Raw genomic sequence first — 114,872 nt, forward strand, 5'->3', positions numbered from 1 at the left:
ATCACGTTCACCCTGCAAATGGCGATGATCATCATCGGTGGCTACGCGGTCGCCGTCTCCCCACCGGTCGGCCGCCTGGTCGCCAGGCTGGCGGCATGGCCCAAGACCCCACGCGGCGCCATCACGTTCACCGCCGCCGTCGCCATGCTCACCGCGTACGCGAACTGGGCGTTCAGCCTCATCTTCACCGCCATCCTCGCCAAGGAGATCGCCCGCCGCCTCCCCGGCGTGGACTACCGCGCACTCGGCGCGATGGCGTTCCTCGGCCTCGGCACGGTGTGGGCCCAGGGCCTGTCGGGGTCGGCGGCGTTGCAGGTGGCGAGCACGGCATCGAGCCCCGCCTCCGTACAGAAGGTCATCGCCGAAGGCCGCGGCAGCGGGGTGATACCGCTCACCGACACCATCTTCCTGTGGCAGGGCATGCTGGCCACGGCGATCATCTTCGTCATCGCCGTCGGCATGGCGTGGCTCCTGACCCCCTCCCCGGAGAACGCTCGGACCGCGGAACGACTCGGGGTCGACCTGGGTCCCGCCCCCGACCAGCGGCGGCAGGAGAGCCGGCGGACCCGGCCCGGCGAGTGGATCGAACACAGCCCGGTCTTCACGATCCTGCTGTTCCTCCTCGGCGCCTGGTATCTCGCACGGCACTTCTCGAACGCCGAAGGCAATCCGCTCAACGCCCTGGACCTGAACACCATCAACCTCATGCTCATCCTGCTGGCGCTCATCCTGCACTGGCGACCGGTGAACCTCGCCCGCGCCGTCAAGGACGGGGTGCCCGCGACCTCCGGCGTCCTGCTCCAATTCCCGCTGTACGGCGGCATCTTCGGGATGATCGCCTACACCGGTCTGCACCGGACCATCGCCGACTGGCTCGTGTCGGTGTCGAACGAGTTCCTCTACCCGGCCTTCATCGCGATCTACAGCGCCGTCCTCGGGGTGTTCGTTCCCAGCGGTGGCAGCAAATGGGTGATCGAGGCGCCGTACGTCCTCGACGCGGCCAACCAACTCCACGTGAACCAGGGCTGGATGGTCGTCGTGTACGACCTCGGCGAGGCCAGCGCCAACCTGCTGCAACCGTTCTGGATGCTGCCCACGCTGGCGATCCTCGGCCTCAAGGCACGCGACATCATGGGCTACACGTTCGCGATGTTCCTGGCGCTGTTCCCCGCGGTGCTGATACTCGTCACGGTGTTCGCCCAGACACTGCCGTTCCCGTGACCGCCCGGGTCAGGTGCGGGGACCGCTCCCCACACCGGCTATGAAGGCGCCCCAGGCGGCTGGGGAGACGCGGAGGGAGGGTTGGGCGATGTCCTTGGAGTCCCGGATGTGGATGGCGGAGGTGGTGGCCACTTCGACGCAATCACCGCCGCTGGAGTCGCTGTAGCTGCTTCTGCGCCAGGTGAAGCCAGCCTCGACGCAATCACCGCCGGTGTTGTCGCTGTAACTGCTCTTGAACCATGTCAGCTCGCTCATAGCTCACCCGCCAACTGCTCGATTACGCCTACGGATTCCTCTGGCCCGAGGGCCTGCGAGCGGATCATCGCATATCGCCGAGCCAATACGCCGACCTCGTCTGCCTTGGAGACCAGCGCGCTGTTGCCTTGCCCCTCCAAGTAGACGAGTGGGATCTGCTCCGGAGTTTCGATCAGCTTCATCGGACCGGCAAGCCCTGCGTGCCCTGCCCGTGAGGAAGGCATGACTTGCAGGGCGACGTTCTGGCGCTCCGAGCAGGTGATGAGGTACTCGTACTGGGCGCGCATGACCTCGGGTCCTCCGATCAGCCGTCGTAGTGCCGACTCCTCAAGGATGACGTTGATTACCGCAATTGGCTTCCTGTCGAACAGAGCTCTGCGCTCCATCCGAGCCGCGACCAGGCGATCGACTTCGTCCTCCTCCAGCGGGGGAAAGGCGTGGTCGAACAGACGCTGTGCGTACTCCTGGGTCTGCAGAAGACCATCGATCAGCACGACGCAGTACGAGGAAACACTCAGCGCCTCCTGCTCAAGCTGCACGAACCCCTGGAAGTGAGCTGGATATCGCTCCAGCCGCAAGTACTTGGCCGCCGCCGCGACCACCCCACCCGCCTCCAGCGCCTTCTCCGCAGCCTCGATGAACTCATCGGTCGCCGGCTTCGCGCACGTCTCGACCGCGCTCACCGCGGCCCCCGTATAAGCCATCCGCTCGCCCAACTCGGTCTGCGACAACCCCGCCTTCGTGCGCAGCATCCGCAGCACCTCCGCGAAATACTGCGCGGCGGGTGACGACGAGTTCTTCTTGGGTTGCGCCATCGCAACCTTCCCCTCTACGACGCTCAACGCCAGTCAACGCCCACACAGGCCCAGTTGCCCGCCGCAGGCGTCGACGCTCGGTCACTGGTGACGGTAGCCATCAGGGCCGACAGTGTTCACGTGAACACAGAAAGTGACGGAGTAAACCTCCGAGACTTCCGAGACATCCGCGACCTTCGGGTCCGGACATGGCGGCGCAGGCTCACACCGGTGACCCGTTCCGTGCCGGAGGCCCGCCGCGGGGCCAGGTCCGTACTCACGGAATGGCGGATCCCGACAGACGCGGCCGAGGCCATCGAAGTGATCGTGTCGGAGCTGGCGACGAACGCGGTACGCCACGCCCGCGTACCCGACCGCTTCTTCGAGGTGGCGCTCACCTACGACGGCGAGAAGGCGGTCGAGGTGGAGGTCTCCGACGCGTCACCCCGCGTCCCGGAACCCCAAGTCCCGCCCCTGGACGCGGAGTCGGGCCGGGGCCTGCCCCTCGTGGCGGCCCTGGCGGAGAGCTGGGAACTCAGAGCCAGAGTGATCGGCAAGACGGTATGGGCGAGGGTGCTCACGCAGTAGGCACACCAATGGGCGCCCCGGCGAGCCGGTCGACGCGGCGCCGCCCTACGCCGACTCGTTCAGCAACCGCGACAAATGCTCCCGCCCCGCCCCCAACAACCCCTCCAGCGGGGCCGCGGCCTCGTACCACCGCTTCTCGTACTCCCAGCAAAGCCAGCCGTCCCAGCCCTCGCGGGACAGAAGCTCGACGCACTCGGTGAGGGGAAGGACGCCTGTGCCGAGTGGCAGCGGGGTGGTGTCGTCGGCGGAGGCGATGTCCTTGACCTGGATGTAGCCGAGGTGCGGGGAGAGCGCGGCGAAGGTGGACGGGGGCTGTTCGCCGCCGAGCCAGGTGTGCATGACGTCCCACAGGGCGCCGGCCTGACGGTGGCCGACCAGGCCGAGGACGCGGATCGCGTCGGCGCCCGTGCGGTGCGAGTCGTGGGTCTCAAGAAGGATGCGTACGCCCAGGTCGGCGGCGTACTCGGCGGCCGTGCCCAGGCGCCGGGCGGCCGTGGCGTCGGCCTCCTCGGGGCTCTGGTCGGGGCCGCCGCCGGGGAAGACGCGGACGTAGGGCGCGCCGAGGTCCCGGGCCAGTTCGAGGAGGCCGCGGATCTCGGCGATCACGGGGCCGTCGTCGCCCGGCGCCGCGACGCGCGCGTACCCGGCGAGGCCGAGGACCTCGATGCCCGCGGCCTTGAACTCGGCGGCCACGTCGGTCCGTTCGGAGGTGTCCATGCCGAGGTGGACCGGCTCCTCGGGATGCGTGCGCAACTCGACGCCGTGATAGCCGTGCGTGGCGGCGAGGCGCACCACGTCGCTGATCGGGAGTCCGGGAACGCCGAGGGTGGAGAAGGCCAGCTTCATGACTCGGACAGTACCCGCCACTCGTCTTCTTTCACTCCCGCGTGCGGCACGGGTCCGGAGATCGACTCCGGGCCGCGCCTCACGGGTCTGACGACACGACAGAGCGACTGGAACGGGCGAAGGAGGAGGTCGCGACCCTGCCGAAGCCGACGCTTCCTGGCGGGTGCCAGTCCTTCCCGAAGCAGGAGAAGGGGCGACGTCCGCACGTGTGACTCCGTCGGGGGGAGGGGGCTGTTGGTTGGTCGGCTGCGGGCCGGTGGGGGCTGGTCGCGCAGTTCCCCGCGCCCCTAAAAGATTGCGCAGTTCCCCGCGCCCCTAAAAGCCACAAGCCTGCGTCGTTCCCCGCGCCCCTGATGGGGCACCCCCTGTCGGTTCCGCCGGGGGTGTCAGCCTGTGCCATGCAGGTCCAGGCGCCAGTCCTGGCCGTTGAGGTCGGTGCCGAAGGAGCGGTGGGGTTTTTCGTCGACTAGGACGAAGCCGTGGCGTTGGTAGATGCGGCGGGCGGCGGACAGGACGTCGTTCGTCCACAGGACCATCTCCCGGTAGCCGACACCGCGGGCGAACTCGACGCAGGCGCCCACCAGTTGATCGCCGATGCCGAGGCCGCGCGCGTCCGGCTCGACGAGCAGGAGGCGCAGCCGGGCGGCGCCGGGTGCCTCGTCCCGTACGCACATCACGCAGCCCACCGGACGACCGTCCAGCTCCGCGATCCACACCCGCTCCAGGTGCGGGTCGTGGTCCTCGGCGAAGTCGGCGACGATCCGGGCGACCAAGCCCTCGTAGTCGGTGTTGAAGCCGTACTCGGAGGCGTAGAGCGCGGCGTTGCGCTGCACGACCCAGCCGAGGTCGCCGGGGCCCGGCTCGCGCAGCAGCACGTCCTCGCGGCGCGGCGGCCGCCGGCTCGCGTCCGAGAGGATCTCGCGGATGTCCCGCATGGCCTCGGCGAGCCGTGGCCGCGCCTCCGGCGGCACGGTGGAGAGCAGCGAGCCGACGGCCTCCCGCGAGCGCTCGTTCAGCAGGTCCGCGGTCTCCCGGCCGCGGGCCGTGAGCGTGATCCGGCGCCGCCGGGTGTCCTTCTCCGACGGCGCCCGCTCGATCAGCCCGTCCTTCTCGAACTTCGCGAGCAGACGGCTCAAGTACCCGGAGTCCAGACAGAGTTCACCGCGGAGGTCGGCCGCGTCCGTACGGGGCGAGTGCGCGAGTTCGTACAGCACGCGGGACTCCGTGAGCGTGTACGGGGCGTGGAGCTGGCGGCTGTAGTCGAGCGCGCCGATGAGGTTCGTGTAGAAGCGGTTGAAAGCACGGATCTCTTGAATGGTCATGACGTCCGGCACCTGCCTTTGACACCTGCCTTTGGGTTCCCACACCGGGCTGGATAGCTGACTCAGTCAGAGATTATGCCCGCTGTGCCCGTCACGCGCACGGCTTTTGTCGTTCCGTGGGCGCTGTTAGCGTGGCCGTTCGATCGAGGGGGAGACTCGTACATGACGACGACCACATCGAGCACGTTCCGTATCGGCGGAGACCTGGAGGTGGGACGGCTCGGGTTCGGCGCCATGCACCTGCCCACCGAGCCCGGCGACGCACGCGAAACCGCCATCGCGGTGGCCAGGCGGGCCGTCGACCTCGGAGTGACACTGATCGACACGGCCTACATGTACGGCGGGGGAGCCAACGAAGAACTCCTGGCCGAGGCCCTGTACCCGTACGCGGACGGGCTGCTCGTCACCACCAAGATCGGCCTCGAACGGTCGGAGTCCTCGGGGGAGTGGGAGCTGAACGGCCGTCCGGAGGTCCTGCGGGCCCAGGTCGACCGGGCCCTGCGCCGCCTCCGCATGGAACGAATCGAACTGCTGCAACTGCACCGCATCGACCCGGGCACGCCGCTCGCCGACCAGCTGGGCGCGCTGCGGGACCTCCGGGACGAGGGCAAGGTGGGCCGGATCGGCCTGTCCGAGGTCACCGTCGACGAACTCGACCAGGCCCGGCAGATCGTGGACATCGCGAGCGTCCAGAACCGGTACAACCTGCTCGACCGGGAGCATGAGCCGGTGCTGGACGCCTGCGCGGCGGCGGGGATCGCCTTCCTGCCGTGGCGGACCGTGGCGTGGGGTTCCTCGGGGGACGAGGCCGAGATCGCGGCGATCGCGGCCGAACTCGACGCCACGCCCACGCAGGTGGCTCTCGCCTGGCTCCTCGGGCACTCACCTGTGATCCTGCCGATCCCTGGCACGGGGCGGCTCTCCCACCTGGAGGAGAACGTCGCCGCGGGTGGGCTCCGCCTGAGCCCGGGCCAACGGGTTCGCTTGGACGCGCTGTAGCCCCCTACGGGCCGTCGCTTTCCTGGCTGCGGCCCAGTGGGGGCTGATCGCGCAGTTCCCCGCGCCCCCAAAAGCAAAAGACTGCGCAGTTCCCCGCGCCCCTGGAGGGTGGGGCTTGCGGTCGTGGGTCGGCTGACGGCCGTCGTGGGTTGCTCGCGCAGTTCCCCGCGCCCCTAAAAGCCACAAGATTGCGCGGTTCCCCGCGCCCCTGAAAAGACGGGGGCGTGAGCCCCTCTCTCCAGTTGCCCCACCGGGCGGCAGCCGCTCTCCTCCGTGAGGGGTCGTGTCGGGGTTTCCGATCGCAGCACGACCTCTGATGGGCAACCAATAGGTGCTGGATGACACAGCTGCGATCGGATGCCCCGTCGCGGCCCCGACCAGACACCAAACGGCAGGCGCATCTTTTAGGGGCGCGGGGAACTGCGCGACCAGCCACAAACCACCCGCACCCAACACCCCGACCTCAGGAGTTCTTGGGCGCGCCCGTAGACCCCCGCACCATCAACTCCCCCCGAATCGTGGCAATCCCCCCAGGTGGAGCCTCCTCCCGCCCCATGGCGATCCGCCCAGCCCGCGTCCCCGCCTCCGCCAACGGCAACCGCACAGTCGTCAACGCAGGCACAGCGTCAATGCTGAAGGGAAGATCATCGAACCCGACCACGGACACGTCATCCGGAATCCGCAACCCGGAGTCCCGCAGAGCCGCACACGCCCCAAGAGCAACCGTGTCATTCGCGGCAACAACAGCCGTCAACTCCGGGTCACGACGCAGCAGTTCAAGCGTCGCCTCGTACCCGGCCCGCCGGTCGTACCGCCCATGCACAGTCCGCGAGGGCTCGTCCGGAATCCCGTGCGCGGCAAGCGCATCCCGATGCCCCTCCAGCCGATGCCGCGTAGTCGTCCGCTCCTCCGGCCCCGCGATATACCCCATCCGCCGATGCCCGAGCTCGATCAGATGCTCGGTGAGCCGCCGCCCCCCACCCCGGTTGTCGAAGGTGAGAGCGACCGCATCGGTGTCGGCCGGCGCGGGCGGCCGCCCGCACAGCACGACCCGAGTCCCCGCCGCCGCGAGCTTGCGCAGCTTCGTCGCCACGGCCTCCGCGTGCGCGGTGTTCTCCACGGCCCCACCGGTCAGCACGACCGCCGCTGCCCGCTGCCGCTGGAGAAGCGTGAGGTACGTGAGCTCCCGCTCGGCGGAACCCCCGGTGTTGCACACAACGGCGAGCCGCTCACCACCCGCCCGGCCCCCCGGCCCCCCGATCTCCCCCTGGATCGCCCCCGCCATGATCCCGAAGAACGGGTCGGCGATGTCGTTGACCAGAATCCCGACCAGGTCGGACGTCGCCGCGGCGAGCGCGCTCGCGGGGCCGTTCAGTACATAGTCCAGCTCGTCCACGGCCCGCAGCACCCGCTCACGGGTGGAGGCGGCCACGGGATAGTTCCCGTTCAGCACGCGCGACACCGTCGCGGGCGAGACCTGCGCGCGGGCCGCCACGTCCGCCAGGGTCACCGTCATCTTCGTCGTCCTCCGGTCGCGCATCTCGTATTACGTCCTCGTGCACCATTCCGAACCCCTGCACACGCGGGCTTTCCGAACCCCTGCACGCGCGGGCTTTCCAGCCCCCTGCGCAAGCGGGCTCCAAAACCCCCGCACACGCGGGCGCACGGGCACACGTGGCACGGTTCCGTGCAGACCCTAAGGCCGAAACCCCCAGTTGTTCGCCCCCTCGAACAACTCATCCCCGTCACGGTCTTGTCCAGACCGCTCCTCAGAGGCTAGCTTCTCTACACATAGAAAGCGCTTGCTGTGACGCTCACCAGTTCACCAGGGTGCACCGGACGTACCGGGGTCCACCTGTGGGGCGTACGCGGCGCGGGACGCGTACGAAGGGAATCACGTGACACGCAAGACGGTGCGCATCGCGATGAACGGTGTGACGGGGCGCATGGGCTACCGCCAGCACCTCGTCCGCTCGATCCTCGCCCTGCGCGAACAGGGCGGTCTCGACCTCGGTGACGGCACCGTGCTGTGGCCCGAGCCGGTCCTCGTCGGCCGCCGCGAGCACGCCCTGAAGGCGCTCGCGGAGCAGCACGGCCTGGACCCGGAGAACATCTCCACGGACGTCGACGCGGTCCTCGCCGACCCGACGATCGAGATCTACTTCGACGCCCAGGTCACCTCGGCCCGCGAGGAGGCGATCACGAAAGCGATCGCCGCGGGCAAGCACATCTACACCGAGAAGCCGACCGCGACCGGTCTCGACGGCGCCCTGGAGCTGGCCCGTCTGGCCACCGCCGCCGGCATCAAGCACGGCGTGGTCCAGGACAAGCTCTTTCTCCCGGGCCTGCTCAAGCTGAAGCGGCTCATCGACGGCGGCTTCTTCGGCCGCATCCTCTCCATCCGCGGAGAGTTCGGCTACTGGGTCTTCGAGGGCGACTGGCAGTCGGCCCAGCGCCCGTCCTGGAATTACCGCTCCGAGGACGGCGGTGGCATCGTTGTCGACATGTTCCCGCACTGGGAGTACGTCCTCCACGAGCTGTTCGGCCGCGTGAAGTCCGTACAGGCCCTGACCGCCACGCACATCCCGCAGCGCTGGGACGAGCAGGACAAGCCGTACGACGCCACGGCCGACGACGCCGCCTACGGCGTCTTCGAACTCGACGGCGGAGCCATCGCCCAGATCAACTCCTCCTGGGCCGTCCGCGTCAACCGCGACGAGCTCGTCGAGTTCCAGGTCGACGGCACCGAGGGCTCGGCCGTCGCGGGCCTGCGCAACTGCCGTGTCCAGCACCGCAGTTCGACCCCCAAGCCGGTCTGGAACCCCGACATCCCGGCCACCTACTCCTTCCGCGACCAGTGGCAGGAGATCCCCGACAACGCCGAGTTCGACAACGGCTTCAAGGCCCAGTGGGAGCTGTTCCTCAAGCACGTCTACGCCGACGCGCCCTACCACTGGGACCTGCTGGCCGGCGCCCGCGGCGTTCAGCTCGCCGAACTGGGCCTGAAGTCCTCCGCCGAGGGCCGCCGCTTCGACGTACCGGAGATCGCACTGTGACGAATGTGACGAATGTGACGAACGGGCGGATCCAACTACCCAACGCAGACGGCGTGTTGCGCGCCTACACCCCCCGCACCGAACCCCTGCCCCTCACCACCGGCGCCCCCTTCACCTCCCGTACGGTCTACTCGGCGGCCCACGTGGTCGCCGATCCGTACGCCGACACCACCCCCGACTCCCCGGCCGCCGTCGACTGGGACGCCACCCTCGCCTTCCGCCGTCATCTGTGGTCCCACGGGCTCGGCGTCGCGGAGGCCATGGACACCGCCCAGCGCGGGATGGGGCTCGACTGGGCGGGCGCGGCCGAGCTGATCCGCCGCTCATCGGCCGAGGCCAAGGCGGTCGGCGGCCTGATCGCCTGCGGCGTCGGCACCGACCAGCTCTCGGCCACCGAGGTCGGCTACCCGTACGGCCTGGACGAGGTGCGGGCCGCGTACGAGGAGCAGCTGGCACTCGTCGAGGAGTCCGGATCGCGGGCCATCCTCATGGCCTCCCGGGCGCTGGCCGCCATCGCCAAGGGGCCCGAAGACTACCTGGAGGTCTACGGCCACCTGCTCCGCCAGGCCGCCGAACCGGTGATCCTGCACTGGCTCGGCCCCATGTTCGACCCGGCGCTCGAAGGCTACTGGGGCAGCACCGACCTCGACGCCGCCACCAGCACCTTCCTTGAGGTCATCGCCGCCCACCCCGACAAGGTCGACGGCATCAAGGTCTCCCTCCTCGACGCCCAGCGCGAGATCGACCTGCGCCGCAAGCTGCCCGACGGGGTGCGCTGCTACACCGGCGACGACTTCAACTACCCCGAGCTGATCGCGGGCGACGACCAGGGCTTCAGCCATGCCCTGCTCGGCATCTTCGACCCGCTGGGCCCGCTGGCGGCGGAGGCGGTCCGCGCTCTGGACACCGGCGACACGGGCGGCTTCCGTGAACTCCTCGACCCCACCGTCGAGTTGTCCCGCCACCTCTTCCAGACCCCGACCCGCTTCTACAAGACGGGCGTGGTCTTCCTGGCCTGGCTCGCGGGCCACCAGGAGCACTTCACGATGGTCGGCGGCCTCCAGTCGTCCCGCTCGCTCCCGCACTTCGCCCGCGCGTACGAACTCGCCGACGGCCTGGGCCTGTTCCCGGACCCGGCGCTGGCGGAGAACCGCATGAAGAACCTGCTCTCCCTGTACGGAGTGGACCAGTGAGCACGAGCAGTACGAGCCCTCTCGGCGGCCTCTCCCGCTTCTCCATCAACCAGATGACGGTCAAGCAGCTGTCGATGCCCGAACTGGTCGACACCTGCCTGGAGTTGGGCGTCCCGGGCGTCGGCCTGTGGCGTGCGCCGGTCGAGACGTACGGCCTGGAGGAGACGGCCAAGCTGGTCCGCGACGCAGGCCTGGCCGTCACCACCCTCTGCCGCGGCGGCTTCTTCACGGCCATCGACCCGGCCGAGCGAGCCGAGGCCCTCGCCGACAACCGCCGCGCCATCGACGAGGCCGCCACCCTGGGCACCGACACCCTCGTCCTCGTCTCGGGCGGCCTCCCCGCGGGCTCGAAGGACCTGCACGGCGCGCGGGAGCGCATCGCGGACGCGCTGGGGGAGTTGGGCCCGTACGCGGCCGCCAACGGTGTCCGGCTGGCCATCGAGCCGCTCCACCCGATGTACGCCTCCGACCGCTGTGTGGTCTCGACCCTCACCCAGGCTCTCGACCTCGCGGAACGCTTCCCCGCGAACCAGGTCGGCGTCGCGGTCGACACGTACCACATCTGGTGGGACGACCAGGCCCCCGCACAGATCGCCCGCGCGGGGGCTGGCGACCGTATCCACACCTTCCAACTCGCCGACTGGACAACCCCGTTGCCCGAGGGCGTCCTCAACGGACGGGGCCAGATCGGCGACGGCTCGATCGACATGCGCGAGTGGAAGGCGTACGTCGAGGCGGCGGGCTACACCGGACCCATCGAAGTCGAGCTGTTCAACGACGGGTTGTGGGCCAGGGACGGCCGCGAGGTGCTGGCGGAGACGGCGGCACGGTTCGTGGAGCACGTGGCCTGAGAAACGGCCGTAGCGTTCCGTACCGTACCGTTCCGTTCCTTACCTCCCGGACTGCGGACGTCGGTCCACCCGTGCCCCTGTCACAGGCGAACCGACGTCCGCGTCTCGTGCACCTCTTCGTCGTCGGTGAAGACGCCGGACGCCGACGCCCCGCCGAGGAGCGCGGTGACGAGCGCCGCGGCAGCGACGAGGGTCCACCGGGTCCGCCGGGGCGTGGTGCGCGCCGGTGCGGCGACCGCAGACAGGGACGCAGGTGTGACGTCCGCGGGCACAGGCACAGGCGGCGGCCCGCACGCGATGTCGGTGCGGGCGTCCAGCCATACCTCCGCCTCGGTGCCCCGAATCCCGCACGCCGCGACGAACGCGGCGACCAGTTCCTCGCGGGGCAGCCGTTCCCGGCCGAGCATGGTCGCCGCCGTGGAGTACGGCAGGGAGTGGCCCGCCTCCGCCGCCCGGCGTTCCAGCCGGCGGTAGCTGAGGCCCGACCACGCCTTGAGCCGCCGCAGCCCCGCCACGAAGGCGGCCGCGTCGGTGTCCGGCGGGGTGGGCGGTGCGGTGGTCATGACGGTGGTCCCCCCTGGTGAGCTGGACGTACACGGGTTCGCACAAGCTCGAACACCCTGACAGCTTGAGGAACGGCGACGGCGGCGGTCAACCTCGGTGCGGATTCCCGATGTTGGAGGTCATAGGTCATATGGGTCTGCCCCGCTGCCGCCGTACTGCCGCCGCCGTCACCGCACTTGCGGCTCTTCTGACGCTGGGCGCGTGCGCCGAAGAACGCGCCGCCGGGCCCGCCAATGAGCGCGCCAAGGAGCCCGCCGAGGAGCGACCGGCCGCCGGGCCCGCCGCGAAGGCGCGCGACGGGGAGTCGGTCGCCGACTTCCTCCGCCGGACCATCCCCGCCGGTCCCGGCGGAACCGTGATCGCCGCACGCGGCGACGAACTCGCGTACTGCGGAGGCTTCGGGACGGCGGACCGCGCGGCCGGCACCCCCGCGAGCTGCCGCACGGTCTACGACGTCATGTCGATCACGAAGCAGTTCACCGCCGCCGCGATCCTGAAGCTGGAGGTGATGGGGCGGCTGCGGGTGAGCGACCGGATCAGCCGGTTCCTCGGCCCGGTTCCCGACGACAAACAGGACATCACCATCGAGCAGTTGCTCACGCACACCTCGGGCCTGGTCGAGGGGCTCGGCGACGACTACGACCCGGTCTCCCGCGACGAGATGGTGCGCCAGGCCCTGGCGTCGAAGCCGCATTCGGCCCCGGGGAAGGAGTTCCACTACTCCAACACCGGCTACAGCCTGCTCGCCGCGATCGTCGAGAAGGCGTCCGGCGAGGGTTACGAGCCGTTCCTCGCCCGGCGGCTGTTCGGTCCGGCGGGGATGGAGCGGACCGGATACGTACTGCCCCGGTGGCCGCGGCACCTGGTCGCGGTGGAGTACGACAGCAAGGGGCGCAGCAAGGGCAGGCCCCTCGACCATCCCTGGGCCGCCGACGGGCCGTACTGGAATCTGCGCGGCAACGGCGGAATGCTCTCCACCGCCGAGGACATGTTCCGCTGGCACCGGGCCCTCTCGGGCGACGCGGTCCTGCCGGAACGGGCCAGGCAGAAGCTGTTCGCGCCCCGCGTGCGGGTGCCCGACTCCGACGACGGCTGGTACGGATACGGCTGGGCCGTCCGCGAGAGCCCCGAAGGGCGGGACGTCTGGCACGACGGCGGCAACGACTGGTCGCTGGCGGTCCTCACGAGGTCGCTGCGCGACGGCGTCCTCGTGTACTGGGTGAGCAACCACGCCTACCAGGACGGCAAGTGGAACCTTGAGGACCAGGCGGAGAAGCTGACCCTGGGCATCGCGGACCGCGTCCGCCCCGAGGGCGACTGAGGCACAGAAACGGACCTCAAAAAAATCTCAGGAGACCGTGCAACCCTCCCCCCACCCCGTGGGTCGTACTTGGCATCAGGACTTCTGGAGGGGGATCCGGGGGGATCGCGGGGGTTCTGGTTTTGGGGGAGGGGAAACCGAGGGGGCCCGGTCGACGGACCGGGCCCCCTCGAAGCTTGTCCGGGCCTTCGTTCCCGGAGCCTGCCCAAACACTCATACCCCAGGGCCTAGAAGAAGACCCCGCAGTGCAGCAGCACATTCGCGTACGGGCGGGCCTCGCCGGTCCGCACGATCAGGCGGGCGTTCGCCGAGAGGATCTTCAGGTCCTCGTGGGAGACATGGGTCAGCGCGTAGGGGAAGCGGTCGGCCAGCAGCGCGGATGCCTCCGGGTTCGCCTCCCGTACCTCCTTCGCCGCCGTGGCACTCTCCACGACCAACTCGTCCAGCAGGCCCTCCAGGACCTCCTCGAAGGACGGCACCCCGGCACGGAAAGCCAGGTCCACCACCCTCGGCCCGGCCGGGATGGGCATGCCCGCGTCGCAGATCAGCACGCCGTCGCCGTGGCCCAGCTCGGCTATCGCGCCCGCGAGATGACGGTTCAGTATTCCGGCCTTCTTCACAGTGCGGCGACCTCTTCGGCGGTGGGGAAGGACGCCTGCGCGCCCTCGCGGGTGACGGCGACGGCGCCCACGCGGGCCGCGTACGCCGCCGAGTCCGCGAGGGACTCCCCGGCGCCGAGGCGCCAGGCCAGCGCCGCGGTGAAGGAGTCGCCCGCGCCGGTCGTGTCCACGGCGTTCACCTTCACGGACGGCACCCGGGCCGTGCCGGAGGCGTCCGCGACGAGCGCGCCCTCCTCGCCCAGGGTGACGACCACCGAGCGCGGACCGAGCGCGAGCAGCGCCTGGGCCCACTCCTCGGGCGTCTGGCCCGCGTCGGCGCCGAGCACCACCCGCGCCTCGTGCTCGTTCACGATCAGCGGGTCGCAGGCCGCGAGCACCTCCTCGGGCAGCTCTCGGGGCGGGGACGGGTTCAGTACGAAACGGGTGCCGGACGGCAGGCCGCGTACGACCTCCACGACCGTCTCCAGCGGGATCTCCAGCTGGGCCGAGACCACCCGGGAGGCCGCGAGCAGGGCCGAGGCCGCGTGGACGTCGGCCGGGGTGAGGCGGCCGTTCGCGCCGGGCGACACGACGATGCTGTTGTCGCCGGACGGGTCCACCGTGATCAGCGCGACCCCGGTGGGCGCCCCGCCGACGAGGACCCCGGCCGTGTCGACCCCGGCCGCCCGCTGCGAGTCGAGCAGCAGCCGGCCGTGTGCGTCGTCGCCGACCCGGGCCAGCAACCCCGTACGTGCCCCGAGCCGGGCGGCGGCGACCGCCTGGTTGGCGCCCTTGCCGCCCGGGTGGAGCGCCAGGTCGGAACCGAGGACGGTCTCCCCGGCGCCCGGCCGCCGCTCGACACCGATGACGAGGTCGGCGTTGGCCGATCCCACGACCAGCAGGTCGTAGTCGTACATGAACAGTCTCCCTGTGGGGGTGAGTTGAGGGCGGGCGGACGGCGGCAGCCGTGCACCCGCCCCGCGACATCGGTCGGGGTCAGCCGGTGAACTCGTCCACGTTCTTCGCCGTGACCACCTTCACCGGAACCTTCACCGTCTTCTCGACCTCCTTGTCGTCGGCCGCCCGCAGCGCGTTCTCCACCGCGATCCTGCCGAGTTCCTTCGGCTGCTGTGCCACGGAGGCGTACATCGTGCCCTCCTTGACAGCATTCAGACCGTCGGGCGTGCCGTCGAAGCCGATGACCTGGACGGACTTTCCGGCCTTGGAGCCGAGCGCCTTGACCGCGCCGAGCGCCATCTCGTCGTTCTCGGCGAAGACGCCCTGGACGTCCGGGTGGGCCTGGAGCAGGTTCGTCATCACGTCGAGGCCCTTGGTGCGGTCGAAGTCGGCCGGCTGCTTGGCGACGACGTCGATGCCCGGGTAGGCCTTGAGGCCCTCGGCGAAGCCCGCGCCGCGTTCACGGCTCGCGGACGTACCGGCCAGACCCTGGAGGATGACGATCTTGCCCTTGCCGCCCAGCTTCTCGGCGAGCGCCTTGGCGCCCAGCTTGCCGCCCTCGACGTTGTCGGAGGCCACGAGCGCGGCCGTCTCCGCCTTGTTGACGCCACGGTCGACGCCGACGACGGGGATGTCGGACTTGTTCGCGGAGCGCACCGACGGGCCCGCCGCGTCCGAGTCCACCGGGTTGACGATGATCGAGTCGACGCCCTCGCTGGTGAAGTTCTGCAGCTGGTTGGCCTGCTGCGAGGCGTCGTTCTGCGCGTCCGTGACGGTCAGGTCCGCGCCGAGCTTCTTGGCCTCCGCCTGCGCACCCTCCTTGATCTGTACGAAGAAGGGGTTGTTCAACGTGGAGAGGGACAGGCCGACCTTCGGGTTCGACGAGGACGAGCCGTTGTTGAAGAGAGACAGCCCGCCCACGATCGCGGCCACGAGGACCACGGCGAGCCCGTACTTGACGGCCTGTGGCCCCTTGAGGCCCGACGAGCCCCCGGCACCGGCCGTGACCGGAGTCGCCCCGGCCTTGCGCCGCACGGTGTCGAGGAGCACCGCCAGCGCGATGACCACACCGATGACGACCTGCTGCCAGAACGCCGACACGGAGAGGAGGTTGAGGCCGTTGCGCAGCACCGCGAGGATCAGCGCGCCGATCAGCGTCCCGGACGCCTTGCCCGTACCGCCCGCGAGGGAGGCGCCGCCGATGACGACCGCGGCGATCGCGTCCAGCTCGTAGCCCTGCGCGGCCTGCGGCTGCGCGGAGGAGAGCCGCGAGGCGAGCACGATGCCCGCGGCGGCGGCGAAGAGACCGGACAGCGCGTAGATGACGAGCTTCTGCTTCTTCACCCGCAGCCCGGAGAGGCGGGCCGCCTCCTCGTTGCCGCCGATCGCGTACATGGAGCGCCCGATGTACGTACGCCCCAGGATCAGGGCCGTGATCAGCCCCATGACGATCATCACGAGGACCGGCACCGGCAGCCAGCCGCCCAGCGTGTCACCGAGGTGCGAGACCGACTCCGGGAAGGCGATCGGGCTGCCCTGCGAGATCACCAGCGACAGACCGCGGCCCACCGACAGCATGGCGAGCGTCGCGATGAACGGCGGCAGCTTCCCGTACGAGATCAGGACGCCGTTGACCAGGCCGCAGGCTATGCCGGTGGCGATCGCGAGGATCACCGCGATCCAGACCGGGACGCCCTCCGAAGTCGCCGTCCAGGCAAGGACGGTGGCGGACAGCGCGGCGACCGAACCGACCGACAGGTCGATGCCCGCCGAGACGATCACGAAGGTCACACCGAAGGCGAGGATGGCCGTCACGGCCGCCTGGACGCCGATGTTCAGCAGGTTGTCCGTCGTCAGGAAGTCGCCGGACAGGGCCGACATCGCGATGACGAGAATGATCAGCGCGGTGAGCGCGCCGTTGTCGAGCAGGAGCCGGCGCAGGCCGCCCGAGGCGCCACTCGCGCCCGGTGTGCTCTTGAGCGTGTCAGTGGCCATCGGGGCCCTCCACAGCGGTAACGGAGTCGGTGATAACGGTCGTAGGGGGAGTCATGGGTGTCGTGGGTGAGCTGACGGCGAGTGCCATCACGGAGTCCTGGGTCGCCTCGTCGGCGGTGAGTTCGCCGGCGATCCGGCCCTGCGCCATCACCAGCACCCGGTCGCTCATGCCGAGCACCTCGGGCAGATCGCTGGAGATCATCAGGACGGCATGGCCGGCGGCGGTGAGTTCGTTGATCAGCTGGTAGATCTCGACCTTGGCGCCGACGTCGATACCGCGCGTCGGCTCGTCGAGGATCAGCACCTTGGTGTCGGCGAGCAGCCACTTGCCGATGACGACCTTCTGCTGGTTGCCGCCGGAGAGCGTGCGCACGTGCTGGCCGAGTCCGGCCATCCGTACGCCGAGCTGCTCGGCGATCCTCGCGGCGGCCGTCCGCTGCCCCTTGAGGTCGACGAGCCCGCCACGGGTCGCCGCCCGCAGCGTGACGAGCCCGAGGTTCTCCTCGACGGAGGCGTCGAGCAGCAGTCCCTGGCCCTTGCGGTCCTCGGGGACGAGCCCGATGCCGGCGGTCATGGCCGCGCTCACGTCGTGGCGCGGCAGCCGCTCGCCGGCCACGGCCACGGACCCCTTGTCGTACGGATCCGCCCCGAAGACGGCCCGTACGACCTCGGTACGTCCCGCCCCGACGAGCCCCGCGATGCCGACGACCTCACCGGCCCGCACTTCGAAACTCACGTCGTGGAACACACCGTCCTTGGTGAGCCCCTCCACGGTGAGCAACGCGGTCCCGGTGTCGGCCCGTTCGCGCGGGTACTGCAGCTCGATGGAGCGGCCCACCATGAGGCGTACGAGCTCGTCCTCGGGCGTGGACGCGGGCACCTGGCCGACGCTCCGGCCGTCCCGGAGGACGGTGACCCGGTCTCCCAGGGCGGCGATCTCCTCCAGGTGGTGCGTGATGAAGACGACGCCGACGCCGTCCTCGCGCAGCTGCCGCACGATCCGGAAGAGTTTCTCGACCTCTCCGGAGGTGAGCACCGCGGTCGGCTCGTCCATGATCAGGACGCGTGCGTCCAGGCTCAGCGCCTTGGCGATCTCGACCATCTGGAGACGCGCGATACCGAGTTCACGCACCCGCGCGCGCGGGGACACGTTCACCCCGACGCGCTCAAGCAGTTCGGCGGCGTCGGCCTCCATCGTCTTCCGGTCGATCATCCCGAAGCGACGCGGCTGGCGGCCCAGGAAGATGTTCTCGGCGACCGTCAGATCGGGGACCAGGTTGAACTCCTGGTAGATCGTCGCGATCCCGAGGCGCTCGGCGTCCTGCGCACCATGGATACGGACCTTCTTGCCGTCGACCACGATCTTCCCGGCGTCGGGCCGGTAGGCACCGGACAGCATCTTGATGAGCGTGCTCTTGCCGGCGCCGTTCTCACCGAGCAGCACGTGCACCTCGCCGCGGCGCAGATCGAAGTCGACGCTGTCGAGCGCGACCACACCGGGGAAGGTCTTGCGTATGCCTTCGATACGCAGCAACTCGTCGGGACTGCTCACGTGTTGCTCCTTTGCGGGGACGAGTGCGGAGAGGGTTGCGGGGACAGGGGCTCGCCGCCCGGTTCGCCGCGGGACTCGCCGCCGGACTCGCCGCACGAGCGGCGGACGACGAGACGGGCGGGGAGGGTGACGGACTGCGGGGGCCGGCCCTCGATGCGGTCGACGAGGGCGCGTACGGCGGCGCGGCCCAGCTCGGGAGTGGGCTGGGCGATCGCCGTGATCGGCGGATCGGTGTGCACGAACCAGGCGATGTCGTCGAACGCCGCGAGCGCGATGTCGTCGGGAACCCGCATCCCGCGCGCGCGGATGGCGTCCAGGGCGCCCAGGGCCATCAGGTTGTCGGCCGCGAAGACGACCTCGGGTGGTTCGGGGAGGTCGAGGAACTCCTCGGTGACCCGGCGACCGCTGGCCGCCTGGAAGTCGCCCTGCCCTATGTAGGCGTCGGGCAGCGGGAGCCCGTACTCCTGGAGGGCCTCCCGGAAGGCGTCGACGCGCTCGCTGCCGGTCGTGGTGGCCGCGGGGCCCGCGATGATGGCGAGCCTGCGGTGGCCGAGGGTGTGGAGGTGGGTGACCAGGTCGTGGATGGCGGTGCGGCCGTCCGCGCGGACGACGGGCACGTCCATGCCCGGGATCCAGCGGTCCACGAAGACCATCGGGGTGCCCGTGCGCGCGGCGTCCAGCATCAGCGGGGAGCCGCCGTCGGTGGGGGAGACGAGGAGGCCGTCGATACGGCGGTCGAGGAGCGTACGGATGTGGTGGTCCTGCAACTCGGGCCGCTCGTCGGCGTTTCCGATGATCACGCTGTAGCCGAGGGCGCGGGCCTCCTCCTCGACGGAGCGGGCCAGTTCGGTGAAGTACGGGTTGAGCACGTCACTGATGACCAGGCCGAGGGTGCGGGTCTGGTCCGTACGCAGGGAGCGGGCGACGGCGTTCGGGCGGTAGCCCAGCGTCTCGACGGCCGCCAGCACCTGGGCGCGTGCCGCTGGGCTTACCGAGGGGTGGTCGTTCAGGACGCGCGAGACCGTGGCGACGGATACGCGTGCCTCGGCGGCGACGTCCTTGATGCTCGCCATCGACGTTCCACCTCCTTGTGGAATCGATTACATGCGCCTACAGGGAGGATTGGAATCGATTACATGGAAGTTAACAAGGGGCTGAGACCGGATCGTGATGGTGGGGGGTGGGGGTTGTGTGTTGTCTGCGGGTGGGGTGTGGCTGGTCGCGCAGTTCCCCGCGCCCCTAAAAGATGCGCCTGCCGCCCGGTGGGGGCGCGCCCCTTCAGGGGCGCGGGGAACGGCGCGCTCAGCCCCCACCGGGCCGGCGGTCGAAGAACGGCCGCAAGCCCCCATCCCCCAGGGGCGCGGGGAACGGCGCAATCTTTTGGCTTTTAGGGGCGCGGGGAACTGCGCGACCAGCCCCCGCCGGGCCGCAGATGTCATGGACGTCATGGATGTCACGGACGCTGCGAATGGGCGCCCCCGCTGTCAGAGGCGGGAGGTAGCGTCGGATCATGTCCAAGCAAGGGGCGGGGAACGGGGAGCGGAACCTGGCGGTTCTGGAAGGCGTGCTGGAGCGGATCACGTACGCCAATGAGGAGAACGGCTACACGGTGGCCCGGGTGGACACGGGCCGAGGCGGGGGCGATCTCCTCACGGTCGTGGGGGCGCTGCTCGGTGCGCAGGTGGGGGAGTCCCTGCGCATGGAGGGGCGTTGGGGCTCCCACTCGCAGTACGGCAAGCAGTTCACGGTGGAGAACTACACGACGGTTCTCCCCGCCACGGTCCAGGGCATTCGCCGTTATCTGGGCTCCGGCCTGGTGAAGGGCATCGGTCCGATCTTCGCCGACCGCATCACGCAGCACTTCGGCCTGGACACCCTCCAGATCATCGAGGAGGAGCCGAAGCGGCTCATCGAGGTGCCGGGGCTCGGTCCCAAGCGGACCAAGAAGATCGCCGAGGCCTGGGAGGAGCAGAAGGCGATCAAGGAGGTCATGCTCTTCCTCCAGACCGTCGAGGTGTCGACGTCGATCGCCGTCCGCATCTACAAGAAGTACGGCGACGCGTCGATCTCGGTGGTCAAGAACCAGCCCTACCGCCTCGCGTCCGACGTCTGGGGCATCGGCTTCCTCACCGCCGACAAGATCGCCCAGTCCGTGGGCATCCCGCACGACAGCCCGGAGCGCGTCAAGGCGGGCCTGCAGTACGCCCTTTCGCAGTCGACGGACCAGGGCCACTGCTTCCTCCCGGAGGAGCAGCTGATCGCGGACGCGGTGAAACTGCTCCAGGTGGACACGGGCCTGGTCATCGAGTGCCTCGCGGAACTGGCGGCGCCGTCCGAGGAGGGCGAGGAGCCGGGTGTCGTACGGGAGCGCGTGCCCGGCCCGGACGGCGGCGAACCGGTCACCGCCATCTACCTGGTCCCCTTCCACCGGGCCGAACTGTCCCTCTCGGCCCAGCTCCTGCGCCTCCTGCGTACGGACGAGGACCGCATGCCGGGCTTCGGGAACGTGGCCTGGGACAAGGCACTGGCCTGGCTCAAGGACCGTACGGGGGTGGAGCTGGCCCCCGAGCAGGAGCAGGCGGTCCGGCTCGCCCTCACCGAGAAGGTCGCGGTGCTCACGGGCGGGCCCGGCTGCGGCAAGTCCTTCACGGTCCGTTCGATCGTGGAGCTGGCCAGGGCGAAGAAGGCAAAGGTCGTACTGGCCGCGCCGACTGGCCGCGCCGCCAAGCGACTTGCCGAACTGACCGGCGCGGACGCCTCCACCGTGCACCGGCTCCTGGAACTGAAGCCGGGCGGCGACGCGGCATACGACAAGGACCGTCCCCTGGACGCGGACCTGGTGGTGGTGGACGAGGCATCGATGCTGGACCTCCTCCTCGCCAACAAGCTGGTGAAGGCGGTGCCTCCGGGTGCGCATCTGCTCTTCGTCGGGGACGTCGACCAGTTGCCGAGCGTGGGGGCGGGCGAGGTGCTGCGCGACCTGCTCGCCGAGCGGGGCCCGGTGCCGGCGGTCCGTCTCACCCGGGTGTTCCGCCAGGCCCAGCAATCAGGGGTGGTGACGAACGCTCACCGGATCAACGCGGGCCGGCATCCGATCACGGACAAGCTCAAGGACTTCTTCCTCTTCGTCGAGGACGACACGGAGGAGGCGGGGCGTCTGACGGTGGATGTGGCCGCACGGCGTATTCCGGCCAAGTTCGGGCTCGACCCCCGGCGTGACGTCCAGGTCCTGGCGCCCATGCACCGCGGCCCGGCAGGTGCCGGCACCCTCAACGGCCTGCTCCAGCAGGCCATCACGCCGGCCCGGCCCGACCTGCCCGAGAAGCGGTTCGGCGGCCGGGTCTTCCGGGTCGGCGACAAGGTCACCCAGATCCGCAACAACTACGACAAGGGCGAGAACGGCGTCTTCAACGGCACGGTGGGGGTGGTGACTTCCCTCAACCTCGACGACCAGCGCCTCACCGTCCTGACGGACGAGGACGAGGAGGTCCCGTACGAGTTCGACGAACTCGACGAGCTGGCCCACGCGTACGCGGTGACGATCCACCGGTCCCAGGGCAGTGAGTACCCCGCCGTCGTCATCCCCGTCACCACGGGGGCCTGGATGATGCTCCAGCGCAACCTTCTCTACACGGCGGTCACCCGAGCCAAGCAGCTCGTGGTCCTGGTCGGCTCCCGCAAGGCCCTCGGCCAGGCCGTCCGCACGGTGTCCGCCGGCCGCCGCTGCACGGCCCTGGCCCACCGCCTCTCCGGAGCCCACCTCCCGGACTGACCCCGGCCCTGACCTCGACCCCGGCGGGGGCTGGTCGCGCAGTTCCCCGCGCCCCTAAAGGCCAAAAGATTGCGCAGTTCCCCGCGCCCCTGATGAACGTGCCTGGGGCCGGTACGTAGACGTGCGGGTGCGTCGTGGCCGGTCGCGCAGTTCCCCGCGCCCCTGAAAAGACGGGGGCGTGAGCCCCTCGCTCCAGTTGCCCCACCGGGCGGCAGCCGCTCTCCTCCGTGAGGGGTCGTGTCGGGGTTTCCGATCGCAGCACGACCTCTGATGGGCAACCAAAAGGTGCTGGATGACACAGCTGCGATCGGATGCCCCGTCGCGGCCCCGACCCGACGACAACGGCAGGCGCGTCTTTTAGGGGCGCGGGGAACTGCGCGACCAGCCACACCCAACCCGCACCCGCAAAAAATGATCGATCAAACGAGTCGGAAACGTCACACGGCACTTTCGGAAGAAGGAGGAACCGGGCAGGATGAACAGGTTGGCGGCACTGAGTGCCGCCAATAGGCCCAATGGTCGACCCCGAGTGCACTCTCCTGCGCCAAATGGGGGATGGTAGAGACAGTCAGGGCACCTCGAAGAAGAGGCACAACGTCGGTGAGGGATGACGTGAGCGACAACTCTGTAGTACTGCGGTACGGCGACGGCGAGTACACCTACCCGGTGATCGACAGCACCGTCGGCGACAAGGGCTTCGACATCGGCAAGCTCCGCGCCCAGACCGGTCTGGTGACCCTGGACAGCGGGTACGGCAACACCGCCGCCTATAAATCCGCCGTCACCTATCTCGACGGCGAGCAGGGCATCCTCCGCTACCGCGGCTACCCGATCGAGCAGCTGGCCGAGCGTTCCACCTTCCTCGAGGTGGCCTCCCTGCTGATCAACGGCGAGCTGCCCACGGTCGACGAGCTCTCCGTCTTCAAGAACGAGATCACGCAGCACACCCTGCTGCACGAGGACGTCAAGCGTTTCTACCAGGGCTTCCCGCGCGACGCCCACCCGATGGCGATGCTGTCGTCGGTGGTCAGCGCCCTGTCGACGTTCTACCAGGACAGCCACAACCCGTTCGACGAGAAGCAGCGTCACCTCTCGACGATCCGCCTTCTCGCCAAGCTTCCGACGATCGCGGCGTACGCGTACAAGAAGTCCATCGGTCACCCCTTCGTCTACCCGCGCAACGACCTCGGGTACGTCGAGAACTTCCTGCGCATGACCTTCTCGGTCCCCGCCCAGGAGTACGACCTGGACCCGGTCGTCGTCTCCGCGCTCGACAAGCTGCTCATCCTGCACGCGGACCACGAGCAGAACTGTTCGACCTCCACCGTCCGTCTGGTGGGCTCGTCGCAGGCGAACATGTTCGCCTCGATCTCCGCTGGCATCAGCGCCCTGTGGGGCCCGCTGCACGGCGGCGCCAACCAGTCGGTCCTGGAGATGCTGGAAGGCATCAAGGCCAACGGCGGCGACGTCGACTCCTTCATCCGCAAGGTGAAGAACAAGGAGGACGGCGTCCGCCTGATGGGCTTCGGCCACCGGGTGTACAAGTCCTTCGACCCGCGCGCCAAGATCATCAAGGCGGCTGCGCACGACGTCCTCTCGGCCCTCGGCAAGTCCGACGAGCTGCTGGACATCGCGCTCAAGCTGGAGGAGCACGCGCTCTCCGACGACTACTTCGTCTCGCGCAACCTCTACCCGAACGTGGACTTCTACACCGGCCTGATCTACCGGGCCATGGGCTTCCCGACCGAGATGTTCACGGTCCTGTTCGCGCTCGGCCGTCTCCCGGGCTGGATCGCCCAGTGGCACGAGATGATCAAGGAGCCGGGTTCGCGGATCGGGCGTCCGCGGCAGATCTACACGGGTGTTGTTGAGCGGGACTTCGTCCCTGTTGAAGAGCGCTAGGCAGTTCGTTCGTCTGCAGGTCCGCGGGGGCTGTTCGCGCAGTTCCCCGCGCCCCTGAAAGAGGAGGGGGCGTCCCTGACCAGGGACGCCCCCTCCTCAGTTGCACAAGTCGTACGGATAACAGAAGGCGCCCCGCTACGGTCCCCCCACGGGCCGTAGATCGGGGCGCCTTCCCATGTCCCGGTGCGGATTCCCCCCACGGGATCCGGCCGGGCGTCTGAAGGCAGCGCCTGAGTCGCTGCGAGCAAAACGAGCAAAACTGGTTGGACTGGTGAGCTGCGGTCTGCCGGGACCCGTACGTACGGGAGGGCCGCTCAAAGCTCCCCGCTGTACGTGCCCCGGCAACGCAATTCCGAGAACGTCCCCCAAGACGTCCCCAGATGTCAGATTCGCCCCCCAAGACGTCTCTGACATCGTCAATCTAGACTCACGAACCCCTTCGATGGTTACGTTCACATCACTGTGATCTGCGTCTCTTGCGTATGTCCTGAAGATGCGCAAGAGATCCGATATCGCTACCGGCACCCAAGCGTAAGGATGATGCGCGAGCCTTGTGAAGAGCTTATGTGAAGGCGTGTGCCGGACTCTAGGGGGACTCTTACCTCTTCGTCATGAAAATGCCCTGAGCCGCAGGCTGTTCGTCACCACGAACACCGAGGAGAAGGCCATGGCCGCGCCGGCGATCATCGGGTTCAGCAGTCCGGCCGCCGCGAGCGGCAGCGCCGCCACGTTGTAGCCGAAGGCCCAGACGAGGTTTCCCCTGATCGTGGAGAGGGTCTTCCGCGACAGCCGGATGGCGTCCGCGGCCACCCGCAGATCCCCCCGTACGAGTGTCAGGTCGCCCGCCTCGATCGCCGCGTCCGTGCCGGTGCCCATGGCAAGGCCCAGGTCGGCGGTGGCGAGCGCGGCGGCGTCGTTGACGCCGTCGCCGACCATCGCCACCGTCCGCCCCTCGCCGCGCAGCCGCTCGATCACGTCGACCTTGTCCCGCGGCAGCACCTCGGCGATCACGTCGGCGGCGTCGATCCCGACCGCGCGGGCCACGGACTCGGCGACGGTCCGGTTGTCCCCGGTCAGCAGCACCGGCCGCAGGCCCAGGGCGCGCAGGGCGCGTACCGCCTCGGCGCTTGTCTCCTTGACCGCGTCGGCGACGGTGACGACACCGCGTGCCACTCCGTCCCAGGCGACGGCCACCGCGGTCCGTCCGTCCTCCTCGGCCCGCGTCTTGAAGGCGACCAACTCCTCCGGCAGCGCGATCCCGGCCTCTTCGAGGAGGCGGGCCCGTCCGACGAGGACCTCGTGGCCCTCGACCGTGCCGCGCACACCGAGCCCGGCCACGTTCTCGAAGCCGTCCACGGCCGCCAGAGGGCCTGTACGGGCCTCGGTGCCCGCGGCGACCGCCCGGGCGACCGGATGCTCCGAGGCGTGCTCCAGGGCCCCCGCGAGCCGCAGTACGCGCTCCTCGTCGGTGCCGTCGGCCGCGTACACCTCCTGGAGGGTCATGCGGCCGGTGGTGACCGTGCCGGTCTTGTCGAGCACGATGGTGTCGACGCGGCGGGTGGACTCCAGGACCTCGGGGCCCTTGATGAGGATGCCGAGCTGCGCGCCGCGGCCGGTGCCGACCATGAGGGCCGTCGGGGTGGCGAGGCCCAGCGCGCACGGGCAGGCGATGATCAGTACGGCGACGGCCGCGGTGAACGCGGCGGCCGTGTCACCGGTGACACCGAGCCAGCCCCCGAACGTGCCGACCGCGATCAGCAGCACGACGGGTACGAAGACGCCGGAGACCCGGTCGGCGAGGCGCTGTACCTGGGCCTTGCCGTTCTGCGCGTCCTCGACCAGCCGTGCCATCCGCGCCAGCTGGGTGTCGGCGCCGACCCGGGTCGCCTCGACGACGAGCCGTCCGCCCGCGTTCACGGTCGCGCCCGTGACGGCCGAACCCACCGTCACGTCCACCGGCACCGACTCACCGGTCAGCATGGACGCGTCGACCGCCGAGGAACCCTCGACGACCGTGCCGTCCGTGGCGACCTTCTCGCCGGGCCGTACGACGAAACGGTCGCCCACGGCCAGAGCGGCCACCGGAACGCGGACCTCACGGCCGTCCCGTACGACGGAGACGTCCTTGGAGCCCAGCTCCATGAGGGCCCGCAGGGCGGCACCCGCGCGGCGCTTGGAGCGGGCCTCCAGATAGCGGCCGAGGAGGATGAGGGCGACGACCCCGGCGGCGACTTCGAGATAGATGGCCGACGAGCCCTCGGTGCGGGAGACGGTGAGCGAGAAGCCCTCGTCCCGCATGCCCTCCATTCCCGCGTCACCGAGGAACAGCGCCCACAGGGACCAGCCGAACGCGGCCAGCGTGCCGACCGAGACGAGCGTGTCCATGGTGGCCGCGCCGTGCCGGGCGTTCGTGAACGCCGCCCGGTGGAAGGGCAGCCCGCCCCATACGACGACGGGCGCGGCGAGAGTGAGCGCCAGCCACTGCCAGTTGTCGAACTGCAGCGCCGGGACCATCGACAGCAGGACGACGGGGAGGGCGAGGAGGACGGAGACGGTGAGGCGCTCGCGGAGGGAGGACAGTTCGGGGTCCCGCTCGACCGCTTCTCCGGCGTCGGCCTCCGGCGTCTCGGTCCTCGGCGGGGGAGGCTCCTCGGCCGTGTACCCCGTCTTCACCACCGTGGCGATCAGGTCGGTGACCAGCACCCCCTGCGCGTACGAGACCTTCGCTTTCTCCGTCGCGTAGTTCACCGTGGCGGTGACCCCGTCCATGCGGTTGAGCTTCTTCTCGACGCGGACCGCGCAGGAGGCGCAGGTCATCCCGCCGATCGTCAGCTCGACCTCGGCGGGCGTGCCTATCGGAGTCGTCGCGGTGGTGCTGGTCATCTCCGTGCTCCGGGTTCCGCCGGGGTCAGGCCTTGCCGACGAGCTCGAAGCCGGCCTCGTCGACGGCGGCGCGCACGGCCTCCTCGTCGAGCGGGGCGGCGGAGACCACGGTCACCTCGCCGGTGGAGGCGACGGCCTTCACCGAGGTGACACCGGCGATCTCGGAGATCTCACCGGACACCGAGCCTTCGCAGTGTCCGCAGCTCATCCCGCTCACCTGGTAGACGGTGGTGAGGGAGCCCGGGGTGTCGGTCTGGGCGGTCATGTCGTTGCTCCTCGTCGAGACGTGTGGGGCGTGCGTGGCCCACGAGGGCCTCACACTAACCACACTGTACCCCTAGGGGGTATTTCGCCAAGAGGGGTCTCGACGGGCCAGTGAGCGCACCCAGGCGACGCCCATCAACGACACGGCGACCATGCCGCCGACCGAGAACAGCGTGAAGAGATGTTTCTGCTGGTCGGTCACGGCCGGCAGGTAACCCGCCCCGAACAGTGCGGAGTTGAGCGGCGCACTTGTCAGCTGCGCCACCAGCCAGAGCGCGATGCCGTGTGTCGAGTCCCACAGGGCGTGCAGGAGCGCGACACCCGCGTACGTGCCGACGACCGGGGCGGTGAACGCGAAGTGCCCGCTCGTGCGGCGGTGCGCGAGCAGGACCGCGCCCGTGATCGCCGTCCACAGGCCGTGCCCGAAGGGGGCGAGCGCGCCCCACAGGATCTCGGTGGCCGCCTTCACCGCCTCCTCGATGAGCCCGACCCCGATCCCTCGACTCGAAAAGGGTGACTCGGAAGATTTGTCCGCCGCTTTATGGCAAGTGGTTGTCATGTGCCTTTCTGGCATATGCAGGCCGGGCCCCGATAGGGGCGCGGGGAACTGCGCGCCCAGCCCTCACGGACCCGCAGGCAGAATCGGTGCTCCCCGCGGGGCGTCTAGCGTTCGCTCGGGAACAGTGGTCCACGGGCCAACGGCGGAGGGGTAAAACACATGCGCGCAGTGGTGTTCGAGCAATACGGCAAGCCGGCCGAACTGCGAACCGTCCCGGACCCGGCACCCGCGCCCCACGGCGTCGTGGTCCGGGTGGAAGCCACCGGCCTCTGTCGAAGCGACTGGCACGGCTGGCAGGGCCACGACCCGGACATCACCCTGCCGCACGTGCCGGGCCACGAACTCGCCGGAACGGTAGAGGCGGTGGGCGGCCTGGTGACCGGCTGGCGCCCCGGCGACCGGGTCACCGTGCCCTTCGTCTGCGCCTGCGGCAGTTGCGCCTCCTGCGCGGCGGGCGACCAGCAGGTGTGCGAGCGACAGACCCAGCCGGGGTTCACGCACTGGGGGTCGTTCGCCGAGTACGTCGCCCTGGACCACGCCGACGTGAACCTCGTCGCCGTCGCGGACGAGCTGTCCTTCGGGACGGCGGCCTCGCTGGGCTGCCGGTTCGCCACGGCGTTCCGCGCGGTCGTCGCGCAGGGGCGGGTGGCGCCGGGGGAGTGGGTGGCCGTGTACGGCTGTGGCGGGGTCGGGCTGTCCGCCGTGATGATCGCGGCGGCCGCCGGCGCGCGGGTCGTCGCGGTGGACCTCTCGCCCCGGGCGCTGGAGCTGGCGCGGGAGTTCGGGGCTGCGGAGTGCGTGGAGGCGTCCCGGGACGCCCGGCCCGAGGAGACGGCGGAGGCCGTCCGTGAACTGACCGGCGGCGGCGCCCACCTGTCCCTCGACGCCCTCGGCTCGCCGGCCACCTGTGCGGCGTCGGTCGGCGGTCTGCGCCGCCGGGGCCGGCACGTCCAGGTCGGCCTGCTGCCCCAGGACCCGACCCTGCCGATGTCCCGCGTGATCGGCCTGGAACTCGAACTCCTCGGCAGTCACGGCATGCCCGCCCACGCCTACCCGCCGATGCTGGAGTCCGTACGGGCCGGAGTGCTGCGCCCCGACCTCCTGGTGACGTCCACGATCCCCCTGGACGCGGCCCCGGCGGCGCTGGCGGCGATGGGGACGGCCCCGGGGGCGGGAGTGACGATCATCGAGCCGTGGGCGTGAGCCGCTCGTTCCCCGGGCCGGCACGAGAGGGCCCCCGCACGTCTGCCGTGCGGGGGCGCAGTTGTCGTGCGTTGTGGTGCGTTGTCGTGTGTTGTCGTGCCGGGAGGCGATCAGCCGTCTCTGCGGCCTCTGTTGCCGGGCCGCGAGGCGACCCAGGCGCGGACCGTGTCGGCGTACCAGTAGGGCTTGCCGCTCTCCACGTGGTCGGGCGGGGGCAGCAGCCCGTGCTTGCGGTAGGACCGCACCGTGTCCGGCTGCACCTTGATGTGCGCCGCGATCTCCTTGTACGACCAGAGCCTTCGGTCGGTCATGAGTTGCACCTCCCTGCGCGTGCCGCAGCGGCGGCCGAGGGGCGGCCGTCGGGGGAGCCGGGCACTGCGCTGGCGATCACAAAGCCTGTGCCCGCTCAACGACACAGCGTGACCGCCCGATAGCGCCTGTCGCGCGGGTGTGACGCAAGACCCGCGTACACGCGACATGTGTGACAAGGGGGAGCCTTTTGTGACACGGCTGACGCATTGCGCCCCTTCAGGGGCGCCCCTGAAGGGGCGCGGGGCTGTGACATATGCGGCTCCGCCGCGTGGGCGCGACAAGCCCCCACCGGCCCGCACCCGAGAACGCGCCCCGGCGGAGCCGTCACGCCCCGCAGGACCTCAAAAACGCCCGAGTGCGCTGAGCAATGGGCAACGGCCTGTCCGGCTCGCACGGATACATGTCCTGCTCGACAATGGCGAACAACTCCACGTCCAGCTTCTGCGCAGCGGCAAGCACCGGCTCCAGCGCAGGCACCCCGGACGGCGGTTCGCACATCACGCCACGCGCCACCGCCGGCCCGAACGGAACCTCGTTCGCCCGCACGTCGGCCAGGATCTCGGGATCCACCTGCTTGAGGTGGAGGTACCCGATCCGCTCCCCGTACGTCTCGATGAGCTTGACGCTGTCGCCGCCGCAGTAGGCGTAGTGCCCGGTGTCCAGGCACAGCGACACCAGCGACGAGTCCGTGCCGTCGAGGAAGCGCGTCACGTTCTGCTCGCTGTCGATGTGCGTGTCCGCGTGCGGATGGACGACGATTTTCAGCCCGTACCGCTCGCGCACCTCGTGCCCCAGCCGCTCGGTCTGCGTGGTGAGGTGGCGCCACTGCTCGGCGGTGAGCGTGTCGGGCTCCAGGACCTCGCCGGTCTTGTCGTCGCGCCAGAAGGACGGGATGACGACCAGGTGTTCGGCGCCCATCGCCTGGGTGAGTGCGGCGATGTCCGAGACATGGGCCCAGGTGGCGTCCCACACGTCCGGGCCGCGGTGCAGCCCGGTGAAGACCGTTCCGGCCGACACCCGCAGGTTGCGGCGGGCGGTCTCGTCCGCGAGGACGGCCGGCTCGCTCGGCAGATAGCCGTACGGGCCCAGCTCGATCCACTCGTATCCGGACTCGGCGACCTCGTCGAGGAACCGCTGCCAGGGCACCTGTTGGGGGTCCTCCGGGAACCACACGCCCCAGGAGTCGGGGGCCGAGCCGATCCGGATGCGCGACAGTGAGGACCGAGGCGATGACTGAGGTGACAACGACGTCATGAGCGCCAGCTTCAGGTCCGTCGGGGAGAGGTGTCAAGGCCTGGTCCGAATGTCCGGACAACCAATTGACAGGGCTCTGTGAGCGCCGCTAGACCTTGGGTCAACCGATACGAAGGGAACTCGATGGCCGAGTCCGCGGAGTCCAGTGCGTACGACCTCATCACCATGGGGCGGATCGGCGTGGACCTCTACCCGCTGCAGACCGGGGTGCCGCTCCCGCAGGTGACCTCCTTCGGGAAGTTCCTCGGCGGTTCGGCGGCCAACGTGGCGGTCGCGGCGGCGCGGCTCGGGCGGCGTACGGCGGTGGTGACACGGACCGGTGACGACCCCTTCGGGGCGTATCTGCACGAGGCCCTGCGGGACTTCGGGGTCGACGACCGCTGGGTGACGCCCGTGCCCGGGCTGCCGACGCCGGTCACCTTCTGCGAGGTGTTCCCGCCGGACGACTTCCCGCTGTACTTCTACCGGCTCCCCAAGGCGCCCGACCTGGAGATCGACGCCCACGAACTGGATCTGGACGCCATCCGCGACACCCGGATCTTCTGGGTCACGGGTACGGGGCTGAGCGAGGAGCCCAGCCGCACGGCGACGCTCGCCGCCCTCGCCCACCGCGCCAAGTCCGGGACGACGGTCTTCGATCTGGACTGGCGGCCGATGTTCTGGTCCGACCCGGAGGCCGCCCGGCCCTTCTACGCCGAGGCCCTGCGCCACACCACGGTCGCCGTCGGCAACCTCGACGAGGTGGAGGTCGCCACAGGTGTGCGCGAGCCCCACGCGGCCGCCCGTGCCCTCCTGGACGCCGGGGTGGAGCTGGCCGTGGTCAAGCAGGGCCCCAAGGGCGTCCTGGCCGTGAACCGGAAGGGCGAGTCGGCTGAGGTGCCGCCCCTCCCGGTGACGGTCCTCAACGGCCTCGGCGCGGGCGACGCGTTCGGTGGCTCCCTCTGTCACGGCCTCCTGGCGGGCTGGGACCTGGAGCGCATCATGCGGCACGCCAACGCGGCCGGCGCCATCGTCGCGTCCCGCCTGGAGTGCTCCTCCGCCATGCCGACCCCGGCGGAAGTCGAGCAGGCACTGAAGGCGGGGGCGGTGCTGTGACGGCGGGATACGCGGGGGCCGACCGGCGCGAAGGGGATGCCGCAGGGGCGTACGCCTCCGCGGCAGGCGCCCCGACGCGCATCGACATCTCGGAACTCGTCCGGATCCGGGCCCAGCGCCCCGAGGCGGTCGAGGAAGCCGCGGCTCGGCGGCCCCGGCGGCCCCTCCTCGGCGAGTCCGGGCGGCTGATGATCGTCGCCGCCGACCACCCCGCCCGGGGAGCCCTCTCCGTGGGCGACCGCAAGTTCGCCATGGCCAACCGGATCGACCTGCTCGAACGGCTCTGCCTCGCCCTCTCCCGCCCGGGCGTCGACGGCGTGCTCGCGACCGCCGACATCCTCGACGACCTGCTGCTGCTCGGCGCGCTGGATCACAAGGTCGTCATGGGCTCGATGAACCGAGGTGGACTCGCGGGCGCGGCCTGGGAGTTGGACGACCGGTTCACCGGACACCGGCCCCGGGACATCGAGCGGCTCCGCTTCGACGCGGGCAAGCTGCTGCTGCGGATCGACTACGACGACCCGGGCTCGCTCACCACCCTGGAGTCGACGGCCCGTGCCGTGGACGACATGGCCGAGCGCCGGCTCCCCGTGTTCGTCGAGCCGTTCCTCAGCCGCCGCGACCCCGCCACCGGCACCCTCCGTAACGACCTGGGCGCGGATGCCGTCACCCGGTCCATCGCCATCGCGAGCGGCCTGGGCGGCAGTTCGGCGTACACCTGGCTGAAGGTCCCCGTCACGGAGAACCCGGACGACATGGCCCGCGTCATGGAGACCTCCACGCTCCCGGCCGTCCTGCTCGGCGGGGAGGTCGGCGCCGACCAGGAGGGCGCGTACGAGAAATGGCGCGGAGCTCTTCAACTGCCCACCGTCCAGGGGCTGGTGGTGGGCCGCTCGCTGCTCTACCCGGCCGACGGCGATGTCGGGGCCGCGGTCGACACCGCCGTCGGACTGCTGTGAGGGGAAGCCGACATGACCGACGAGCCACGCGTCCCCGGCGGCGGTTGTACTGTGCGCACAGAGGGGAATAAAGAGGACAAAGTGTTTGAACTCCCGGGCCGGGAGGGCGTGTTCGCCGGAGTCACGGACTTCGCGCATGCTCCCCGTGAAGCCCGGGTACTGATCGCCTCCGGCGCGGGAAGCCGCTTCGCCCTGGCAGGAGCGAAGTGCGAGCGACGACTCCCCGCCCGCTACGGCCCCGCGCCGGAGGTCCCCGTCATCGGGTGTGCATGGCCGCACATTGGCGGACGGGCCATAGAGACGTAAGGCCCGTTCAGACGTATGACGTGGCGGATCTGCTTCCACCCGGGACACGAAGAAAGCGCAGAGGGCTACCGATGACAGAGCCGACGTCAACGACGACAAGGCTGACGGTCGCGCAGGCACTGGTGCGGTTCCTCGCCGCCCAGTACACGGAACGCGACGGCGTGCGACGCCGCCTGGTCGACGCCACCTGGGGCATCTTCGGGCACGGCAACGTCGCCGGGCTCGGACAGGCGCTCCTGGAGTACGGCACTGTGTCCTCCGGGGGGACACCCCCCGAACCCCCCGTCATGCCCTACCACCAGGGCCGCAACGAACAGTCCATGGTCCACGCGGCCGTCGGCTACGCGCGTCAGTCCAACCGCCTCTCCGTCCAGGCGGTCACGACCTCCATCGGGCCCGGCGCCACCAACCTCGTCACCGGTGCCGCCCTCGCCACGGTCAACCACCTGCCGGTGCTCCTGCTGCCCGGTGACGTCTTCGCGACCCGCCCCGCCGACCCGGTCCTCCAGCAGCTCGAAGTCCCGTACGCGGGCGATGTGTCGGTCAACGACTGTCTGCGCCCCGTGTCGAAGTACTTCGACCGGATCACCCGCCCCGAGGCCCTGATCCCGGCCGCTCTCCAGGCGATGCGGGTGCTCACCGACCCGGTCGAGACGGGCGCCGTCACGCTCGCGCTGCCGCAGGACGTGCAGGCGGAGGCCTTCGACTGGCCCGAGGAGTTCTTCGCCGAGCGGGTCTGGACGGTCCGCCGTCCGGTCGCCGACCCGGAGCAACTGGCCGCCGCCGTCAGGGCGATTCGGGAAGCGCGGCGCCCCCTCGTCGTCGCGGGCGGCGGGGTCCACCACAGCGAGGCCGAGGACGCGCTCAAGGAGTTCGCCGACCTCACCCGTATCCCGGTCGCCTCCACGCAGGCCGGCAAGGGCTCGCTGGCCTGGGACCACCCGGCGGACGTCGGCGGCGTCGGGCACACCGGCACCGCGACCGCCTGCGAACTCGCCCGCACCGCGGACCTGGTGATCGGCGTCGGCACCCGCTACACCGACTTCACCACCGCATCCGGCACCCTCTTCGCCGCCCAGGGCGTCCGCTTCCTGAACCTCAACATCGCGTCCTTCGACGGCCACAAGCTCTCCGGACAGCCGCTGATCGCGGACGCCCGCACGGCCCTGGAGTCCCTCACCGAGGCGCTCGCGCTGCACGGCCACCGCGCCGAACCCGCGTACGTCACCGAGTACACGGACGACAAGGAGCGCTGGGAGTACCGCGTCGACGCCGCCTACGAGGCCGAGGACCCGGACATCCGGCCCACCCAGCCGCAGGTCCTCGGCCTGCTCGACGAGATCGTCACCGGCGACGACATCCTCATCAACGCGGCCGGCTCCCTCCCCGGCGACCTGCACAAACTCTGGCGCGCCCGCTCCCGCGACCAGTACCACGTCGAGTACGGCTACTCCTGCATGGGCTACGAGATCCCGGCGGCCATCGGCGTACGGCTCGCGGCGCCCGACCGGCCCGTCTGGGCGCTGGTCGGCGACGGCACGTATCTGATGATGCCGACGGAGATCGTCACCGCCGTCCAGGAGGGCATCGGGATCAAGGTCGTGATCCTGCAGAACCACGGGTACGCGTCCATCGGCGGCCTCTCCGAGTCGGTCGGCGGCGAGCGGTTCGCGACCGCCTACCGCCACCGGTCCGAGGACGGCACGTACACGGGGCGTCCGCTGCCCGTCGACCTGGCGGCCAACGCGGCCAGCCTGGGCATGCGGGTCCTGCGCGCGAAGACCGTGCGCGACCTGCGGGCCGCCCTCGCCGAGGCCCGGGCCGACGACACTCCCACTTGTGTCTACGTGGAGACCCAAACGGCAGACACAGTGTCGGGCGCGCCTCCGGCCCAGGCCTGGTGGGATGTTCCTGTGGCCGAGACCGCGACCCGATCGTCGGCGGTCAAGGCCCGTGAGCTGTACGAACGGCACGTCTCCACCCGGCGCCGCCATCTGTGAAGGAGCACTCGGTCATGACGAAGATCGTCAACCACTGGATCGGCGGCAAGTCCGTCGAGGGCGCGTCGGGTACGTACGGGCCGGTGACCGACCCGGCGACCGGCGCCGTGACCACGAAGGTCGCCTTCGCGACCGTCGACGAGGTCGACGCGGCGATCGCCGCCGCGAAGGACGCCTACGCGACCTGGGGCACCGCGTCGCTCGCCAAGCGGTCCACGATCCTCTTCAAGTTCCGCGCGCTGCTGGACGCCCACCGTGACGAGATCGCCGAGCTGATCACCGCCGAGCACGGCAAGGTGCACTCGGACGCGCTCGGTGAGGTCGCGCGCGGCCTGGAGATCGTCGACCTGGCGTGCGGGATCACCGTCCAGCTCAAGGGCGAGCTGTCGACCGAGGTGGCCTCCCGGGTCGACGTCGCCTCGATCCGCCAGCCGCTCGGTGTCGTGGCCGGCATCACGCCGTTCAACTTCCCCGCCATGGTGCCGATGTGGATGTTCCCGCTGGCCATCGCGTGCGGCAACACCTTCGTGCTGAAGCCCAGCGAGAAGGACCCGTCGGCGTCCGTCCGCCTCGCGGAGCTGTTCGCGGAGGCCGGACTGCCGGACGGCGTGCTGAACGTCGTCCACGGCGACAAGGTGGCCGTCGACCGCCTCCTGGAGCACCCGGACGTCAAGGCGGTCTCCTTCGTCGGCTCGACCCCGATCGCCCGCTACATCCACACCACCGCCTCCGCCAACGGCAAGCGCGTACAGGCCCTCGGCGGGGCCAAGAACCACATGCTGGTCCTCCCGGACGCCGACCTGGACGCGGCCGCCGACGCCGCGGTGAGCGCGGCCTACGGCTCGGCGGGCGAGCGCTGCATGGCCATCTCGGCCGTCGTCGCCGTCGGCGCGGTCGGCGACGAGCTGGTGGAGAAGATCCGCGAGCGCGCCGAGAAGATCAAGATCGGCCCCGGCAACGACCCGGCCTCGGAGATGGGCCCGCTGATCACCGCGGCCCACCGCGACAAGGTCGCCTCGTACGTGACGGGCGCCGCCGCCCAGGGCTCCGAGGTCGTCCTCGACGGCACGGGCTACACGGTCGAGGGCCACGAGGACGGCCACTGGATCGGGCTCTCGCTGCTCGACAAGGTCCCGACGGACTCGGACGCCTACCGGGACGAGATCTTCGGCCCGGTGCTGTGCGTGCTGCGCGTCGACACGTACGAGGAGGGTGTGGCCCTGATCAACGGATCCCCCTTCGGCAACGGCACCGCGATCTTCACCCGGGACGGCGGCGCCGCCCGCCGCTTCCAGCTGGAGATCGAGGCGGGCATGGTCGGCGTGAACGTGCCGATCCCGGTGCCGGTGGGCTACCACTCCTTCGGTGGCTGGAAGGACTCCCTCTTCGGGGACCACCACATCTACGGCAACGACGGCACGCACTTCTACACCCGCGGCAAGGTCGTCACGACCCGCTGGCCGGACCCGTCGGAAGCCCCGACGGGCGTCGACCTCGGCTTCCCACGCAACCACTGACCCGCGACCTCTGAACGCCCCGCCAGGGGCGCGTTCAGGGGCGCGGGGAACTGCGCGACAAGCCCCCACGCAGCCGCAGCCGACCATGAACAGAACCTCCCGAACCCTCCCCCGCGTACAGCGGACGCGGTACCCCGCCGGGGTCCCGTACTCCCGTGGGAGGGGTGCGGGTTCAGCCTGGAAGCTGTCTGGGGCCGACAGGTACGGCCCGTACTGTTGACGCATGGATCTTCGACTGCCCGCACTGCGGCGGCCTCGACGGTGGATCGCCGCCGGGGCCGCTGTCGTGGTGCTCGCCGGCGCCGGCACGTGGAGCGCCGTCGCCTCCGACGGGGCACCCGCGGTACACCGCACCGACCAGCTCATCAGTACGGGCGACGGGGTGAGAATCGACACGTCGTACTTCACCGGCGACGCCTCCGGCCGCCGGCCCGCCGTCCTCCTCGCGCACGGCTTCGGCGGCAGCAAGAAGGACGTACGCGCCCAGGCGGAGGACCTCGCCCGCGACGGGTACGCGGTCCTGACGTGGTCGGCCCGCGGCTTCGGCAGGTCCACGGGGAAGATCGGGCTGAACGACCCCGAGGGCGAGGTCGCCGACGCCTCCAAGCTGATCGACTGGCTGGCCGAGCGCCCCGAGGTCCAGCTCGACAGGACCGGCGACCCGCGGGTGGGCATGGCGGGCGCGTCCTACGGTGGCGCGGTCTCCCTGCTCACGGCCGGGACCGACGACCGCGTGGACGCCATCGCCCCGGCGATCACGTACTGGAACCTCGCCGACGCGCTGTTCCCCAACGGCGTCTTCAAGAAGCTGTGGGCCGGCATCTTCATCAACACCGGCGGCGGCTGCGACAAGTTCGAGAAGCAGCTGTGCGAGATGTACGACCGGGTCGCGGAGTCCGGCACACCGGACGCGGCGGCGACGAAGCTCCTGGAGGAGCGCAGTCCCGCCGCCGTCGGCGACCGCATCAAGGTCCCCACGCTCCTCATGCAGGGCCAGACCGACTCGCTCTTCCCGCTCGGCCAGGCCGACACCGCGGCGAAGGCGATCAAGGCCAACGGCGCCCCCGTGGACGTCGACTGGATCTCGGGCGGGCACGACGGCGGCGACATGGAGGTGGACCGGGTCCAGGGGCGTGTGCAGTCCTGGTTCGACCGCTATCTGAAGGACGAGAAGGGCGTCGACACCGGCCCCGCCTTCCGGGTCACCCGGACCCTCGGCCTGGGCTCCGGCGACGGAGAGCCTCGGCTGGGCAGCGCGACCGAGGACACCTACCCCGGCCTGACGAGCGGGGGGCGCTCGATCGCCCTGACCGGTCGCGAGCAGCGCTTCGACAACCCGGCCGGCTCCAGTCCGCCCGCCATCTCGGCCCTGCCCGGCCTCGGCGGCGGTGGCCTGTCCCAGCTGTCCTCCCTCGGGGTCGGGGTGTCCCTCGACTTCCCCGGCCAGTTCGCCTCGTTCGAGTCGGCGCCTCTGAAGGAGGATCTGCAGATCACCGGCTCGCCGACGGTCACGGTCCACGTGAAGTCGACGAGCGAGGACGCGGTCCTCTTCGCGAAGCTGTACGACGTCGGACCGGGCGACGCCCAGCCGGTGCTGCCCTCGCAACTGGTCGAGCCCATCCGGGTGGAGGGCGCCAAGGCCGGCAAGGACGTACGGATCACCCTGCCGGCGATCGACCACGAGGTGGACGACGGCCACCGGCTGCGTCTGGTCCTCGCCTCGACGGACCTCGGCTACGCCTCACCGACGGCCCCGGCGACGTACACCGTCTCCCAGGTCTCCCAGAAGGGCGGCCTGACCGTGCCCGCGCCGCTCGGCGGGGACACCGCCGCGGCCGCGCTGCCCGCGTGGGTGTGGTGGCTCCCGATCGCCGGTGCCGGGCTCGCGCTGGCCCTGCTGCTCACCGGCCGGCGCCGCACGACGACGCCCGCCCCGGACCCGGCAGGGGCCGAAGTCCCGCTCCAGATCACGGACCTGAGCAAGCGATACGCCAAGTCGGCGGACCGCTACGCCGTGCGCGACCTCACCTTCCGCGTGGAGAAGGGCCAGGTCCTGGGCCTGCTGGGACCGAACGGCGCGGGCAAGACCACGACCCTGCGCATGCTGATGGGTCTGATCGCACCGGACGCCGGAGAGATCCGCGTCTTCGGCCATGTGATCCGGCCGGGCTCGCCCGTGCTGTCGCGCGTCGGGTCCTTCGTCGAGGGAGCGGGCTTCCTGCCGCACCTCTCCGGCCGCGAGAACCTCGAACTGTACTGGCGGGCGACGGGCCGCCCGCCCGAGGACGCCCATCTCGACGAGGCGCTGAAGATCGCGGGCCTCGGCGACGCACTGTCCCGAGCGGTACGGACCTACTCGCAAGGCATGCGCCAGCGCCTCGCCATCGCGCAGGCCATGCTCGGCCTGCCGGACCTGCTCATCCTCGACGAACCGACCAACGGCCTCGACCCGCCGCAGATCCGCGAGATGCGCGAGGTCATGATCCGCTACGCGGCGGCCGGCCGAACGGTGATCGTCTCCAGCCACCTCCTCGCCGAGGTCGAGCAGTCCTGCACCCACCTGGTGGTCATGGACCACGGGAAGCTGGTCCAGGCCGGCCCGGTGAAGGAGATCATCGGCTCCGGGGACACGCTGCTGGTGGGCACGGCCACGCCGACGGACGAGCCCGTCGTCGAGAAGGTCGCCGCGCTGCCGGGTGTCGTCTCGGCCGTCCGCACCGACGACGGACTCCTGGTCCGGCTCGACGCGGACGGAAGCGCACAGCGCCTGGTCGCCGAGCTCGTACGGATGGACGTACCCGTGGAGTCCGTGGGTCCGCACCGCCGTCTCGAAGACGCCTTCCTCACCCTGATCGGAGAGTCCGCATGAGCACGCTGGCCGACCGCGCGGAGGAGCGCGAGGAGCGCGCCGAGGAGCGTGCCGGGGCCGACCGCGCCCAGCCCGTCGAGGTCGCCGACGGCTACCGCGCGGGCCGCACGCTGCCCCTGAGGGTCGAACTGGTCCGGCAGCTGAAGCGGCGCCGCACGATGGTCATGGGCGGGCTGCTGTTCGCCCTGCCCTTCATCCTGCTGATCGCCTTCCAGGTCGGCGACCCGGGCGGCGGCGGCAACGGCTCCCAGCGGATCAACCTGATGGACACCGCGACCACATCCGGGGCGAACTTCGCCGCCGTGAACCTCTTCGCCTCCGCGGGCTTCCTGCTCGTCATCCCGGTGGCGCTGTTCTTCGGGGACACGGTCGCCTCGGAGGCGAGCTGGTCGTCGCTGCGCTATCTGCTCGCGGCGCCCGTGCCCCGGGCCCGGCTGCTGTGGTCCAAGCTGGCCGTCGCCTTCGGCCTCAGCCTGGCCGCGCTGGTGCTGCTGCCGCTCGTCGCGCTCGCCGTCGGCACGGCGGCCTACGGCTGGGGGCCACTGCAGCTCCCCGTCGGCGGCACACTGCCCGTCGGGACCGCCGCCCAGCGCCTGCTGATCATCGTGGCGTACATCCTCGTGTCCCAACTCATCACCGCGGCACTGGCGTTCTGGCTGTCGACGAAGACGGACGCCCCGCTGGGAGCGGTCGGCGGAGCGGTCGGGCTGACCATCATCGGCAACGTCCTCGACGAGGTGACGGCGCTCGGCGACTGGCGCCACTTCGTGCCCGCGCACTGGCAGTACGCCTGGCTCGACGCCGTCCAGCCGCAGCTCGACTGGAGCGACATGATCCAGGGCACGTCGCTGTCGCTGACCTATGCGATGGTGCTGTTCGCTCTGGCCTTCCGCGGGTTCGCCCGCAAGGACGTGGTGTCGTAGACGGCTGGTGACCTCGTCATAGGGCCCTTCGGACACCCTCAGGTCTCCGGAGGGTCTCCCACCGGTCTCAACTGCCGTCCACCGTGGCCGCATTGAGATTCATCCGCAACGCCTTGGCCCGCTCCTTCCGGCCGCCTCCGACGTCACAGTCACAGACGTCGACTCAAAGAGGTCACCCGAGGGGGCACGCATGAGGCGCAGCGGACGGCACCAGGTACGGCGGGAAGAGTTGGGGGCGCGGGGAGCGCGGGGTATCCAACCCGGAGAGGGGCGGTGGGTCCGGCCGGGACGGCGGCGGCGTGTGCGTGCCGCGCTTGTCGCCGGGAGCGTGGCCGTCGGACTCCTGCTCACGGCCTGCAGCGGCGGTGGCGGCGACGGGGGTTCGTACGACCGGGGTGGCAGCAAGGCCAGGGACGACAACGGCTTCCCGGCCCCCGGTCCCGTCCGGCCGACCGGTCCCTCGGGCACCGACGACGGCACCGCCGAGGGCGATCAGAAGGGCGAAGTCCGCGAGAGCGCGCCGCCGGTCGACTACCTCTCCACCTTCGCACTGGACGTCGACACCGCCTCGTACGGGTACGCGCGCCGCACCCTTGAGGAAGGCCGCAGGCCCGATCCGTCGACCGTTCGCCCCGAGGAGTTCATCAACAGCTTCGGTCAGGAGCAGGACTACGAGCGCCCGGACGGCGACGGGTTCACGGTCACGGTGGACGGGGCCCGTACGGCCGCCCCGGACCCTTCGCGCGGCGAGGAGCACGCCAACTCCGACACCTTCGGTCAGGAGAACCGGGACTGGCGCTTCCTCAGGGTCGGACTCGCCACCCGGGAGGCCGAGGGCGCGCGTGAACGCCCGCCCGCCGCCCTCACGTTCGTCATCGACGTCTCCGGTTCCATGGCCGAGCCGGGCCGCCTCGACCTGGTCAGGCAGTCCCTGGGCGTGATGACGGAACAGCTGCGCGACGACGACTCGGTCGCGCTCGTCTCCTTCAGCGACGAGGCCAGGACCGTGCTGCCGATGACCCGCCTGGGCGACAACCGCGGCCGCGTCCACGACGCGATCGACACGCTTGAGCCCACGGATTCGACCAACCTCGGCGCGGGCGTCACCACCGGGTACCGCACCGCCGTTGACGGCCTGCGCGAGGGTGCCACCAACCGGGTCGTGCTGCTCTCCGACGCCCTCGCCAACACCGGCGAGACCGACGCCGACGCCATCCTCGACCGCATCGCCGACGCCCGCCGCGAGCACGGCATCACGCTCTTCGGCGTCGGTGTGGGCAGCGACTACGGCGACGCCCTGATGGAACGCCTCGCCGACAAGGGCGACGGCCACACCACGTACGTGTCCAACGCCGAGGACGCCCGTACGGTCTTCTGCGACCAGCTCCCGCGGAACATCGACCTCACCGCCCGTGACGCCAAGGCGCAGGTCTCCTTCGACCCGGAGACGGTCGAGCAGTTCCGGCTGATCGGTTACGACAACCGGCAGGTCGCCGACGAGGACTTCCGCGACGACCGTGTGGACGGCGGGGAGATCGGTCCCGGGCATACGGTCACGGCTCTGTACGCCGTGCGAGTCCGGCCGGGGGCGTCGGGGCATGTGGCCACGGCCACGGTGCGGTGGCTGGACCCGAACTCCCGTACTCCGCACGAGGAGACGGGGCAGATCGAGACCTCCTCTCTCGACCGGGACCTGTGGTCCGCCGAGACGGCGCGCAGCGGTTTCCAAGTCACGGCGATCGCGGCGTACTTCGCGGACGCGTTGCGTTCCGACGGGGTCGGAGGGGTCGGCGGGGCCGCTGCCCCGGTCCCGCCCTCGCTGCGCGAACTGGCGGACCGGGCCGACGATTTGGCCTCCGCCACGGAGAGCCGCCCGATCCGCCAACTCGCCGAATCGATCGACCGGGCCACGGATCTGGGGTAGTTGAGCGGGTGCGGGTTGTGTGTGGCTGGTCGCGCAGTTCCCCGCGCCCCTAAAAGACGCGCCAGCCGTCTGTTGCCGGGTCGGGGCCGCGACGGGGCATCCGATCGCAGCTGTGTCATCCAGCACCTTTTGGTTGCCCATCAGAGGTCGTGCTGCGATCGGAAACCCCGACACGACCCCTTCGGCCGGAGGGCGACTGCCGGAGGGTGGGGGCGGGCCCCTTCAGGGGCGCGGGGAACTGCGCGCTCAGCCCCCACCGGGCCGGCAGCCGACGAACGGCCGCAAGCCCCCATCCCCCAGGGGCGCGGGGAACTGCGCAATCTTTTGGCTTTTGGCTTTTAGGGGCGCGGGGAACTGCGCGATCAGCCACGACGCACCCGCACGTACGCACCCGGCCTCAGCCACGTCTTCAAGGGGCGCGGGGAACGGCGCAATCTTGTGGCTTTTAGGGGCGCGGGGAACTGCGCGACCAGCCCCCACTCACCCGCACAGTTCCCTCTCCGCCCGCACAGGATCATTCGGGAAACGAAACCCCGTACGTTCCCAAGCTCCGCCGATGTTGCGCAGGAAACGACCCGGCGTCAGCGCCCCCCGAGCCGCCGAGTTCAACTCGGCAAGCGCCCCGCACCGCAGGGCACGCCGAGCGGCGGCAACCTCGGAAGGGTCGACCCAGCCGGGAACATCCCCCGCCACACCCCGATCCGCGGCAAGCCAAGCGGCAGGCAGCCGCTTGTCGTGTCCGACCCGTCCGCCACCGACCCGCTCGGAGTGCGCGGCCAGCGGATAGGCCAGCCCGATCGGATCGAGCGCGGCCCCGTCCAGCGGTACGACCGACCCGTTGAGCCCCAGCACCACATAGCTGGCCGTCATGGAAGGAGCGCCAGGCCCCACCGGCGCCGCCACCCGCCCCTCCTTGCCGAACAACAGGGCCGGCGCCCCGGAATACCGCGCCGCCCACACCTTCCGCGCGTACTCCATGTGGTGCGGGGCCCCCACGAAGGTGTGCCGCACCGGATGCGGATCGGCGTTGTGGCGGACGTACACCCCGCGCTCGTCCGCGATCCCCGCCGGCCCGATCTGCCCGCCGTACGGAATCCGCAGCCACCCCGCGCACACCACCGCCCACAGGCCGACCCCGACCGCCGCCAGCGCGCCCACCCGTGTCACCGGCATCACGAAGACGGGCAGCAGCATCAGCAGAAGCCCCGGCAGCAGCATCCGCCCGTGCATGAAGTCACCGCCGACCTTGATGACGTACAGCCAGCACAGCAGTCCCGCGACGACGGGCGCGAGCACGGGGACGAGCCGCGCGACCCCGCGTTCGGCGAGCCCGCCGCGCGCGGGCAGCACCGCCGCCGCCACGAAGAGCGCGGGCACCCACAGCAGATAGGGATGCGCGAAGTCCCCGAGATACCCGAGGCCCCGCCCCCACAGACTCTGCGAGGCCTCCTTCGTCACGGCGGGCAGCGGCACCAGATGCCCGTAGTACCCGGTCCGGAACACCTCGTACGCGGCCGGCAGCGCGCCCGCCGCCCCCGCACCCGCGAGCGTGCCCCGCCATGACGGCCGTACGAGCAGCCACTGCGCGCCGAGGAAGACGACCGAAACGAGCCCGAGGTCGGGCCGGACGAGTGGTCCGAGCCCGATGACCGCCGAGGTCAGGAGGGAGGAGGGCCGTGTGATCAGTGTCAGCCACGCTCCCGCGATCCAGCACGTCGCGAGTCCCGTCTCAAGACCGGAGGTGGCGAAGTCCCATACGGGCGGCAGCCCGAGCAGTACCAGCGACCCCAGCGGCACGGCCGCCCGGCCGCCGTACGTCCGCAGCGCCCCGAGCCCCGCGAGCGCGAAGCCGGCCGCGGTCAGCAGCAGTCCCCCGAGCACCGCCGCCGACACCGGATCCACCCCGGCCGTCCCGGCCGCCACGAGCAGCCACTGCCACAGGGTCCCGGTCGACGACTCGACCCGCTCACCCGCGTTGAACACGGGCCCGTTCCCCGCAAGCACCTGCCGCACGGTCCGTACGTAGATGTAGGCGTCGTCGGACATCCACCGCCGCTGGAACCCGGCGTACGCCACCACGAGCGCGGGCCCGAGCCACACCGCCACCCGGGCCCGGTCCGCCCACACCGCCCGCTGCCCCGGCCCGGGCAGCGGCGACACGGAGGGAGAGGGGGAGGAGGAGGGAGGGCGGGGCTTCGGGTACGAGGGGTGCGCGGGGGAGTGCGTCGACGTCATGTCCCGTTCATCGGCCCCCGTCAAGTCGAGCTTGACGCCGGAGGCGGCCGGAAGTGGTCCGCGGTGGGCCGAACGGGGGACCAGCCAGTGGGAACTGACTTCACGTCAGCAGCAGCCGCTCGGCGAACAACTCGGTGAGGGCGCCCAGGCTGGATGCGGCGGTGGGGGCGGGCCCACGGGTTCCCTTCGACGGAGGCCGGTCGGAAGGAACTCGGTTCGCAAGGAAGTCGGTTCAGGAAGAGGTCAGTTGGTGCCGGACCGTCGCCCCGCGCCATGCAGCAACGTGTCGACGACGAGTGTGGCCAGCGCATCGGGGTCCTGCTGGGCCTGGGGTCCGTGCAAGGCCTCCCCGATGAGCGCGTAGTAGACGCGCCGTGTCCACTCCAGGTCCACGGAGGCGTCGAGCAGACCCTCGTCCCGTGCGCGTCCGAGGAGTTCGAGGCAGCGGGCTCCGACCTGTTCCCAGCCTGCCGCCGCGGTCCCGCCCTCGTCGTCCGGACGGCTCAGCGCATAGCTCCAAGCCCCCTTGATCCGCAGGACGTTGGCGGTGATGCGATGCAGGGAGACCAGCGGCGGCGCGGTGTCCGGGCGGCCGTCCTCGACGGCCTCGGCCAGCTGGCGTACGGCCGACTCGGCGAGCGCCTCGATCAGCGCCTGCCGGCTGGCGAACCGACGGTGCACCGTCGTCCGCGCCACCCCCGCCGCCTCCGCGATCTGCTCCATGGACGCGCCGGGATCTGCGGCGAGCACCCGCTCGGCCGCCTCCAGGATCACGCGCACACTGCGCTCGGCGTCGGCACGCAGCCGCCGGACGGCCGGTTCGGCCATGGGGACCTCCTGAGGTGACGTGGGTCAAACGATACGTGAAGGCAGCGGTTTCCCTGTTATCTGCGACATTGCTGTTGCGGTTCTATGGGAAGTGGCTACTATTGTGTAGTGGATAGTGCATCTTGAAGCGAAAGGAACCACCATGACTCTCGCTCTCGTCACCGGCGCCTCCTCCGGGCTCGGCGCTGAGTTCGCCGACCAGCTCGCCGCGCGTGGCCACGACGTGGTCCTCGTCGCCCGTTCCGAGGGTCGCCTCGAAGAGGCGGCCGACCGGCTCCGCGTACGCCACGGTGTCCAGGCGCACGTGCTGCCCCAGGACCTCGCCGAACCGGACGCGGCCCGGCGCGTCTCGGACGCCCTGGCCGCCCGGGGCCTCGCCGTCGATCTGCTGGTCAACAACGCCGGGTTCGGCACCTGTGGCCGCTTCGAGGACATCGACCCGGGCCGCGACCACGACGAGATGATGGTCAACGTCGTCGCCCTGGTCGACCTCACCCACGCCCTGGTCCCCGGCATGCTGGAGCGCGGCTCGGGCGCGGTCCTGAACGTCGGCTCCACGGCGGGCTACCAGCCGGGCCCGTACTTCGCGGTCTACAGCGCCACCAAGACGTTCGTCCTGAACTTCTCCCTGGCCCTGCGTCAGGAGTACCGCGGTCGCGGCATCAAGGTCACGGCCCTCTGCCCGGGCCCGGTGGAGACCGGCTTCTTCGAGGCGATCGGCACCCGCAAGGCCGCGGTCACGGGATCCTTCACCACCTCGGAACCCGTCGTACGGGCCGCCCTGCGCGCCCTCGACCGCGACCGCGCCTACGTCACCCCGGGCCTCGGCAACGCCCTGGGCGCCCACCTCACCCCGCGCCGCCCGCGCACCCTGGTGGCCGCCATGGCGGAGCGCGTCACCCGCAAGGTCCTGGAGCCGGAGACCGGGCGGGAGCGGGTCGCCGTCTGAGGCCTTCCCAGGGGCCGCCGGGACGTTCCGCCCGGCGGGGGGATATCTCCAAGCGGGTTGAAAATCCCCTACGCATGAGTAAGTTGACCCGGAAGTAAGTACGCGCCACCGCGTAACGCGAGCCGCGACCGGGAGCTGTCATGGGCGTACGCAAGGACCTGAAACGGGCGAAGAAGCGCACCGATCTGGCGGACCGCACCAAGGTCGAGATCACCAGGGACCACCACGGAGTCGTCCGCGAGGCGCGTATGCCGGCCCTCGCCCCGAAGGCCGCCACCGGCAGCATCGCCGATCTGCCCTTCACCAACGCGGCCGAGGCCCCCGACGCCGTGGTCCTGCGCCGCAGGGAGCACGGCACCTGGCAGCCGGTGACCGCCGCCGCCTTCGCCCGCGAAGTCACCGCCGTCGCCAAGGGGTTGGTCGCGGCGGGCCTCGAACCGGGCGGCCGCGTCGCGGTCATGTCCCGTACGCGCTACGAGTGGACACTTCTCGACTTCGCGATCTGGGCCGCGGGCGGCCGGAGCGTACCCGTGTACCCCACGTCGTCGTCCGAGCAGATCGAGTGGATCGTCCGCGACTCGGACGCCCGTTTCGTCGTGGTCGAGACCCCCGAGAACGCTGCGGCGGTCGCGACCGGTACGGCCGAGCATCCCGATCCTCCGCATGTGTGGCAGATCGACGGGGGAGCGATCTCCGACCTGACCGTCCTGGGCGGCGGTATCGCCGAGGAAGAGGTCACCCGGCGGCGTGCCGCGCTGACTCCCGACACCGTCGCGACGATCTGCTACACCTCCGGCACCACCGGCCGCCCCAAGGGCTGCGTCCTCACCCACGCCAACCTGCACGCCGAGGCCGCGAACACGGTCGAGCTGCTGCATCCCGTCTTCAAGGCGGTCACTGGCCAGATCGCCTCGACGCTCCTCTTCCTCCCGCTCGCCCACATCCTGGGCCGCACCCTCCAGATCGCCTGTCTGACGGCCCGTATCGAACTGGGCCACTTCCCGAGCATCAAGCCCGACGAACTCCGCCCGGCGCTGAGGGAGTTCCGGCCCACCTTCCTGGTCGGCGTGCCGTACCTCTTCGAGAAGATCCACGGCACCGGCCGCGCCACCGCCGAACGGATCGGCCGCGCCGCCTCCTTCGACCGCGCGCACCGCGTCGCCGTCCGCTTCGGCGAGGCGCACCTCGACCGCTTCCTCGGCCGCGGCAAGGGCCCCGGCCCCGGCCTGTACGCCGCCTGGGCCCTGTACGACCTGCTGGTCTACCGCCGTATCCGCCGGGAACTCGGCGGCCGCACGCGCTACGCCATCAGCGGCGGCTCCCCGCTCGACCGCGACCTCAACCTCTTCTTCTACGCCGCCGGCATCATCGTCTACGAGGGCTACGGCCTGACCGAGACCAGCGCCGCCGCGACGATCGTGCCGCCCCTCAACCCCCGCCCCGGCACGGTCGGCCTCCCCGTCCCCGGCACGTCGATCCGTATCGCCGACGACGGCGAGGTCCTCATCAAGGGCGGCATCGTCTTCGGCGCCTACTGGAACAACCCGGCCGCCACGGACGCCGCCCTGACCGAGGACTGGCTCGCGACCGGCGATCTCGGTGACCTCGATGAGGACGGCTATCTCACCATCACCGGCCGCAAGAAGGACATCCTCGTCACCTCCGGCGGCAAGAACGTCTCCCCGGCCGTCCTGGAGGACCGTCTCCGCAGCCGCCCCCCGGTCGGCCAGTGTGTCGTCGTCGGCGACAACCGCCCCTATGTCGCGGCCCTGATCACCCTGGACCGCGAGGACCTCTCCCACTGGCTCTACGTCCGCGGGATGCCGGCGGACACCCCCGTCGCCGAGCTGGTCGACGATCCCCGGATACGCGCCGACGTCCAGAAGGTCGTCGACCACGCGAACCAGGCCGTCTCCCGCGCCGAGTCGATCCGCGAATTCGCCCTGGTGGAAGGCGAGTTCACCGAGGAGAACGGTCTTCTCACCCCGTCCCTGAAGATCAAGCGCCACGCGGTGACGGCCGCGTACGCGAAGGAGATCGAGGCGCTGTACGGAGACTGAGGCCGGGGCACGGTGGCTGGAGGCCGGGCGGGCGGCCGGGGCCGGGCATGGGAACAGCGGGCCACCCACGAGGGGTGACCCGCTGTTCGCGCCGCTGCGGAGATCAGCTGCGGTCGGCGCCGTTGCCCGACAGGACCGGGATGTTGTCCAGGATGTGCGACAGGGGCTCGTCGCCCTTGGCCTGGGTGGAGTTCTCGGTGCACTGCTGGTTCTGCGGGGCCGACAGGATCGGCACGTCCTGGAGGACGGTGATCGGCACGAAGCCGATGAGCGAGGCCAGGTTGGCCTTGACCGGCAGACCGACACACGGCTTGTTCAGCGTGCCCTGCACGAGCGAGAGCTGGGGGCTCATCTTGCCGTGCGTCGCCTGGTTGCCGTACTTCTGGACGGAGCCGTTGCCGTTGGCGGTGGTGACGCCGTCGTCGTTGCCGATGGCCAGCGCCTGGGGCGCGCCGGCGGCCGACAGACCGGCGACAGAGGCGGCAATGGCCGCGGTCGCCATCAGCTTCTTCATGTTCGTTCCCTTTCGGAGAATGGCCCCGTTACGGAGCCGCATAACGATCAACAGTGCGGTGGACGGTGCGGTTGCGGGGTTTGCCCCGATTGGCCCACAGGGTTCCTCGGGACCGAAGTTGCGCGCGCCGCCGTAAGACGTGAGGACGTGAGAGGGGCAGCGGACCGCCGTGAGGCCGGCGATCCGCTGCGAGGTGCGGCAGGTCAGCTGCGGTCGGCGCCGTTGCCGGAGAGCACCGGGATGTTGGAGAGGATGTGCGAGAGCGGCTCGTCGCCCTTGGCCTGGGTGGAGTTCTCGGTGCACTGCTGGTTCTGCGGGGCCGACAGGATCGGCACGTCCTGGGCGACGGTGATCGGCACGAGGCCGATGAGCGAGGCCAGGTTGGCCTTGGCCGGCAGGCCGATGCAGGGCTTGTTCAGCGAGCCCTGGATGAGCGCCATCTGCGGGCTCATGTGCCCGTACGTCGCCTGGTTGCCGTAGATCTGCGCGGCGTGGTTTCCATTGGCGGTGGTGACGCCACCGTCGTTGCCGATCGCCATCGCCTGGGGCGCGGCGGCAGCCGAAACACCGGCGACGGAAGCGGCGACCGCCGCTGCAGCCATAACCTTCTTGATCACTTGCTGGTCCCTTCTGGAGTAACCCCGTCCACCGGAGCGACCTGGACAACTGCCCCCGGCCCGCATAGTTGCTCCGATTCACTCCGATGGCCCATTTGGGAAGCCTGTTTGTACGGCGCACGCGCGCGAGGGATTCCGTTAATTCCGGGCCGCCGAACGGGCCAATCGGGTGACAGTACGAAACCAATGGAGCCGCCTCCGGTTGATGCGAAAGCAGGAACATGTGTCTCTGCCAGGAAAGGACCGGAGAAATGCTCAAGAAGGCAATGGCCACGGCGGCGGTCGCCGCTTCTGTCGTCGGCGTCTCGGCGGCGGCAGCCCCCCAGGCGCTTGCCATCGGGAACGACGACGGCGTCACCACGGCCAACGGCAACCACTCCGAGCAGGCGTACGGCAACGCCAAGACGGGCGGTGACCTGAGCCCCCAGGCCTCGCTGGTCCAGGGCTCGCTGAACAAGCTCTGTGTCGGCCTGCCTGCCAAGGTCAACGCGGCCTCGCTCATCGGTATCTTCGTGCCGGTCACCGTCCTCCAGGACGTGCCGGTCCTCTCGGCCCCGCAGAACCAGCAGTGCGCCGAGAACTCCACCCAGGCCAAGGGTGACGAGCCCGTGTCGCACGTCCTCTCCAATATCCCGGTGCTCTCGGGCAACGGCGCCGACCGCAGCTGATCCACCGTCACAGAGCTGCCCGGGCGGCCCCTTCGCTCTTCACGCAGGGGGCACCCGGGCTCTTTGACACTATTTTCTGTTTTTGTTTTCTGCCGGTTCTCCGCTGGTCCTCCCTTATGGCAGTGACGTTTCCCCTGTCGAATCCACGCGGAGCGTTCGGGTGAATTACCGGGGAACCGCACTTTCTGTAGTTTCTTCGGCCCCCTTCTCCTCGTTCTACAGCCCGCAGGTCATGGTGCGAGCCGTTCAGGCTGGGCTCGTCCGGTTTCGGCCGTCATAGGGGCATGACCGCAGAGAAAGGGAAGTACGTGAAGCACAAGAAGAGTGCCGTCGTCGTAGCCGGCGCGATCATGGCCATGGGCATGGCCGCCCCGGCCTTCGCCGACTCCGAGGCGTACGGTGCGGCCGTCGGGTCGCCCGGTGTCCTCTCGGGCAACGTGGTCCAGGTTCCCGTCCACATCCCCGTGAACGTGTGCGGCAACTCGATCAACGTGATCGGTCTGCTGAACCCGGCGTTCGGCAACCACTGCGTCAACGACTGACGTCGTAACGCACCAGCCGACCGGCTGTGTCACGCCGGCCTTGGACCGCCTTTCGGCGCCAAGGCCGGCTTTCCCACTTCTACCAGCAGAGAAGACAACGAGATTGCGACAGACCCTGAGCAGGGGAATGGTCGTGGCCGCCGCCGCGACGAGCTTCATGTCCCTGTACACCCCCCAGGCGTTCGCCGACACGAACGCGAACGGGGTCGCAGCGGACTCGCCCGGAGTGCTGTCCGGCAACAGCGTGCAGGCGCCGGTGACCGTTCCGGTGAACGCGTGCGGCAACTCCGTGGACGTCGCGGCCGGCCTCAACCCGACGTTCGGCAACTCCTGCGCCAGTGCCCCGGGCACGGGCAAACACAGGAAGCCGGACACACCCAGGCACGCCCCTCCGTCCGGCTACGACTCGGACAGCGGTCATGGCCCGGGCGACGGCTATGACTACGGCTACGGCCCCGACCATGGCTACGGCTCGGATCATGGCTACGGCTCGAACTATGGCTATGGCTCGGACTTTGACTACGGCCGGCACGACGCTTACGGCTCGGACCACGGTGACGGCTCGGGCCGCCACGGTTCCGGTCACCAGGGCTCGGGCCATCACGGTGGTCCCGGGCACGGTGGTGGTTCCGGTCAGCACGGCGGTGGCTCCTCCGCGCACGGCGGGGCGCACAACTCGCCCGGCGTCGGATCGGGCAACAACACCCATGCGCCGGTGGACGTACCGGTGAACGCGTGCGGCAACACCGTGGACGTGGTCGCCCTGCTGAACCCGGCGTTCGGCAACAAGTGCGCGAACCGCAATGGTCCGCAGGGTCATGGTCCGCAGCACAATGGCGCGCAGGGGCATGGTCCGCAGCACAACGGTCCGCAGGGCCGCGGTCCGGAGGGGCATGGTCCGCAGCACAACGGTCCACAGAGTCACGGTCCACAGAGCCACGGCCCACAGAGCCACGGCCCACAGAGCCACGGCCCGCAGGGTCATGGTCCACAGAGTCACGGCCCGCAGCACAACGGCCCGCAGGGCCGCGGTCCGGAGGGGCATGGTCCGCAGCACAACGGTCCACAGAGCCACGGCCCACAGAGCCACGGCCCGCAGGGTCATGGTCCACAGAGTCACGGCCCGCAGCACAACGGCCCGCAGGGCTACGGCGACGACACCCCGCCGGCCGGGCCCCCGAGCGTGCCGCCGACCACAACACCACCGGCCAAGCCCCCGACCACGCCGCCCACGAAGCCGCCGAGCGCGCCTCCCACCACCACGCCTCCCTCCACCACGCCGCCGAAGGCCAACCCGCCGACGACGGCGCCTCCCACCACCGCACCACCGACCAGGACTCCGCCTGTCACGACTCCGCCGACCACGGCACCTCCGGTCGCGATTCCGCCTGTCACGAGTCCGCCTGTCACGACACCTCCGGTCGTGAGTCCTCCGGTGACCGTGCCGCCTGCCGCGAACCCTCCGGGGCCGGGGGTCAGGGCGCCGCAGTTGGCGCACACCGGCAGTGACCAGCTGTTCGCGGCCTCGGCCGCCAGTGCGGGGCTGCTGATCGGTGGAGCGGTGCTGTACCGACGAAGCCGGGTCGCGTCCCGGCAGTGGTGACGTGTCGGGTGCCGGACGCCTCGCGCCCGGCACCCGCACGGTCAGTGACCCGCCGCCCCGAGCACCCCGCGCCGCTCCCGGGCGCTGGGCACGGGCACCCGGGCCGGCCCCGTACGCAGCCGGCGCCGCACTCCTCGTACGAGGGTCCGGGCCGTGAACGAGGCGCCGTGGACGAAGCGCATCGCGGGGCCGAAGGCGGAGGCCGTGGTCAAGCCCGCCAGGAAGAGGCCGGGGCAGGAGGACTCGAACTCCCGCCCCACGCAAGGGGATCCGTCGGGTGACACGGCCAGGGTCCCGCGTACGTCCTCGGCCAGCAGGCCCAGGCGGTCGCGGGTCGCCCTGAACCCCGTGGCCGCGATGACGTGTTCGGTGTCCAGGGAGTTCAACTCGCCGGAGTGGCCCAGTGTTTCGAGGCGTACGGCGCCCTGGGCCGGGTAGGCCGCCGCGACCTCCTGGCCCAGCAGCAGCTCGACGGCCCCTTCGACCCGGTCGCGGACCCACCAGGCGCCCGCGGGGCCCAGTGCCGTGGCGGCGACCCGGGTGCGGGTGGACTCGGGGAGAGCGCGGAAGACGTCGGGGCGTTCGGCGTAGAACCAGTTGCGCCAGCCGCAGCCCAGGCCGCTGTGCGGGGCGCGGGCCGACTGCCACCAGGGGCGGTCCCAGGGCGGGGGCACGTCGTTCCAGCGGAGTCCGCCGGCGCGGGCGATCACCCGGACGCGGGTGCCCTGTTCGGCGAGCAGGGCCGCCGTCTCCAGGGCCGCCTGGCCGCCGCCGATGACGGTCACGTCCTTGCCGCGGAAGCGGTCGAGATCGCCGTGGTCGCTGCTGTGCGAGACGTGCTCGGGGCCCAACTCGCCGAAGACCGCGGGTACTTCGGTGAAGGGCAGGACGCCGACCGCCAGTACGACCGTTCGCGCGCGGACCGTCCTGCCGTCCTCGACGACCGCCTCGAAGCCGCCCAGGCAGGGGTGGACGCCGGTCACCATGCGCTCGTCGACCCCGGGGACCGCGTGCCGCGCGAACCACAGTCCGTACGAGGCGAACATCTCGACCGGGACGGGCTCCCCGTGCCGGGCCCGTACGCCCTGTTCCGCGCAGTAGGTGTCCAGGCGCAGACGGCCCTCGGGGTCCGAGAGGCTGGACGCCCACGGCTCCGACTTGAGGAACATTCCGCGGGGCATGTGGTCGCGCCAGGACGCCATGGGCCGGCCGAACACCCGCAGGCTCAGCCCGGCCGCCACGGCGTGGGAGGCGATGGACAGACCGTAGGGGCCGGCCCCCACCACCAGCAGGTCGTACATCAGCAGCTGCTCGCTTTCTCGTCGTCGGACAGGGGGGTGGCGTCATGGCGGGCCGTCTGTCGGACGACCCGCGTGCCGGCGGCCGGTGCGGCGGTCGCCCGGCGGGCGCGGTGCAGCACGCGGCGGACCGCGTGGCGGGACCACAGCGCCCACAGGGCGGCGCCGGGCGCGAGATCGTCCCGGGCGTGCCAGGCCCGCTCGGTGCCGGAGCCGAGCGCGGCGAGCGGCGCGTAGTTCTCCGCCACGAAGGTGCGGCCGGGCAGCGGGGCGGGCGGCGGCAGCGGACGGTGGGTCAGATCCAGGTGCAGCGCACGCACCACGTCGAGCCCCGTCCCGTCCGCGAAGAGCCGGAACTGGGCGCCGGGCCGCGGATTGAAGTCGAGCAGGTGGTACGCGCCCGTGGCGTGGTCGCGGCGGAAGTCCAGGTCGAAGATGCCGCGGTAGCCGAGCGCGGACATCAGCCGTTCCGTCAGCGCCTGCACGGTCGGGTTCGGGGTCCAGCGGCCCACCGCGGTCAGCCCCGCCCCGCGCGGCCAGGCGCGCAGCTTGCGGCCCGGGCCGCCGCCGCACACCGACCCGGACCGGTCCACGTACCCGTGGAAGAACCAGTCCTGGTCGGGCGCCGGCGGCAGGAACGCCTGGAGGAGCAGCTCGCTGCCCGCCTCCTCGGCGCGGCGGCACAGAGTGCGGGCCTCCTGCGCCGAGTGCAGCACCGCCGTGCTGCGCAGGTCCGTGCCCGGGGGCAGCAGCCAGGGGCGGCTCCACTTCGCGACGACGGGCAGCCCGAGCCGCCGGACCGCGGCGGTCGTTTGTGCCGGGGTGTCGGGCACGAGCGTCGGCGGGTGCGGGATGCCCGCGGCCTCGCAGACGGTGGCCAGTTCGGCCTTGTCGGCGACGCGTTCGGCGAGACCGGCGGGGGAGAGGGGAAGCAGATAGCGGGGTGCGAGGGCGTCCCGCATCCGGTCCACCGCGACCGCGCTCGCGTCATCCATTGGGATCAGCACGGCGGGACGGGACACCCGGGCCGCCACTCGGCGCAACACCAGCGCGATGTCGGCGGGCGAGGCGTCGGGTGCGGGCGGCGGATGCATCCGGTGGACAAAGCGCGATCCGCGCACCGGACTTCCGGCGGAATCGGCGACCACGTGCACGTCGATTCCGGCCCGGCCGAGGGAGCGTACGGCTCCGAGCGTTCCGTGGTGAAAGGGATTCCGGTCGATTCGCAGAAGTACGGCGGGAACACGGGTGTCGAAGGGCGACATGGGCATATTTCCTTGAGGTCTCTTCTGCTGTCTCTTCTGATGTCTCACTCGTGCGGGTGATCGGGGATTTCTCCGATTGCCCGGCCCGGTTGGCGCATTGCACATTTATGTGACTGGGTGTCAGTGGACGGTGGAAAAGGAACGCGAGGAGCGGACATGGCCCCACTGCAACGGACCCGAACCAGACGGCTGGTGTACGCCACCGCCGCACTCACCGCCGGACTCGTCGCGTCGGCCGCCCTCGCCTCTGGGCCGGGGTACGCCGTGGGCGCGGGGGTGGGGGATCCGCCGGCTCCGACGCCGACCGTTCCCACCGCCGTCGTGGCGCCCGTGGCACCGGGACAGCCCGTCACCCCGGCCACGCCCGCGGCGGCCGACCCGGCCGACTCGACCACTCCGACCGCGACGCCCTCGAAGGAACCCGGGGGGCCCGCCTTCGGCGCCTACCTGGACTACGGCCCCCGTGGCGTGGCCCGGATCTCCGAGCTCAGCCGCTGGCTGGGCGGTGCCGACCTGCGCGTGGCGCACACATATCTGCCCGGCGACCGCTGGAGCAACATCGAGGGCCTGCCCGGCTTCCTGGACACCTGGGCGGACTGGCGGGCGGACGAGGACGACCGGCTCTTCGTCCTCAACGTCCCCATGCTGGAGCGCAACGAGGAGAACGTCTCCGACGCCGAGGTCCGCTTCCAGCTGCGCCGCGGCGCGGCCGGAGACTTCGACCACCACTTCCGCAGGCTGGCCGAGCGGCTCGTCGACCTGGACGCGCCCGACACCGTCATCGTGCTCGGCTGGGAAATGAACGGCATCACGTACACCCATCGCTGCGGGCCCGACCCGGAGGCCTGGAAGAAGTACTGGAACAGAATCGTCACCACCATGCGGGCGGTGCCGGGGCAGAAATTCAAGTTCGACTTCGCGCCGAACCGCGGCCGGGACGCCATTCCCTGGACCCAGTGCTATCCGGGCGACGACACGGTCGACATCATCGGCATGGATTCGTACGACCAGCCGCGCGGACAGTCATTCGACGAGGCCGTGTCGGAGCCCTACGGACTTCAGGCGCACGTCGACTTCGCGAAGGCCCACGGAAAGCCGATCTCCTATCCGGAATGGGGGCTCTTCCGCAACGGCGACAACCCGACGTACATGAAGCGCATGCTCGCCTGGATGGACGAGCACAAGCCGCTGTACAACACGCTCACCGACTACTGCCCGCACGGCGTGTGGCAGTGCGGGGACAACCCCAAGGCGTCCGAGATCTACCGGGCGGCGCTCTTCGGCCGCACCGACACGACCCCGCTGCCCAAGCCCACCGACCCGACGCCGAAGCCGACCGCACCGACCCCGGTGCCCAAGCCGACGCCGCCGAACCCGCCCAACTGCTCGCCGCTGGAGCTGGGCGACTGGGTCGAGTACTGGCTCGGCGGGAAGCTCTGCCTGCGCTTCGACTGGTGGTCGCGCCACCGCTGAGCGGGCATCCGCCGGCGGGGCGGTGGCGGCGGGTCGGTCACGGCCTGCCGCCACCGCGTTCCCTCCAGCCGTGGAAGCGGTCCAGCAGTTCCTTGCCCCGGCTGCGCGCGGCCACGTCGCACACGGCGGCCGACATCAGCGGGGCCGTCCGCCGCCGGGCCAGCAGGAAGCGCTGGTTGACGACGGGCTGGGGCCGCCAGTGGTGCTTGTAGGGCTCGTTGCCGCGCAGCAGGCTCAGCACCCGGCGGCCGCCCGCCTCGGTGTGCTGGGCGCAGGCGTGCAGCAGCATCGTCGCCACGTCCGCCTTCCGCTCGCGCAGCTGCGGATGGGCGCCGTACAGATAGCCGCCCGCCAACTGCCGTGACAGCAGCGTCAGATCGACCGCCATCACGGTGTCGCCCAGCCGGAACTCGGTCACCACCGCGTCCCCGGCGTCGACCATCGGCCCCACCGACCGGACCAGATGCTCGGCGAACCGCTCCTGCAGATGCTCGGTGGTCACCTTGCGGCCCTGCCACTGGAGCCGGTGCAGTTCGAGGAGCCGGCGCAGCGCCGCGCCCACCTCGTCGGGGCGCACGGCACGCCGCTCGACACCCAGCGAGGTGAGTTTGCGCAGCTTGGCGCGGACCCGTTGCTGGGCCTTGGCCGTCGCGAGCCGTCCGATCAGATCGTCCATCGACGCGCCCGGCAGCTCCAGGCACAGCGAGTCCCGCACCCGCCGACGCGGCCCGCGCCAGCTCGCGTAGACCCGCTCCACCGCGCCGCCGGGCCGTACCTCGCGGAAGTCGATCAGCGCGGTACGGGCGGCCAGGGCGAGCCCCTCTGCGAGGGCGGCGGCGGCCCGGTCGGCGCGCTCACCGTCCTCGATGAGTACGTCCCCGAAGTCGGAGATCGACCCGCCGAGCGGCACCAGGGCCGGCCACGGCTGCCGTACGAGCATCAGCGGGGCGGCGGCGACCAGCTCACCGCCCTCACGGACGAGAACGAGCCGGAGCCGCCCGGGTCTTCCGTACGAGAGCCACCAGGAATGCAGCCAGGCATGGCTCTGGAACGGGGTCGCCGCGCCGCACCGCCGGTACAGCCGCCCCCACTCCTCGGCCAGCCGGCCGAACTCCCGCTCGTCCGTGCACAGTTCGGTCACCGCGGCACCGGTCGCGGCACCGGCCACCGTGCCGTTCACAGCTGCCCGTGGACGTCGGCGGCGGTGGCCGGGCCCGGCACCGACGGGGTGGGCGGGACGTCCGAGGACCGGCGCGGCCGGACCAGCAGCACCAGCCCGCCGAGCAGCCCGCCCGCGCTCGCGCCGACCAGGCCCGTCACCGTCGAGGACGCCGACGACGCCTCGGTGGGCTTCATCGCGCGGGAGAACTGCAGCAGCTCCACATGGGTGCTGTCCTCGGCGGAGTTGGCGTGCCGGGTCAGCGAGCGCGACACGGCGTTGGCCATGTCCGCGGCGAGGTCGGGGCGCGCGGAGGTGGCGGTCACGGCGACCATCGGGGCGTCCGGCGAGGTCGCCGTCCGCACGCTCTCGCGCAGCGTCGACACCGGCACGTTCGCCCACACCTGGGCGTCCCCGAGGACCGCGAGCTGGGTGGCGACCCGGCCGTACGCCTGGGCGAAGCCGAGGGCCGCCGTCGGGTCCGACTTCTCGGTCGGTACGGCGATGACATAGCTCGTGGCCGAGTACTGCGGCGTCTTCAGCTCCCCGTACGCGCCGCCGAGCAGACCGCCGAGGACGGCCCCCGCAACCAGCAGGGACCAGGGCGGCAGCCCCTTGACGCGGACAAGTGCCGTCACCGGCCGGCCGGTTGTACGAGTGGGGTTGTCGGTCATGCGGAACTCACTCCCAGAGTTGCGGCCGTGTAGATGTCCATGAGCCGGTCGGCACTGCGGGCGATGCTGTAGTGGTGGGCCGCCTCGGGCGCGGAGCGCGGCCGCGGGCCTTCCGCACGCACCTGCCGCAGGGCCCGTACGAACGAGTCCGCGCCGCCCTGGACACGCCGGGCGAACGGGGCCGCGCCCGGCGGCAGGTCGTCGACGGCCGGGCAGGAGACGTAGAGCACGGGCAGGCCCGCCGCGAGGGCCTCCACCACGGCGAGACCGAACGCCTCCTCCGCGCTGGGCGAGGCGAGCGCGTCCATGGCTCCTATCAGGGAGGGCAGATCGAGACCCGAACCGCCTTGTGAGGACTCGGTGTTGGGGCGCTCACCGGTGAACAGCACCCGGTCGGCGACCCCCGCGGCCTGCGCCGTACGCCGCAGCACGTTCTCCTCCGGGCCGCCGCCGACCAGCAACAGCCAGACGTCGTCGGGGAGTTCGGCCAGCGCCCGGACGAGCACCTCGAAGCGCTTGCCGGCCGTCAGCCGTCCGACGCCCCCGACGACGTACGCGCCCTGCGGCAACCCGAGCCGCCGCCGGGTGTTCTCGCGCCGGTCCGCGTCGAAGCGGAACCGCGCCACGTCGATGCCGTTCGGTACGACCTCGATGCGCGGCCCGGGCACACCCCAGCGGCGCAGGCGCTCGGCGACCGTGGGCGAGACGGCCACCGTCGCACGCCCCAGGCGCTCGCTGGCCAGGTACAGCGCGCGGACGCCCGCGGTGAGCCGGCGGCCCTCCATCTGCGAGTCGCCCAGCGAGTGCTCGGTGGCCACGACGGCCCGGACACCCGCGAGGCGGGCGGCGATCCTGCCGTACACGCAGGCCCGGTAGAGATGCGTGTGGACCACGTCGTACCGGCCGCCGCGGATCTCGCGGACCAGTCGGGGCAGCGCCGACAGGTCCCGGTTGCCGTGCATGCCGAGGTGCATGACGCGTACGCCGTCCGCGGTGAGGTCCTCGGCGACGGCGCCCGGGTTGGTGAGGGTCACCACGTCGCAGTCGACCGGCAGGTGGCGAACCAGGAGGCGCAGTTGCTGCTCGGCCCCGCCCACCCCGAGGCCGGTGATGACGTGCAGGGCCTTCACGGGGTCTCCTTCACCGGGGACTCCGGTGACGCGGGGGAGGGCAGGGACACGGAGGCGGGGAGGGGCTCCGGCGGAGTGAGGGTCACCGGGCGGCGGCGGAGCCGGTTGAGGCGGTACTTCAGGAGCAGCCGCCAGGAGGTGTCGTTCTCGCCGATGTGGACCCGGGGGAGGGCGAACGGGCCGGTCAGCGGGCCGGGGTCGATCGCGCACGCGTACTCGTAGCCGGCCGCGCGCACCACGTCGGCGACCCGCCGGCCGACGGTCCCGTACGGGTAGCAGAAGCCGAGGACCTCGCGGCCCGTCAGCTCGGAGAGCAGGGCCCGGCTGCCGCCCACCTCGGCGCCCAGGAGGGCGTCGTCCGCCTCGGTGAGGTCGACGTGGGTGAGGCCGTGCGAGGCGATCTCCAGGCCCTCGGTGTCGGCGAGCCGGCGGATGCCGTCGGCGGTGAGGAGCGGCTTGCGCGGGCCGAGCGGGTCCCATTCGTTCGCGCCGCCCAGCCTGCCGGGGAGCACGAAGACGGTGGCGCCGAAGCCCCAGCGCCGCAGCACCGGAAGGGCGTTGTCGGCGAAGTCCGCGTACCCGTCGTCGAAGGTCAGCCCCACCAGGTCCTTCCCCTCGCCCCGGGCACGGGCCGCGAGCAGATCGGCCATGCTCACCCCGCGCAGGCCCCGGCGGCGCAGCCAGCCGAGCTGCCGGTCGAGACGGTCGGGCGAGACCGTGATGCGGTACGGGTCGTCCGAGCAGTCGCCCACCGAGTGGTACATCGCCACCCACAGGGGCGCGGCCGGGCGCTGGTCGGTACGGGTCAGGTCGGGGGTGTCAGCGGAAACGGACATGCGGCAGCCTTCGTGTGACGGAGCGGAGGGCACTGCGGAAGGCGGGCGCGACGGACTTGACGCCGAGCACCCGGAGCAGCAGGACGTAGACGACGGTCACGGTCAGACCGCCGGCGGCCAGGGCGAGTTCGGGGGAGTCCACGCGGCTCGCGCAGAAGGCCCCCGCGACGGCCGCGCACACGGCGGCCCGGACCGGCTTGGACAGTTCGTGCAGGACGCGTCGGGTGCGGATCGGTACGCTGCGCCGCTCGCCCATGCCCGACAGCAGCAGGGCCGCGGTGACGGTGATCCCGATCGCGTTGGCGGCGGCGATCCCGCGCACCCCCCAGGCCTCGACGGTCCCCGCGCCGATCCAGGAGGTGGCGACGATGCCCGCCGCCATCGCGGCCAGCGGGTACCAGGTGGGCCGGCCGGCCGAGAAGTACGTCCGCACCAGCGCGCCCACCAGCGTGTGCCCGAGCAGCCCGACGGAGTAGACCCGCATGACGGTGGCCGTCGCCGCCGTGTCCTGGGCGGTGAACGCGCCTCGCTGGAACAGGAGTTGGATGATCTGCGGCGCACACGCGAACACCGCCGCGGCGCCCAGCAGCACCATGCACGAGGCGACCGCCACGTCACGCTCCACGCGGGTGCGGGCCCGCTCGGTGTCGCCCTCGGCGAGCGCCTGCGCCAGCACCGGGAAGGTGACGGTGCACAGCATCAGCGAGAGCGTCATCGGGATCTGGGCCACCTTCTGCGCGTAGTTCAGATGCGAGATGGCCCCGGAGGGGAGGGTCGAGGCGAGGAAGCGCTCGATGAGGACCTGGGACTGACGGCACAGGGCGAACATGAGCACCGGCGCGATGAGGGCGAGTTCGACCGCGTGCTTCACGGAGGGGAGCGGGCCGTCGGTGGCATCGAGGGCTTGGGGTGCCTCGGGGCCGTCGACGGGCGACGGGCCCTGTGCGGCGGGGGCTTCGGCCTCCGGGGCGGACCGGCGGCGGCCGAAGAGCTGCCGGGCTAGGGAGGGCGCCTGCGCCGCCACCATCAGACAGCCGCCCAGCGCGACGCCGACGGCCGCCGACCGTACGCCCCAGCGGCCGCCGAGGACGAACATCGCCGTGATGATGCCGGTGTTGTAGGCGACGTAGATGGCCGCGGGCGCCAGGAAGCGGCGGTGCGCGCGCAGGGCCGCGCTGCAGTAACCGGCGAGCCCGAAGCTCAGGACGCAGGTCGCGGTCAGCCGCGTGCAGTCGACGGCGAGCCCCGGGTCGGGCAGTCCCGGCGCGAGGGCCGCGACCAGGTAGGGCGCCCCGGCCATCAGCAGGGCCGCGACCGCCACGAAGGCCAGTGCGAGGCGTGGCAGTGTCGAGGCGACGAGCGCGCGTACGGGATCTGCGCCGGTGCCGGTCCCGCGCGCCCGCCGGGCCACCGCCAGGCTGAACGCCGGGACCAGCACGAACGCCATCCCGTCCTCGATCAGCAGCGTCGCCGCGACCTCCGGCACCGTCCACGCCACCAGGAAGGCGTCCGTCTCGGTCCCGGCCCCGAAGAGATGCGCGAGCGCCTGGTCCCGGCCAAGACCGAGCAGGGCACCGGCGATGGAGAGAACAGCGGTGACGAGCGTGGCCCTGGCGAGGAACTTGCGGGTGGGCTGGTCGACACCGGCGGGCGACGCGGTGTCGGCGGAGGGCTCGGCAGCGGCGCCGGACGCGACCCGGGCCGCGGGCAAGGCGACCGGGTTCTTGGAGACTGGGTTCTTGGGGACCGGGCTCTCGACGACCGCGTCCCTGCCGCGACCGGCGGCATCGAGGGCGTGCCGCCGGACCGCTTCCGGGTCATGCCGTCCGGCTGCGAGCCCAGCGCCAGGGCGGCCGTCGACTCCGTCCGCCGCCTGTCGCTTCTCGGCCGCGGACGAGGGGCCGCGCCTCTTGACGGTGGCCCACCGGCGGCGCCTCCCGGTCGTGCTCGCCGGGCCGTGCTCAGCGGATGGAGCCCCTTCACCGGGGGGCCCCGTGGGCGTGGACGTGGGCACGGGCGTGGGCACGGGTGTGGACGTGGGTGCAGACCCGGCTGCAGGGTTCGCACCCCGCCCCTCGACCCCAGCCTCCGTCCCCGTCCCTGTCCCCGTTCCGGAACCAAGCCGGCCCTCGGCCTCCGGCTCCGGGCCAACACGGCCCCCGACCCCCGGCCCCGGATCACCATGACCCCCGGCCCGGACCACCGCGTCCTCCCCCTCCGCCCGGGAAGGCGTCACCGTCATCGGTCCCCGGCCTCCTCGGAGGCGAGCGCCCACCAGGCGCCGAGCCCGAAGAGGACCGCGGTCAGCGCGGTCGAGGGGCCGCCGATGTCGGCGTACGCGAAGTCGACGAGCTGCCAGGTCAGCAGCCCGCACGCGACCAGCGCGCAGTCGAGACCGTGCGGCGCAGGCCGCCGTTCGTGTACGGGCCGCCGTGCGCGAAGGAGTCTGCGCAGCCCGCACACCAGCAGGGCCAGCCAGCTCCCGGCCAGGGCGAGCAGCCCCAGCAGCCCCTGCTCGCTGAGCACCAGCAAGTACATGTTGTGCGGCGACAGGAGCGGCTGGCGTTTGAAGCCGGCGCCCGCGCCCTCCGTGTCGCTGCCCGAGGACAGCGCGAGCGAGGCGTTCCCGTCGCGATGGTCGGGGAAGCCCTTGAGCCCGACCCCGGTCAGCGGCTGGTCGCGCCACATGCCGACCGCCGCCGCCCACATCGTGTAACGGTCCGTCACCGACTGGTCAGGTGCGTCCGCGACCTGCGTGATGCTGCTGATCCGCTCCTGGAGCATCGCTGTGCCCACGCCGAGTCCGCCCACGAGAATCACCGACGCGGCCGTCGCCACCGCGAACACCTTCACCGCCCGCCGCATCCCGGCGAGCGCCAGTTGGACCCCGCACGTCACGGCCGTCGCGACCCACGCGCCCCGGCTGAACGACAGGGCCAGCGGCAGCAACAGGGCGAGCGCGCACACCGCCGCCGCGGTCCGCTGCCGCCCCGGCCCGGCGCCGAGCGCCAGCCCGAGCGCGCACACCACGCCGAAGGACACCACGGTCGCCATCCCCATGACGTCCGTCGCCCCAAAGGTGCCGACCGCCCGGATCTCCTCGCCCATGTAGGAGGCACCGGTGCCGGTCGCGTACTGATGGACCCCGATCGCCCCCTGCCACAGCGCGAGCCCGATGAGCGACCAGGCGACCAGCCGCGCGTCCCGGCGGTCCCGGATCAGCAGCATGACCGCCGCGGGGACGAGCACGAAGATCTGCAGATAGCGCACGAGCCCGGTGATCCCGGCCCCCGGCGAGGCCGCCCCCGCCGCGGCGAGCGCGATCCCGACGACGGGCAGCGCGAGCACGACGGCGGCGGTACGGGACAGGGGGCGCCGGCGGTCGCGTACGAGACGGATCGCGCAGTACAGCACGACCAGACCCGACACGGCGTCGGCGATGGTGCCGCCTCCGCCGTCGCCGCCCCCGGAGACCGGCAGCGCCATCGTGGCGACGAGGGCCACCACGGGCAGCACGGGAAGGAAGCGGCGCGGCGCCGACGCGGCGGTCGGGAGAGGCGGAGCGGTCAGCAGCTGGGTCACGCGGTCAGCTCCCCGTCGGGCGCACGAGCGCGGCGGCTGTGCGCAGCAGGATGCACACGTCCTGCCAGAGCGACCAGTTGTCGATGTACGCGTTGTCGAACCGGCAGCGGTCCTCGATCGAGGTGTCACCGCGCAGTCCGTGGATCTGCGCGAGCCCGGTGATCCCGGTCCGCATCCGGTGGCGGGCCGCGTAGCCGGGGTACGTCTGGCTGAACTGGCCCACGAAATAGGGCCGTTCGGGCCGCGGACCGACGAGGCTCATGTCGCCCCAGAAGACGTTCCAGAGCTGGAGCAGCTCGTCCAGCGAGGTGCGTCGCAGGAAGCGGCAGAACCAGCCCATCTCGTGCTCGTTCGCCACGCTCCACCGCGTCGCCGCCTCGTGCGCGTCGGCCGGCCGGTGCGTACGGAACTTCAGCAGCGTGAACGGCCGCCCGTCCTTGCCGATCCGCTCCTGCCGGAACACGACCCCGGGCCCGTCGACGATCCGCAGCACGACCGCGCACATCAGCAGCACCGGACTGACCATCAGCAGCAGCACCCCGGACACCAGCACGTCCAGCAGCCGCTTCCCGGCGCTCCCGTACAGCCGCCCCACCGGCAGCCGCCGGCAGGCGAACCCGGCGAGCCGGTCCGCTCTCTCGTACGCCGGGGAGTCCGCGTCCACCTCCCACACCGCGCAGCCCGACTCGCCCAGCGCCCGCAGCAGCGGCCCCTGTTCGGTGCGTGCGGCGGGGCCCACGACGAGTACGTCCTGCACGCCGTTCTGGATGAGCGCCCGCTGGACCTCCTCGCCCGTCGTCAGGACCGGCAGCCCCTCGCCGCCGGACGTCTCGTCGGAGACGACACCCACCGGCCGCACCCCGCAGCCCGGGTGACGGAGGAAGGCGGCCGCCACGCGCTGCGCGGTCGCGGCTCGGCCGATCACCAGGGCCGCGCGCGGCCGCCGCAGCAGCGCCCGGCGCCGCCGCCCGTGCACGGCACCGCGGCCCAGGAAACTCGCCGCCGACTGCACCGCGCAGCCGAGGAGCAGGGTGCGGGCGGACAGCGCATGGTCCGGGGAGTACGCCGCGAGCAGGGCCGCGAGCGCGCACCAGCCCACCGCGATCCGGCCGCAGACGGCGGGCAGTTCGTCCAGCACGGCGGGGACGGGCGCGGCGCGGTACAGCGACCCGTGCGCGTTCAGCCACAGCACCGCGAGCACCAGCGAGGCGAGCGGAAGCGGATGCGCCCAGGGCAGCACCAGGCCGCCGCCGAGCAGGGCCGCACAGACGTCCACGGCCGGCAGCGGCAGCCGCGAGGCACGCCGTACGAACGGCCGTCCGCCGCTGGGGAATCTGAAGCCGCCGGCGGCCTCGCGCGGCGGGATGACCGAGACGGGCGAGAATCCGTGGTCCGTCGCCCGCGGCCGGCCACCGGGGGAGGGAACGGTACTTTCCGCAGTCACGTGTGGATGGACTCCCTGCACTCGGTGGCTTCCACGCCCGTGTTCCGTCCTCTCGGCCGCGTCGACCGCGTCGGCCGGGTGCCGATCAGCTCGCGGTACACCTCGGCGACGGCCTTCGCCATGCGCCCGATGTCGTGCGTGGTCGTTACGTACCGGCGCCCCTGATGGCCGAGCGACTCGCGCAGCAGCGGGTCGAGCAGCAGCTCGGCGACGGCCGCGGCCAGTTCGGCCGGCCGGTCCGGCGGCACCAGGCAGCGCGGTCCCTGGCCCGGCGGCAGGCTCTCGCGCGCCCCGTCCACATCGGTGATCACGACCGGCCGCCCGCAGGCCATGGCCTCCAGCGGCGCCAGTGCCATGCCCTCCCAACGGGACGGCAGGACCACCAGATCGGCGGCCTGGTACCAGGGCACGGCCTCGGTGACGGCCCCGGCGAACAGCACCGACCCGGGAGCGGCGGCCCGCAGCGCCTGCGCGTCCGGACCGTCACCCACCAGCACGAGCCGCGCCTCCGGTACCCGCCGGGACACCTCGCGCCAGGCGTCGAGCAGGACGTCCTGCCCCTTCTGCCGGCACAGCCGCCCGACGCAGACCACCAGCGGCGCCGCCGGATCGACCCCGTCGAGCAGCGGAATCCCGGCCCGTACGGTCTCGACCGACGCCGGGTGGAAACGCTCCGGATCGACCCCGTTGGGGATCACGGTGAACCGCCCGGCGATCCCCGACCGCCGTCCGGTCCGCCGCTCGGCCTCGCTGACGCACACCACCCGGGAGGCCCAACGTGCGCCCAGCCGCTCCCAGTTGAGAGCGAGCAGTCCCGTGACCCCGCCGGCCGCCTCGAACGACCAGGCGTGCGGCTGGAACACGGTCGGCACCCGCCCGCGCACGGCGAGCCGCGCCGCGAGGCCGGCCTTGGCACTGTGCGCGTGCACGACGTCGGGGTCCACCTCCCGTACGACCTGGCGCAGACTCCGTACCTCCTGCGCGAGCCACGGCCCGGGCGACCGGGTCGCGTGCCAGGTCCGTACGCCGCAGCCCAGCGCCTCGGCCGCCACGGTGAGCGTGCCGCTCGCCGGACAAGCGACGGTGACCTCGGCCCCGGCGGCCAGCTGTGCCCGTACGAGATCCGTGATCACGCGGGCCACCCCGCCGTCGACGGGCTGGGAGACGTGCAGGACCCGCGGCCGAAAGCCGGGCGGTGACAGTTGCATGCGTGCGTTCCTCGCTCACGTGTGGCGCTCGGAGGGGCTCAGGGGGAGGTCACTGGGGAACTCACGGGGAAGGGGGCGAAGTTGGGGGAAAGTCGGAGGGAAAGTCGGGGAAAGCAGTCAGCGCTTCGCGTCGACGGCGACGAACAGCGCTCCGGCCCAGGCCGTGTCGCGCGGCGACACCAGGCGGAGGTCCAGCCGGTCACCGCCGCGCCGAAGTCCCTTGTCGAGCGCGAAGACGTCGGAGTCGTACCCGAGCGTGTTCGGATACGCGGGCGTGCGTCCCGGGGCGGTCCGGCCGGGGTCGCTGATCGTCGAGTTCAGTACGTCGTCACGGGGGTTCGCCCCGTCGGCCAGACGGGTCGTCAGACCGCCCGCCGACAGGGTGAGCGAGCCGCCGGTCCGCCCGCGGTCACCGTTGTAGGCGACGAGCCCCGCACGCCCTTCGGCCCCCTTGGGGAACCTCATGCCGGGCAGCCGGACCGTCTGCCCGCCGCCCGCGCCCAGCGGGTCGAAGCCGTCCCACATCGCCAGATGCCGCAGCGGCTCCGACGCCTTCTCGTACGCCACCATCAGCGTCCAGCCGCCCCAGGCCCCGGCCGCCGAGTGGCCCATCGCCACATTGACCTGCGCCACGGTGTAGGCGCCCGCGCCGCTGGAGCGCACCAGACGGGTGACGTCCGCCGAGGCCTGGAACGCGTCCGCGCCGTGCGCGACCCGGTGCCCGACGACCGTGTCGGCGAGCACCTCCTTGTACTGGCCGCCCGGCTCGGCGATCAGCACCCGCCCGTTGTCCTTGGGCGGCTTCTGCTCACCGACCCGGAGGTTGCCGCCCCAGTACAGCCGCGCGTACGAGACCCGGGCGCCGGCCGGCGGACGGACCTCGGCGCGGCTGGAGTTGTAGGTGTTCGGGTCGTTGTCGACGTCGATGTAGAACATCTCGAAGTCGTCGTTGTCGTCGTTCGCGGCCGCTCGGCCCTCGCGTGCGGCGGGACAGGACGCCGCCGACCGCTCGACGGGCCGCCGGCAGGTGATGGACGAGTTGGCGGCCCGGACGATCCCGCCGTGCTGGAGCGCGCGGTACCGCTGGGTGAAGGCGAGGCTCTCGGCCTCGGCGGCCGGCGCGGGCGAGGGTGCCGAAGCCGTCGGCGCTGTTGACGACGTCGTCGATGTGGTCGTCGTCGATGTGGTCGACGTCGTGGGCATGGCAGGCGCGGCCGCCGCCGGTCCGCCCGGCGCCCACAGCGAGGCGAGGGAAAAGACACCCACCATCCCACGGCGCAGCAGAGGACCCAGGGAATTGCGCATGACCGGCGTTGCCCTTTCGGGGGAATTCGGGGAGAGGTTCTGACCCTGCGGACGGACAAGCTGTGGACATCACCTGAGTGCCGCCATGACTCCCCGTCTGTTTCAAGCGGCCTGAGGAGGAACGCAACTGTAGCCGCTATCCGTATTTATCGGTGAAACCCGTCAAGTGTGTCGTAATCATGCTGTATACACTGGTTGACGCCATGTCGGGCGGAGGCTCCGTGGTGGGCCCGGCCTTCCCTCGGCACCCGGACCGGGACTTCACCCATTTGGTGGCACAACCCGCGCCAGTGCCGCGCGTTGATTCCAGAGCCGGGCACCCCGCCCGGATTGTTGTGTCAATCCCAAGGAGCACCTCTCCATGTCGCGTATCGCGAAGGGCCTGGTCCTTACCTCCGTTGCCGCCGCCGCCATGGCGGGCACCGGTGGCGTCGCCGCCGCCGACAGTGACGCGCACGGCTTCGCCGCCCACTCCCCGGGCGTCCTGTCGGGCAACCTGATCCAGGTCCCCGTCCACGTGCCGGTCAACGTCTGCGGCAACACCGTGAACATCATCGCGCTGCTGAACCCGGCGTTCGGCAACGAGTGCGTCAACGACTGACGACTGACGTCGCTGCTCGGCCCTTGACCGGCCGTCCTCCCACAGGGAGGGCGGCCGGTCCGCGTTGCCCCGAATGGAGGGAGGGGCGCCGAGCGCCCGGGGAACGCCCCGGCAGGGCGCCTCACCAGGGACAACGGACGCGGCGGCGGGCCAGGACCGCTACGGAGAGCGGTCGTTCGGTTGCAGGAGGTGCTCGCGGATTCCACGGTGAGCACAAGATCCGTACGCACCACCGAAAGGACCCCTCCATGCGTGCTCTGCCCGCACGGCGTATCGCGGCCCCCGCACTCTGCGCCACGCTTCTGCTCGGGATCGCCGGACCGGCTGCCGTCGCCGCCGACCACGACTCGACCCGCGACGCCCGTTCGATAGCGGCCCAGGCGCCGGTGCCCGGAGCGGACGCTCTGCTGGCGCAGGTCAAGAGCCTCGGCGACGTCGGCGGAGTGCTCAAGCCGGTCACCGACCTGCTCGACGCCGTGCTCAAGGCCGACAACGGCCAGCTCCCCGCCGCCGACGCCGCCAAACTCGCCGACGCGGTGAAGGCCGCCATCACCAAGGCCTCCGCGGCCGCCCCGGCCGCCGGCGCGTTGACCCCGCCGGTCAAGGCCGAGCGGGACCAGGCCGCGCCGACCGCACCGCCCACGCCGACGGCCCCGGCCAAGCCCGCGGTTCCGGCCAAGCCGGCGGTTCCGGCCATGCCCGCCGTTCCGTCGGCACCGGCCAAGCCCGCGATGCCCGACGCCGCGACCTCGCCGGTCGAGCCGGTCGTTCCGGCCGCCCCGGCCACCCCCACGACCCCCGCCAAGCCCGCCGCTCCGGCCACGCCGGTCACCCCCGTCACGCCGGTCGCCCCGCCGGCCGCGCTGCCGGAGGTGCCGAAGCTTCCGGCGGCCCCCGTGCTGCCGATGCCGAAGGACGCCGAGCGTGCGGTCGCCGAGGCCCCGCTCGACCTCAAGGCCGACGCGCTCAAGGCCCTTCAGGCCGCGGTCGACGCCCTGGTCAAGGCCGCCACCAGCGGTGACGTCGCCGGTGTCGCGGCGGCCGCGCTGGCCGTCGTGACCGGCCTCGTCAACGTCGTCGTCGCCACGGTCCTCGGCGGCGGCCTGCCCGCGGCGAACCTGCCGGGTCTGCCCAAGCTGCCCCTGCCGACGGGCGCGCTGCCGCTGCCCACCGGCGGACTGCTGCCGTCCTGAGCCGCACGTCCCGGGCGGGGGGGGGGGGGGGGGGGGGGGGGGGGGGGGGCGGGGGGGGGGGGGGGGCGGCGCCCCCCCCCCCCCCCCCCCCCGGGCGAACCCTCCGCGGTACTACAGCGGCACGGTCACCGTGACCGGCTCCCCGTTGCCCAGGTGGAGCATCCCCTTGCCCGGGGTGATCGGGCCGCCGACCATGCTGCGGGTGGTGCGGATGCCGATCAGTTCGCCGGCGCCGGAGTCCTGCGGGGAGAGCAGGATGCCGCGGCGGCCCTTCTTCGCCTCGACCTGCCAGCCGGAGAAGCCGCTGCAGACCTCTTCCTCGTCGCCGCCGATGACGAGTGCGAGGCCGCGGTCGGCGCCGCGCTGGACGAGGCGCTTCAGCTCGCGTTCGCAGTCCGCGTCCTCCAGGACTTCGCCGTCGTCCACGATGACGACGATCGGCTCCTCGGGGGACGCCGACTCGATCGCCTCGTTGAAGTCGTCGCTCTCGATGTCGTCGTCCGTGAAGACCTTCAACACGCCGTCCTGGCCGTCGAGTTCGCGGAGTGGCGAGGGCCGCGGGGCCGCCACGACGATACGTACGCCCTGGAGGAGGTACGAGCGGGCGAGGTTCAACAGGGCCGTGCTGCGGCCCGACTTCGCCGGGCCCGCGACGACGAACGTCGGCACGCCCTGCGAGAGGTCCGGACCGAAGGCCATGATGTCGTCGCCGCCGATGCCCGCCAGACCCCACAGCTTGGACTGCGCGACCGCCGGGTCCCGCATCTCCCAGGCCTCCGCGAAACCGATGCGGGAGGGCAGGGAGTCCACCCGGAACGGGCGCTTGGCGCGCGGGACTTCGGCGTCCCGGGCCGTGGCCGCCTCGCCGATCGTGGCGAGCGCCGCCGCCTGACCCTGACCGCTCAGGTCGTCCGACAGCAGCGCGAACTGCGTCTCGATCGCCGACTCGTTCTTGAAACCGCGCCCGGGCGGGATCTCCTCGGGCACCTTGCGCGCGTTGATGCCGAGCATCGAGAAGTCGGACTTGTCGGCGAGCCGCAGACCGTACTTCTCCTCGGTGAGCGAGGCCATCCGGCCGAGCAGCACCTGCCGGTCACCGGTCACGACGAGGTGGATGCCGACGCTCGCGCCCTCGCGCATCATCGTCTGCAACTCGTCCGTCAGCTCACCGTGGTTGTACTCGCCGAGCGTCGGCAGCCAGCCCTCCCACCGGTCGAGCAGTACGACGATGTGCGGCAGCCGCTCCTCCTCGGTGACGGACGCCCGCTGCTCCCCGATGTCGGCGAACCCCTTGTCGGACAACAGATCCTGACGCCTCGTCAACTCGCCCTTGAGGCGCGTGACCAGTCGTACGGCCCGCTCCGTCTGGTTACGTGCGACGACGGCACCGCAGTGCGGCAGCCGCGTCAGCGCGTTGAGGGCGCCGTTGCCGCAGTCGATGCCGTACAGGTGCACGTCCTTCGAGGAGTGCGTGCGGGCGATCGACCCGGCGAGGGTGCGCAGGATCTGCGAACGGCCACTGCGCGGCGCACCGCCCACGATGAGGTGCCCGAAGGTGGAGAAGTCGACGACGACCGGGCGGCGGGCCTGGTCGGCGGGCAGGTCCTCGACACCGAACGGGGCCGGCGGCAGCTTGCCCGCCGCGAGTGCGGCGACCGCGGGCATCTCGACCTCGTCCAGCAGCAGCGTCTCGGAGAGCGCGGGCAGCCACGGGCTGTGCTGGGAGGGGATGCCGAGTGCCCCGTTGGCGTCGCGGATCGCGTCCACGAGCACCTTCAGGTCGGTGATCTCCTCCTCCTCGCGGGCCTCGGCCTTGGGCTTGACGAGCGCGGCACGCCCCAGGTCCTCCCAGGCCAGCGGCCCGGCCCAGGGCGCGAGCACGGTCGGGTCGGCGGCTCCGGGCCGCCGGCCACCGACACGTCCCGACTGGAACGGTACGAGCGAGGCGTGCCCGAGCCGGACGTACGCGCGACCGGGCGTGCTCTTGGAGATGTGCCCGGCCTCGGGCGAGTCGATGACGTCGCTCGACTCGCCGCCGTCCGTCACCCGCAGCGCGATACGGAGGTTGGTGTTGGCCCGGATCTCGGGCGACACGACACCACTCGGCCGCTGGGTGGCGAGCAGCAGGTGGATACCGAGCGAACGGCCTCGCTGGGCGATGTTGACCAGACCCGTCACGAAGTCGGGCAGGTCACGGACCATCGAGGCGAACTCGTCGATGACGATGAGGAGTCGGGGCAGCGGCCGGTTCGAGGGATCGCGCCGTACGAGATCCTGGTAGTCCTCGATGTCCTTGGCGTCGGCGGCGGCCAGGATGTGCTCGCGCCGGTGCAGCTCGGCGCCGAGCGACTCCAGGGCCCGCTCGACGAGGTGCGCGTCGAGGTCGGTGACCATGCCGACGGTGTGCGGCAGGTTCACACAGTCCTTGAAGGCCGCGCCACCCTTGTAGTCGACCAGCACGAACGTCATGTTCTCGGGTGTGTTCGCCACGGCCAGCGCGGCCACGATCGTCTGCAGCAGCTCCGACTTACCCGAACCGGTCGTACCCGCGATCAGACCGTGCGGCCCGTCCCGCCGGATGTCGATGCCGAACGCCCCGTCGTACGACTCACCGACGACCGCCATCGTCGACTGCCCGCCCATGCGCCAGCGGGCGGAGATCGCGTCGCTCGTCGGCGGCTCCAGCTGGAGCACGTCGAGCAGCCGGCTGGAGCCGGGCAGCGCCGAGTCCTCGGTCTCGCCACTGATGTCGCGGATGGGGGAGAGAGACCGGGAGAGGCGCGCGCACCAGGCCGCCGACACGAAGTCGGGCCGTACGTTCTTGACCCGGGCCGTGCCCGTCTGCTCGACGCGCAGCCGCAGTTCGAGCGGCTTCTGCTCGCCGGCCCGCTGGTCGTCGGGCTCGGCGGTGTGCCAGGCCTGGAAGGAGGGGAAGCCGCCGCCCTGGGCGGCCGGTTCGCGGGACGCCGTGACCGAGGTGATGTGCTCCTCGGGCTTCGGCTCGGCGATGACGATGGCCTGGCACTCGCCGGGCAGGAACCGCTCTTCGGCATCGAGGCAGATCGCGTACATGCTGACGCTCGGGCCTTCGCGCAGCAGCCGCACCACACCCGGCATGGACCGAAGCCGCCGCGAACCGTCCCAAATAACCACAATATCCGGGTCGGTGAAGTTGGTCTGGCGCCCGTTCTCCTTGGCGGCCTTCTGGCGGGCGTCGAGGAGCTGGGTGAGCTCGCCGATGCGGGCGCCGACGGTCTCGGCGTCCGTGCCGATCAGGACGTTGGCGTCCTGGGCGCCGGAGGGGCGCGAGTGCGGCAGCCAGCGGACCCAGTCCCAGGTGGTCTGGGCGCTGTTCTCGGTGAGGACGTAGAACTGCACGTCGAGCGGGCTGTGCAGCACGGCACTCTGCGCGACGATCCAACGCCCGATGGACTGGGCCGAGTCGCCGGGCCCGGCGATCCCCACGACACCGCGCTCGCGCAGCGGCAGTGTCACCGGGGCGTCCTGGATCTTCCAGGTGACCTCGCGCTTGTGGTCGTCCTGCTCGGGGTCGTCGAGCACGACCTCGGAGGGCAGCTGTCCCGTGCCGACGCGGAGGACGAGATGGTCGGCGTCGGTGCGCCGCCGCTCCCAGAGCCGCGTACGGGGCCCGGTGCTCATGGAGAGCACGGAGGCGGGATCGGGAACGGCGAGCCGCCGGTCGAGCCGCTCCGCTATCAGCGCGTCCTGAGCGTCCTTCTCGATCCGCTCCTTGTGCTCCTTGTACTCCTTGACCTGCTTCGCATGGGACTTGCGCCCGTGCTTCTTGTCCATGAAGTAGTTGCCGAAGAGGATCAGCGGGCTCAGCAGGGCCATGATCAGGTAGTACCAGCGTCCGAAGATCATCACGGCCACGACCGCGCCGACCAGCGGGGTCAGGGCCATCAGCCAGGGCAGCGGCCGGGCCTCGAAGTCGCGCGGAGGGGCGGGCAGTTTGAACCGCGTCTGGCGCTCGGGCGGCTGAAGGCGGGGCGGCCGGTTGTAGTCCAGCCCCGCCCCGTCGTCGGACCACTTCAACGCGGCGTTGGGCGGGGAGTAGCGATCGAGTTCGAGAAGGGTGTTGCCGACGGCGACCTGGGCACCGAGGGGCCAGTCCTTGCCGTCGAGGGGCTCACCGTCGAGGGTGACACCGCCCTTGTCCGTGGCGTCCTTGTCATCCCCGTTGTTCCCGTTGTTCCGGTCGCCCCTGTGTGCGACGACCTGACAGGTTCCGTCCGTTGCAACTGACAACGTCAGCGCGCGGGCGGGAAGCTCGGGATCGTCGATCCGTACGTAGGAGGCGGGGCCGCTGCCGATGTCGTACCGCCCGATGCCGAGCCGGTGCACGGCGCCGGCCGCGGGACCGCTCGCGACGCGCAGCTCGACCAGGCCGGTCGGCTCGCCGGGCAGGCAGCCGGCGGGGTCGTGCAGGCTGACGACGGCGCCCTCGCGCAGGGGTGAGGTGCCGATGGTGGAGGCCGGGTCGACGGGATGGCCGTCGACATAGGCGAGGGGCGCTCCGCCGCTGCCCGCCTGCTGTCCGTGCTGTCCATGCTGTCCGTGGTGTCCGATGGGGATGATCTGTGCCCCGCCGCTGTAGCCGACGTGTGCGGCCAGCTCTTTCGCGATGTCCCCGACCGAGGACTCGGGATCCGCGTCGAGCACCACGTCGGCGTTGGCGCCGCCCAGTGGATCGACGACGGTCAGAGTCAGGCGCACGATCGTCCTCCCCGTTGACTGCTCTCCTGCTGCCCAGAAGCTGCCCAGTGACGATATCCGCTCCACCCTTCCCACAGGCAACGGCGTATGTGCTGGTTCCCTGAAGGCTCTTGAAGGATCCGGGGTGTGCGGCTGCAAGCGTCCTGCGTAAGCTGCAGACTCGGCGGACGATCGCATCATCCGCAACGGGAGCCACGGGGGTTGGCCCTGCGGCAAGTCGAGTTGTTATGGAGGACGCCACATGGCCGGCGGCAAAGACGCAGATATCACTTATGACGAGATGCACAAGGCGGCTACCAAGCTGACCGACGCCAAGGACAAGATCGACGAGAAGCTCGACGCCCTTGAGCGCTACATCCAGGGCCTCGTCAAGGACGGCTACACCACCCGCAAGGGCTCGCAGGCCTTCGAGGACTCCTTCACCGAGTTCAAGAAGGGCGCGAAGGACACGATCGAGGGCCTGACCGGCATGTCCAAGTTCCTGACCAGCGCCGCGAAGGCGTACCAGGACCTGGACGACGAGCTGGCCAAGGGTGTCAAGGGCTAGTAGCCATTTGCTCGGCACTTCCGGTGCGATGGGGTGTTTGCGCACCCTGTCGCACCGGCTGCCGTTTGGGCCAGGAGCCCTGGCTGAGCCGAGCCGTACACAAGGGATGCCTGGGACGCGCAGCCATGCCTCGCGCTGACCTGCGCTGGGATGGTGAGAACGGGGGATCGTGGCCGAGTACACGAAGATCGAGGACCTGTCGGTGATCCGCGACATGGGAACAGGTCTCGACAACATCAGGAAGGCATTCGAGGGACTGTCGAAGCTCAAAGGGAAATATGAAGGTGATTTCGGAGAGCACGATCTGGCGTGGCAGTTCAAGGATTTCGTGGAGAACTGGGAAATTCACCGAGAGGAGTTGGCTGAAGAAGTCAAGCGTCTCGCCGCTATCGCAAAAGCGGCAGCCAAGGCTTATGAAGATATAGACCATGACCTTGCGGAGGCCATTCGTGGTGACGGTGCCAAGAAATCTCCCGGGAAGGGCAAATGAAACATGGGGGGACGCTCGCGCGACTGGCATCCATTGGCAGACAGTGATCCGATTCCTGGAGATCCGGAGCGGCTCGAGCAGCTCGGAAAAGAGCTGCGCAAGACTGCGGATGAGCTGGACAGGCAGCTAGGCCATATTAAATCGGTTGTGAAGGTTGAATCCTGGGACTCTGACGCGGGAAAGGAGTTTCGGGGGAAAGTCAAGGAGAGCCGAGGAAGGCTTGAGGCGGCTCTCAAGCGTTACGAGACGGTAGCCGACGCCATTGGTGATTCCATCATCGACTATGGTGCGGGCTATGAAGCCAATGCGACGGCTCCACCCAGGGACTACGCGACCGACCTGAATCGCGCTCAGAAGATCGCCGATGTCGCCCTCAGGGAAGCCAGAGATGCCGATGAGCGAAAAGGCGCCGCCGCGAAGAGTCTCGACCAGCTCACAGGTAAAGATGAAAAGAAGAGCAAGAAAGAGCTGGAAGAAAAGCGTGACGCGGCAGCCGGCGATGTCGAGGCCGCAAGAACGAAACTTGAGGAAGCCAAGGGGATCCGTGACCGGGCCGCAAAGGTCGCTCGGGATGCCATCGATGATGTGATTTCGAGCGATTCTCTGAAGGATGGTTTCTGGGACGAGTTCGGTGATGTCGTCTCTTTCATTGCCGACTTGACGGAGAATATTGCCAAGTGGGCGGGAATCGCATCCCTTCTAGTCGGATGGATTCCGGTTATCGGGCAAGCCCTGGCCGGCCTGTTGGGCGCTATTTCCATGGTGGCCACACTTGTCAATGTGCTCTGTACCGCCATTCAAGTGGCCATGGGAGACGCGTCATGGACTGAGCTGGGATGGGCGGCAGTTGGATTCCTGGCCATGGGTGTGGGCAAGGCATTCTCCAAAGTGGCAGGGCGTTTTGTGAAGTCTGCGGTCAAGAGAATGGATTTGGCCGGGAAGGCGGCAAAAACATCAAAAGCCACGCGACGGCAGGGCAAGCAGTTCAATAAGCTCGCTGGCAAGAAGGAAACCCTTGAGAAGGGGGATGTTCTCAAGTCGCTCCGGGAGGTTTTCACCGAACCGTTCACCAAGACTGTGTGGAAGGACGGCTTCAAGACGTTCAAGACTCCGAGCGGATTCCGCGATGCGAAGAACACTGTGACCATCCGTGGCGAGGGGAGCCTACCCTTGGGTGCAGCGAGATCCTTCTCCTTGGCGGATGCCGGTGTGGCATCACAGCTGAAAGAAATCAAGGGCATGAGTGGCGCCCTCGGCCAGTTCCCAGGGGCCAACAAGATCGCAACGAAAGCAACAGTCATGTCCGGCGTCGGTTCTGCCATTACCGTCGGTGGTCTGTTTATTGATGAGGTGAGTGGTGGAGATGACTGAGAGGCCGCTGTGACGGATCATTCGGATCGGGTTTCGGCAGACGATTTCGCTTGCCGATTCGACTTCCAGCCAGGGTGGATCGACTTGACTCTGACCGAGGGTTCGAAGGAGGAAGCGGAGCAACTGGCAAGGGCGGCGGTCGACCACTTCAATCCCCTGACCCTCTTGGTGCCCAGAGAGTCGCTCGTCAAGGAGCTGGCCGACAGAGCTCTCAGGGCCGACGAGGATGGCCCGATCCTCGTGGCCGCCTGCTATTCGGGCGGTGGCGGATTCCTGGCGGAGGTCGTGGTCAGCTCGTATGCGGAGGACGGGGTTACCCGCCCCACGCCGGCCGAGGTGGAGCCCATGCTGCTCCAGTGGTCGAACGTGAAGGTCGTCGGGACCCCCGACGTGTCCCACATGGACCTCGCGGCCGGTCCAGCAGTTCGAGTGCAGGCCACCCTCCAGGCGAAGCGTCTTTTCGGGATCGGAAGTCGGCTGAGCGAATCGATCCGATATGCCGTCTTCCCTCCTGGTACGGAGACGATCATCGAGATCGCTACTCGCTGGGAAGTGTTCGAACGCGCAGAGGAACTGACCGAGTTGACCGATGAGTTGGTCGCGACGATGCGGCTCGTCCCGCTCGACGCAGACGGAAACGAGATCGGTGCGGGCTCCTGAGATGGCATCGGTAATTCGTGATGCCGAAGAGTGGTCGTCGCCGCCGAGTGACTACAAGCTCGTCGTGCCCAATGGCTGGTTCCAGATCTCGCTGGACCCGGATGAGCGCGATCGGAGCATCATCGCTCTCGCGGACCGTCAGTTCGACGGAGTCGACAACGCTCCACACATCAAGCAGCGCTTCATGCGAGACCTCCAGAAGAAGGCGAAGGAGGCTCGCAAGGTAGGCGGACTGGAGCTGTACCTGTCCACCTTGATGGTGGGCCCGCTGCCACTGGCATCGTCACTGCTGGTCAGCATTCCACCGAACAGCTGGCCAGGAACTCCTACGGCACACGACGTGGCGTCGAGCCTGCGACGGCGAGGACGCGACACGAAGGTCGTCGAGCTCACGGCAGCAGGCGAAGCGGTGCGTGAGTACAAGGTGGAAGCCCCGAAGCCCGACGATCAACTCGGCAACACTCTCTCGACAACGACCGTCACATACCACGTGCCGATCCCCGCCAGCGACCACTGGTTGATGCTGGTCTTCTCAACTCCATTGGAACCACTGGCGCCGAAGATGGTCGAGTTGTTCGATGCCGTGGCCGAGACGTTGCACTGGGACTGAGCAGCTGAGGGCGGGCAGTTCGAGTGGGCGGAGGAAGCGGTCCGCCGTACGAAGCCTTACGGTGACCGCGGCCCGACGCGTTCACGAACGGTGTCGCAGTTGTGAAGGTTGCATCACGACTGTCTCCGCGTCGCACCAGTCCCTTGGTACGCATGGTCCGAGACAGACCGGACATGGGAGCATCCCCTGGCACGCCGATCATCTACCTCTGAGGGCGAGCGAATGCTGAGCACGCGACAGAGGGCGGCTGGGGGCTGCCTCCTTGTTGCCACCACCCTGTTCATGACTGGTTGCAGCAGCGATTCGAGCAGCGGATCGGACGGCGACGACATCGCGGGAGCGGATTCGGGCGAGTCGAACTCTCCGACGCCGTCGGCGTCCCCGTCCCCCCGAGAAAGGCGCCCCGGCCTTCGACCTCCCCCCGGACATCACGGTGGACGTCCAGAAGGAGTCGACCGGGGACGCGACGAAGGACGCGATCGTGCGGGATGTGGCGTACGCGGCGCAGGCCCGTATTGAGGCCTTCGCCGAGGGGGACGGCCGGACCGCCAACATGAACCGCTACTTCGCGGCGAACGCCCTCGCCTACTGGGGCGATCGCGTGGCGACGGTCAAGAAGGACGGGCTGACCGTCACGGGCGACTACCGGTACTTCGACTTCGAGGTCACCGATGTCGCGAACGGCAGGAAGGCGGCGGCCCGTTACTGCGAGGACCAGAGCAAGGCCTACAACAAGGTGATCAAGACCGAGAAGGTGCAGCGCACCCAGCCGAGCGACAAGGACTTCGTCCTCAACACGCTCCAGGTCGAGAAGGACTCCCGCGGCGACTGGCAGGTGACGCAGCAGAACTGGAAGAAGGGGGACGCGTCGTGCGTGCAGGGATAGGTACAGGGATACGTACGAGTGCCGGTGCAGGGGCGGGCGCGGCTCGTCCCGTTCTGCGGACTGCCGTGGCCGCCGGGCTGGTCATGGCGCTGGGGACGGGCTTCCCGGCGTACGCGGGTGAGACCACCGGCGGAGACCAGGGGACCACCGCGCCCGACCGGCCGAACCAGGACTCCGGTGCCGGTTCCGGCAACGGGACCATCGGTGCCCACATCCGGATCGACCAGAGCAAGGCCGGTTCGGGCGGCCCCACCTCGACCACCACGTCCTCGAACGCGAACTGGAAGCCCCCGGTCTGCTGGTACGAGCCCATGTACACCTCAGAGGAGTACGAGGAGTTCATCAAGACCGCCTACGACGGGGCGCAGGAACCCGCGGCGAGCTACGCCAGGAAGCGCGAGGAAGAGGGCTACCGCAAGGACGACAAGGGCCTGTGGTGGCAGGTGCAGTTCCGCAACGACGAGTACACCGACGCCTGCCCCGTCACCACGGACAACTGGGAGATCTGGGTCCCGCCGGCCGACCCGCAGCCCGATCCCAACAAGCTCACCCCGGAGACCCTCTCCGAACTCGCCTTCAACTCAACCAAGTTGCCCGCGCCACCCGTCGAACTGAGCCCGCGCGCGGACCGGCTCATCGTGAACCTCGGTACGCGGGTGAAGTTCAAGGGCGACTTCGATCGCGTGTGGACGACCGCGAGCATCGACTACAAGGGCGTCCAGATGGCCGCGACCACCGTCGCGACCCCGGTCGCGCTCAAGGTGGAGGCCGGTACCGACGACGCCGACCCGGCGACCTGCACGTACGACCTCGCGAAGGGCAAGAACGGCTACACGGTCGACAGCGAGGACGCGGGCTGCAACGTCACCTACCGTCGCTCGTCCGGCACGGGCACCTACCCCTTCAAGGCGTCGATCACCTGGAAGGTGACCTGGACCGACTCCGCCGACCCGGACGGCCCGCCGCAGCAGCCCGCGCTGCCGGACGATCTGTCCACGTACGAGGAGAACGTCACGGTCAAGGAGATCCAGTCCGTGAACCGCTGAGTGCCCCACTCCTCGCGGCCACCCCGGCCAGCTATCCTCGTCCGGACTCCATGAGGAATGGGAGAGTCCATGTCTGTTGGATCAGGGGCCGGGGAACCCCGGGCGCAGAGTCCTGGGCGGTCGACGGCAGGGAACATCGTGTTCGGTGCGGGGCTGCTGCTTGTGCTGGCGACCATGACGCTCGGCGCCTTTGCGGGCGTTGCCCTGACCCTCGGTCTGGCCGACGACTCGTTCTTGTCGTCAGCGGTCCCTGACGACGGACGGAATGCCGTGGGCCTCGGCGGCATCGGCATGGGCGGCCTGCTGGGCCTGATGCTGCCGCTGCTCCTCTTCGCGGCGGTCCGGGGCACCGAGGACAAGCCCAGGCTCGGACCGGGCGAGGCCCTCCTCAAGGCGCTCGCCCTTGTTGTGTTCAGCGTCTACCTGGTCGTCGTCTCGCTGCTTGCCGCCCAGCTCGGCTGGATTCTTCCCAAGGGGCCGACGACCCTGGTGAGCTTCTTCGTCGTCGGCTTCAGCTGGATGCCGCTGGCGCTCGTCCCGTGGGAACGGTTCGGGCTGGGAGGCGTGGGAGGCCCGCTCCCCAGCTCTGGCGGCATCTCTGGAGGCACCTCTCGCGGCACTTCCCTCGGCACTTCTCTCGACAAGGACGGCGAGTCAGACAAGTCGGACTGAGTCCGCCAGCTCGTCGGCCATCTTTCCCAGCTCCTCGCCCAGCCCGGGAGCGCCCCAGAGAAGGCGGCACTCCAACGCGGTGGGGTGCTCGCGCGGCAGCACGTAGTGCGCCACACCCTCCAGCACAGTGCCGCTGTCGGCCTCGGGATCCGTGGGCTCCAGGCGGTGCACGCGCAGCGCGGCTCCCAGCGGCAGCTCGACCTCCGTGATCTCCGGCGGACGGAAGAACGGCCCCTCGGCGGCCTCGGCCTCCGCGCGCAGCACATCCAGGCGCAGCGACTCGGCCGGGACGCCCCCCAGTTCCCGTACGCAGTAGAACGCGGCCACGCCACCGCCCTGAGGCGCGAGGACCGCCGCGCAGAGCGCCTGCTGCCGGGCGGCGACGGCCCAGTACCAGAGCACGTCCTCGGCGAACGCCTCGCGCCAGTCGGCGGGGGGGTCGTCGGCCGGGAAGTGCTCCTCGGCCGCCGCCCGCGCCCACTCCGCGGGCCGCTCGGCGGTGAGGTCGAGTACGAACCAGTTGTGCGGGGCGGGCAGTGTGACACGGCACTCGTGCCAGTCGGCGGCCGCGGCCGTCTCCGTGGTGTCCATCGGCGGCTACCTCCCCGCCAGCGAGGCGTCGGGGCCGGTCACGTCGATGTCGTTGCCCTCGAAGAGTCCGATGAAGCTGTTGGTGTCCGTGGTGGCCCCCGTACCGGTCGCCCCGAGCGCCCACGAGTTGTACGACATGGCCTGCTTGAAGGCGTCGGGCGTGCCGATGAAGCTCAGGTCCGTCGGATCGATGTTCTTGATCCGGGCGAGTTCGTCGACCATCCCCGGACCCACGTACATGCTCGCGAGGCCGCGCGCACCACCAGCGCGGTAGGCGTCACGTACCGCCGAGATGTTGTCGCCGGCCTTGAACAGGTCCCTCCAGTTGCCCCGGATCGTGCCGAGGTCATCGACGAAGGAGGTGCCCAGACCCCTGAAGGCGCCCGACAGGCCCACGCGGGGCGCGGCGGCGGCCCCGGTCGCCCCGGCGCGCGCACCGACCATCTCGATGACCAGCGCGCGCCGCGCGGCCGAACTCATAGCCGGATTCCACCCGCGTACGTACTGGGCCGCCGCCGTCCAGACGCGGCTGCGGCCTGCCGTGGCGGCGAGCTTGGCGCCGGCGGAGAAGACCCGTCCGATGCCGAAGGTCGCAAGGCTCAGTACGTCCATGGCGACGTCGCCCCACGACCCGTCGCCGTTGATGGCGAGGAGCAGATGGCAGACGAGCGAGATGGCGGTGGCGATCAGCGCGATGGTACCGAGGACACCGGCGATCGCCTGGCCGATGATCGGGATCCAGCCGACAAGGAGCGCCACCACCCCGCAGACGGCGGCGACGGCTCCCGCGATGTCGGCGACGATGTTCAGGGTGTCACGCAGGTCGTCCAGCCAGGAGTCGTTGAGGTCGTCGCCCTCGGTGATCTCGTGGATGCGCTTGGCGGCGGAGTTGCCCGCCGTGTTGTGGCGGCCCTTGAGGGTGGCGAGCTTGCCGCGCAGATCGTCCAGGTCGCCCTGCAGATCCGTGACGGCGGTGTCGAGCGTCTTCTGCCCGGCCTTGTCGGTGTCCTTGGGCGGGTTGTCGGCCTTGGACTTCGCGGTCGTGAGGTCGCCGCTCTTCGTCTCGGCCTGCCTCAGCAGCCCGTCGGCCTCGCCCTGGATCGTCGAGAGCTCGGTGTGGTACTCCTTCAGCGCGGCGCCGGCCTCTTCGTAGCGGCCGTGCGCCTTGCTCACGGTCTTCGCGGTGTCGTCGGCCTTCTCGGCGAACTCCCGGCCTGCCTTGGAGTCCCAGCTCTTCTGGTCGCCGAGCCTGCGCAGCGCGGCGGCGGCGTCCGAGATGGTCTTCGCGGTGGCGGTGAAACGCTTGGCGAGCGCGGTCAGGTCGTACACATCACCCGGTACGGGATCCTCGCTCTCGCCCAGCACCTCCCAGCGGTGGTCGGCGGGGCGCGTCACTTCTGGTCCTTGCCGGTCTTGCTCTTGCCGCCCTTGCCGCCCTTGCCGCCCTTGTCGCTCTTGCCGTTCTTGTCGCCGACGAGCGCCTTGTACAGCTCGTCGTCGATCTGCGTGTAGGCCTCGCCGGCCGTCTTGGCGACCTCGCCCAGGCCCTTGATCTCCTCGATCATCTTCTCGCGGTTGTCGTTCCAGCCGTCCGAGAACTCCTGCAGCCTCTCCTGCAGCAGCTTGTGCCCGACCGTCCGCCGGTCGTAGGCGTCCAGGAGCTTGTCGAGCCCCTCGAACTCCGTGGCCACCGTCCGCAGGCCGACCCCGGCCGTGTGCAGATCCTCGGTGGAGACCCTGAGCCGCCCCTCCGTCATCCCTGTTGCCCCCGTGGTTCCTGAGCTGCTTGAGCTGCCTGACTTGTTTGAGTTGTCTGGGCCGGTTGAGCTGCCTGACCTGCTGGAGTTGGCTGGGCCTTTTTCTGCCAGCGGAGGGTACCGGCGACCGCGTCGAAGAGCTCCACCATCGAGTCCGCGATGGGCTCCAGCGGGGTGCTGAACGTCAGCATCAGCACTTCGTCGCGATCCGGTACGGGCACGAAGTACTCCACGATCGTGTCCTCGAACTCGGTGCCGAGCCGCCGGGACTCCCGGGTCCGCTCCGACCGTCGCCGCCGGGCCGCCCGCCCGGCGGCCGGCAGCCGTACGTGAGCCGCCTCGCCCTTGCCCCTCAGCGCAGAGACCGCGTCGAGGCTGTCGAACCGCTGGTGGATGCGGGAGATCAGCAGGGACGCGGAGAGAGGGATGCCCGCCGCTTCCAGGAACGACAGGTAGAGCACGACTCCACCCTGCTCGACCCCGGCCTCCGCGGCCCCCAGCAACTGTTCCTCCGCCTGACGGCGAAGCACCGGCTGGTCGTCCACACCTGCGAACTGCCTCTTGATCAGGGCACTCACGGACGCCTCACGCCGCTCCTCGGGAACGAGCGGAATGCGAAACCAGTCCTCGGGCGTGATCAGGCCGAAGACGTTGTCACCATCGGTCTTGCCATCGGACTCACCATCGGTCTCACCAACGGTCTTGCCGTAGGCGGTCCGGTCGGCGGGCGCGGTCTGTCGCATGTCGCCCGACGCTAGCTGCGGGGGGCGTGTTTTCGCCACTGCGAACTTCTCCGCGAGAGATAACAAGAGGCAGCAAACGGAGTCAATTCGGTGCGGACGCACCGGCGTCAGCGGTCGGCGAAGTCCGCTTGTCGCGTGAAATGGCCAAGGCGATCAGCAGGGTGGCCGTGACGATGGTGGACACCAGACCGACCGACCACAGCCACGGGTAGTTGCTGAAGACCCAACTGGGGGGAGTGTCCCGACCCCGGCCCCACTTGCCGGTGTCCTGGGCATTGAAGATCAGCGACACGAGCTGCAGCATCGCCGCGCCGCACACGACGGCCAGCAACGTGAAACCGAACGATCGGACCTTGTGGGACTTCCAGGATTTCCAATCCGTACGGGATGCGGTCAGAACGAAGAGCGTCGCCACGCACGGCACCAGTGCTCCCAGGAACATGGCGAAGCCGTACGCGCCGCCGGGCCAGGTGCCGGCCGACCATTCCCAGGTTTCGTCGCCCCAGAACATGTCCGAAAGGACGAGGAGAGCGAACGAGGCCAAAACGGCCAGGAGGGCGAGACAGCCGAATGCCTTGTCGCCCTTCCCGGAACCCTTGTTCTTGCCCCCGCCTCCAGACCGTTTGCCGGGCCGGTGTTCATACCGCAACGAAGGTGCGGCTGCCCTCGGCCGTCTTGGCTTGGCTGACCCTGCCATGTCCTTGTCCCCCAAGGTGTTCTGGTCCGCGTGTCCGCGGAGTTCGTCAGGCGATCCAGATGCTTTTTGCGAAGTCTTCGATGGCGTCGAAAGAGGCTTCGAGGAGGTCGGGGTTGTCGTAATGCCCCTTGAGTACCAGGTCGATATCGCGGGCCGCGTCGTTCCAGGCGTACGCGACGGACGTGATCGGGCCACCGTCGGGGCGGGTCCAACTGCGCACGCAGCGCAGGCCCTCGCCGAGGTGGAGCGAGACGAAGGGGGCTGTGTCCGCGTGCCCGTCGGCCGCGGGGTCGGGTTCGACCAGCATGCTCAGGTGCAGGGGGCTGTGTTCCTCGTCGCAGGCGAACTGCTTGGTGAAGAGGACCAGCGGTGACGCCTGCGGGGGCATCGGGCCGAAGAGGAACGCCTGGTCGGCCTCGACGCGGTCGCGCAGCATGGCGGCCGAACTCTCCAAGAACTTCTTCGACCGCTGCTTCTCACGCCAGGTGAGCTGGCGCCGGTGGACCAGTGCACTCGCCTTGAGTTGCAGGTCCATCCACTGTGCGAATTCCGCCCCGGTGCCACGCAGGGGCATGTGAAACCACACGGCTGGGTCGGAATCGGTCTCGACGATCACTATGCTTGGCTCTCCTCCGCACCCTCCGCACCCTCCGCACCCTCCAAACCTTCCGTACCCTCCGTCGGATCCGTGAAGGACACCGTCTGGAGGACGGCTGCCATCAGGTCGCAGAATTCGGTCCAGTAGTCCATGGACGCCGTGTGGAGCGTGAAGACCGCGGTGAACGGGCCCGTGGGGAAAGGGACATGGACCTGGATCTGTCCTGTGAGCAGATCGACCTGCTCGCCGGTCTCCGTCAGTTCCGGTTTGATCCTGTACTCGCGCAGCGTCACGCAGGACACAGCAGGACCGCAGGGCAGGTCGAGCCAGCGGGCGTCGTTGTACTCGTCGCCGGAGAGGATCGCGAGGATGCCCTGGGCCACGACGTCGGTGTCGGTGTCGGCCTGGTCCGTCGGCACGGCGGCCACGGTGAGGGCGCACTGGGCGACTCCGTCGGCTCCTTCGTGCCGGGCGACTTCCCCGTCCTGCGTCCCGTCGGCCTGCGCCCCGTCGTCCTGCGTCCCGTTCTCGTCGGCAGTCGAGAACAGCCCCATCGCCGAGTACGAGACTCCGGTGCCCGCCATCATCTCGGCCATCGCCGCGTAGTACGGGGCGGCCGGTTCCCATACGTTCTCGTCGCCGCGGGAGTAGAGCTCTCGTACGAAGGAATGGGAGAGGTCGGCTCGTTCCTCGGGAGTGGCGGCGAGAGGGAGCGCGAAGAAGCCCTCGGGGGCCAGGAACCAGATGGGTGGGGGTTCTTGGGAGGAGGGGGCGCTGGGAAGGGGGCTCGTCGTCTTGGTGGGGGGAGTCATGGAAGGCGGGCCGTTCTGGTCAGGCGTACGGGCAGGGGTCAGAGGTCTTCCGGGCGGATGTCCTTGTGCGGTACCTCGACCCCGTCGGCGTCCATGACCAGACTGCGGCTGCCGGAGCCGAAGAAGGAGCTCAGCTCGCTCGGCACCGGAACCTCGACCCGGAAGTGGCCGGAGGGGCGACGAGTGACCACGGGAGTTCCGAGGTCCGGGGCGTGGGCCGTCGCGACGAAATTGTCGATGGCGCCGCGTTGTGCCGGCGCGAGGCTGTCCAGGGGGACCACGTCGAAGGGGTGGATGAGATACCCGGTGACTTTCTGCCGTCTGAAACTGCCCAACCTGCACCACGAACCGTCGGAGAACAGGATCTTGACGTCGTACCCGTCCTTGAAGTCCCTGTGCTCGACCTCGCTGATGTTGGACCGGGGGGTCTCCCAGAGGACCTCGTCCTCGATGATCGTGGAGTCCTTCTTGTGGTAGGGGAGGCCCACGACGACCAGTCGGCGGTCGGTGACGATCGCGTGCGTCCGGTAGCGCTTCTCGTCGGAGCGCGCAGGATCCAGCTGCCAGGGCAGGGTGCGGGCCAGCGTGCCGGGCGCGGCCCACATGACCGGGAAGTCCTCGACCTCGTTCTCGGGGTCGTCCGGAGTGTCCTTGCCGGAGTCCGGGCCGGAGGACCCGCTCACATTGCCTCCGGCGGAGCTGAGGACGGCCATGACGGCGACGCCCAGGACCATCGCCGCTCCCTTCACGGTCTTCCTCGCGGCCGTTTCTCCCATCGACCGGGGCGTGAACACCGGCCCCTCGGGCCAGCCCGGCAGCTCGGCCTGAATGTCGTTGCGCTCGGTGTCGCGGAACCAGCGCATGCCCTTGACCTGCGTGGCGGCGCCCGTCGCGAAGGTCATCGGAGCGCGCCCGAGAAGCGTCTCTCCTGGTTCCGGCTGCCAGATGTTCATGTCCGTATTCACTTCCTTACGCGGCGACGGGGGGCGACTGGGGAGGAGCGTGGCGAGTCAGCAGGCTCGTCCTGGTCGGTTCACTCTGACACTCTGGTCCGGAGGCTCAGCCTCCGGTGGCGGACTTCTCGAACTGGTCGCCAGGGAAGAGAGCCTCCCCCACGTGCTGGTGGATGCTCGTGATCTTGGGGAAGATCTTGGCCCCCGCGTCGATGGCGATACCGGCGCCCAAGGGGCTGATGTTCACGCCCGGGATCATGTTGAGACCCTTGGAACCGAGCCACTGGCCCTCGTGGTAACCGGCGGCGGCAAGGCCACCCATACGTGACTTCAGGCCACTGGTGGCGTGCGCCACCTCGTAGACGTCGCCGGACTTGCCGCCGATCTTCACCAGGCCGGCTTTGCCGAGTCCGCCCTCGAGTCCCCGCGCGTTCTTGCCGAAGGCCATCAGGATGCGTGAGCTGCCGATCGAGGTCTTCGTGAAACCCTGGCCGAGGTTCCCGGCCAGGGCCGTGGCCTTGCCGGCGCCAACCACCTTGATGCCCTTGCTGAACATGCCTATGCCCGGCATCAGTCCCACGGCGTCCAGCCCCATCTGCATCCAGCTCACATCGGCACCACCCCACTTGGCCAACCCGTGTGCCGCCAGCGCGAGACCGCTTGCGATGAGCGCGGCGGTACCGAAGATCGCCGCCAGCGGTGGGAAGGGCAGAGTGATGATGGCCAACATGCCCAGCACGGCGCTCAGATCACTCAGCAGATCGCCGATCAGCTTGATCATGTCGGCGTGGTCCTTGATCCACTGCCCGGTGGCGTCCCACGCGTCTGCGACGCCCTTGGTGAGCTTGTCCCAGAAACCGGGCTCGTCGGGCGCGATGTCGCCGGCCTTGTCGAGTTCCTTGCTTATGTTGCCGGCGGCCCGCTTGTAGCGGTCCTCGAGGTCGTGGACCTTGCCGGTGATCTCGTCGACCGCGCCGGAGGCCCGGCCGAGCTCTTCGCTGCCCTTGCCGTCGCCTTTCGCGTCGGCTTTCTGTTGTGCGGTCTCCCTGGCTTCCAGCTTCTCCCCGGCGGACTTCTCCAGCCGGTTCGCCTCGTCCTGGAAGTCGAGGAGTTCGTTCGCCCACCGGTGCAGGGCGCGCGAGGCCTTGTCGAAGGAGTCGTGGCTCTTGCGGATGAGCGGGGTGACGTCCTTGCCGACGTACTCGGTGAAGGCGACCGCGGTCTTGCCCTTCCAGGCACCGGCCTCGATCCGCTCCAACTCGCGGAGAGTGGTGCCGAGGTCACTCGCCAGGCCGCCGAGTTTCTTGGCGAGGTCCCGGGTGTCGTCGACGTCTCCCGGCGTCGGGTCCCAGCCTATGTTCGGGAAGGCGGGGCGCTTGCCGGCCACGATTACTTGCCCTTCTTCTTCGTCCTGAGGGATTCGGCGAGATCGTGGTCGAGCTTGCCGAACTCCTCGCCTATCTTGTTGATCATCTTCACGGCGCCATGGGTGTGCTTGCCGAGCTGCTTGATGCCGTAGCCCCAGTCGTCGGCGAACTCGTGGACCTCCTCGACGAGTTCGCTCTCACCGACCGCGGAGCCGTCGGCGCCACGGAGCGTGCGGCGCGCGGTGTCCATTCGGTCGCTGATCGTCGAGAAGGTCTTCTTCAGGTCTTCGAAGACTGTGTCTTCGAGACGCAGGTCACTCATATTGTGGTCCGGGTTTCCCGAGTGGTTTGTATGTGGGGTGAGGAGAGGAAGCGGTCGTGGCCGGCACCGATGCCGGAACTCACCGGCAATTCGTCGCCCTCGTCTCGACGAACACCTTGGACGCCTGCCACAAGTCCGTGCTCTGAGAGGCCTTGACCATGACGAGCTTGTAGTGGTCGAAGTCCTTGATGCCGGGCTCTGTCCTCAGGATCTTCTCGGTCTTGATTTCCTTGCCGTAGAACTTGCCGGAGTCTGCGCAGAACGCGACCTCCACCGAGTCGCCGTTCGCGGTGGAGCGTGTGGTGGCGTCGTAGTGGCGCAGGGTGCCCGTGGCGGTCCAACCGCCGTCGATCCAGGCGTCGATCTGCGTCTTCGCGTAGTTCAGCCCCTCGCCGGTGGAGTACGTGGTCACAGCCGGGTCCTTGGGCGTCCGCTTGTCCACACCCCGGTAGATTGCGCGGAAGAAGTTGGCGGCGTCGGACGTCGCGGCCGCCTCGTTCCTGTTCTTCGGCTTGTTCCAGTCGAAGACCAGATCCACGTCGGCGGGCAGAGACACGTCCACGCCGTCCGGTTCGTCGTCCGCGGGTGGCGCCGACGGCTCGGCCGGCTTCTCCGGCGGTTCTGCTCCTGGTCGCATGTTGGCGACTTTGTCGCCGCTGCTGGACCGGTTGTCCTCGCTCCCGCCCCCACAAGCCGCCAGTAGCAAGGTGGCGAACGCGGTAGCAACCGGCAAAGTGCGGCGCTTCACAGTGGACTCCCCGTGAGACAGAAGTGCAGTCGAGAGCAACGACGGTATCCGTGGGGCGATCATTTTCGCTACAGCGAACTTCCTTGCACGGTTGGGCGGATGAGGATGAACCGGGGCAAGCGAATTGCTCCTGTGGCCTGAATGTGTCTGGCCGCACAGCGGCTCCGAACGCGGCGTACGCGTTCGGAGCCGGGGCCCGTTGCGGCGTGCGCCTCGGGGGCGAGTACCGGATGGCTCATGTTGCGGTGGCAGGGTGCGCATATCCCGAATGGTGGGGCGCTTCACCGGGCCGTCACCGGGAGGCCGTGGATGTGGTCCGATGGCGGGGGCGCACCAATCGTCTTGGTACGCCCCCGGCCGCAGTCTTCTGTGTCGCTGTCGTCAGCGGTTGACCGACTGGATCTCCTGGACGGTGATCTCCTGGTCGGCGCCGAAGGTGCCGTCGGGGAGGTCGCCGCCCGCGCCCCCGGTGCCCGTCCAGCTGATCTCCCAGGTGACGGTGGCCTGGAGCTTGAATGTTCCGTCACCCGACGAGCGCAGGTACCTGATGCCGCAGGGTGGTGTCTCGTCGGCCTTGCCCCTGGCGTACGGCTCTCCGATCGAACCGTCGTCGTTGATCACGCACTCACCGGAGGCGGGGTAGGTCTCGGCGTCCGCCGTGCCCGGTTCCAGTTTGAGAGACACGGGCTTGGCGGTGGTCGTGGCCTGGATGTTGAGGCCGCCCGCGTTGAGTTCGGCGGTGACGTCGACCTCCTTGAACGTGGCTTTGTCCAGCCAGGCCCAGGTAGGCAGGTTCACTTTGGTATTCGCCTCGGGAGCGAGCGTGACCTCGGTTTCGGGGAGCTGAAGGCGGTTGTACGCGAGTTCGGCGAGGACCTGTGGGGTGACCGCGTTGGGGACGCCCGGATCGTCACCGTTCTCGACCCAGAACGGCTGCTCGTCGCAGACCTGCGCCTCCGGCTCCATCCAGCGGTCCTCGTCACGGACGGCGACCCACCAGTTGCCCTCGTCCGCCACATCCTTGTTGTAGTCCTTGTAGTCGCCGTCCTTGTACTTGTCCCTGAACTGGCCCACAGCCGTCTTGGCGTAGCTGTGCTGGCCCGGGTAGTTGACCGTCTCGTTGTACGTGTCCTCGACGTACTTGCCGAACTGGTCCGCCGTACGGGGCTCGTACCAGCAGGCCGGAGGGTCCCAGTCGCCCACGGGCCGCACGTTGCCCGTTTTCGCCTTGCCCCCGCCGCCGGTACTGCCGCTGAAGGTGACGAGGGAGTCGATGGCGCCGCCGCCCTGTCCGCCACTGGTCTGGGCCTTGCCGCTGCCCTGCGCGTTGTTGCCGCCCTTGTCGGCGAATGCGGTGCCGGGAGTGAGTACCAACGCGGTGGCCGCGACTCCCGTCACGAACCATCCGCCCCGCAATGTCACGGAGCGCACTTCGCGTTCCCCCTCTCCGAGAGCAGACTCGTGGTCTGCCAGACACCCTGATCGTTCTTCTGGACGCGCGCGCTGTAGGTGACGTACGAGTTCTTGGTGACGGTTGTCTTGTCGGCCTTGTCCGTCTTCCGGTCCTTGTCGTATGCCTTGCTCTCGTCGGAGCAGTAGGCAACAGCGGCCGTGTCCTCGTCCGCGACCTTGATCTCAGGGTTGAAGTAACGCGTTGTCCCCGTGATCGACTTGCCGTCGTTCTTGTAGCCCTGGACCCACTCGACAGCATCGATGAGGGCGTCACCCTTGTAGTAGAACTTGATCGCCTCGGAGTCCGGCTCGCCGGCCGTGATCGACGCGTCCGTGGCGTTGATCCGCCGGGTGACGTCCGCGAGTACCGCGTCGTTTGTCGCGTCGCCCGTCTTCCAGCTCTCGAAGACGTTACTGACATCCTTGGGAAGCGTGACCGTGGGGCGCTCGACGGCATCCGATGCTTCCGCGCTCGGCGAAGCCGATTCCTTGGACGCCTGGTCGGCGCCCGCGATCTTGTCGCTGTCGTCCGACTTGTCGTCCCCGCCGCCGCAAGCCGTCAGCAGTAGGGCTGCGGTCGCGGCCAACGCGGCAGCAACGGGCAAAGTGCGGCGCTTCACAGTGGACTCCCCGTGAGATTTAGGTTCAGTCAAGAGCAGTGACGGTATCCGTGCGTCCAACGGTTTCGCCAGAGCGAATGTGTCCCGCTGATTCCCGTATGGGTCGGGTTCGGTGATTTGGCTGTGACGAGCGCCCCGCACATCCGGGCCTAGGCTGCTCGGATGTCGAAACAGACCGCCCGCTGGCTCGCCTTCAGCCTCACCTGCGCTCTCGGATCCGCAGGGCTCGGCTGGCTCGCCCCCGCGCTGCCGCTGAAGTCCTGGGTCGGCGGGGTGGCCGTACTGATGGCGTGGTTCCTGCTGCCGCTGGCGACGGTGCTCGTCCCGATGCTTGGGCTGCGGCGCGTTCCGCGTGCCCAGCGGAAGATGGCGTGGCAGCTCATCGTTCCGGTAGTCGCGGGCGTGGCACTGGGCGTCGTGGCGGGTGAGGCCGGGCAGCAGTCTGCGCTCGCCGAGCGCGGGCGGTGGACCACGGCCACGGTCGTTGGAATGGAGGACGCCAAAACCGACCAGTGCACCCTGCAGCGGCGGGCGGACGGCACAAGGATCTCGCCGACGCTCTCCGAGGGTGACGGCTGCCGTTCGGTGTCGAAGGGCGACATCCTGCGGGTCCGGTACGACCCCGAAGGTGTCGCCGGCCCGGTGACCGATGCCGAGTCCGACTCTTACGGAGGACTCATCGCCGGCCTCGTCCTCGCCGCCGTGGCGATGGGCACCTGGGGAAGCGTACGAATGAGCCGCTGGGACCGCGCGTACGCGGCCTCGTAGGCTTGCGCGCACATCAGACTGCAGTTTGCTTCGGAACCCGGGGAGAGCAACCGACATGGCCCGCTACATGGAGACGCTCACCATCGAGCGCGGCGGCTTTCGGATCAAGGTTCCGGAGTCGTGGTGGGAGTTCGACGTGCGGCCCGAGTCGCGGGACGACTCGATCCGGCGGATGGTGTCCGAACGGGTGCGGCAACAGCCCGAGTTGGCCAAGCACCAGGACACGTACACCGCCTTCCTCCGGAAGGCCGCGGCGGACGCCTGGAAGTCGGGCGCGCTGTACTGCGGCTGCATGGCCGAGAGCTTCGGCGGCGACACCCCCATCACCGGCTCGATCACCGTCTCGCTCGTCGGCGGGCGTACGCAGGCCGGCGAGCCCCTCTCCACCGACCCGCAGGTCATCGCGAGCCAGCTCGCCGTGCGGGAGGCCAAGAAGGAGGGCGACGCGTGGCGGAAGGTCACGACGGTCGACATCCCGGGCGTCGGCACGGCCGCGCGGACGTACGGCATCGAGGACATCCCCGTACCCGACGACGCCCTCAAGCGCACCATCCGCGCCGTGCTCATGCAAACGTTCATCCCCGTCCCGGGGCAGGAGGGCAAGGTCGCCCTCGTCGCGGGCAGCAGCCAGGTGCTCGACCTCGCCGACTCGTTCTTCGACATCTTCGACGCGATCACGTCGACGTTCCGCTTCGCGGAGTAGGACGGGGCAGGGGCGGAACCCTGTACTGGGCCTCGCCACCACCGTGACCTTTCCCCCGAACACCCGTACCCAGTAACTTCACTTGTGCGTATGTGTGGTTGACGGGGTTGGCGTGACGGGGGTTGCGGCGTGGCGGGTTATCGGCCGACGGACTGGCATGTGCTGGACCTGGAGAAGGATCCGACGCCGGGTGATCCGGACCGGGTCAAGTCGTTGGCGAAGAGCCTGCACGACTTTGCCGATGACGTGCAGGACGCTCTGCGGTTGGTGAAGGGGATGGCGGACGAGGATGCCGTCCTGACGATGGTGGGCAAGACCGCCGATGTGTTCCGGGACGAGTTCTCGGGTGTTCCGAAGAACTTGAAGAAGCTGAAGAAGTCGTACGACCTTGCCGGGGACGCGCTGGCCGCGTACTGGCCCGAACTCGAACGCGCCCAGGCACTTGCCGACAAGGCCCTCGCCCAGGGCCGGGAGGCGCAGGCGGACCTCTCCTCCGCCAAGTCCCGCCTTTCCTCGGCCGATTCATGGGTGACCCGCGCCAACAAGGAAGCCGACAAATACAAGGACGACCCCACCTCCGCAGGCAAGGACGTCCCCAAGCCGGACGAGGCGAAAGTCCGCGCCGCCACCCGCGACGCCCAGAGCGCCAAGGACGCCCACACCTCCGCCCAGTCCGACGTCACCACCGCGCAGAACGCCCTCGACGCCGCGAAGAAGATGGCCGCGGATGCCCGGAAGATGCGCGAAGACGCCGCCGGTGACGCCAAGCGGAAACTCGACGAAGCCTCCGACGCCGGTATTCAGAATCGCAAGTGGTACGAGGAGGTCGGGGACTGGTTCTCCGACAACTGGGACACCATCGTCGCCGTATGCAAGGTCGTCGTCGCAGTCCTCGGCATCATCGCCATGATCATCGGCGGGCCGATCCTGGGTGCGATCGTCCTGATCGCCGCCCTCGTCGTCCTCGCCGACACCCTCAACAAATATATGAAGGGCCAAGCCTCCCTGTTGGATGTGGCCTTCGCCGCGTTGGACTGCATCCCGGGCATGAAGGGGCTGACGACTCTCGGCGGACTCGCCAAGGGACTCAAAGGGCTCGGCAAGATGGGCCTGAAAGGCATGGCGAAAGGCCTCGGGAAAGGGCTGCGCCGCGGAGGTGATGACGCGCTCGCCAAAAGCAAGCCCGCGAAGGGGCGTTGCAAGGGTGGCGACCCGATCGATATGGTCTCCGGCGAGATGCTCATGGAGCAGACCGATGTGGTGCTGCCCGGGCTGCTCCCGCTGGTTCTGCGTCGTACGCATCTGTCGACGTACCGGTGGGGCCGCTGGTTCGGCCCGTCCTGGGCCTCCACGCTGGATGAGCGCCTGGAACTCGATGCCGAGGGAGCGCTGTTCGCCACCGAGGACGGCATGATCCTGGTCTATCCCGTGCCGTCGCCCGGCACTTCGGTGTTGCCTGTCGAGGGGCCTCGCTGGCCGCTGGACTGGGACGGGGCGCCTGGCGCCCCCATCCGCATCACCGATCCGCAGACGGGCCACGTTCGGCACTTCGCCCCGGTCGGTGGATCCTCGCCCATGGATGAGGCGTTCACCCTGCCGCTGGCCGCGATATCCGACCGCAACGGCCACCGCATCGAGTTCGACCGGGCCGATGACGGCACGCCCGTGGCCGTTCGGCACACCGGTGGCTATCACGTCGACGTCGACGTCGAGAACGACCGGGTCTCCCGTCTGCGGCTGCGCAACCCGGAGGACGGCCCGGACGGCACCACCCTGCTGCGCTACGCGTACAGCGACGGCGATCTGACCGAGATCCACAACTCCTCCGGGCTGCCTCTCCGGCTGACCTATGACGACCAGGCGCGCATCACCTCCTGGACCGACCGCAACAACTCCTGGTACCGCTTCACTTACGACGAGCAGGACCGTTGTGTACGCGGCGAGGGCATCGACGGCATCCTCGGCTGCACCATCGAGTACGACACCGAGCGACGGGAAACGCGATACACCAACTCGCTCGGGCACACGACCACGCACTCCTACAACGAACTCCTCCAGCGGACAGCCGTCACCGACCCGCTCGGCAACACCACCCGCAGCGAATGGGACAGGCACAACCGCCTTCTCTCCAGCACGGATCCGCTGGAGAACGTCACGCGTTTCGCCTACGACGACGTGGGCAATCCCACCGCGATCCACCACCCCGACGGCACGACCGAAACCGCCGAGTACAACGAGTGGCACCAGCCGACCGTGGTCGTCGACGCCGACGGGGCGATGTGGCGGCACGACTACGACGCGCGGGGCAATCGGATCGCCACGACCAACCCTGCCGGATTCACGACCAGTTACACCTACGACGACCACGGCCGCCCCTCCGAGGTCATCGACCCGCTGGGCAGTACTCGTCGTTTCGTATCCGACTCGGCGGGCCTGGTGGTCGCCGCCTCCGATCCGCTCGGCAACTCCGCCCGCATCGAGCGGGACGCGTTCGGGCGGCCCAAGACGGTGGAGGACGTCCTGGGCCGTGCGATCCGCATGGGGTGGTCCGCCGAGGGCAAGCTGCTCTGGCGCACGACACATGACGGCCGTCGTGAGCGGTGGACGTGGGACGGCGAGGGAAACCTCGTGGACCACACGGATGCCGCTGGGCGTGCCACCCGCTTCGCGACCGGCCCTTTCGACCTGCCGCGCGCACGGACCGGGCTCGACGGAAGGGCGTACTCCTTCACGTACGACACCGAGAGGCGTCTGAGCCGGGTCACCAACCCACAGGGGCTCTCCTGGTCCTACGCGTACGACGGGGCCGGCCGTCTCGTGTCCGAGACCGACTTCAACGGCCGGTCGATCACGTACTCCCACGATGGCGCGGGGAACCTCACCTCACGAACCAACGCGGGCAGCGAGACCGTCCGGTTCACCCGCGACGCCATGGGACGGACCACGTCCCTGGAGACCGCCGACGAGACGACGACGTACGCGTACGATGCTGTCGGCCGGCTGATTCACTCGGTCGTCCGCTCGGCCGACGAGGATGCCGAACTCCGTGTCGACCGGGACGCGTTGGGCCGCATCGTCGCGGAGAGCGTGAACGGACGCAGCACGGCGTACGCGTACGACGCGATCAGCCGACGCGTGTCCCGGACAACGCCGAGCGGGCACGTTTCCACGTGGTGCTACGACGACGCCGACCTGCCGGTGTCCCTGGAGACGGCGGGGCGGACGCTCACCTTCAGCCACGACGCCCTCGGCCGTGAGACCGGCAGACGCCTCGGTGACGCGTTCGCCCTCACTCAGACATGGGACTCGGTCGATCGGCTCATCGGCCAGACCGTAGAGGCACACCCGGACAGTGTGGCCGAGCTGCTTCAGGAACGTGTCTTCACATACGAGGTGGACGGACGCCTGGCCGGGATCACGGACCGGTCGGCCGGAGCGCGACACTTCGACTCCGAGCCCGGCGGACGCGTCACCGCGGTCGTCGCCCATGACTGGACCGAGCGATACGCCTACGACGGAGCGGGGAACGTCACCCACGCCGAGACACCGGGCGACGGCGCGGCGGACGGGGCCCGGGAGTTCACCGGCACGCTCGTCCGGCGCGCCGGACTCACCGTCTACGAGCACGACGCCCAGGGCCGACTCGTCCGCAAGACGCGCCGTCTGCTCAACGGCCAGTCGCGCACGTGGACATACACCTGGAACACCGAGGACCGGCTGATCGGGACGGTCACACCGGACGGCCACCGGTGGAGTTATCTCTACGACCCCATCGGCCGCAGAATCGCCAAGCGCCGCGTGGCCGAGGACGGCGAAACGCTCCAGGAGACCAGGTTCAGCTGGGACGGCACCCGGCTTGCCGAACAGGTCGACGACACCGGCAGGGTCCAGACCTGGGACTACACGCCGGGGAGCCACCGGCCGATCGCCCAGACGGTCGGGGACGGCGACACCGACGCCCGCTTCTACGCCATCGTCGCGGACCTCGTTGGCGCTCCCACCGAACTCGTCGACGAGGACGGTGATGTCGCCTGGCAGCGGCTTGCCACTGTCTGGGGCTCCGGCGTCCGGGGCGACGACCCGGCCCCGGCGGAGCCCGGCGCCGTCGACTGTCCCCTGCGGTTCCCCGGCCAGTACGCCGATCCTGAGACTGGCCACTATTACAACCACCACCGGTACTACGACCCCGAGACGGCCCGCTACATATCGCCGGACCCGCTCGGTCTTGAAGCGGCACCGAACCATCACGGGTACGTGGCCACACCCCAGCAGACCGCCGACCCGTTGGGCCTGGCTCCGGACGATTGTGTTCCAGAGGGGATGGATCCGGAGTTCCCGACCATTCGGCTGGAGAACTACCGGGGAAGGTTCCAGGCAGCGCTGCACCGAGACGGCCGACAGCGACTGCCCGCGGACTGGGACGCACATCACGCGATACCCCAGGAGTATCGTGGGCATCCCGATTTCGCAGACTTCGATTTCGACCACCCGTCGAACATGCGGGGAATTCTCGGTAGCAGGTCGGGTGGACGTACGACCAATCACCATCAGGACATAACCAACCACTGGGCAGACTTCCGGACCGCGAACCCGAACGCGTCGCGGGCCGAGATCGAGAGTTTCGCCCGGACGATCGATGAGGGATTCCGTGACTATTACTGGTGAGTGGATCGGCGAATGGGCCGGGCGTATGGACGCGCTCGCTTCGACCTTCATGGAGCAGTTCACGTCCAAGTTCGGCTACCCGCCGGACGAGAACTACGTGGCTCGTGCCTCGACTTCTGGATCAGAAGAGATCGCGGGCATCGGCGGTGTGCCCGAGGATCTGGTCACGTTCTACCGATACGTGGAGCGGGTCAGCCTTCCGGACGTGGGCTCGGGGTTCTTCGTCCACCCGGAAGGCCAGACGGCGGCCGGGTTGCGCGGGGACCTGCCGACGCGGATCGTCGGCTCACGCGAGGACTCCGTGGTGGTTTTCGGGTCCGACGGCGGCGGGGCCCTGTTCGCCCTGAGCACCACCGACGGCTCGACCGTGTACCGCCTGCCCCCTTCCCGTATCGAAGGAGACGTCTACACGGAAGGGCCGATCCCGTGTGAGATCGCCGCTCCGGACCTGGCCGGCTGCTTGTCTCTCTTCGAACGTGAACTGCGGGCCGGGATCTAGGGGGTACATCCCCCGACGGGGAACAAGAGCGCGGCAATCGTGGTGGGTATCTGAATCCGATTCCGGTGCGGGCTGAGATATCGGGGCTGACGCTCGAAACGATTCCGGGAAGCTTTGACTTCACGCTCGGTGGGAGTGAAGTGACCACTACGCCGAACGGTGAGAACGAGGAAGTCGGACGGATTCGGAAATCGGAGCGGGACGCCCAGAACTCGTTCATGGAAGCCGCGGTGACTGTTGCTGACTTGGCGGCTGCTGACTTGTCCGCCTGGGACCAGGAGTGAGGCGGGCCCCTCAGGGGCCTGCTTCATCCGCGCCGGTCGGTCCGACGTGTCCATGAACAAGTCGCCGGCGGTCGCTGCCGTGACGGAGCGCCTGAGCCAGGTCCGCAGGGCCCTTGGTCCGGCCTTTGGCTCGGGATGTCACGGGCCGCGGTGGACGGGTCGGTGATGGCCGGGACGTTGTGCGGGCCCAGGACGAGGGGGCGGAGGGTGAGGGTGCGCCACTGTCGGGGCCGATGGTGATCGGCTTGGCGGCCCATGTGAGCAGGTTGGGCACATGCCTTGGCTCACTCGTACGGGTGGTCGCCGACTCGATGTGGCTCGGCGTGCTTCCTGCCGTTGGCCCGAGCGCCGGGGTGTACTCGGGCCGACGCGCATCAGCCCAGCTTCGCGTTCTGCGCCCCCACCACCGCGCTCGCCAGCTTCACGTTGCTCGGCCTCGACTCCGCGATCGCCCTTCCGTCCACCGAGAAGTAGACCGCGATGACGTCGTCGCGGCGTACGGCGGCCGAGTGGAGGGTGTGGGTGGTGCCCAGGACCGTCATCGTGGATTTGAAGGCGAGGGACTCGTCGGCCGCCTTGGTGGTCGGTTCGGCGGTGACCGAGTCGTACGGGCTGGTGCCGCCCTTCGACTTGGCGGTGAAGCCGTCGCCGCAGGAGGCCACCGCCTTGGAGAGGCCCGCCATGGCCGACTCCGCTCCGCCGCCCTCGTAGGCGGTGAGCGTGACGTAGGTGTAGCCGCCGTTGAGGCCGTCCTTCGAGGCGACCCGCGTGAGGTCCGCCTGCGGTTCGCCGAGCGGGAGTTGGTTCATCGCGTACGCCAGCGGGGCGCACACCTTCTTGTCCAGCGTCACCTCTTCCGGTGACTTGGCGAACACGAACTCGTCGGAGGGCTCCTTGACTTCGTAGCCCTTCTCGTAGCGGTCCACGTCAGCCTTGGTGATCATGAGCTTGGCCAGACGGTCCGCCGGGCTGACCTCCTTGGCCCCGGAGGTCGTGGCCGTGGCCTTGCCGCCGGGCTTGTCGGCCGCGTCCGTCTCCGAGTCGCCGCCTCCGCAGGCGGTCAGTCCGGTCAGTCCGGCGAGCATGGTGACGGAGAGCGCGGAGGCGGCGAGGGCGGATCGCTTCATGTGGGGGAGGGCTCCTTGGTTTTCGCGAGGCGACGGTGGGGCCGTTTTCGCGAGGCGACGGATGGGGCCGTCTTCCGTGCGGCCGAAGATCGCTGGAGATCCTTCCACGCCCCCGTCCCACCCCTGCCCCGTCCCCGTGAGCGAGTAGTGCAGACCTGATGGACGGAGCGTGACGAACGGCCGTCGGAACAGGGGTGGATGATTCGCTGGTGCACAGTGGCGGCCCCGTACGCAGGGCCTTCCTCGGCCGGGAACCGGACGGCCCGCGTTGCGCGTGGATAACGTCGGGGCGTGTGGGATCCGAGGCCATGGGCGCGCCTTGAGGGGCTTATGTGCTGCTGATACGGTGCGATGACTTGACACTCGTTCCGGCCGTGGCTATTCGACCAGGTCGGGCGGTACGCCCGGTGAGGGTGAAGTGTTCCAAGTGTCCTGAATGACGAAACCTTCTTGGGTGTACGGGGAGCGGTTGCGTGAAGATCCAAGAGCGTACGGGGGCGGGCAACAACCGTTCCGCTGCGCCGGTTCAGCCGACGATGGGGGAGCGCCTTCCCTCGCCGCCTCGCGAGCGCAAACCCGCGCTGGCCGCGCTCGCGGTCCTGCTGATCCTCGTGGGTGCGCTCGGGGCCACCATGCTGGTGCTGCGCGCCGGCGACCGTGTCGAGGTCGTGAAGGTGACCAGCGACATCCAGGCCGGTGAGTCCGTCGGCAACAACGTGGAGTCGGTGCTGGTCGCGGACGACTCCGGGGTCAACTACATCAAGTGGACCCAGGTCGAGACGCTGAAGAAGCTCAAGGCCAAGTCCACGATCTACAAGGGCACCCTCGTCATCGGCGAGATGTTCGGCACGGAGGCAAGCGTCCCGGCGGGCAAGGCCGTCGTCGGTCTCTCCCTCAAGGAGGGCCAGTACCCCGAGGGCATCCAGTCGGGCGACCTCGTGGCCGCCTACCAGGTCGGCAACACCAGCTCCTCGAACTCGGACGACGAGACGGGCACCGGTTCCGCGGGCACCGGCGGTACGCCGATCGTCGACAACGCCCGTGTCGCCAAGGTGCCGGACGCCAAGGGCGACAGCACCATCAGCAGCACCAACAAGCGCGTCACGGTGACCGTCGACGAGAGTGACGCCGCCGCGCTGGCCCGTGCCGCCGCCGCGAACCAGGTCGCCCTCGTCCTCATCCCCGGCAACTAGCGGCAAGAGAGTCACACACACCATGGCCCTCATCGCCCTAGCCGCCGACAAAGGTTCCCCCGGTGTCACCACGGCCGCCGTCGCCCTCGCCGCCGTCTGGCCCCGCAGGGTGCTGCTCGCCGAGACCGACCCGGCCGGCGGCGACCTCGTGTACCGCAGTGCCGCCGCGCACGGCGGGCCGCTGAACCCGAACACCGGCATGCTGTCCATCGCCGCCACCGCCCGCCGTGGTCTCGTACCGGATCAACTCTGGGACCACGTACAGCCGTTGAGCGGTGGGCTCGAAGTGCTCGTCGGGCTCGGGAACGCCGAGCAGGCGGCCGGGCTCGCCGGGCTGTGGCCCACGCTCGGCCGGGCCTTCGCGCAGCTCGCCGACTCCCCGCACGCGCCCGCCGACGTCATCGCGGACTGCGGACGGATCAGCGGGGACACCCCGGCCGTCGAGATGTTCTCGCAGGCCGCCCTCGTACTCCTCATCTCCCGCACCGAGCCGGAGGCCATCGCGCGCGTCCGCGACCGGGCCGCCGCCCTCAGCGCCAAGCTGCACGGCGGAGCACGGGGTGCGGCCGCCCTCGGCACGCCCCTCATCGGGGTCGTCCTCATCACCGACCCGGGCGAGTCGGGCAAGCTCGTCCACCAGGTCAACGACATGCTGGTGGCCGCGCAGACCGGCGCCCGTGTCGTCGGCACGATCGCCGAAGACCCGGCAGGCGCCGACCAGTTGGCCGGCCGCAAGCGCGGACGGCTCGACAAGTCGCTGCTCATCCGCTCGGCGCGCAAGGTGACCTCGGACCTCTACCAGCAGTTCGGCGCGGCCTGGGCCGTACCGGCGGCCGGCGGTCCGAACGGTCAGCCCACCGCCGGAGCGGGCCGATGACGGCAGTCGACCACCAGCTGGTCAAGCGGTTCCGGCAGGAGGCCGGTGACCGTATCGCCGAGCAGCGCCGCCTCGACCAGGTCTCCGGCGTCACACCGATGTCCAACGAGGACGAGCGGCACTACGCCCGTGCGGTGATAGCCCAGATACTGGAGGAGTACGCCCGTACGGAGATCAACTCCGGGCGTACGCCGCTGGACGCCGAGACCGAGGAGCAGTACGCGGCCGCCGTGCACGCCGCGCTCTTCGGAGTGGGGCGGCTGCAGCCGCTGCTCGACAACCCCGAGGTCGAGAACATCGACATCAACGGGTACGACCAGGTCTTCGTCGGCTATGCCAACGGGGAAGAGGTCAAAGGGGATCCCGTCGCCGAGACCGACGAGGAGCTCATCGAGCTGATCCAGATCCTCGGCGCGTACTCCGGTCTCTCCTCCCGGCCCTTCGACTCCGCCAACCCGCAGCTCGACCTGCGGCTGCCGGACGGGTCCCGGCTCTCCGCCGTCATGGATGTGACACGCAGGCCCGCGCTGTCCATTCGTCGTGCGCGCATGGGCAAGGTCTTCATGTCCGACCTCGTCGGCAACGGCACGCTCACCCCCGAGGTCGGGCACTTCCTCGCCTGTGCCGTCCGGGCGCGCAAGAACATCATGATCGCGGGCGCGACGAACGCCGGTAAGACCACCCTCCTGAGGGCCCTGGCGAACGAGATCCCGCCGCACGAGCGCCTCATCACCGTCGAGCGTGCACTGGAGCTGGGGCTCGACACGTTCGCCGATCTGCACCCGAACGTCGTGGCGTTCGAGGAGCGGCTGCCCAACTCCGAGGGCCAGGGCACCATTTCGATGGCAGAGCTGGTCCGGCGGTCGCTGCGTATGAACCCCTCGCGCGTCATCGTCGGTGAGGTCCTCGGCGACGAGATCGTGACCATGCTCAACGCGATGTCGCAGGGCAACGACGGCTCGCTGTCCACGATCCACGCCAACAGCTCCAGCGAGGTCTTCAACCGTATTTCCACGTACGCGCTCCAGGCCACCGAGCGGCTGCCCATCGAGGCCAGCCAGATGCTCGTCGCGGGCGCGGTGAACTTCGTCGTCTTCATCCAGCGGCGCAACAACTACCAGACGGGCGGCCGGCTCCAGCGCATGGTCACCTCCATCCGCGAGGTCAACGGCGTCGACGGACGCGTCCTGTCCAGCGAGGTGTTCGCCGAGGCCTCGGACGGCCGGATCGTGCCGCACGCGCCCCTCGCCTGCCTCGAAGACCTGATCCAGCACGGCTATCGCCTGCCCGGCGGGAACTGGGGGTGACCTGACCATGACTCTCGCCGCTCTTGACTCGCTCGGCTCCATGGGCGGGCTGTTCTCGACCACGGTCCTGTACGCGCTCGCGTGCGGCATCGCGGTCGGCGGCGGTCTCGCGCTGTTCGCCGTCGCGGTCCGCGGACTGCCCGCCAAGCCCGAGCACGAGAAGCAGAAGGCGAGCGAACGGGCCTCCGAGCTCGTACGGTTCGCCGGCCGGCGCGGCTCGATCGCCGCCGGCGCCGGAATCGTCGTCCTGCTGCTCACACGGTGGGCCGTCGCCGGAATCGCGACCGCCGTCCTCGTCTTCTTCTGGGACAAGCTCTTCGGCGGCGCCTCCGAGGAGAAGTCCGCCATGCGCCGCGTGGAGGCCCTCGCCTCCTGGACCGAGTCGCTGCGTGACACCATCGCGGGCGCGGTCGGCCTGGAGCAGGCCATCCCCGCCTCCGCGCGTGCCGCCGCACCGGTCCTGCGCCCGCACCTCGACGCCCTCGTCGACCGCCTCCGCTCCCGTACGCCGCTGCCGGAAGCCCTGCAGCAGCTCGCCGACGAGATCGACGACGCGTCCGCCGACATCATCGTTGCCGCCCTGATCCTCAACGCGCGGCTGCGCGGCCCGGGTCTGCGGCAGGTCCTGGGCGCGCTGGCCAAGTCGGCGCGCGAAGAGGTCGACATGCGGCAGAGGGTCATGGCGCAGCGCGCCTCGACCCGTCGCTCCGTACAGATCGTCGTCGCGGTGTCCGTCGCCTTCGTCCTCGGCCTGTCGATCTTCAACCGCGAATTCGTCGAGCCGTACGGCACGGCGGTCGGTCAGCTCGTACTCGCCTGTGTCTGCGGCCTGTTCGCGCTCGGCTTCGTATGGCTGCGCAAGCTCTCGACCATCGAGACGCCGGAACGCTTCCTGGTCCGGGACGAGGCGTCGGTCCAGTTCGTCCGCCCCCGTACGCAGTCTCCGTCGTCGTCCCAGACACAGGCTCCGTCACAGACGCTGCCGGAGGAGGGGGTACGCCGATGAACTCGTCCCTGACCATGCCCGTCGTGGTCGGCGCCGTCCTGGGCCTGGGCATCTACGCCCTCGTACGCGCCATGATGCCGTCCAAGCGCAGCGCGGTCTCGCAGGTCGCGCGCATCGACGCGATGCGCGCGAGGGGAGCGGCGTACGAGTCCTCGCACCGCACCACCCCGGACGCCGGGCGGCTCGGGAGCGTACGGGCCGGAGTCGGCGCGCGCGTCTCCGAGTTCTATATGCAACAGGGCTGGGAGCTGCGGTCGCTGCGCGCCGATCTGGCCGTGCTGGACCGGAGTTGGGAGAACTTCCTCGCGACGAAGGTGCTGCTGGCGGCGGCCGGGCTGTTCTTCGGCCCGTTCATGTTCGCCGTGGTCTGGACGCTCGGGGTCGGCCGCAGCCCGGTCATCCCGATCTGGCTCGCGCTGATGTTCGCGACCCTCTTCTTCTTCCTGCCGGACCTGGAAGTACGCAGGGACGCGGCGGAGAAGCGGCGGGACCTGCGGCGCGTGATCGGCGCGTATCTGGACCTCGTGTCGATGAGCCTTGCGGGCGGCCGGGGTCTCCCGGAGGCCCTGATGGCCGCCGCCGAGGTCTCCGACGGCTGGGCCACGCAGCGCATCCGTAACGCGCTCGCGGACGCCCGGATCACCGGCATCAGCCAGTGGCAGGCGCTGGGCTCGCTGGGCGAGGACCTGGGGGTGGAGGAACTGAAGGACCTCTCCGCCTCGTTGGCGCTGGTCGCCGACGACGGCGCGAAGGTGCGCGAGTCGCTCGCCTCCCGGGCCGAGACGATGCGGCACCGCGAACTCGCCGAGATCGAGGGCAGCGCGGGCGAGAAGTCGCAGTCGATGCTCGTCGCGCAGCTGCTGCTCTGCGCGGGCTTCCTCGTCTTCCTGATCTTCCCGGCGGCGATGCGTGTGTTCCAGGTCTGACGTCGACCGCTCCTACTTCCAAGAATTCTGAGAGGACAACTCACCATGAACGGACGGAACTTCAGCACCGGGATCCCGGGGGTGGACTTCCTGATCACCTTCCTCCAGGGGCGGGTGCAGCGCGCCCGCTCCGGCGAGCTCGACCGTGGTGCGTCCGCGGTGGAGTGGGTCATCATCTCGGCGGTCGTCGTGGCGATCGTCGGCGTGGTCGCCGCGATCATCAACGCCGCGCTGAGCGACGGCGCCAACAAGGTCGGCGACTGCATCAAGGGCGCGGACGCGGGCAGCACCTGCTGATTCCGCTTTCCGACCCTCGTCCCTCTCTTCCCTTTCATATCTCTCATATCTCTCATACGGGGTAACTGGTGAGCGTACGACGCTGGGTACGCCGCCGGGTGGAGGCCGCCTCCGCCCGCGGCGACTCCGGCATGACCGCGATCGAGTTCGTGCTGCTCACGCCCGTGCTCTTCTTCATGATCTTCGCCACCGTGCAGTTCGCCCTGTACTTCTTCGCCGACCACGTGGCCCAGGCGGCGGCCCAGGCCGGCGCCCGCAAGGCCCGCGCGACGGCCGACGAACAGCCGGGCGCGTGGCGGGGCGAGGCGCGGGACGTCGTCGACAGCTACATCGCGCAGCTGGGGCCGCAGTTGGTGCTCTCCCCGAACGTCGAGATGCTCCAGCCGGAGCAGAACACGGTGGGCGTGGAGGTCACGGCGAAGGTGCCGTCGGTGTTCCCCGGGCTGGACCTCACGGTGCACGCGCAGTCGGTGGGGCCGGTGGAGCGGTTCGTCGAGGAGGACGGGAACTAGATGCGCGCTCTCGTACGCCGCCGGGTCCTGGCTCTGTTCCCGGCCGTCAGTGGCAGTGGCAGCGGCAGCGGCGGTCACGGTCGTGGTCGCGGTCGCGTTGGCAGTGACCGTGGGCTGTCCACCGTCGAGGTGGTGATCCTGGCGCCGGTGATGATCCTCTTCATCCTGGTGCTGGTGGCTTTCGGGCAACTGGTGGACGGACGCGGGGCGATCGACGGGGCGGCCAGGGACGCGGCTCGATCCGGGTCGCTCCAGCGGGATGTGGCCTCGGCGATGGCGGAGGCGCAGAAGGCGGCGGACGCCGACCTGGCGGACGTCTGCTCCGGTGCGGTGACAGTGAACAAGACGAGCGCCGGTTTCGAGGACGCCGACCTGTTCACGGTCGAGGTCAGCTGCGAGGTACGCGGCCTTGCCATGCTCGGCCTGGATGTCCCGACCCGGCTGACGGCGTCGTTCACCTCACCGCTGGATCCCTTCAAGAGGAAGGCGTGACGGGGCGGATGGGGGTGCTGATGGATACGGCCGGACGCGTCGCGGGAGCCGTACGCTCCTGGACGGACGCACGCCGCGCACGCCTCGACGACCGGGGGTCGGGCGCCGGAGCGGTGATCATCTTCGCGCTGGTGTTCCTGTCGCTGTCGGCCTTCGTCATCGACGGCGGCCTGTCCATCTCCAAGCGCGAACGCGCCGCCGACATCGCGGAACAGGCCGCCCGCTACGCCGCCCAGGACGTGGACCTGGAGGAGCTGTACGAGAACGAAGGCGGCGGCGCCCCCATCCTGTTCGAGAACTGCGGCGCCCGGGTCAAGGCCTTCGCCCAGGAAATGGGCATGACCGGCGCGGACATCGCCGCCACCCACTGCGTCGCCGCGAACGCCGACGAGGTCGAGGTGGAGGTCCAGCTCACGTACTCGCCGGTCTTCACGGGCATGTTCTACGGCGGGGACGTGACGGTCCGAGGACGGGCGGTCGCCGAGAACGAGGTCGGCTGACGGATCGGCCGGGCCGGTGAGGCCGGCCCTACGCTCTTTCCATTTCCATGGGGAGAAGGGCCGGGGCTACTTGTTGCCGCCGCTCTGGCCCTTGCCGCCGCCCTTCTCCTCGCTCTTCACGCCCTCGGAGACCTGCTTCGCCAGGTCGTCGTCCAGCTTCTTGAACTCCCGGACGATCGCCTCGGACATCTGGGCCAGCGCGTCGAGCTGCTGGTTGATGTCCTCGCGCCCGTCCTCCCAGTTGGACTCGAAGTCCTCGAGCTTGTCGTAGACGCCGCCGTCGCCGATGTCGTCCTCGTACGACTCGAAGAGCTTCTTGGTGTGGTTCATCCGCGTCTTGATGTCACGCAGCCGGGTGCCGTAGTCCTCCAGCTCACTGAGCGGCAGCGCGAGGTCGGGCTTGCCCATGTGCGTTCCCCCTGTGGTGTCCGTGCCTCGTGATGTCTACCGGAACGAAGGTACCCGTACCCGCGTCGAAGATGCCGTACGAGACCGGCTTCGGCGGCGGTCAGGGGTGACCGCCGCTGGCCTCTTCGACTACTTCGAGTCCGTCATCCGGTACTCGTACGCGATCACCGAAGGCTTGCCCGACTTCGGCAGGGTGGCGAGCGTCATGCCCTGGAAGGTGTCGGTGACGAGGGCGCGCTTGGCCGGGTTGTAGACGGACTCCTCCTTGTTCGGGGTGATCTCGAAGCTGCCCATGTACTGCTGCTTGAGGAGCGTTTCCTGGGTGTGGGAGGTCGGGACGACCGCGAGCACGCCGCCGTCGGCCAGCCGCAGCGCGTAAGTCGTCCCGTACGCAGGGTCCTTGGCGAAGTACTTCTTGGTCGCCCACTTGGCCAGATCGAAGGTGTCGCGCGCCTTGTAGAGCTTGAGGGCGTCCTTGGCCGGGTCCGTGGTGTGGGAGATCGCGGCGCCGGCCTTCTTCCCGCCGGTCTCGTAAAGGTCCTCGAACGCCGCGCTCACGTCGTTCGGGGCGAGGGCTCCGACACGGGTGGAGGGCGCCACGGCGGTGGCGAGACCGTGGTTGCCGGTGTCGATCGCCGGGATCGGTGCGTCGGAGTAGACCGCGGCCATCAACTTCCAGGCGCCGCCCTCCTTGTCGAAGACCAGGAGGGCGGGGATCTTCGATCCACTGGCGGTGGCCTTCACTGCGAACCAGTCCTCACCAGCGGGGATGTAGTACGTACGGTCCTGGTAGGTGAAGGGCTTCTCGTAGTCGCTCTGGTCCGCCTTCGTCCAGGTGCCGAAGGTCTTGTAGTCGGCCTTGCTCTGCTCGTGGACCTGGCCGCCTTCGACCGTCGCCAGCAGCTTGGCGTTCTGTGTCTTGTTCGCCTTGCCGTTGACAGCCGTGTAGTTGTCGACGATCTTCGCCGCCTGCTCGCGGGTCACGGCGCCCTTGGGGGCGGCGGAGGCCGAGGCCTTCGTGCCGCCCTTTCCGTCCTCGTCCGTGGTGCCGCCGCACCCGGTGAGAGCGACGGTGGAGGTCAGACCGAGCATCAGCAGAGCGATACCGGTCGTGCGTGCGGCGCGTGCCGGGTGGGGGGATGCCATGGTGTGCGCGTCTCTTCTTCTGTTGTGGGCGTCGGAGAGGTTGCGGGGGCTCGGAGGAGGGGAACGGCTGCCGCGAAGGGCTGCTGCGAAGGGGTGGCCGCGCGTCAGCGGTTGATCGACTGGATTTCCTGGACGTTCATGTCCTGGGTGGTCTCGAAGGTGCCGTCGGGCAGGTCGCCACCGGCACCGCCGGTGCCCTCCCAGGAGATCTGCCAGGTGACGGAGGCTTTGAGCGCGTAGGGCTGGCCGCTGGTGGCGCGCAGGTACGTGATGCCGCAGGGCGGGGTCTTGTCGGCCTCCCCCTTCACGTACGGGGTGCCGATCGAACCGTCCTCGTTGATCTCGCAGTCACCGCCCGCGGGGTAGGTCTCCGCGTCCTCCGTGCCCGGCTCCAGGTGCAGGGCGACCGGCTTCGCCGTCGTCTCCGCCCAGAGGTTGGTGTTGGGCAACTCCGCCCGGACCTTGATCTCTTGGAAGGTCCCCTTGTCGAGCCACACCCAAGTGGGCAGGTTGACGGTGGACTTGACCGCAGGCTTCAGCTCGATCTCGGTGTCGGGGACCTCGACCTTGTCGTAGGCGTACTCGGCGAGCGTCTCCGGAGTGGGGGCGTTCGGTACCGCGGGGATCTCACCGGCGTTCTGCCAGAACATGACTCGTTCGCAGTCCCACGACTCCGGGTCGGCGGTGTCGGGGGCCACGCCCCGCCAGAAGTAGCCGTCCTTGCCGATGTTGTAGTTGTCGTAGCCCGCGGCCGGGTTGAGGGAGCCGTCCTTGTAGTTGTAGGCGTCCTTGCCGTCCCGGTAGTGGTCCGTCCACAGCTTCTCGCCACCCCAGGCCGTGTGGGGGCTGACATATCCCAGGCCGTTCGTCTCCGCGAGCGCCTTGAGCTGCTCCGACGTGAGGACGGGCTCGTACCAGCACGGCGGCGGCGTCCAGTTCACGTCCGTCGACGAGATGCGGCCGCGATTGCCGCCGGTGGGGCCGCTGACCTGGGTGACCTTGATACGGGAGACGGAGGCGGACAGCGACTTGCCCTGCGCGTTGCCGGAAGTGTCGGGCGGCGTGGTAGCCCTGTTCCCGTCCAGGTCGGCGTGGGCGTTGCCGCTGCTCCACAGCACCACGGAGGCCGCCGCCATCACGATCAGGAGCCACGAGGGTGCCGGGGTCTTCATACCCGGCACTCCTTCGCCTTGCCGACGACCTCTGTGGTCTGTGCCTTCCAGACCTGGGAGGAGCCGGACGGTGGAAGCATGAGGAGCCGGAACTTCAGATAGCTGTTCAGGCTCTCCTCGGTGCGGTTGACCTTCCCGGACTTGATGTCCTTGCTGAAGATCTCCGCCTGGTTGCTGCAGAAGGTGACGAGGGTGCGTTTGCCGTCGCTCAGAGTGGTGACGTCCTCGTCGTAATACTTCTCCGTGCCGAAGGGAGTCCAGCCGCCCTTCACGGAGGCCTCGATCTGCGACTTGACGTACTGAGCGGCCTGGCCGACCGAGTAGTACTGGTACGCCGGGTCGTTCGGGTCCTGCGCGACGATGCCGTGATACATCGCCCGGAGGTAGTTCTGCGCGTCGGCGAGTGCCGCCGAGTGCTTCGCGTCGGACGGCTTGTCGAAGTCGAAGACCAGGCTTACGTCCTTCGGCAGGCCGAGATCCGGACCGTCACCGCCCGTCGTCGCGGACGCCGAGGCCGACGGACTGCCCGACCCCTTGTCCGCCCCCTTGATGTCGTCCGACGACTTGTCGTCGCTCCCGCCGCAAGCGGTGAGAAGCAGCGCCGCCGTCGTGGCGAACGCGGCCGTCGTGGTGGTCAGAGCGCGGCGAGCCACTGTCGATCTCCCCCGGGGTTCGTGTATGCGACAGGGAACGAAGCTACCAGGGACACGTAGAGGGCTTCAGGGCGGTGATGGGGGGTTGTGTGGGGATTGTGAGAACTGTGACGTGACAGTTGCGAACTGCCTGGATCCTGGGCGGTGGCACGGTCGGGGCCCGGTGGACAACTCGGGCTTAGGGGACCAGGTGTAGTGAAGTGGCCGGAGTGAAGGACCGTGCCACCTGCCCGCCCTTCGACACCCTCAATAGGATCTAAGTAGGCTCAGCACACCCCCGCTCTCCCTCCCTCCACACACGACACCAGGACACCCGCCATGGCGCGACGTACCACTTCCAACTCGACGGGAAGCTCGCCGGGTCCGAGGAATCGGACGCCGCAGCCCCTGCCTCGGCGCCGTCGTACGTTCGGGGACTTTCTGAAGGCGTTCCTCGCCTTCGTCGCCCTGCTCGTGCTGCTGATCGGGGTGCCCGGGGCGCTGGCCTCGCAGATCGGCTGGCCGCTGCCGAGTGGTTCGCCGAGTCTGGACTGGCTCCAGAAAGAGATCAGCGTCGATACGTTCATCAACACGCTGACCGTCGTCGTGTGGTTCGCCTGGGCCCAGTTCACCGCGTGTGTGCTCGTCGAGGTGAAGGCCGCGCTGTCGGGCGTCGGGCTGCCGAACCGCGTGCCCGGCGCCGGCCCGAGCCAGCTGCTCGCGCGGCAGCTCGTCGCGGCCCTGCTGCTCGTCGGCGCGACCGCGGCGAGCTTCACGCCGGGGCTGTCGCAGCTCGGGCAGCAGCTGGAGGGGAACCAGCGGCCGGCCGTCGCGGCCGCGCAGCAGACGCCGGGCGGGCTGCTGGGCCAGCAGCAGGAGCAGGCGGCCTCGACGGCCGCCGCCCTGGCCGAGCAGGCGGCCTCCGCCGCCGCGCACGCCGAGAGCGGGACCGGCGCCCACGCCTCGGACGACGACACGAAGTTCTACCGGATCCAGCCGCCCGAGGGCCGTCACCACGACTCCCTCTGGGAGGTCGCCGAGCGCCACCTCGGCGACGGGCGGCGGTACAAGGAGATCTACCAGCTCAACAAGGACCGTACGCAGCCCGACGGTTCGAAGCTCTCCGAGGCCAGCCTCATCCGGCCGGGCTGGATCATGGAGATGCCCGGCGACGCCCGCGGCGGCGAGCTGGTGGAGATGCCCGACGAGGCCCCGAAGGTCTCCGAAGAGGTCCAGCAGCAGATCTCCGACTACGCCAGGACCGGCGGTGCCGAGGGCGCCGGCGGCCAGCAGGGCGGCGGCTCCGGATCCCTCGACCGCGACACCGCCCACATCAGCCTTCCCGAGCAGCGGCCCGCCCCCGACCAGGGACACCAGCAGGGTCAGGACGGGCGGCAGGGGCAGCAGGGGCAGGAGCATGCCGCCCCGGCCGCCGGCGAAGACGGCGGGTTCGGGCTGCCGCAGGCACTGCTCGGCGCGCCCCTTCTCGCCGCCGGTCTCCTCGGCGCCCTCGGCCGGCGCCGGCGTCAGGCCCTGTGGCAGTCCGCCCTCGGTGCCGTCGGCGGGCGGCGCGGCATGGAACCGCCGACGCCCACCGGCGCCGCCGCCGACGCGCAGGACGCGCTGCTGGTGGGGGCCGACCCCGAGGGCGTACGCCTCCTCGACCTCTCCCTGCGCGGGCTCGCCGCCTCGCTCGCGGGCGAGTCCCGGCCGCTGCCGACCGTCTACGCGGCCTGGATGAGCGGCAACGGCGACCTGCACCTCCAGCTCGCCCAGCCCGCGGGGAAGCCGCCGGCGCCCTGGCAGCTCGGGCAGGACCAGACGTTCTGGATGCTGGCCCGCGCAGACGCCGAGCGGTACGAGGACGTCGACACGGCGGCCCCCTACCCCGGCCTCGTCAGCCTCGGCACGATGGACGACTCGCGGCTGCTGCTCAACCTGGAGGCCGTGCCCGGCATCGTCTCGTTGAGCGGCCGTGAGCAGGACCGGGCGGGCGTGTTCGCCTCCGTGGCCGCCGAGTTGGCGACGAACGGCTGGTCCGACCGCATGACGATCACCCTCGTCGGCTTCGGCGAGGACCTGACCCCGCTCGCGCCCAACCGGCTCCGCCACCTCGACGACATCGAGGCGCTCGTGGAGACCATGGAGGCGGAGACGCGGCAGCGGCGCGGTGCGCTGGGTGCGGCAGGTCACGACTCGGTGCTCACCGGCCGTACGGGCCCTGCCCAGCACACCCGTTGGGCCCCGCACCTCGTGCTGCTGGCCGCCGAGCCGTCCGCCGAGGACGCCGTCACGCTCGCCGAACTGGCCGCCGACGCGAGCCGGTTGGGCATCGGGTACCTCGTGGGTACGCAGTCGGGCGATCTGCCCGGTGCCGCCTGGGAGATGGAGATCACCAGCGAGGGCAAGCTCCTCGCGCCGCTCCTCGGCCTCGAACTCGACGCGCAGCTCCTGCCGGTGTCCCAGCAGCGGGCTGTCGTCGAGCTGTTCACCGACGCCGACCCCGAGCGCGACGACGACCGCCCCACCACCACCCCGCCGTTCCTCGTCGACATCAGCGAGCAGGGGCGTCCCGCGGTGTACGCGCGGCTCGTCGGCCCGTACGAGATCATCGGCCTCGAAACGCCGGACGGTGAGCGCAGCCCGCTGCTGCACGAGGCGTTGGCGCTGCTGCTTCTGCACCGCGAGGGTGTGCACCCGCGGGTGCTGTCCTCCGCGCTGTGGCCGCGCGGTGTCACGGACGACGTACGGGACGCGCTCGTCGAGCGGCTGCGCGCCTGGCTCGGCAACGACCCGGACGGTACGCCGCGGCTCGGCACCGACTCGACCGGGCGGCTCAAGCTCGCCAAGTCCGTCGTGTCCGACCTGGACGTGCTGCGGTCGCTGTACCACGAGGCCACGCAGGGGCGGGGCGCCAACAGCCGTGCCGTGCGCGGGCGTCTGCTGACCGACGCGCTGGTGCTGGTGCGGGGGCCGTTGCTGGCCGAGCGGTCCGCGGGGCGGTACGGGTGGCTGACCCACGAGATCATCGACGCGCAACTGCCCCTGCTCGTCGCGGACATCGGGCTCGCCCTGTCCGCGTTCCACCTGGAGAAGGACCGGGCGGAGAAGGCGATCGAGGCGCTGAACGCGGCGCTCGGCTCCGCGCCGGGGGATGAGCGGTTGTGGAACGAGCTGCTTCGGGCGACGCATGCGACGGGTGACAGTGATCGTTTGAAGACGCTCGCCTCGGATCTGGTGTCGCGCAGCGGTGCTCGTGGGCTGCCGCCCAGGACCGAGGCCCTGCTGGACGAACTGCTTCCTGCCTGGCGGAGTGGTGTTGCTGCCGTCGGATGAGTGGGGCCCGCCGTGGATCTCCTGCTGATTCTTGGTGCCGCCCTCTGGGGCGGCGCCATCGGCGTGTTCATCCCTCGCCCTGCCCATCGCTTCTCCGTCGCCCCCGACGAGCCGTGGCAGACGCGGTGTCCCGAAGGGCATCTCGTCGGCGGCTGGGTCGGGCTGGCCCGCTGTCGGGAGTGCGGGGGGCGGGCGTACGGGCCCAGCACCCCCCTCGTCGCCCTGGCCACCGCCCTCGTCTGCGGGGCGCTCGCCGCGGCGACCGGTACCCGGCCCGAGCTGGGTGTCTGGCTGCTGCTCGCGCCCCTGGGCGTACTGCTCGCCGTCGTGGACTTCACCGTGCAGCGGCTGCCGGACGTGCTGACGCTGCCGCTCGCGGGAGCCGCACTGGTCCTGCTCGCGGGAGCGGCCGCCGCGCCCGAGAACGCCGGGGACTGGCTGACCGCGCTGTACGGGTCCCTCGCCCTCGGCGGCGGCTATTTCGTGCTCTTCCTCATCAACCCCAACGGCATGGGCTTCGGCGACGTGAAGCTGGCGCTGGGGACCGGGGCCGTCCTCGGCTGGTACGGCTGGGGAGCCCTGCTGCTCGGCACCTTCGCCGGGTTCCTGTTCGGCGGGCTGTACGGGCTGGGGCTCGTCGTGGTCCGCAGGGCCGGGCGCAAGACCTCCATGCCGTTCGGGCCCTTCCTGATCGCGGGCGCCTTCGTGGGCCTGCTCATCGGGGCGTACGCGGCCTGACGTCGGGTGATCACACGGGCTGGCGTACGCTGGATCAGTCCGTCCGCACCCTTACGAAAGGGACCGTCCCGGTGACCGAGAAGGCCGACCTTCAGTCCGTCCTCGACCGTGCCGCCGAGGGTGGGCGGATCACCCCGGAAGAGGCGCTCGACCTCTACCGTGACGCCCCGCTGCACGCGCTGGGCGCCGCCGCCGACGCCGTACGCCGCCGTCGGTACGCCGGTACGGAGCACATCGCGACGTACATCATCGAGCGGAACATCAACTACACGAACGTGTGCGTCACGGCGTGCAAGTTCTGCGCCTTCTACGCTCCGCCGAAGGACACCGCCAAGGGCTGGACGCGGGATCTGGAAGACATCCTGCGCCGCTGCGCGGAGACCGTCGAGCTGGGCGGGACGCAGATCATGTTCCAGGGCGGGCACCACCCGGACTTCGGCGTCGAGTACTACGAGAAGCACTTCGCCGCGATCAAGGCCGCCTATCCGCAGCTCGTCATCCACAGCCTGGGGGCGAGCGAGGTCGAGCACATGGCCCGTATCTCCAAGGTGTCGGTGGAGGAGGCCATCTCGCGGATCCACACCGCAGGGCTCGACTCCTTCGCCGGCGCCGGTGCCGAGCTGCTTCCCGCGCGGCCCCGCAAGGCCATCGCCCCGCTGAAGGAGAGCGGCGAGCGCTGGCTGGAGATCATGGAGGCCGCGCACAACCTGGGCGTCGAGTCGACCTCCACCATGCTCATGGGCACCGGCGAGACCAACGCCGAGCGCATCGAGCACCTGCGGATGATCCGTGACGTGCAGGACCGGACGGGCGGCTTCCGGGCCTTCATCCCGTACACCTACCAGCCCGAGAACAACCACTTGAAGGGCCGTACGCAGGCCACGCTCTTCGAGTACCTGCGGATGATCGCCATCGCGCGGCTCTTCATGGACAACATCGCCCACATCCAGGGCTCCTGGCTGACCACGGGCAAGGAGGTCGGCCAACTGTCGCTCCACTACGGCGCGGACGACCTCGGTTCGATCATGCTTGAGGAGAACGTCGTCTCCTCGGCCGGTGCCAAGCACCGCTCCAACCGCATGGAGATCATCGACCTGATCCGCAAGGCCGGCCGTGTTCCCGCCCAGCGGGCCACGACGTACGAGCACCTCGTCGTCCACGACGACCCGGCGAACGACCCCGTCGACGAGCGGGTCCAGTCCCACATCTCCTCCACGGCGATCGAGGGCGGCACGGCCCACCCGGAGTTGAAGCTCCTCGCCTCCAACTGAGCCCTTACGAGGACCAGTTGGAGACGATCCACACTGCCGACGAGGTACGCGTCGGCTGGGACGGCGGAGAGCCGATCAAGGACGGCGCGGTCGTCGTGGGACGGGGCCGGGTGGCGGCCGTCGGGACGTTCGCGGAGATCCGCGAGCGGTTTCCCGACGCACGGGTGCGGCGGTGGCCCGGAGTGCTCGGGCCCGCCCTGATCCACGAGGGCCCGCTCCCGGACGCCCCGACACCGCGCGAACGGGTGCATTCCGTGTTGAAGGCGGGGGCGGTGGCGGTTCTGGAGGAGTACGC

The 114,872-nt window shown here is 70.0% G+C and carries 101 protein-coding genes and 1 pseudogene (2 of these 102 cut by a window edge); 52 read left to right on the plus strand and 50 right to left on the minus strand.

Annotation, left to right across the window (positions count from 1 at the left end; all coding sequences use genetic code 11):
• Nucleotides 1–1,221: the 3' portion of a short-chain fatty acid transporter gene (locus tag ACIBEI_RS15310; protein WP_398888817.1), read on the plus strand. It extends 285 nt beyond the left edge of the window; the window shows 1,221 of its 1,506 coding nt (coding positions 286–1,506); its start codon lies off the left edge, out of view; its stop codon occupies nt 1,219–1,221.
• 9 nt (nt 1,222–1,230) lie between these two features.
• Here ACIBEI_RS15310 and ACIBEI_RS15315 read toward each other — a convergent pair whose 3' ends face one another.
• Together ACIBEI_RS15315 and ACIBEI_RS15320 are read right to left on the minus strand one after the other, a co-directional pair.
• Nucleotides 1,231–1,476 (minus strand): DUF397 domain-containing protein, encoded by a 246-nt coding sequence (locus ACIBEI_RS15315; RefSeq protein ID WP_398888819.1) that lies wholly within the window; start codon nt 1,474–1,476, stop codon nt 1,231–1,233.
• Nucleotides 1,473–2,291 carry a Scr1 family TA system antitoxin-like transcriptional regulator gene (locus ACIBEI_RS15320; protein WP_398888821.1) on the minus strand — a complete coding sequence of 273 codons (819 nt, stop codon included), beginning with the start codon at nt 2,289–2,291 and terminating at the stop codon, nt 1,473–1,475. The genes ACIBEI_RS15315 and ACIBEI_RS15320 overlap by 4 nt, the downstream gene beginning before the upstream one ends.
• Nucleotides 2,292–2,501: 210 nt before the next feature.
• Between ACIBEI_RS15320 and ACIBEI_RS15325 the strand changes: the two genes are divergently transcribed.
• Nucleotides 2,502–2,858, plus strand: a complete 357-nt coding sequence (locus ACIBEI_RS15325; RefSeq protein ID WP_398888823.1) for an ATP-binding protein — start codon at nt 2,502–2,504, stop codon at nt 2,856–2,858.
• Nucleotides 2,859–2,903: 45 nt separating this feature from the next.
• On the opposite strand, the gene ACIBEI_RS15330 is transcribed toward ACIBEI_RS15325, so the two are convergent.
• Both ACIBEI_RS15330 and ACIBEI_RS15335 read right to left on the minus strand, forming a co-directional pair.
• Nucleotides 2,904–3,704 carry a sugar phosphate isomerase/epimerase family protein gene (locus ACIBEI_RS15330; protein ID WP_398888824.1) on the minus strand — a complete coding sequence of 267 codons (801 nt, stop codon included), beginning with the start codon at nt 3,702–3,704 and terminating at the stop codon, nt 2,904–2,906.
• A 386-nt stretch (nt 3,705–4,090) separates the two neighbouring features.
• Entirely contained in the window at nt 4,091–5,026 is a 936-nt protein-coding gene (locus ACIBEI_RS15335; protein ID WP_398888826.1) for a GNAT family N-acetyltransferase, read from the minus strand.
• 162 nt (nt 5,027–5,188) lie between these two features.
• On the opposite strand from ACIBEI_RS15335, the gene ACIBEI_RS15340 reads away from it, so the two are divergent.
• The gene (locus tag ACIBEI_RS15340) at nt 5,189–6,025 is read left to right on the plus strand and encodes an aldo/keto reductase (protein ID WP_398888828.1); all 837 of its coding nucleotides are present in this window, start codon (nt 5,189–5,191) and stop codon (nt 6,023–6,025) included.
• 463 nt (nt 6,026–6,488) lie between these two features.
• Here the strand turns inward: ACIBEI_RS15340 and ACIBEI_RS15345 are convergent, their stop codons facing one another.
• Nucleotides 6,489–7,541 carry a LacI family DNA-binding transcriptional regulator gene (locus tag ACIBEI_RS15345; RefSeq protein WP_398888830.1) on the minus strand — a complete coding sequence of 351 codons (1,053 nt, stop codon included), beginning with the start codon at nt 7,539–7,541 and terminating at the stop codon, nt 6,489–6,491.
• A 382-nt stretch (nt 7,542–7,923) separates the two neighbouring features.
• Between ACIBEI_RS15345 and ACIBEI_RS15350 the strand changes: the two genes are divergently transcribed.
• Genes ACIBEI_RS15350 through ACIBEI_RS15360 form a run of 3 tightly spaced genes read left to right on the plus strand, consistent with a single transcriptional unit; the run spans nt 7,924 to nt 11,125 of the window.
• Nucleotides 7,924–9,081: a Gfo/Idh/MocA family protein gene (locus ACIBEI_RS15350; protein ID WP_398888831.1), complete on the plus strand. Its 1,158-nt coding sequence runs from the start codon at nt 7,924–7,926 to the stop codon at nt 9,079–9,081.
• A 14-nt stretch (nt 9,082–9,095) separates the two neighbouring features.
• Nucleotides 9,096–10,274, plus strand: a complete 1,179-nt coding sequence (locus ACIBEI_RS15355; protein ID WP_398889018.1) for a dihydrodipicolinate synthase family protein — start codon at nt 9,096–9,098, stop codon at nt 10,272–10,274.
• A 53-nt stretch (nt 10,275–10,327) separates the two neighbouring features.
• Entirely contained in the window at nt 10,328–11,125 is a 798-nt protein-coding gene (locus ACIBEI_RS15360) for a sugar phosphate isomerase/epimerase family protein (protein ID WP_398889020.1), read from the plus strand.
• An 80-nt stretch (nt 11,126–11,205) separates the two neighbouring features.
• On the opposite strand, the gene ACIBEI_RS15365 is transcribed toward ACIBEI_RS15360, so the two are convergent.
• Nucleotides 11,206–11,688: a hypothetical protein gene (locus ACIBEI_RS15365; protein ID WP_398888833.1), complete on the minus strand. Its 483-nt coding sequence runs from the start codon at nt 11,686–11,688 to the stop codon at nt 11,206–11,208.
• A 110-nt stretch (nt 11,689–11,798) separates the two neighbouring features.
• Between ACIBEI_RS15365 and ACIBEI_RS15370 the strand changes: the two genes are divergently transcribed.
• Nucleotides 11,799–13,010, plus strand: coding sequence for a serine hydrolase domain-containing protein (locus tag ACIBEI_RS15370; protein ID WP_398888835.1), 1,212 nt, complete (start codon nt 11,799–11,801; stop codon nt 13,008–13,010).
• 227 nt (nt 13,011–13,237) lie between these two features.
• On the opposite strand, the gene rbsD is transcribed toward ACIBEI_RS15370, so the two are convergent.
• The 5 genes from rbsD to ACIBEI_RS15395 form a co-directional block, all read right to left on the minus strand.
• On the minus strand, nt 13,238–13,630 hold the full coding sequence (gene rbsD / locus ACIBEI_RS15375) for a D-ribose pyranase (RefSeq protein ID WP_189837715.1): 393 nt from the start codon (nt 13,628–13,630) through the stop codon (nt 13,238–13,240).
• Nucleotides 13,627–14,526: a ribokinase gene (rbsK, locus tag ACIBEI_RS15380; protein WP_398888837.1), complete on the minus strand. Its 900-nt coding sequence runs from the start codon at nt 14,524–14,526 to the stop codon at nt 13,627–13,629. Before rbsK ends, rbsD begins: the two co-directional genes overlap by 4 nt.
• Before the next feature lie 79 nt (nt 14,527–14,605).
• Nucleotides 14,606–16,561 (minus strand): substrate-binding domain-containing protein, encoded by a 1,956-nt coding sequence (locus ACIBEI_RS15385; RefSeq protein WP_398888839.1) that lies wholly within the window; start codon nt 16,559–16,561, stop codon nt 14,606–14,608.
• A complete protein-coding gene (locus ACIBEI_RS15390; RefSeq protein WP_398888841.1) occupies nt 16,551–18,113 on the minus strand; it encodes a sugar ABC transporter ATP-binding protein in 1,563 nt (520 codons plus the stop codon). The genes ACIBEI_RS15385 and ACIBEI_RS15390 overlap by 11 nt, the downstream gene beginning before the upstream one ends.
• Nucleotides 18,110–19,186, minus strand: a complete 1,077-nt coding sequence (locus tag ACIBEI_RS15395) for a LacI family DNA-binding transcriptional regulator (protein ID WP_398888843.1) — start codon at nt 19,184–19,186, stop codon at nt 18,110–18,112. Before ACIBEI_RS15395 ends, ACIBEI_RS15390 begins: the two co-directional genes overlap by 4 nt.
• A gap of 437 nt (nt 19,187–19,623) precedes the next feature.
• Here ACIBEI_RS15395 and ACIBEI_RS15400 point away from each other — a divergent pair, with 437 nt between their 5' ends.
• Entirely contained in the window at nt 19,624–21,885 is a 2,262-nt protein-coding gene (locus ACIBEI_RS15400) for an ATP-dependent RecD-like DNA helicase (protein WP_398888845.1), read from the plus strand.
• A gap of 612 nt (nt 21,886–22,497) precedes the next feature.
• A complete protein-coding gene (locus tag ACIBEI_RS15405) occupies nt 22,498–23,787 on the plus strand; it encodes a citrate synthase (RefSeq protein ID WP_398888847.1) in 1,290 nt (429 codons plus the stop codon).
• Between the two features lie 609 nt (nt 23,788–24,396).
• Here the strand turns inward: ACIBEI_RS15405 and ACIBEI_RS15410 are convergent.
• The 3 genes from ACIBEI_RS15410 to ACIBEI_RS15420 form a co-directional block, all read right to left on the minus strand.
• The gene (locus ACIBEI_RS15410; RefSeq protein ID WP_398888849.1) at nt 24,397–26,670 is read right to left on the minus strand and encodes a heavy metal translocating P-type ATPase; all 2,274 of its coding nucleotides are present in this window, start codon (nt 26,668–26,670) and stop codon (nt 24,397–24,399) included.
• 25 nt (nt 26,671–26,695) lie between these two features.
• Nucleotides 26,696–26,935 carry a heavy-metal-associated domain-containing protein gene (locus ACIBEI_RS15415; protein WP_055615572.1) on the minus strand — a complete coding sequence of 80 codons (240 nt, stop codon included), beginning with the start codon at nt 26,933–26,935 and terminating at the stop codon, nt 26,696–26,698.
• 72 nt (nt 26,936–27,007) lie between these two features.
• Nucleotides 27,008–27,403: a hypothetical protein gene (locus ACIBEI_RS15420; protein ID WP_398888852.1), complete on the minus strand. Its 396-nt coding sequence runs from the start codon at nt 27,401–27,403 to the stop codon at nt 27,008–27,010.
• Nucleotides 27,404–27,652: 249 nt separating this feature from the next.
• On the opposite strand from ACIBEI_RS15420, the gene ACIBEI_RS15425 reads away from it, so the two are divergent.
• Nucleotides 27,653–28,696, plus strand: a complete 1,044-nt coding sequence (locus ACIBEI_RS15425; protein ID WP_398888854.1) for a zinc-dependent alcohol dehydrogenase family protein — start codon at nt 27,653–27,655, stop codon at nt 28,694–28,696.
• 110 nt (nt 28,697–28,806) lie between these two features.
• Here the strand turns inward: ACIBEI_RS15425 and ACIBEI_RS15430 are convergent, their stop codons facing one another.
• Nucleotides 28,807–29,007 (minus strand): AlpA family transcriptional regulator, encoded by a 201-nt coding sequence (locus ACIBEI_RS15430; RefSeq protein WP_055615575.1) that lies wholly within the window; start codon nt 29,005–29,007, stop codon nt 28,807–28,809.
• Between the two features lie 325 nt (nt 29,008–29,332).
• A complete protein-coding gene (locus ACIBEI_RS15435; protein ID WP_398888855.1) occupies nt 29,333–30,262 on the minus strand; it encodes a sugar phosphate isomerase/epimerase family protein in 930 nt (309 codons plus the stop codon).
• Between the two features lie 123 nt (nt 30,263–30,385).
• On the opposite strand from ACIBEI_RS15435, the gene iolC reads away from it, so the two are divergent.
• From iolC to ACIBEI_RS15475, 8 genes and pseudogenes are all read left to right on the plus strand, one after another.
• Nucleotides 30,386–31,357: a 5-dehydro-2-deoxygluconokinase gene (gene iolC, locus ACIBEI_RS15440; RefSeq protein ID WP_398888857.1), complete on the plus strand. Its 972-nt coding sequence runs from the start codon at nt 30,386–30,388 to the stop codon at nt 31,355–31,357.
• An 80-nt stretch (nt 31,358–31,437) separates the two neighbouring features.
• Nucleotides 31,438–32,316 (plus strand): deoxyribose-phosphate aldolase, encoded by an 879-nt coding sequence (locus tag ACIBEI_RS15445; protein ID WP_398889021.1) that lies wholly within the window; start codon nt 31,438–31,440, stop codon nt 32,314–32,316.
• Between the two features lie 39 nt (nt 32,317–32,355).
• Nucleotides 32,356–32,574, plus strand: a pseudogene (locus ACIBEI_RS15450) (5-deoxy-glucuronate isomerase); the annotation flags it as partial.
• Nucleotides 32,575–32,693: 119 nt separating this feature from the next.
• Complete coding sequence (iolD, locus tag ACIBEI_RS15455) at nt 32,694–34,622, plus strand: 3D-(3,5/4)-trihydroxycyclohexane-1,2-dione acylhydrolase (decyclizing) (RefSeq protein ID WP_398888859.1); 1,929 nt, start codon at nt 32,694–32,696, stop codon at nt 34,620–34,622.
• A gap of 14 nt (nt 34,623–34,636) precedes the next feature.
• The gene (gene mmsA, locus ACIBEI_RS15460) at nt 34,637–36,139 is read left to right on the plus strand and encodes a CoA-acylating methylmalonate-semialdehyde dehydrogenase (RefSeq protein ID WP_398888861.1); all 1,503 of its coding nucleotides are present in this window, start codon (nt 34,637–34,639) and stop codon (nt 36,137–36,139) included.
• A 223-nt stretch (nt 36,140–36,362) separates the two neighbouring features.
• On the plus strand, nt 36,363–39,008 hold the full coding sequence (locus ACIBEI_RS15465; RefSeq protein WP_398888863.1) for a CocE/NonD family hydrolase: 2,646 nt from the start codon (nt 36,363–36,365) through the stop codon (nt 39,006–39,008).
• Entirely contained in the window at nt 39,005–39,931 is a 927-nt protein-coding gene (locus tag ACIBEI_RS15470; protein WP_398888865.1) for an ABC transporter permease, read from the plus strand. Before ACIBEI_RS15465 ends, ACIBEI_RS15470 begins: the two co-directional genes overlap by 4 nt.
• 190 nt (nt 39,932–40,121) lie before the next feature.
• Nucleotides 40,122–41,855: a von Willebrand factor type A domain-containing protein gene (locus tag ACIBEI_RS15475; RefSeq protein ID WP_398888867.1), complete on the plus strand. Its 1,734-nt coding sequence runs from the start codon at nt 40,122–40,124 to the stop codon at nt 41,853–41,855.
• Nucleotides 41,856–42,335: 480 nt separating this feature from the next.
• Here ACIBEI_RS15475 and ACIBEI_RS15480 read toward each other — a convergent pair whose 3' ends face one another.
• Complete coding sequence (locus tag ACIBEI_RS15480) at nt 42,336–44,090, minus strand: hypothetical protein (RefSeq protein WP_398888869.1); 1,755 nt, start codon at nt 44,088–44,090, stop codon at nt 42,336–42,338.
• Nucleotides 44,091–44,333: 243 nt separating this feature from the next.
• Nucleotides 44,334–44,918 carry a TetR/AcrR family transcriptional regulator gene (locus tag ACIBEI_RS15485; RefSeq protein WP_398888871.1) on the minus strand — a complete coding sequence of 195 codons (585 nt, stop codon included), beginning with the start codon at nt 44,916–44,918 and terminating at the stop codon, nt 44,334–44,336.
• A gap of 142 nt (nt 44,919–45,060) precedes the next feature.
• Here ACIBEI_RS15485 and ACIBEI_RS15490 point away from each other — a divergent pair, with 142 nt between their 5' ends.
• Nucleotides 45,061–45,867, plus strand: coding sequence for an SDR family NAD(P)-dependent oxidoreductase (locus tag ACIBEI_RS15490; protein WP_398888872.1), 807 nt, complete (start codon nt 45,061–45,063; stop codon nt 45,865–45,867).
• A 140-nt stretch (nt 45,868–46,007) separates the two neighbouring features.
• Nucleotides 46,008–47,927 (plus strand): AMP-dependent synthetase/ligase, encoded by a 1,920-nt coding sequence (locus ACIBEI_RS15495; protein ID WP_398888874.1) that lies wholly within the window; start codon nt 46,008–46,010, stop codon nt 47,925–47,927.
• 103 nt (nt 47,928–48,030) lie between these two features.
• On the opposite strand, the gene ACIBEI_RS15500 is transcribed toward ACIBEI_RS15495, so the two are convergent.
• Nucleotides 48,031–48,441, minus strand: coding sequence for a rodlin (locus tag ACIBEI_RS15500; protein WP_359714415.1), 411 nt, complete (start codon nt 48,439–48,441; stop codon nt 48,031–48,033).
• A gap of 203 nt (nt 48,442–48,644) precedes the next feature.
• Nucleotides 48,645–49,058, minus strand: a complete 414-nt coding sequence (locus ACIBEI_RS15505) for a rodlin (protein ID WP_398888876.1) — start codon at nt 49,056–49,058, stop codon at nt 48,645–48,647.
• Nucleotides 49,059–49,309: 251 nt separating this feature from the next.
• Here ACIBEI_RS15505 and ACIBEI_RS15510 point away from each other — a divergent pair, with 251 nt between their 5' ends.
• The 3 genes from ACIBEI_RS15510 (at nt 49,310) to ACIBEI_RS15520 (ending at nt 51,871) form a co-directional block, all read left to right on the plus strand.
• The gene (locus ACIBEI_RS15510; protein WP_398888878.1) at nt 49,310–49,726 is read left to right on the plus strand and encodes a rodlin; all 417 of its coding nucleotides are present in this window, start codon (nt 49,310–49,312) and stop codon (nt 49,724–49,726) included.
• Nucleotides 49,727–50,010: 284 nt separating this feature from the next.
• On the plus strand, nt 50,011–50,268 hold the full coding sequence (locus ACIBEI_RS15515) for a chaplin (RefSeq protein ID WP_398888880.1): 258 nt from the start codon (nt 50,011–50,013) through the stop codon (nt 50,266–50,268).
• 103 nt (nt 50,269–50,371) lie between these two features.
• On the plus strand, nt 50,372–51,871 hold the full coding sequence (locus ACIBEI_RS15520; RefSeq protein ID WP_398888882.1) for a chaplin family protein: 1,500 nt from the start codon (nt 50,372–50,374) through the stop codon (nt 51,869–51,871).
• Between the two features lie 41 nt (nt 51,872–51,912).
• Here the strand turns inward: ACIBEI_RS15520 and ACIBEI_RS15525 are convergent, their stop codons facing one another.
• Entirely contained in the window at nt 51,913–53,172 is a 1,260-nt protein-coding gene (locus tag ACIBEI_RS15525) for an NAD(P)-binding domain-containing protein (RefSeq protein WP_398888884.1), read from the minus strand.
• On the minus strand, nt 53,172–54,434 hold the full coding sequence (locus ACIBEI_RS15530) for an ATP-grasp domain-containing protein (protein ID WP_398888885.1): 1,263 nt from the start codon (nt 54,432–54,434) through the stop codon (nt 53,172–53,174). Before ACIBEI_RS15530 ends, ACIBEI_RS15525 begins: the two co-directional genes overlap by 1 nt.
• 156 nt (nt 54,435–54,590) lie before the next feature.
• Here ACIBEI_RS15530 and ACIBEI_RS15535 point away from each other — a divergent pair, with 156 nt between their 5' ends.
• Nucleotides 54,591–55,907: a glycoside hydrolase family 26 protein gene (locus tag ACIBEI_RS15535; RefSeq protein WP_398888887.1), complete on the plus strand. Its 1,317-nt coding sequence runs from the start codon at nt 54,591–54,593 to the stop codon at nt 55,905–55,907.
• A 37-nt stretch (nt 55,908–55,944) separates the two neighbouring features.
• Here ACIBEI_RS15535 and ACIBEI_RS15540 read toward each other — a convergent pair whose 3' ends face one another.
• The 9 genes from ACIBEI_RS15540 to ACIBEI_RS15580 all read right to left on the minus strand — a co-directional run bounded on the left by ACIBEI_RS15540 (nt 55,945) and on the right by ACIBEI_RS15580 (nt 67,245).
• Nucleotides 55,945–57,087, minus strand: a complete 1,143-nt coding sequence (locus ACIBEI_RS15540) for a GNAT family N-acetyltransferase (RefSeq protein ID WP_398888889.1) — start codon at nt 57,085–57,087, stop codon at nt 55,945–55,947.
• Nucleotides 57,084–57,740: a lipopolysaccharide biosynthesis protein gene (locus ACIBEI_RS15545; RefSeq protein WP_398888891.1), complete on the minus strand. Its 657-nt coding sequence runs from the start codon at nt 57,738–57,740 to the stop codon at nt 57,084–57,086. The genes ACIBEI_RS15540 and ACIBEI_RS15545 overlap by 4 nt, the downstream gene beginning before the upstream one ends.
• Nucleotides 57,737–58,870, minus strand: a complete 1,134-nt coding sequence (locus ACIBEI_RS15550; RefSeq protein ID WP_398888893.1) for a glycosyltransferase — start codon at nt 58,868–58,870, stop codon at nt 57,737–57,739. Before ACIBEI_RS15550 ends, ACIBEI_RS15545 begins: the two co-directional genes overlap by 4 nt.
• The gene (locus ACIBEI_RS15555; protein ID WP_398888895.1) at nt 58,867–59,706 is read right to left on the minus strand and encodes a polysaccharide deacetylase family protein; all 840 of its coding nucleotides are present in this window, start codon (nt 59,704–59,706) and stop codon (nt 58,867–58,869) included. Before ACIBEI_RS15555 ends, ACIBEI_RS15550 begins: the two co-directional genes overlap by 4 nt.
• Entirely contained in the window at nt 59,690–61,417 is a 1,728-nt protein-coding gene (locus ACIBEI_RS15560) for a lipid II flippase MurJ (protein WP_398888897.1), read from the minus strand. Before ACIBEI_RS15560 ends, ACIBEI_RS15555 begins: the two co-directional genes overlap by 17 nt.
• Before the next feature lie 527 nt (nt 61,418–61,944).
• Nucleotides 61,945–63,279 (minus strand): O-antigen ligase family protein, encoded by a 1,335-nt coding sequence (locus ACIBEI_RS15565; protein ID WP_398889023.1) that lies wholly within the window; start codon nt 63,277–63,279, stop codon nt 61,945–61,947.
• A gap of 13 nt (nt 63,280–63,292) precedes the next feature.
• A complete protein-coding gene (locus ACIBEI_RS15570; protein ID WP_398888899.1) occupies nt 63,293–64,732 on the minus strand; it encodes an exopolysaccharide biosynthesis polyprenyl glycosylphosphotransferase in 1,440 nt (479 codons plus the stop codon).
• The gene (locus ACIBEI_RS15575) at nt 64,729–65,940 is read right to left on the minus strand and encodes a glycosyltransferase (RefSeq protein ID WP_398888901.1); all 1,212 of its coding nucleotides are present in this window, start codon (nt 65,938–65,940) and stop codon (nt 64,729–64,731) included. The genes ACIBEI_RS15570 and ACIBEI_RS15575 overlap by 4 nt, the downstream gene beginning before the upstream one ends.
• A gap of 117 nt (nt 65,941–66,057) precedes the next feature.
• Nucleotides 66,058–67,245, minus strand: a complete 1,188-nt coding sequence (locus tag ACIBEI_RS15580; RefSeq protein ID WP_398888902.1) for a DUF3344 domain-containing protein — start codon at nt 67,243–67,245, stop codon at nt 66,058–66,060.
• A 361-nt stretch (nt 67,246–67,606) separates the two neighbouring features.
• Between ACIBEI_RS15580 and ACIBEI_RS15585 the strand changes: the two genes are divergently transcribed.
• Both ACIBEI_RS15585 and ACIBEI_RS15590 read left to right on the plus strand, forming a co-directional pair.
• Entirely contained in the window at nt 67,607–67,846 is a 240-nt protein-coding gene (locus tag ACIBEI_RS15585) for a chaplin (RefSeq protein WP_398888904.1), read from the plus strand.
• Between the two features lie 248 nt (nt 67,847–68,094).
• Nucleotides 68,095–69,039, plus strand: coding sequence for a hypothetical protein (locus ACIBEI_RS15590; RefSeq protein WP_398888906.1), 945 nt, complete (start codon nt 68,095–68,097; stop codon nt 69,037–69,039).
• Between the two features lie 111 nt (nt 69,040–69,150).
• Here ACIBEI_RS15590 and ACIBEI_RS15595 read toward each other — a convergent pair whose 3' ends face one another.
• Nucleotides 69,151–73,776 carry an FtsK/SpoIIIE domain-containing protein gene (locus ACIBEI_RS15595; RefSeq protein WP_398888908.1) on the minus strand — a complete coding sequence of 1,542 codons (4,626 nt, stop codon included), beginning with the start codon at nt 73,774–73,776 and terminating at the stop codon, nt 69,151–69,153.
• 241 nt (nt 73,777–74,017) lie between these two features.
• On the opposite strand from ACIBEI_RS15595, the gene ACIBEI_RS15600 reads away from it, so the two are divergent.
• From ACIBEI_RS15600 to ACIBEI_RS15635, 8 genes are all read left to right on the plus strand, one after another.
• On the plus strand, nt 74,018–74,323 hold the full coding sequence (locus tag ACIBEI_RS15600) for a WXG100 family type VII secretion target (protein ID WP_079053446.1): 306 nt from the start codon (nt 74,018–74,020) through the stop codon (nt 74,321–74,323).
• 169 nt (nt 74,324–74,492) lie between these two features.
• Complete coding sequence (locus ACIBEI_RS15605; RefSeq protein ID WP_398888910.1) at nt 74,493–74,813, plus strand: hypothetical protein; 321 nt, start codon at nt 74,493–74,495, stop codon at nt 74,811–74,813.
• A gap of 3 nt (nt 74,814–74,816) precedes the next feature.
• Complete coding sequence (locus tag ACIBEI_RS15610; protein ID WP_398888912.1) at nt 74,817–76,184, plus strand: WXG100 family type VII secretion target; 1,368 nt, start codon at nt 74,817–74,819, stop codon at nt 76,182–76,184.
• 84 nt (nt 76,185–76,268) lie between these two features.
• Nucleotides 76,269–76,844, plus strand: a complete 576-nt coding sequence (locus ACIBEI_RS15615; RefSeq protein WP_398888914.1) for a hypothetical protein — start codon at nt 76,269–76,271, stop codon at nt 76,842–76,844.
• A gap of 1 nt (nt 76,845) precedes the next feature.
• Complete coding sequence (locus tag ACIBEI_RS15620) at nt 76,846–77,454, plus strand: hypothetical protein (protein ID WP_398888916.1); 609 nt, start codon at nt 76,846–76,848, stop codon at nt 77,452–77,454.
• Between the two features lie 433 nt (nt 77,455–77,887).
• A complete protein-coding gene (locus tag ACIBEI_RS15625; protein WP_398888918.1) occupies nt 77,888–78,340 on the plus strand; it encodes a hypothetical protein in 453 nt (150 codons plus the stop codon).
• Nucleotides 78,341–78,405: 65 nt separating this feature from the next.
• Nucleotides 78,406–79,386, plus strand: a complete 981-nt coding sequence (locus ACIBEI_RS15630) for a hypothetical protein (RefSeq protein WP_398888920.1) — start codon at nt 78,406–78,408, stop codon at nt 79,384–79,386.
• A gap of 69 nt (nt 79,387–79,455) precedes the next feature.
• Entirely contained in the window at nt 79,456–80,058 is a 603-nt protein-coding gene (locus tag ACIBEI_RS15635; RefSeq protein ID WP_398888922.1) for a hypothetical protein, read from the plus strand.
• On the opposite strand, the gene ACIBEI_RS15640 is transcribed toward ACIBEI_RS15635, so the two are convergent.
• From ACIBEI_RS15640 to ACIBEI_RS15700, 13 genes are all read right to left on the minus strand, one after another.
• Nucleotides 80,041–80,649 (minus strand): hypothetical protein, encoded by a 609-nt coding sequence (locus ACIBEI_RS15640; protein WP_398888924.1) that lies wholly within the window; start codon nt 80,647–80,649, stop codon nt 80,041–80,043. The genes ACIBEI_RS15635 and ACIBEI_RS15640 overlap by 18 nt on opposite strands.
• A gap of 6 nt (nt 80,650–80,655) precedes the next feature.
• Nucleotides 80,656–82,044: a putative T7SS-secreted protein gene (locus tag ACIBEI_RS15645; protein ID WP_398888925.1), complete on the minus strand. Its 1,389-nt coding sequence runs from the start codon at nt 82,042–82,044 to the stop codon at nt 80,656–80,658.
• Nucleotides 82,041–82,406 carry a hypothetical protein gene (locus ACIBEI_RS15650; RefSeq protein WP_398888927.1) on the minus strand — a complete coding sequence of 122 codons (366 nt, stop codon included), beginning with the start codon at nt 82,404–82,406 and terminating at the stop codon, nt 82,041–82,043. Before ACIBEI_RS15650 ends, ACIBEI_RS15645 begins: the two co-directional genes overlap by 4 nt.
• Nucleotides 82,403–83,149, minus strand: a complete 747-nt coding sequence (locus ACIBEI_RS15655; RefSeq protein ID WP_398888929.1) for a hypothetical protein — start codon at nt 83,147–83,149, stop codon at nt 82,403–82,405. Before ACIBEI_RS15655 ends, ACIBEI_RS15650 begins: the two co-directional genes overlap by 4 nt.
• 82 nt (nt 83,150–83,231) lie before the next feature.
• Complete coding sequence (locus ACIBEI_RS15660; protein ID WP_398888931.1) at nt 83,232–83,660, minus strand: hypothetical protein; 429 nt, start codon at nt 83,658–83,660, stop codon at nt 83,232–83,234.
• Nucleotides 83,661–83,892: 232 nt separating this feature from the next.
• Complete coding sequence (locus ACIBEI_RS15665) at nt 83,893–84,381, minus strand: hypothetical protein (RefSeq protein WP_398888933.1); 489 nt, start codon at nt 84,379–84,381, stop codon at nt 83,893–83,895.
• Between the two features lie 80 nt (nt 84,382–84,461).
• Nucleotides 84,462–85,256 carry a hypothetical protein gene (locus ACIBEI_RS15670; protein ID WP_398888935.1) on the minus strand — a complete coding sequence of 265 codons (795 nt, stop codon included), beginning with the start codon at nt 85,254–85,256 and terminating at the stop codon, nt 84,462–84,464.
• Between the two features lie 38 nt (nt 85,257–85,294).
• Nucleotides 85,295–86,209, minus strand: coding sequence for a hypothetical protein (locus ACIBEI_RS15675; protein ID WP_398888937.1), 915 nt, complete (start codon nt 86,207–86,209; stop codon nt 85,295–85,297).
• A gap of 106 nt (nt 86,210–86,315) precedes the next feature.
• The gene (locus tag ACIBEI_RS15680; protein ID WP_398888939.1) at nt 86,316–87,596 is read right to left on the minus strand and encodes an enoyl-CoA hydratase/isomerase family protein; all 1,281 of its coding nucleotides are present in this window, start codon (nt 87,594–87,596) and stop codon (nt 86,316–86,318) included.
• 2 nt (nt 87,597–87,598) lie between these two features.
• Nucleotides 87,599–87,898, minus strand: coding sequence for a hypothetical protein (locus ACIBEI_RS15685; RefSeq protein ID WP_398888941.1), 300 nt, complete (start codon nt 87,896–87,898; stop codon nt 87,599–87,601).
• Between the two features lie 79 nt (nt 87,899–87,977).
• Nucleotides 87,978–88,646: a hypothetical protein gene (locus ACIBEI_RS15690; protein WP_398888943.1), complete on the minus strand. Its 669-nt coding sequence runs from the start codon at nt 88,644–88,646 to the stop codon at nt 87,978–87,980.
• Nucleotides 88,647–89,027: 381 nt separating this feature from the next.
• A complete protein-coding gene (locus tag ACIBEI_RS15695; RefSeq protein ID WP_398888944.1) occupies nt 89,028–90,044 on the minus strand; it encodes a hypothetical protein in 1,017 nt (338 codons plus the stop codon).
• Between the two features lie 20 nt (nt 90,045–90,064).
• Nucleotides 90,065–90,718 (minus strand): hypothetical protein, encoded by a 654-nt coding sequence (locus ACIBEI_RS15700; RefSeq protein WP_398888946.1) that lies wholly within the window; start codon nt 90,716–90,718, stop codon nt 90,065–90,067.
• A 162-nt stretch (nt 90,719–90,880) separates the two neighbouring features.
• Between ACIBEI_RS15700 and ACIBEI_RS15705 the strand changes: the two genes are divergently transcribed.
• The 5 genes from ACIBEI_RS15705 (at nt 90,881) to ACIBEI_RS15725 (ending at nt 97,637) form a co-directional block, all read left to right on the plus strand.
• Complete coding sequence (locus ACIBEI_RS15705) at nt 90,881–91,486, plus strand: hypothetical protein (protein WP_398888948.1); 606 nt, start codon at nt 90,881–90,883, stop codon at nt 91,484–91,486.
• A 55-nt stretch (nt 91,487–91,541) separates the two neighbouring features.
• Complete coding sequence (locus tag ACIBEI_RS15710) at nt 91,542–92,189, plus strand: hypothetical protein (protein WP_398888950.1); 648 nt, start codon at nt 91,542–91,544, stop codon at nt 92,187–92,189.
• Between the two features lie 129 nt (nt 92,190–92,318).
• Nucleotides 92,319–96,854, plus strand: a complete 4,536-nt coding sequence (locus ACIBEI_RS15715; protein ID WP_398888951.1) for a DUF6531 domain-containing protein — start codon at nt 92,319–92,321, stop codon at nt 96,852–96,854.
• Entirely contained in the window at nt 96,838–97,353 is a 516-nt protein-coding gene (locus ACIBEI_RS15720; RefSeq protein WP_398888953.1) for a hypothetical protein, read from the plus strand. The genes ACIBEI_RS15715 and ACIBEI_RS15720 overlap by 17 nt, the downstream gene beginning before the upstream one ends.
• 65 nt (nt 97,354–97,418) lie before the next feature.
• Complete coding sequence (locus tag ACIBEI_RS15725; protein ID WP_398888955.1) at nt 97,419–97,637, plus strand: hypothetical protein; 219 nt, start codon at nt 97,419–97,421, stop codon at nt 97,635–97,637.
• A 374-nt stretch (nt 97,638–98,011) separates the two neighbouring features.
• Here the strand turns inward: ACIBEI_RS15725 and ACIBEI_RS15730 are convergent, their stop codons facing one another.
• Entirely contained in the window at nt 98,012–98,764 is a 753-nt protein-coding gene (locus ACIBEI_RS15730) for a hypothetical protein (RefSeq protein WP_398888957.1), read from the minus strand.
• A 473-nt stretch (nt 98,765–99,237) separates the two neighbouring features.
• On the opposite strand from ACIBEI_RS15730, the gene ACIBEI_RS15735 reads away from it, so the two are divergent.
• From ACIBEI_RS15735 to ACIBEI_RS15775, 9 genes are all read left to right on the plus strand, one after another.
• Entirely contained in the window at nt 99,238–99,957 is a 720-nt protein-coding gene (locus ACIBEI_RS15735) for a hypothetical protein (protein ID WP_398888959.1), read from the plus strand.
• Nucleotides 99,958–99,979: 22 nt separating this feature from the next.
• Entirely contained in the window at nt 99,980–100,834 is an 855-nt protein-coding gene (locus ACIBEI_RS15740) for a hypothetical protein (RefSeq protein WP_189844594.1), read from the plus strand.
• Nucleotides 100,831–102,141: a CpaF family protein gene (locus tag ACIBEI_RS15745; protein ID WP_398888961.1), complete on the plus strand. Its 1,311-nt coding sequence runs from the start codon at nt 100,831–100,833 to the stop codon at nt 102,139–102,141. Before ACIBEI_RS15740 ends, ACIBEI_RS15745 begins: the two co-directional genes overlap by 4 nt.
• Before the next feature lie 7 nt (nt 102,142–102,148).
• Complete coding sequence (locus tag ACIBEI_RS15750; protein ID WP_398888963.1) at nt 102,149–103,147, plus strand: type II secretion system F family protein; 999 nt, start codon at nt 102,149–102,151, stop codon at nt 103,145–103,147.
• Nucleotides 103,144–104,073, plus strand: a complete 930-nt coding sequence (locus ACIBEI_RS15755) for a type II secretion system F family protein (protein ID WP_398888965.1) — start codon at nt 103,144–103,146, stop codon at nt 104,071–104,073. Before ACIBEI_RS15750 ends, ACIBEI_RS15755 begins: the two co-directional genes overlap by 4 nt.
• Before the next feature lie 45 nt (nt 104,074–104,118).
• A complete protein-coding gene (locus tag ACIBEI_RS15760; protein ID WP_055610899.1) occupies nt 104,119–104,370 on the plus strand; it encodes a hypothetical protein in 252 nt (83 codons plus the stop codon).
• A 131-nt stretch (nt 104,371–104,501) separates the two neighbouring features.
• Nucleotides 104,502–104,882, plus strand: a complete 381-nt coding sequence (locus tag ACIBEI_RS15765) for a TadE family protein (RefSeq protein WP_398889025.1) — start codon at nt 104,502–104,504, stop codon at nt 104,880–104,882.
• Nucleotides 104,883–105,374: a TadE/TadG family type IV pilus assembly protein gene (locus ACIBEI_RS15770; protein WP_398888967.1), complete on the plus strand. Its 492-nt coding sequence runs from the start codon at nt 104,883–104,885 to the stop codon at nt 105,372–105,374.
• Nucleotides 105,375–105,394: 20 nt separating this feature from the next.
• On the plus strand, nt 105,395–105,874 hold the full coding sequence (locus ACIBEI_RS15775) for a pilus assembly protein TadG-related protein (protein ID WP_398888969.1): 480 nt from the start codon (nt 105,395–105,397) through the stop codon (nt 105,872–105,874).
• A 66-nt stretch (nt 105,875–105,940) separates the two neighbouring features.
• Here ACIBEI_RS15775 and ACIBEI_RS15780 read toward each other — a convergent pair whose 3' ends face one another.
• From ACIBEI_RS15780 to ACIBEI_RS15795, 4 genes are all read right to left on the minus strand, one after another.
• Nucleotides 105,941–106,282, minus strand: coding sequence for a hypothetical protein (locus ACIBEI_RS15780; protein WP_398888971.1), 342 nt, complete (start codon nt 106,280–106,282; stop codon nt 105,941–105,943).
• Nucleotides 106,283–106,411: 129 nt separating this feature from the next.
• On the minus strand, nt 106,412–107,428 hold the full coding sequence (locus ACIBEI_RS15785; RefSeq protein WP_398888973.1) for a hypothetical protein: 1,017 nt from the start codon (nt 107,426–107,428) through the stop codon (nt 106,412–106,414).
• Between the two features lie 104 nt (nt 107,429–107,532).
• Complete coding sequence (locus ACIBEI_RS15790; RefSeq protein ID WP_398888975.1) at nt 107,533–108,600, minus strand: hypothetical protein; 1,068 nt, start codon at nt 108,598–108,600, stop codon at nt 107,533–107,535.
• Nucleotides 108,597–109,253, minus strand: a complete 657-nt coding sequence (locus ACIBEI_RS15795) for a hypothetical protein (protein ID WP_398888976.1) — start codon at nt 109,251–109,253, stop codon at nt 108,597–108,599. Before ACIBEI_RS15795 ends, ACIBEI_RS15790 begins: the two co-directional genes overlap by 4 nt.
• A 318-nt stretch (nt 109,254–109,571) precedes the next feature.
• Here ACIBEI_RS15795 and ACIBEI_RS15800 point away from each other — a divergent pair, with 318 nt between their 5' ends.
• From ACIBEI_RS15800 to ACIBEI_RS15815, 4 genes are all read left to right on the plus strand, one after another.
• Nucleotides 109,572–112,568 (plus strand): BTAD domain-containing putative transcriptional regulator, encoded by a 2,997-nt coding sequence (locus ACIBEI_RS15800; protein WP_398888978.1) that lies wholly within the window; start codon nt 109,572–109,574, stop codon nt 112,566–112,568.
• Nucleotides 112,569–112,580: 12 nt separating this feature from the next.
• Nucleotides 112,581–113,306 carry a prepilin peptidase gene (locus ACIBEI_RS15805; protein ID WP_398888980.1) on the plus strand — a complete coding sequence of 242 codons (726 nt, stop codon included), beginning with the start codon at nt 112,581–112,583 and terminating at the stop codon, nt 113,304–113,306.
• Nucleotides 113,307–113,377: 71 nt separating this feature from the next.
• Entirely contained in the window at nt 113,378–114,577 is a 1,200-nt protein-coding gene (gene mqnC, locus ACIBEI_RS15810) for a cyclic dehypoxanthinyl futalosine synthase (protein ID WP_398888982.1), read from the plus strand.
• Nucleotides 114,578–114,594: 17 nt separating this feature from the next.
• A protein-coding gene (locus ACIBEI_RS15815; protein ID WP_398888984.1) for an imidazolonepropionase-like domain-containing protein crosses the window boundary here: on the plus strand, nt 114,595–114,872 show its 5' portion. The gene runs 172 nt beyond the window's last position; only the first 278 of its 450 coding nucleotides appear in the window; it begins with the start codon at nt 114,595–114,597; its stop codon lies beyond the right edge, outside the window.

The organism is Streptomyces sp. NPDC050988 (assembly GCF_044456225.1).
Taxonomy (GTDB): Bacteria; Actinomycetota; Actinomycetes; order Streptomycetales; family Streptomycetaceae; genus Streptomyces.

Excerpts from the sequence above, each read along its gene's own strand:
- ACIBEI_RS15315 (WP_398888819.1), bottom strand. The coding sequence starts at position 1,476 with ATGAGCGAGCTGACATGGTTCAAGAGCAGTTACAGCGACAACACCGGC.
- ACIBEI_RS15755 (WP_398888965.1), top strand. The coding sequence starts at position 103,144 with ATGAACTCGTCCCTGACCATGCCCGTCGTGGTCGGCGCCGTCCTGGGC.
- ACIBEI_RS15665 (WP_398888933.1), bottom strand. The coding sequence starts at position 84,381 with ATGGACCTGCAACTCAAGGCGAGTGCACTGGTCCACCGGCGCCAGCTC.
- ACIBEI_RS15745 (WP_398888961.1), top strand. The coding sequence starts at position 100,831 with ATGACGGCAGTCGACCACCAGCTGGTCAAGCGGTTCCGGCAGGAGGCC.
- ACIBEI_RS15760 (WP_055610899.1), top strand. The coding sequence starts at position 104,119 with ATGAACGGACGGAACTTCAGCACCGGGATCCCGGGGGTGGACTTCCTG.
- ACIBEI_RS15365 (WP_398888833.1), bottom strand. The coding sequence starts at position 11,688 with ATGACCACCGCACCGCCCACCCCGCCGGACACCGACGCGGCCGCCTTC.
- ACIBEI_RS15620 (WP_398888916.1), top strand. The coding sequence starts at position 76,846 with ATGGCATCGGTAATTCGTGATGCCGAAGAGTGGTCGTCGCCGCCGAGT.
- ACIBEI_RS15750 (WP_398888963.1), top strand. The coding sequence starts at position 102,149 with ATGACTCTCGCCGCTCTTGACTCGCTCGGCTCCATGGGCGGGCTGTTC.
- ACIBEI_RS15360 (WP_398889020.1), top strand. The coding sequence starts at position 10,328 with ATGACGGTCAAGCAGCTGTCGATGCCCGAACTGGTCGACACCTGCCTG.
- ACIBEI_RS15600 (WP_079053446.1), top strand. The coding sequence starts at position 74,018 with ATGGCCGGCGGCAAAGACGCAGATATCACTTATGACGAGATGCACAAG.
- ACIBEI_RS15335 (WP_398888826.1), bottom strand. The coding sequence starts at position 5,026 with ATGACCATTCAAGAGATCCGTGCTTTCAACCGCTTCTACACGAACCTC.
- ACIBEI_RS15660 (WP_398888931.1), bottom strand. The coding sequence starts at position 83,660 with ATGTTCTGGGGCGACGAAACCTGGGAATGGTCGGCCGGCACCTGGCCC.
- mmsA (WP_398888861.1), top strand. The coding sequence starts at position 34,637 with ATGACGAAGATCGTCAACCACTGGATCGGCGGCAAGTCCGTCGAGGGC.
- ACIBEI_RS15545 (WP_398888891.1), bottom strand. The coding sequence starts at position 57,740 with ATGACCGACAACCCCACTCGTACAACCGGCCGGCCGGTGACGGCACTT.
- ACIBEI_RS15765 (WP_398889025.1), top strand. The coding sequence starts at position 104,502 with ATGACCGCGATCGAGTTCGTGCTGCTCACGCCCGTGCTCTTCTTCATG.
- ACIBEI_RS15395 (WP_398888843.1), bottom strand. The coding sequence starts at position 19,186 with ATGGCGAGCATCAAGGACGTCGCCGCCGAGGCACGCGTATCCGTCGCC.
- ACIBEI_RS15655 (WP_398888929.1), bottom strand. The coding sequence starts at position 83,149 with ATGCGACAGACCGCGCCCGCCGACCGGACCGCCTACGGCAAGACCGTT.
- ACIBEI_RS15790 (WP_398888975.1), bottom strand. The coding sequence starts at position 108,600 with ATGAAGACCCCGGCACCCTCGTGGCTCCTGATCGTGATGGCGGCGGCC.
- ACIBEI_RS15485 (WP_398888871.1), bottom strand. The coding sequence starts at position 44,918 with ATGGCCGAACCGGCCGTCCGGCGGCTGCGTGCCGACGCCGAGCGCAGT.
- ACIBEI_RS15580 (WP_398888902.1), bottom strand. The coding sequence starts at position 67,245 with ATGCGCAATTCCCTGGGTCCTCTGCTGCGCCGTGGGATGGTGGGTGTC.
- ACIBEI_RS15495 (WP_398888874.1), top strand. The coding sequence starts at position 46,008 with ATGGGCGTACGCAAGGACCTGAAACGGGCGAAGAAGCGCACCGATCTG.
- ACIBEI_RS15475 (WP_398888867.1), top strand. The coding sequence starts at position 40,122 with ATGAGGCGCAGCGGACGGCACCAGGTACGGCGGGAAGAGTTGGGGGCG.
- ACIBEI_RS15425 (WP_398888854.1), top strand. The coding sequence starts at position 27,653 with ATGCGCGCAGTGGTGTTCGAGCAATACGGCAAGCCGGCCGAACTGCGA.
- ACIBEI_RS15370 (WP_398888835.1), top strand. The coding sequence starts at position 11,799 with ATGTTGGAGGTCATAGGTCATATGGGTCTGCCCCGCTGCCGCCGTACT.
- ACIBEI_RS15410 (WP_398888849.1), bottom strand. The coding sequence starts at position 26,670 with ATGACCAGCACCACCGCGACGACTCCGATAGGCACGCCCGCCGAGGTC.
- ACIBEI_RS15670 (WP_398888935.1), bottom strand. The coding sequence starts at position 85,256 with ATGACTCCCCCCACCAAGACGACGAGCCCCCTTCCCAGCGCCCCCTCC.
- ACIBEI_RS15770 (WP_398888967.1), top strand. The coding sequence starts at position 104,883 with ATGCGCGCTCTCGTACGCCGCCGGGTCCTGGCTCTGTTCCCGGCCGTC.
- ACIBEI_RS15415 (WP_055615572.1), bottom strand. The coding sequence starts at position 26,935 with ATGACCGCCCAGACCGACACCCCGGGCTCCCTCACCACCGTCTACCAG.
- ACIBEI_RS15465 (WP_398888863.1), top strand. The coding sequence starts at position 36,363 with ATGGATCTTCGACTGCCCGCACTGCGGCGGCCTCGACGGTGGATCGCC.
- ACIBEI_RS15490 (WP_398888872.1), top strand. The coding sequence starts at position 45,061 with ATGACTCTCGCTCTCGTCACCGGCGCCTCCTCCGGGCTCGGCGCTGAG.
- ACIBEI_RS15340 (WP_398888828.1), top strand. The coding sequence starts at position 5,189 with ATGACGACGACCACATCGAGCACGTTCCGTATCGGCGGAGACCTGGAG.
- ACIBEI_RS15730 (WP_398888957.1), bottom strand. The coding sequence starts at position 98,764 with ATGAAGCGATCCGCCCTCGCCGCCTCCGCGCTCTCCGTCACCATGCTC.
- ACIBEI_RS15480 (WP_398888869.1), bottom strand. The coding sequence starts at position 44,090 with ATGACGTCGACGCACTCCCCCGCGCACCCCTCGTACCCGAAGCCCCGC.
- ACIBEI_RS15590 (WP_398888906.1), top strand. The coding sequence starts at position 68,095 with ATGCGTGCTCTGCCCGCACGGCGTATCGCGGCCCCCGCACTCTGCGCC.
- ACIBEI_RS15555 (WP_398888895.1), bottom strand. The coding sequence starts at position 59,706 with ATGTCCGTTTCCGCTGACACCCCCGACCTGACCCGTACCGACCAGCGC.
- ACIBEI_RS15705 (WP_398888948.1), top strand. The coding sequence starts at position 90,881 with ATGTCGAAACAGACCGCCCGCTGGCTCGCCTTCAGCCTCACCTGCGCT.
- ACIBEI_RS15585 (WP_398888904.1), top strand. The coding sequence starts at position 67,607 with ATGTCGCGTATCGCGAAGGGCCTGGTCCTTACCTCCGTTGCCGCCGCC.
- ACIBEI_RS15515 (WP_398888880.1), top strand. The coding sequence starts at position 50,011 with ATGACCGCAGAGAAAGGGAAGTACGTGAAGCACAAGAAGAGTGCCGTC.
- ACIBEI_RS15330 (WP_398888824.1), bottom strand. The coding sequence starts at position 3,704 with ATGAAGCTGGCCTTCTCCACCCTCGGCGTTCCCGGACTCCCGATCAGC.
- ACIBEI_RS15710 (WP_398888950.1), top strand. The coding sequence starts at position 91,542 with ATGGCCCGCTACATGGAGACGCTCACCATCGAGCGCGGCGGCTTTCGG.
- ACIBEI_RS15500 (WP_359714415.1), bottom strand. The coding sequence starts at position 48,441 with ATGAAGAAGCTGATGGCGACCGCGGCCATTGCCGCCTCTGTCGCCGGT.
- ACIBEI_RS15510 (WP_398888878.1), top strand. The coding sequence starts at position 49,310 with ATGCTCAAGAAGGCAATGGCCACGGCGGCGGTCGCCGCTTCTGTCGTC.
- ACIBEI_RS15470 (WP_398888865.1), top strand. The coding sequence starts at position 39,005 with ATGAGCACGCTGGCCGACCGCGCGGAGGAGCGCGAGGAGCGCGCCGAG.
- ACIBEI_RS15400 (WP_398888845.1), top strand. The coding sequence starts at position 19,624 with ATGTCCAAGCAAGGGGCGGGGAACGGGGAGCGGAACCTGGCGGTTCTG.
- ACIBEI_RS15430 (WP_055615575.1), bottom strand. The coding sequence starts at position 29,007 with ATGACCGACCGAAGGCTCTGGTCGTACAAGGAGATCGCGGCGCACATC.
- ACIBEI_RS15650 (WP_398888927.1), bottom strand. The coding sequence starts at position 82,406 with ATGACGGAGGGGCGGCTCAGGGTCTCCACCGAGGATCTGCACACGGCC.
- ACIBEI_RS15435 (WP_398888855.1), bottom strand. The coding sequence starts at position 30,262 with ATGACGTCGTTGTCACCTCAGTCATCGCCTCGGTCCTCACTGTCGCGC.
- ACIBEI_RS15800 (WP_398888978.1), top strand. The coding sequence starts at position 109,572 with ATGGCGCGACGTACCACTTCCAACTCGACGGGAAGCTCGCCGGGTCCG.
- ACIBEI_RS15635 (WP_398888922.1), top strand. The coding sequence starts at position 79,456 with ATGTCTGTTGGATCAGGGGCCGGGGAACCCCGGGCGCAGAGTCCTGGG.
- ACIBEI_RS15575 (WP_398888901.1), bottom strand. The coding sequence starts at position 65,940 with ATGCAACTGTCACCGCCCGGCTTTCGGCCGCGGGTCCTGCACGTCTCC.
- ACIBEI_RS15775 (WP_398888969.1), top strand. The coding sequence starts at position 105,395 with ATGGATACGGCCGGACGCGTCGCGGGAGCCGTACGCTCCTGGACGGAC.
- rbsK (WP_398888837.1), bottom strand. The coding sequence starts at position 14,526 with ATGTACGACTACGACCTGCTGGTCGTGGGATCGGCCAACGCCGACCTC.
- ACIBEI_RS15685 (WP_398888941.1), bottom strand. The coding sequence starts at position 87,898 with ATGAGTGACCTGCGTCTCGAAGACACAGTCTTCGAAGACCTGAAGAAG.
- ACIBEI_RS15610 (WP_398888912.1), top strand. The coding sequence starts at position 74,817 with ATGGGGGGACGCTCGCGCGACTGGCATCCATTGGCAGACAGTGATCCG.
- ACIBEI_RS15345 (WP_398888830.1), bottom strand. The coding sequence starts at position 7,541 with ATGACGGTGACCCTGGCGGACGTGGCGGCCCGCGCGCAGGTCTCGCCC.
- ACIBEI_RS15740 (WP_189844594.1), top strand. The coding sequence starts at position 99,980 with ATGGCCCTCATCGCCCTAGCCGCCGACAAAGGTTCCCCCGGTGTCACC.
- ACIBEI_RS15385 (WP_398888839.1), bottom strand. The coding sequence starts at position 16,561 with ATGGCCACTGACACGCTCAAGAGCACACCGGGCGCGAGTGGCGCCTCG.
- ACIBEI_RS15785 (WP_398888973.1), bottom strand. The coding sequence starts at position 107,428 with ATGGCATCCCCCCACCCGGCACGCGCCGCACGCACGACCGGTATCGCT.
- ACIBEI_RS15530 (WP_398888885.1), bottom strand. The coding sequence starts at position 54,434 with ATGTCGCCCTTCGACACCCGTGTTCCCGCCGTACTTCTGCGAATCGAC.
- iolC (WP_398888857.1), top strand. The coding sequence starts at position 30,386 with ATGGCCGAGTCCGCGGAGTCCAGTGCGTACGACCTCATCACCATGGGG.
- ACIBEI_RS15675 (WP_398888937.1), bottom strand. The coding sequence starts at position 86,209 with ATGAACATCTGGCAGCCGGAACCAGGAGAGACGCTTCTCGGGCGCGCT.
- ACIBEI_RS15780 (WP_398888971.1), bottom strand. The coding sequence starts at position 106,282 with ATGGGCAAGCCCGACCTCGCGCTGCCGCTCAGTGAGCTGGAGGACTAC.
- iolD (WP_398888859.1), top strand. The coding sequence starts at position 32,694 with ATGACAGAGCCGACGTCAACGACGACAAGGCTGACGGTCGCGCAGGCA.
- ACIBEI_RS15525 (WP_398888884.1), bottom strand. The coding sequence starts at position 53,172 with ATGTACGACCTGCTGGTGGTGGGGGCCGGCCCCTACGGTCTGTCCATC.
- ACIBEI_RS15640 (WP_398888924.1), bottom strand. The coding sequence starts at position 80,649 with ATGGACACCACGGAGACGGCCGCGGCCGCCGACTGGCACGAGTGCCGT.
- ACIBEI_RS15535 (WP_398888887.1), top strand. The coding sequence starts at position 54,591 with ATGGCCCCACTGCAACGGACCCGAACCAGACGGCTGGTGTACGCCACC.
- ACIBEI_RS15320 (WP_398888821.1), bottom strand. The coding sequence starts at position 2,291 with ATGGCGCAACCCAAGAAGAACTCGTCGTCACCCGCCGCGCAGTATTTC.